This window comes from Candidatus Limnocylindrales bacterium, from assembly GCA_035571835.1.
Taxonomy (GTDB): Bacteria; Desulfobacterota; Binatia; order UBA1149; family CAITLU01; genus DATNBU01.
The window spans coordinates 57672-173014 of record DATNBU010000045.1; the positions used below are offsets into that span (position 1 = coordinate 57672).

Consider the following 115343-nt stretch of genomic DNA (forward strand, 5'->3'; position numbering starts at 1 on the left):
ATGGGCAAGCTCGAAAATCAGCTTCTCCATTCCCATGTCGCCGGCACGCCACGACGCGGGGACGACCATGGCGGCAAGGTCGCGCGAATACTCGGCGAGCGTCGCGACGAACGCGGCCGTCAGCCACGGCTGCCGCTCACTGTCGCGCACCACGCAGATCGAGCGCGCCAGCAGCGACGCGACGATCGGAGGAATCGAAAGCCCCGGCACGTTGCCGGCCAGCGAATGAAATACGACGCGTGGGCCGAGCAGGCGCCCGCGACGGCCGCCGATCATCTCGGTTGCGGATTCGAGCGCTTGCGGCTGCTCGACTTCGCGCTCGACAAGGCGGCGAAGCGAGTCCTCGGTGACGACGCCGAAGATCGAGTCGAGGCCGCGCTCGAGAAGCACGCGCGACAGCCGGAGGTCGCGCGTCAGCAGCCCGACGAGGCGGATGCGCGGAGTGTAGTGGGGCTGGGTCCACGCGGTGGCCGCAGCTGCGAGAATTTCGATGATCTCGGCGGTGGTCATGGCGTCGAGAACACGCGCGCGCGCGCGCCCGCCTTCGCGGATCGCCTGTTCGAGCGCCGCGGCGTTGGTCGCGCACGGCGCGGAAGCGCCGCCTCCGCCCTGCGCAGCACGCATCGCGCGATGACCTTCGCGCGTGCCCGGTTCCTGTTCGCCTGTCGAAGTCGTCTTCACAACCGTCCGCCCGATGCCTTCCGATCTGTCCGCTTCGATTCCAACGTGTCCGTCCGCTTCGGTCCTTCTTATTCGTCCGCTTCGGTCCTGCTTTATCCGTCCGCTGCGGGATCGCTGCCAGGTATGCTGCCGGAAAGGCCGGACATCAACTGGCTGCAGCCGCGCGCGTCGGCTCCGCTCGCACGCCCCAGCACTTCGAACCCGCGTCCGGCAGCGACGCCGAGATCGAGAGTCTGGACGCACGAGATGCTGCCGCAGTTCGCGAGATCGAAATGCCGGAGAATCCCGCGCTCGCCACGACCGGCCGGCGCGAGCGTGGCGGGATCGACGACGATCGTACGTGTCCACCCAGGACCCACCATCGCCCGCGGCTCGTTCCTTCCGCTCCAGCGGCTGCGAAACGCATCGTCATAAAACTGCGAAAGCAACTCCGTCATGCCGTACTCCTCGACACAGAGATAGGAGGGAATGTGCAGGAATCTCCACACCGCCTTGAGGATGCCGGCGCGCGACATCGTGCGGCCGCCCTTGGTTCCACCCGTATGAACCAGGCGGCTGTCGGCCGGCAGCCTGAGCGCGAGCCTGCGATCGCGAAGCGCATCGAGCACGGCCGTGATCGTCGATCGAAGCGCGAGCACGAGCACCGGCGTGGTGCCGGCCGCAGCGTGCTCGAGAGATGCGACTGCTCCGTCGACGTCGAGCTTGCCGGCGGCGTCGAACAGGCTCGCACGCGGCGCATCGGCTTCGCTCGAAGCGAACGCGTCGATCACGAACTGGTACATCTGGCCGAGCGATGAGGCCGGATGACTGACCGCGCCCGGCCCGAGCAGGATGATCTCCATCGGTCCCGGCGAGTCGGGCATCGTCATCGCAGCGAAATGGGCGAGAGAGCAGCGGCGGTAGAGATCGAGATCGCTCGCATCGAGCACGTGGCGGCTCGGACGATCCGGCCCCTGCGTAGTGCCGCTGCTGAGGAACGTCCTGGCCGGCGAATCGGTGCCGCACGAGAGGCTCTCTTCCTTGAACAGGTCCGCGGGCGCGGCGGGGATTTCCCACCAATGCGTCACGTCGCGCGGGCCGGCGCCGCGAAGCTCGCAAAGCCTGCGGTACAGCGGAACGTTCTCGTACTGGTGCGCGAAGACCTCGCGTGCGAGCCGGGCGAACGTGGCGTCGTCGGACGGCTCCGCCGATCCTCCCGGCTGCGCGATCGACTGTGCGATGAATTCGTGGACCCGATCGAGAATCATTCGGTCCGGATCATGCCGCCGGTGCGGCGACAGTGCTGCCGGAAGAGCTTCCGAGGATTGCTCCGCTGACCGGCGGCGATACGCTCGCCGCATGAGCGAGCCGGAAGCCGAGGTCGACCTCGAAGAGCTGTTCTACGAAGGCAGCGATCTTCATGGGGAAGGAAAGCATGACGAGGCGATGGCGCGCTTCGATCGCATTCTCGAGATCGATCCGAACTACGCCGATGCGCTGCTCGGTAAAGCGATGGTGCACCTCGGCAGGAACGAGTTCGACGAGGCCATCGCGTGCGGCAAGCGCATGGTCGAGCTCTCGCCCGACGACATCCTCGCCTACACGAACCTGTCGGTCTTCTACCAGCGCGCCGGACGAATCGCCGAAGCCGAGGAAGCCGCGGCCAAGGCCAAGGTTCTCGACTGGAAGAAGCAGATCGGCGGAGCCTGACAAACAAAAGGGGCCGGTCCCTGGTCGGGACCGGCCCCTCGATATCGAGCGGATACGCGACGCCAGGATTATTTCGCGGCCGCGGCCGGAGCCGGTGCGGCCGGTGCGGGGGCCGCTGCTGCCGGAGCGGCAGCAGCAGCGTCGCCGCCGCCGCCGCCCTTGGCCAGCGCCTTCTCGCAGACTTCCTTGTCGCGTGTGATCTTTGCGAGCCTTGTGCTTGTCGTCTCCCGGTCATTCTCGAGATCGACGATGCGGTCCTGCTTCTGCTTGACCTGCCCCCGAAGCGCGGCGGCATCGCCCCACATCAGATAGCCGACGAGCAGGCCGGACCCGATCAAGGTGACGGCGACGACGATGCGGGTGGCTGCCTGCCAGGCCTTCTCCCTGAGCTCTTCCTGCGGGGTCTTGTCGAGGTCGATTTCGGACATGTTTCCTCCTTGAATTCAGTCGCCGCCGAAACAGGCGAAGCCGTGCCCGTCGATCGAGACTTGTGTCCGCGGGCTATAGCAAACGGGCAGGCTACGTCCAAGCCACGCCCCACGCCGTCCACGGACAACGACCCGGGACCGTTTGCGGGCAGGTTCGGCGCCGCTTACGGTCGAGTCCCATCGAACGACATCTCCGCGGCCTTCCATGAGGCCACCTGCGGAAAGAGACCAAAGAAGGAGGCGGGCCGTGACACGTCAGGCAGGGGACTGGGCGCTGATTCTGGGCGCATCGAGCGGCTTCGGCGCGGCCGTCAGCCGGGCCGTGGCGTCCAGAGGGATCAACGTCTGCGGAGTCCATCTCGACCGCCGTTCGACGATCGCGGCGGCGACCGAAACACGCGAAGCCTGCGAAGCGGCCGGCGTCGAAGCGCTCTTCTTCAATGCGAATGCCGCGGATCCGGAAAAGGTGCGCGCGATCCTCGACGAGCTCGCCACGCGCTGCCAGCCGGGACGGCTGCGCCTCGTGTTCCACTCGCTCGCATTCGGAGCATTGATGCCGCTCGTCGGTGACACGCCGAAAACGTCGGCAACGCCTGCGCAGATCGCAATGACGTTCGAAGTGATGGCGAGCTCGCTCGTGATCTGGACGCAGGAGGCGGCGTGGCGCGGCCTGATGGGACCGGGGACGCGCGTGCTCGCGATGACGTCGGCCGGATCGACGCGCTCGATGCCGTCGTACGGAATGGTCTCGGCGGCAAAGGCTGCGCTCGAAGCGTTCGTCCGTCAGCTTGCGGTCGAGCTCGGGCCGCGCGGCATTACCGTCAACGCACTTCGCGCAGGCGTCACCGATACGCCGGCGCTTCGAAAGATTCCCGGGCATGAGCGGATGATGGAGGTTGCCGGAGCGCTCAATCCCGGCGGCCGCCTGACGAAGCCGGAAGACGTTGCGCGTTTCGTCGCGCTGCTGCTCGAGGCCGAAGCGGCGTGGGTTTCCGGAAGCGTGATCGGCGTCGACGGCGGCGAGGACGTGGCGGCGTCCTGATCCGAATCTCGGTAACGCGTGTCCACGCGGCGTGGGTCGTCCGGGTATCCATTGCCGATTGCATCGGCGGTAGCGCTGCGGGAGCGGGAAGAGGCACTCAGTTCCGGCGTTCGCAAGCGCATCCTGGCAGCGCTCGACGCCGATCTTGCGGCGGTGGTAATGGTCGAATTGATCCCGCCAGTATGTGTGCCCGCGGTTGCTGCAACGACACGCGCTGCGTGCCCCTTCACGGAGCGGCCGCCATCGCCCCGCGGCCGCCGGTACGACATTCCCCGGGGAATGTTCGCGCATCGGCCAGATTGCCGCGCCTCGCATCCATGAAGGCGCGGCCAAAGTCGAGGTCCGCCTGATACTGGTTGTGTGCCGCGCAGCGCAGCTCGATGTTCTCGGGCGTAGGAAGTCCGCCCATGGCGAAGGGAGCTCTGTGGTGGAACTCGATGTTGCCCGTCTCGCGGCAGCGACGTCCTCGTGCGTCTACGTAGCAGCAGCGTCCCGAGTCGCGCCGCCATACGTCGCGCCGCACGGCTGCGGGGATGGTCCGCGATCGCTGTTCTCGCTGCGAAGCGGCTCTATCGGCCGCGGGCGTTGCGCCCGACCCATCGGTGCATTTTGCGTTCGTCGACGTCGTCGATTTCGGTCGGTCGGTCGAGCCTGCCTTGCGCGCGAGTGTCCGGACGAGCAGGACGTCGATCGCACGACTGATGATCGCGGCCGCATCGCGACCGGTCGCCGAGCGGGCCAGCAGATCCTGTAGCGAGCGGAGCTTGTCGTGCGTCGCTTCATCTACGGTGATCTCGATCTTGTAACGACGCGGGCTGAGCGGAACGATCGGCTTCACTGTTGCCGGTTGCGCTGACCGTGGGGTGGTCGCGACGCCGGCGACCTCGGAGTCCGGCTGGATTGACCGTGAAGCGGTCGCGACGCCGGCGACCTTGGAGTCCGGCCGATTGTTCGAGCAACCGACGGACTCGCGGTCTGTCGAAGCGCACCGATCGCTCGCACCGCCGGCACAACCGCCGGCAAACGCTGGCGCTGCCACCGCCGTCCCATCGCTCGCCGCGCCCGCACCGCGACGCCCGGGCATCGCACGAACACGCGACGCCACATCCGCTCGTGGCTCCAGCTCGGCAACCAGCCGCTCGACCTCGCGCGAGCTCTTGTGCCTGGCGCGCTCGAGCACTCGCAGGTGGTTCTCGGTCGTCAGATGCCTGGCCAGCAGATGGATCGCGCTGAGATGCAGCTCGCCGCGTGCGACCAGGTCGAGGACGACCGGAAAACGGCGCGCCGTCCGTGCAGCCCAGAGCCGCTTGGCAGTCACCTGCTCCGACATGTGGAAGCGCTCCATGCAGAAGCTGAACATGGAGGAGCAGGCATGTCTCGCCCAGAGCTTGCGCTCATCGATCTCGGCGATCGCGACGAGAAGCGCCGCAGTCGTACGACGGTCGCGGGCGACGAGGCACTCGAAGTGATCGAGCAGTTCCTGTTCGGAGAGTCTTGCAACGCTTTCGAAGGATGTCGTCATGACGACGCTTATAACACGGGTTTTTCAGACGTCGTTCGCCGTAAGGATGCGACCGGCCAGAGACATGCGCCTCTCGCGATAAGGCGCGAAGTCTGAGCGGCGCAACGCCCGAAGCCGCGAAAAAAGCAGAGCGCTCCGTTTCGCTTCGCTATACGCGACGTGAAGCGGCGAAAAATCGGCGTCAAGCGAAATCGACATCGCGACGACGCTCCCATAACAAAAATGGCATAGCCGGCCGTGATCTGCGCCCGATGTCGCACGTATCTGCGCCCGATGTCGCACGTACGAGTTCGCGCCGCGCGCATATTTCTGACGAAACCTTTCGGATCCGTCGCCAGTCACCCACCCCGGTGCAGGTGCTCGAGACACCGATCACTCTGAAGCGCTGATGCATCGGACGAAACCTGGATCACATTCCCCGCGGAATGCTGGTGCACCAGGGACTACCGCGCGGGCCGTGCTGCGCATCGCTACAACAAGTCCGGTAGCGGCATCGACACGAGCCCGTGTCCAGCCGCATGAATCAACGCTCGACGCGAACCAGGCCACCCGATCGTCCGGCGCGGTCACCTGACGTGCAGCCCGCACGCGCGGACCGTCCGTGAGCGCCTCTTCCACCGACTGTCCGCGGCCGACTGATCAACGGAGAGTGAGCGTCCGCGGGCACGCCCGAGGCTTCAGTTTTGAATGAGCGGACTTCCCAGCAGCGCCGGCAATGGTTCGGGAAATGCGCATTCGAACGGCGCGAACTCGAGTGCCGTCGGGCCTTCGCTCTTTGCGGACGGGTCGATGACGACGCGGATCACGAGCGGACAGCCTTGCCAGCGAAATGTTTCTTCCGAGTCGCCTGACTTCTCGACGCTGGCACCGAGAAGCTCGACCCAGCAGCGATGCGCGCGTTCGCGCTCGCGAATGACGAGGCGCGGACCTTTGAGCGTCGCGATGCTGCGCGGCGCACCTTCGTAGGATGCGGCAAACGGCTGCCAGTCGTCGCTCTGGTAGTCCGGATCGACCTCGGCCATCTGGACGACGATGCCGCCGGCCTGCTTCGGATGCAGGAAGCATTCTTTCCACGACGGCTGTTCGTCGTTGAAGCCGACGACGTCGTAACCGAGCCGTACGGCGCGATCGCGAGCGTCGTGGATGTCGGGGACCTTGAACGTCACGTGATGAACGCCCGGGCCGCGTGCTGCGATGAACCGGTGGAGAAACCCGTCCGGATCTCCGCTCGGCTCGATCAGCTCGAGCAGGCCGCCGCCGGCAAACGACCACTGCCGCCCATCGAAGCCCGCGCCGGGGCCGCCGCGATGCGGGCGTGCACCGAGCCCGCATTCGAGAAGCGCAGCAATCTCTCGCGAGCTGCGGACGCCGCACGCGACGTGATCAAGCCGGAGCTCGCGCATGATCGCGTGGGGTCAGGATCCCGAAAGTCGCGGCATCGCGACCACGACCGGCGGAGTCGTGATGGCTCCCCGGGGCGCGCGCGAAGCGGGAGAAGACGACTCGGAGCTGCGTCCACCGATCGCGAAGCTCTCGGGCACGCGTCCGGTTTCGGCGTACTGCTCGTGGAGATGGATCAACGCGAGGCAGATTCCCATGAGAATGTAGAAAAAGTCGTGGTACCACATGTCCGCGAAGAACGAGTAGAACAGGAACCCGATGAGCGCGGTTCGCATTGCGGCAACGAGCCAGCCGAGCTTCATCGGACCGTAGCGCGCTTCGTATTCCCACCGGATCTCGTGGATGCGGCGGAGCGTCCACCAGAAAAGCCAAAGGTACAGGACGAAGACCACGACGCCGCCTTCGGCGAGGGCCCACAGGTACGAGTTGTGCGGCGGGCCGACGACGCCGAACGGGTCAGTCACTGCTCGCTCGGTTTCGAAGTTGCCGATTCCGACGCCGAACACCGGATACTCGAACCACACACGCGTCGCGGCCTGGGCGGTCCGGAAACGGCCGCCGGCCGAGCCCTGCGCCTCGAAGCTCTCGTCCGACAGCGCCTGACTGCTGAGACCGACGTTGGTCAGCCGTTGCGCGGTCTGCGACGGAAGCAACAGATCGATGACGCTCGCGTCGTAGGCGAACTGGATAACGATGGCCATCGTGACGACCGCAAACGCGACGAACTTGCGGACGTTGAACTTGCCTTCCCACATCACGATGAGGACGAAGACGAGAAGGTTGAGCATGCCGCTTCGTGACGCGGTCAGCGGGATCATGATGAACGTGATCGCGGTGATGACCGCCCACAGCGGATACAGGATCGGACTGCGGATCGTGCGCCGCGCGTACCACAGCATGGTCAGCACGAGCAGCGCAAAATAGGCGAGTTTGTTCGGATTTCGTCCTGCGTAAAGCGCGCCGCCGGCATCACCGAGCGACCGCAGTCGTCCCGTACCCCAACCGGCGATTCCTTCGCCGGTTCCGATGCTGAAGTACGTGAACAGAAGCGCGGCGACCAGGATCGCGACGACCAGCTGCAGGTCGCGGTTGGTGCGGACGAAGAATACGAACAGTACCAGGAAGACCATTCGCGTCAGAAGCTTGGCGCCTTCGTCGCGTGTCGCGAAGAGTGCCGGGCCCTGGGCGCGCGTGCTCATTTCCACCTTGGTGGTGGCTTTTTCTTCCACGTATTCGCTGCCGCCCGAGTAGAACGCCGCGGACACGATCAGCGATCCGACGGCAATCGCGAGCAGGATGAACGGCTTGAAGCGCACGACCCACCAGCGATTGTCGCGCACCATCTCGTAGATCATCATCGGTACGAGCAGCAGCCCGAGGACGTTGTTGATCGTCAGGTTGCCGACGCCGCGAAGCGCGGCGGGATAGGTGAACAGGAACGTGGTCAGCAGGATGTAGACGCCGATCGTCGGCCGGCGCACGACCAGCGCAACGCCGAGGATGCCGATCATCGCGCTGACCAGATACGAGCCGCCGCCGGTCCACGCGGTGATGTAGGAGGCGAGCAGCAGGCCGAAGAAGCCGGCCGCCATCGCCATGCGGGCAAAAAGGCCGCGTGCGTCGGTGGAGGCTTCGGAAGGGCCCATCATTGCTGCTTCGTGAACGGTCGCTTCGGGGCTCGCAGGCGGGTGTCAGCTTTCCATCTGCATGGCCCGCCGGATGGCCCGCGGGACGGCCGGATGGTGGATCGCCGCATGCCGTGACGGACGGATTGCCGGATGGCTGCCTGCGCGCTGCTGCCGGGGATCGACTCGATCGCGGCATCGTAGACCGCCCGGCGCCCGACTACCAGTCACAATGACGGCCCGACGGGACGGACTTCTTCAGGAAACGCGGCCCGTTGCCGGCTCTTCGGCCAGACGGGCGAGGGCATCGAGCTCGTCCTCGCGAAAGCCGGCCTCGATGCGCAGCCGCCTTGGTACGGCATCGACGATCGCCCTGGTCCGGCCGCGAAAATGGGTGCGCACGGCCGCCTCGAACGCCGCCGCCGGAGCCAATCCCCGCCGCTCGCAGAGATAGTGGAACCAGTGCGAGCCGATGCGCACGTGGCCGACCTCGTCACGCAGCACGACCTCGAGGATCCGGGCGGTGGCTTCGTCGCCGCTGCGACGGAGCTTTTCGATCAGTCCCGGCGTCACGTCGAGCCCGCGCGCTTCGAGCACGCGGGGGACGAGCGCCATTCTGGCGAGCAGGTCATGGCGGGTGTGCTGGGCGGTTTCCCACAGACCGGCGTGAGCCGGCATTGCGCCGTAGTCGGTGCCGAGCTCGATCAGTCGCGCACGCAGCATCGCGAAGTGCTTCGCCTCCTCGGCAGCCACTATCGACCAGTCGTCGTAATACTCACGCGGCATCGCGTCGAAGCGCCAGACGGCATCCCACGCAAGATTGATCGCGTTCCATTCGATGTGTGCGATCGCGTGAACGAATGCGGCAAGACCCTGCGTCGATCCGAAACTGCGCCGGCGCACTCTTGTCGGAGATGTCAGTACGAGGCCCGGCGGCAGGCCGGGCGTGACATCATCGGGTGCTCCCGTACCGGTAGACAATTCGGTGTGTGGCTCGATGCGCAACCTGCCATCACGCCATGCGTCAATCGTGCGGCCAGTGAGCTCGACCTTGCGATCGAGGCCGCGTTCCTCGATGCAGAGTCGAGCAAGCCGCCGAAGGCCGTGCATCGAATCGGGCTCGCTGTCGGAAGACTTCATTCGTATTCAGGATTCTACGGCACGGCTGCAATCCTGTCGTTGCAGTGCTGCATGGCGTCGAATTGTCCGAAAACACCTTGACCGATGTGACCTCCCCTTCATAATCGCCGCTGAGATTCCGCGGGGGATGTGGTTTGTTCGGCCACGCGCGCGATTCCGGGGTAGCCTTTCGTATTCTTGCAGGGGGAGCGATGCGCCATCAAAGCGTAACGACGATGCTCGCCGTCATGGCAGTTACGGCCATTGCGCCTTTTGCGACGACGTCCGCTGTCGCGTCGACGGTCGGCGGCGGCGGCAGCGCGGCGACCGATTGCGCGCTCGTGCTCGAGGTTCCCGGCGCCAACAAGCCTGCTCTTCCGAAAACACCGAAGGCCGTCGACTGCATCGACGGTGACGCAACCTGCGACGACGACGGGCTTCGCAACGGCACGTGCGCGTTCTCCGTCCAGGTGTGCGTCAATTCGACGGCGCTCGATTCCTGCACCGGCGACAGCGCCGACAACATCGCGATCGATCACTCCGTCGACAACGGAGACGACCCGCGCTTCGACACCGACTTCCAAGCGCTGCAGGCGCGCGCGACGGCGATCGTGCCGACGTCGCAGCCCGATCGCTGCGCGCTGTCGAGCACCATCACGGTTCCGCTCATCGGTCCCGACTCTTCGAACGTGATGAAGAAGAACCGCAAGCAGCTGAGAATCACGACCTACGGCACGACGGCAGTCGGCGACGTGCGCGACGTCGACAAGGTCAAGTTCACGTGCCGCCCGGAAGGCGACGCGGTGTACGTGCCGACCGACCTGTACACGGGAACGTTCGACCGGATCCGCACGCAGATCTTCGCGCAGACGTGCGCGGTGGCGCAGTGCCACGATTCCGAAACCCACCAGGGAAATCTCATCCTGCTGTCCGGCGCGGCATACGGAAACCTCATCAACGTCGTTCCGGACATGGACGGCGCGGCCAACGACGGGCTCTATCGCGTCACGCCCGGCGATCCGGACATGAGCTTCCTCTATCGAAAACTTACCAATGTTCTCGACGCCGATTACGGCGCGTCGATGCCGTACCTCGAGGGCCCCATCGACGACTCGCTGATCGAGCTCGTCCGGCTCTGGATCATTGGCGACGGAACACTCGGACCTGCGCCGGAAGAAGGCTGGGTCACGGGAACGGATCAATGAGGTTCGACCGGGCATCGCGGGCCGGCGAAAAAAGGAGAATGCAATGGCAGTAGTCTGGGATTTGGAGAACGCAGCGCACCTTCTCAGGCGCGCAGCCTTCGGTGGCACGACGCAGGACATTCAGGCGTTCCACGACAGGTATGCCAGTGTCGATGAAGCGGTGGACGACCTGCTGAGCTTCTCTACGTCGAGCAAGAAGCCGCCCGGCGGTGGACGCGACTTCTATCGCGCCCAGATCAAACAGCGCCAGTGGTGGCTCAAGTCCATGCTGAAGGCGACCAATCCGAAAGATGCGCTGCGCGAGAAGCTCACGCTGTTCTGGCACAGTCACCTCTGCTCGGGATATTCCAAGCAGCCGGTCGCATCGTACATGTCGATCCAGAACGGGCTGTTCCGCCGCTATGCGAAAGGGAACTTCCGCGACCTCGTGCGCGACTTCAATCGCGATCCGGCCAACCTCTACTATCTCGACGGCATTACGAACTATGCGAGCGCCGACGGCGTGCACGTTTCGGCCAACGAGAACTTCGGCCGTGAGGTCCTCGAGCTGTTCACGGTCGGGATTTCCGAGTTTGCGGCCGACGGATCGAACGATCCGTCCAAGCCCAACTACACCGAAAGCGACGTTCACCAGCTCGCGCGCGCATTGACCGGCTGGGTCGAGCTCGACAAGGACGTCGGCGTCTGGCGCGACTGGGCCTGGGACGGCGGCCAGTACGACGACGACGGAGACGACAATCCGGATCCGATCACGATCTTCGGAGTCACCAACAGCAACTTCAAGATCGGGGAGGAAGTCGCCGGCACGCCGGACGACGTCCTCAAGCTGATCTTCGAACAGACCGATACGGCCGGGAATCCGCAGGCCGCGATGTTCCTGTGTCGCAAGCTGTGGACGTACTTTGCGTATCCGGCGCCGGCGCCGGGCCTGAAGACGCTGCTCGAGGGCTTCGCGGCGATCCTCGACGGCGCAGACTACGAGATCGCTCCCGTGCTCGCCGCCATGCTCAAGAGCGACGAGTTCTACAGCGACACCGCCAAGTCGCGCACGATCAAGAATCCGGTCGACTACATGGTCGGAATCTTCCGCATGCTCGGCATCAAGAGCAACGGCAAGACGCTCGGCGATTCCGACGAGCTCATCGACATGCTCGGCGAAATGGGAATGTATCTGTTCGAGCCGCCCAATGTCGCGGGCTGGCCGGGAGGCAAGCGCTGGATCACGACGGGAACGCTCGTGAGCCGTCTCGACTTTGCACGCCAGATTGCCGAGCTCGACTACTCGGGATCGGCGCTGCACCTGAGCACGGTCGTTACGATGGGCAGCGCGACCGCCGACCCCGACACGGTGCTGGCCGAGATCATCGCACGCTGCCATCTCGACGGTACGCTCGGCGGCGTCGCGCTGACGGCGAACCAGATCGCGGCGCTGCGTAATTTCCTCACCAACCAAAGCACCAAGACGAGTCTCGACCTGAGCGCCGACGACACTTTCGATGCGGAACGTCTCGTACGCGGTACGATCGCGCTCGCGCTCCAGTCGGCCGAAGCGATGATCTTTTAGGAGAAGGTGGGAACATGGCACTGACACGCAGACAGTTTCTCAAGAGAAGCGCGACGCTTGCGGCCGGGGCGACCGTTGCACCGGCGATGAAATGGCTTCCGGGCACCGGCGTTGCGTACGCAGCCGGGCCATCGGACGCGATCGTCGTGTTCGTTCAGCTCTTCGGCGGCAACGACAGCCTGAACATGGTGTACCCGACTTCGCTCGGCACGCAGCGGACCAAGTACGAGGAGTACCGTCCGACGCTCAAGCTGCCGCGCAACGGGGCCGAGCTGACGGTGTGGGGAGGCTCCGACCCGCAGTACGAGATCGACGTGTCCAAGGGCGTCCTGAACATCGGCAACGATTCTCTCGGCACCACGTACGCGCTCAATCCGGCGATGAAGGCGCTGCACGACATCTACGACGATGGCGAGCTCGCCGTCGTACCGGGAGTTCACTACCCGTACGCCGACTACTCGCATTTCCGCAGCGAGGTCATCTACTACACCGGCGATCCGATCGGATCGGCCGGTTTCGGATGGATGGGAAAGTACCTCGACCTGAGCGGCTACTCGGCCACCGAGGTGCCCGCCGTAATGCTCGGCGGCGAGTACAATCCGCTGTTCACACCGACCGGAACGAGCCTGTTTGCGTTCAATCGCCTGAGCGAGCTGCGCTTCCCGTCCGGTCACGACACGACGAACCGTTCGGCGGCGTTCAAGTCGATGTACCAGGAAAGCGCGGCGTCGGGCGGCCTGTTCCCGGAGCTCGTCAACATCGGAAATACCGGCGTCGCGGCCATCGATACGTTCCAGCAGTACTACCTGCCGGGACAGACGAACATTGGAAAGGTCGAAGGCCTGATGGTGGACGGCGACGGCAACTACGACCCGTACAACGACCTCACCTACACGTCGCCGCTCAACTACAACAACGGCGTATTCCGGGACACGTACCTGACAAGCGATCTTCGTCACGTGGCTGCGGTCATCCGTTCGGATGTCGGCGCCCGTTTCTTCCATGTCGGGATCGGCGGCTTCGACACGCACAGCAACCAGGAGGACGATTTCTACCACTCGCGCCTCCTGCAGCAGGTGTCCGAAGCGATCGGTGCATTCTGGGCCGAGATGAAGAACAACGTTACGCTGCCGGCCGGCTACGTCAGCGGCGACATCTCGAGCAAGGTGATGATTGTGACCGTCTCGGAGTTCGGGCGAACCAACAAGCAGAACAACGATACCGCGCAATCGGCTGGAACCGACCACGGGCGCTCGGGTTCGCAGTTCGTCGTCGGACCGGCCTCGATCGTGAATCCCGGGATTACCGGGCCGTTCCCGACGCTCGACGATCCGGATCTCGACGACGACATGCGCATGACGCACGATTTCCGGGATTTCTACGGGACCATCCTGCAGAAATGGCTGAACCTGACGCCCGCCCAGATCGGACCGGGCAACTCACCGGCGGATCCGCAGCTGTTCGTGAAGACCGCGACGCCGGACTGGCTCGGCCAGAGCTATACGGCGTACACCGCGCTCGGATTCCTGTCCTAGCGCGTACGGAGCCGTAACGCATGAACGCCCGTCGCCGCAGTCCGCGGCGACGGGCGTTCTGCGTTTCGGGCAGTAACGCCGTTCCCGCATCTTCCAACTGAAGTTGTGGCCGCGGCGACAGTGGTCGCAGCCGTGTGTGTAACGGCGGCTATTGTCTTCCCCGCACGACAGGCCGAAAATGCGCCGCCCGCAGCGAGGGCGTAGCCATGCAGTGCCCGCAGTGTAGCTTCGAAAACCCGTCGACGGCCAAATTCTGCCAGGAATGCGGCTCTTCGCTCGCCCTTCGCTGCTCGAACTGCGACGCCACGCTCGCCCTCGGTGCGAAGTTCTGCACCAGCTGCGGGCATCCCGCCGGCCAGGCCTCGGCCCCGTCCCCGAATACGTACGCACCACGGCATCTCGCCGAGAAGATCCTGCGCCAGCGCACTGTCGTCGAGGGCGAACGCAAGCAGGTCACGGTGCTGTTCGCCGACGTCAAGGAGTCGATGTCGCTCGCCGAGACCGTCGATCCCGAGACCTGGCACCGGATCATGAACGAGTTCTTCGAGCTGCTGTCGGCCGGCGTGCATCGCTACGAAGGCAGCGTCAACCAGTACACCGGCGACGGCATCATGGCGCTTTTCGGCGCGCCGATCGCGCATGAGGACCATGCGCAGCGCGCGTGCTACGCCGCGCTGTGGCTGCTCGACGAGCTCGCACGCTACTCCGACCAGCTCCGGCGCGTCGAAGGCCTGAACTTCTCCGTGCGCCTCGGCATCAACTCGGGCGAGGTCGTGATCGGGCAGATCAACGAGGACCTGCGCATGGACTACACGGCGCAGGGCCACACGGTCGGGCTCGCGTCGCGCATGGAGCAGCTCGCCGCTCCGAACAAATGCTACCTGTCGGCGAATACCGCGGCGCTGGTCGGCGACTACTTCGAGCTTCGTGATCTCGGTGAGTTCCGCGTCAAGGGCGTCAGCGAGCCGCTTCACGTGCACGAGCTTCAGGGCGTCGGCCGCCACCGCACGCGGCTCGACGTTTCGCGCTCGCGGGGACTCTCGCGCTTCGTCGGCCGCGAAGATGAGCTGAAGCGCATAGAAGCTGCGCTCGAGTCGACGCGAAACAAGAATCCGCGCGTCGTCGGGATCGTGGCCGAGCCGGGCGCCGGCAAGAGCCGGCTCTGCTACGAGTTCGTGCAGAAGGCGACGAGGGCCGGCATCACGGTGCTGACCGGCCACTGCGTGCCGCACGGTGCGATGATTCCGTTCCAGCCGGTGCTCGAAGTGCTGCGCGCATACTTCGCCATCGAGGAGAACGACTCGCCGCAGACGGCTCGAGAGAAGATCGCCGGTCGCATGCTTCTGGTCGACGACGCGATGCGCACGCATCTGCCGCTGGTCTTCGACTTCCTCGGTGTTCCGGACCCCGAACGTCCGGTGCCGCCAATGGATCCGGAACCGAGGCGCCGCATGCTCTACGCGGCGCTGCGCCGCACGCTGCGCTGCAGCGACGCCAAGGATCCGGCGGTCATGCTGATCGAGGACATGCACTGGATCGACGGCGCGTCCCTCGCGTTCTTCGGCGACATGATCAAGGTGCTGCCGGAGACGTCCGAGATGCTGCTGATGAACTACCGGCCGGAATTTCATCCGCCGTGGGCGGACGATCCGTGCTTCGAGCAGATCGCGCTCGAGCCGCTCGGCCCCGCAGCGGTCGGAGAGATCCTGCGCGACCTGCTCGGCAATGATCCGTCGACGGTAAAGCTGGCGACCAACATCGAGAAGACCACGTCGGGAAATCCGTTCTTCGTCGAAGAGCTCGTCCATGCGCTCGTCGAAGCGGGAAGCCTCGAAGGCTCGCGCGGCGATTACCGCCTGATGCGTCCGGTCGAAGACATCATCCTGCCGCCGACGGTGCATTCGGTGCTTGCTGCGCGCATCGATCATCTTCCCGAGCGCCAGAAGGAAGTCGTGCAGAGCGCGGCGGTGATCGGCAAGAAGTTCTCGGAGGCCGTGCTCCAGCGCATCGTGCACATGGACGCCGCCGATCTGCGCGCCGCGCTCGATGCGCTGTGCGAGTCCGGTTTCCTCTACGAGCGCGAGGTCTATCCGGCCGCGCGCTACGCCTTCCAGCACCCGCTGACGCAGGAAGTCGCCTACCGCACGCAGCTCAGCGACAAGAGGAAGGGCCTGCACCTTACGATCGCGCGCACGCTGACCGAGCTCGAGCCGGAAAAGCTCGACGAGAACGCTGCGCTGCTCGGGCACCACTGGGAATCGGCCGGCGAGCTTCGCGAGGCCGTCTCGGCCTACCGCCGCGCTGCCGAACGCGCGAGTGCGAGCGAGATGCGCGAGTCGAAGGTGCACTGGACCAAGGTCATGGAGCTCATCGACCGTCTCGAGCCGGGCGAGGAGATCATCGATCACGCGATCGCGGCGACCGAAGGAATGCTGAGCCTGTGCTGGCGGCTCGGTTCCGCGAACGAAGAGGCGCATCGCATTCACGACTGGGGCGAGAGCTGGGCGCTTCGCAGCAGCGGCAACGAAGCCCGTGCGCGCGTGCGCGCGGCGTACGGCGCGTGGCACGTCTTCAACGGCGAGATCGACAAGGCGCTCGGCATCTACAAGGAGGCCGTCGCGTTGCTCGGCCCCGAGTCCGACCCGCGCCTTCGCCTGCAGTTCGCGAGCCGCCGGGCCTACGCATGTCTTCTTGCCGGCAAGCTTCGCACGGCCCTCCAGCTGACTCGCGAAGTCATCGAGAGCATGGGCGAGGAGCTGCCCAAGGCGGAGGTTTCGCTTGCCGACTGGCTGTTCATGACCGGTTTCAGCGGACTCGTGCTGACATATCTCGGCCGCGTTCCCGAGGCCGGCCGCATCATCCAGCGCTGCCACGACCTCGCGGTCGAAGCCGGCGATGCGGGCAGCACCAACATCATGCGCGGGTTCGGTGTCACGCATGCGTGGTTCACCGGCGACGGCGTCACCGCGTGGCAGCACGCGCGCGCGCAGGTCGAGTTTGCCGAGCGCATCGCAAGCCCCGCGATGCGAGCCGGCGCATACGACTCGCTCGGTGTCGCGCAGCTCCTGCGCGGCGAATGGGAAGAAGCCGTCCGCTCGCTCGAGACGGCGCTCAGCATCGCGCGCGAAACCGGGACGTTCCTGCAGGCCGAAGCGCTCGTGCTCGCCAACATGGCCGACGCGTATCGCGGCTGCGGTGACCTCGACCGTGCGATCGACGTCGCGCGGGAAGCCGTCGAAGTCGCCCGCACGCGCCGGACGCTGATGCACGAATGCCGCGCGAGCCTGTTCCTCGGCCGTGCGCTGCTGGCGCGCGGGCTCGGCAGCGATCTCGTCGAGGCCGAGCACGCGCTGCACGATGCGCTCGAGATCGTCCATCGCACCGAAGCCCGCGCGTACGAGCCGTTCGTCCGGGCCGAGCGCGCAGCGCTCGCGGCAGCGCGCGCCGACGACACGTGGCATCGGCGCGAGATCGCGCACGCCGCGGCACTGTTCCGCGACATCGGCGCCGAGGATCGCGCCGTCCAGATCGAAAGCACGCACGCCGCCGCCTGATCGGATACGGGAACCGAGGCGCCGTCATCCCCACACTTACGCCAGAGCAGCGGCGCACGATCACGACGCTCGCCTATCCGATCATCGGTGCAATGGCGTCGCAGAACATCGTCAATCTCGTCGATACGGCGATGGTCGGATCTCTCGGCACCACGGCGCTGGCGGCCGTCGGCATGAGCAGCTTCGTCAACTTCATGGCGGTCTCGTTCATGATGGGAATGTCGTCGGGCGTGCAGGCCATGTGCGCGCGCTGGCGCGGCGCCGGACGCAGCGGCGAGATCGCGAAGCCTTTGAACGGCGGCCTGCTGCTGGCCGCGATGATCTGCATACCGGCCACGGCCGTGCTGATCCTCGCGACGCCGGCGATTTTCTCGGCCATCTCACCGGACCCGGCCGTGCGCGACGCCGGCACGGCGTATCTTCGCCTTCGCCTGTTCGGCATGACGGCAGTCGGGCTCAACTTCTCGTTTCGCGGGTACTGGAACGCCATCAATATGTCGCGCCTGTACATGACCACGCTGATCTCGATGCATCTGGCCGGCATCGCGCTCAACTGGATCCTCATTTTCGGTCATCTCGGTGCACCGGCGCTCGGCGTCGAGGGTGCAGGCCTCAGCAATGCGATCTCGCAGTGGGTCGGCACGGCCGTATATTTTTCGATGGCGTGGCACTACGGGCGCAGCGAAGGATTCCTGGCCGGGCTGCCGTCGCGCGAGACGATGCGCGCAATGTTTGCGATCTCGATGCCGGCGGGGCTGCAGCAGCTTCTGTTCGCTTCCGGCATGCTCGCGCTGTTCGCGATCCTCGCGCGCGTCGGCACCGCCGAAGTCGCCGCCGGCAACGTCCTGATCAACGTGATGCTGGTTACGATCCTGCCGTCGATCGGATTCGGCCTCGCCGCGGCGACTCTGGTCGGACAATCGCTCGGAGCCGGCGACAAGGCCGAGGCTTACGAATGGGGATGGCGAGTTGCGCGGTTCGCTGCCATCTTCGTCGCTGTGCTCACGCTTCCCGCACTGGTGTCGCCCGATCTGGTGCTGCTGCCGTTCCTTCGCGACGCCGCCACGCGCGACCTCGCGATCTGGCCGCTGCGCATTGCGGCGCTGTTCGCGCCACTCGAATGCGTTGCCGCCGTGCTGATGAACGCTCATCTCGGTGCGGGCAGCTCGCGTACCGTGCTGGCCGTGTCGGTTGCGACCCAGTGGGGCGCGTTCCTGCCGCTGGCATGGCTGCTCGGGCCGGTGCTCGGGCTCGGACTGATCGCGATCTGGTCGGCGCAGGCGGCCTATCGCATGCTGAATCTCTCGCTGTTCGCGTGGAGCTGGCGCAGGCGGGCGTGGGCAGGAGTAAACTTTTGAAGAGGTCACCCATGGGCCACTCCATCGTTCGACGCGCTGCGGTGATCGCAGCCATGGTTGCGATGATGCTCCCGGCCGGCTTCGCGCGGGCCGGTGATCCGGACTTTGCCGGCGATGGTCTTGCGGACTTCGGCCGAGCCGACGACGCCGGCGAATTCGGTCCGCTCATTCTTCGTGACCTCAACGGCACGCGTACCTCGCTCGCGTCACTTCGCGGCAAGGTGGTCGTGCTCAACTTCTGGGCTACCTGGTGCAAGCCGTGCATCGAGGAGCTTCCGCTGCTGGCGGACCTTGCCGAGCGTTACGGTGATCGCGGGCTGGTGGTGGTTGCGGCGTCCGTCGACGATGCGTCGAGCCGCAGCGACATAGCGCGCGTCGCGGCCGCGCTTCCTGATTCGATGAAAGTCTGGATCGGCGCAACACTCGAAGACATGGAACGGCTCGAGCTCGGAATGGCGGTTCCGGTCACGGTCGTCCTCGACCGCAAGGGCGACGTCGCCGAGCGACAGCGCGGATCGCTCACCCGCGGCGGCATCGACAAGACCATCGAGCGACTGCTCGGCGGCCCCGGTGACAAACCGAAGAAGCCTTTCGATTCCGTCGAAGCGGCAAACTGCGGACAAGCGCCGTCGGCCGGCTGCGCAACCCTCTGACCGCTTCTCAAGGATGAAACGCCGGCTGTCGCTCGGGGTGCGCGTCAGGCGGCCGGCCGCAGCCTGTAGCGGATCGGCATGCGCTTGATGCCGCCGACGAAGCTCGATCGCAGCCGCTCCACCTTTCCCGTGACTTCGATGTGCTCGAGCCGCGGCAGCAGTGTGCGAAACGCCGAGCGCAGCTCGAGCCGCGCGAGGTTTGCGCCGAGACAGACGTGCTCGCCCATCCCGAACGCGACGTGCGGATTCGGATCGCGGTCGATGCGGAAGGTGTCGGGATCCTCGAAGACGTCTTCGTCGCGGTTGGCCGACGGATAGAACAGCGTCAGGTTCTGACCGGCGCGGATCTTCTGGCCACGCACCTCGACGTCCTGGTTCGGCGTGCGGCAGAACTGGATGACCGGCGTCGTCCAGCGCACGATTTCCTCGACAGCATTGTTGATGAGCCCGGGATTGCGGCGGAGCTTCTCCATCTCGCCCGGATTCTGCAGCAACGCGAGCAGACCGCCGGTGGTCGCATTGCGCGTCGTCTCATTGCCGGCGACGACCAGCAGGAACAGGTACGACAGCAGCTCGAACGGCGGGATGTCCTCTCCGTCGAGCTTTCCGGTCGCAAGGATCGTGATGATGTCTTCGCGGGGCTGCTTGCGGCGCTCGTCGACGAGCTCGGCGTAGTACTGGAACAGCGCAAGGCGCGCGCGCTCGTCGGTCTGCTCGGCGGTCTCGCCCTCGGCGCGGTATTCGGGATCGGTCGCGCCGATGATTTCGTTGGTCCAGCGGAACATCAGCTCCCAGTCGGCGCGCGGAACGCCGAGCAGGTCGGCGAGAACCGCCAGCGGAAGCCGCGCGGAGAACAGCTCGACGAAGTCGCCGTCGATGGTGCCGCCGCCGGCCATCATCGCATCGAGCAGCTCATGCGTGATGTCGTCGACGCCGCGCTTCATGCGCTCGACCGCACGCGGCGTGAAATGGCTGCTGACGATGCGGCGATACTTCGCGTGCTCGGGCGGATCCATGTTCAGCAGGTGCCGCGCCGGGTAGTCTTCCTCGTCGTCGCGATCGAATTCTGGAAACGCCGCAAGTCGCGGGCGATTCTCGAACACCTGCGGGTTCTTCGAGATGCGGACGATGTCGTCGAGCCTGGTCACCGCCCAGAACGGAATGCAGTCGCCGCGCTCGTACCAGTAGACCGGCGCCTCGCGACGCAGCAGTCTCCACGCTTCGTGCGGGTACCCGTTGTCTGCGTAAGTCTGGTGACTGATGATGTCGATCGTCTCGAGGCTCGGCTTCGAATCGGGCATCGCGTTCTCCGTTGTTTCCGCGGCCGCGTGCTCCGGCGGAGATGCTGCGTAGCGGTCGCGAGTGCTTCTCGCAACTCACCGAGGTGGTGACACTCGGCGCCGCAGCGACTGGAGTCGTCCGTGGGATGCCGTTACCGTCTCGTCATGATCGGGAAACTACGTCGCGGTCTCATTTCGGGTCTCGGCTACGGCGCAGCCGTCGCGATCGTCGATCTCGCTTTCGGAACCTGGAACTTCACGAAGCTCAATCTACCGGCTTTTACCGGAACCGTGGTCGAATCGGCTGCGATCGAAATCGCACTCGGAGCTTTGATCGGTCTCGTCGCAGCACCGCTCGCAGGTTCCGGCCGCGACAGTGGGCTCGGTCACCTTGCAGCGATGACCGCGATGTACCTCGCCGCCGCGTGCTGGGTCGCCGTCGATCGCGCGGCGATCCCGATGTGGGCAAGCCCGGCTGTTCTCGGTGCGGTGCTCGTTCTCGCCGGCCGTCGCCTGGACCGGCATTGGCATCACGCGTCGGCTGCGCTCGGCGCGTTCGTGCTCGCGGCGATCTGCCTGGTGCCGGCGCTTTACCAGCGGGCCGCCGACAGCGTGCGAAAGCAGCGGCCGCTGCCGTCCGCAAGGGCGCAGGACGATTCCCGGCCCGACGTCGTCGTCGTCGTGCTGGATACCGTGCGCGCCGCGAACATGTCCGCGTACGGCTACGGCCTGCGGACGACACCCGTATTCGAGACGCTCGCGCGCGAAGGCGCGCTGTTTTTCGATGCGAGCGCACCCGGAACGTGGTCGCTGCCGTCGCACGCGTCGTTGTTCACCGGGCTGTTCCCGTCGGTGCACGGAGCAACCGAAGAACACCGCGTACTTTCGGTGGAAAGGCCGACGCTCGCGTCCGTGCTCGCGAAGGCGGGCTACCAGACCGTCGCATTCACCGCCAATCCGTGGATCAGCGATCATCTGGGGCTGACGCGCGGCTTCGACTGGTCGGACGAAGCGTGGCGCGACGGCGGCGGCGGTCGCGCGTTCTTCTTCAGCTTCCGGCTTCTCGACAAGCTCGGCTTCGGACCCGTCGACAAAGGCGGCGGCGAAGTCGCGTCACACTTCGAAGACTGGGAAGCCGTTCGCCCGAAGGATGCGCAGCCGGCGTTCGCGTTCCTCAACTTTCTCGAAGCGCACTTCCCGCATCATCAGCTGCCGAAGGAGTTCCTGCACAAGTTCACGAGAATGACCGATGCCGAGCAGCATGAGTACAGCCGCCGGCTGTTCGCAACGCAGTTCGGACCGCCGATGTCCGGCGTCGGCGTCGAGGAGACGCTGCGGCCGGCGCGCGAGATGTACGACGCCGGGATCGCCTACACCGACTCGCTGCTCGGACGCGTCGTCGAGGCGCTGCGCCGCCGCGGCACGCTCGATCGCACGCTGCTCGTCGTGCTCGCGGATCATGGCGAGCTCATCGGCGAGCACGGAGAGTTCGGCCATGGAATCTCGATCTTCCAGCCGACGATGCGGGTGCCGCTGCTCGTGCGGCTGCCCGGCACGATCAAGCCGACGACCGTCACGCAGGCCGTTTCGACCGCGGGCGTATTCGCTACGGTTCTCGACGTGCTGTCGATGAATCCTCCGCCGCCGCAGGTCGTGCCATCGCTGTTGCCCACGCTCGACGGCCGGCCCGGCGGGCTTCCGGTGGTTGCCGAACGGTTTGCCGGTGAAGCGAGCGCAGGCCGCACGCATCCGCTGTTCGACAACAAGGTGCGGCTGCGCGCGTATCGCTCGGGCTCGCTCAAGCTCGTGGAAACGTCGAAGGGCGCGTCCTTTCTCTATGACATCGAGAACGATCCCGACGAGGAAACGGATCTCGCGAAGGAGAGGCCTGAGGATGTTGAGCGGCTGAAGGCCGAGCTCGAAGCGTGGCGCGGCGTGACCGGAATGCCGCCGCTCGATGCGCCGGTCATGGAAGGTACGGGCGACGAGACGCTCGACCCGGCTGCGAAGGAGCGGCTGAAAGCGCTCGGATATGTCGAATGATCGCTGCGCCGGCCGGGCTGGCCGCAGCGATCACGATTGTGGCTAGACGCTCAGAGATGGTCGCACTGGCCGCACAGCAGCTTCGGCTGGGACAGCTCGATGCTGCGCGATACGCCCTGGTCATCCGTGGCGAGTGCCACGGGCGGATCGAGCTTGGTGCCTTTCGCCTGATAGCAGCACTGGTGCAGGTCCGGCGGAGGCGTCCCGGCGCTGCCGGTCGCGGTGCAGTAGAGCGAGAATTTCTTGAGGTCGACGGTGCCGGCGGAAAGGATTTCGTCGCTGACGCTCAGACCTTCGGTCTTGACGAACTTCGTCGCGCTTACGTCTTTGACCTGCCAGCACTGATAGTCGCTGGCGCCCGTGCACTCTGCCGAGCCCACCTCGGAATCCGTACCGGACGGACAGATGAAGCACTCCGGGTTGTCGTGGTAGGGCGCGTAGCTGCCGGCCGCGCACGAGCTGCAGGACCCGTCGCTTTCGAGCGTCGTTCCCGGCGGACACTGCGCGTACGACATCGTGTACAGCGAGCCAGTGCTCAACTGATTGGCGGCGAGGACGAGAATCGGTTTTTCCGTTCCCGAGCCTGGCGGCAGCGTGCAGATGATCTGGTCGTCGGCGTCGCTGCCTCCTCCCTGGTCGCACGTTTCTCCGCCGACGATGACCTGCTTCGACGAGCCGGTCGGCCCGAAATAGGTACCGTTGATCGTCAGGGTATTGCCGCCGTTGCGCGCACACTCGGTGACGCTGCTGCCGTCGGCCGCCGTCGTGCAGCCGATCACGCTCGTGATCTGCGGAGCGGCGTAGCTGAGAGCCGGCAAGTCGAGACTCGACAAGCCCGCATTGTCGACGATGCGTACCGGAACGGACTTGCCGCTGCCGGGAGGCAGCGTGCAGACAACCTGCTGGGCGTCGGCAGCGGTGACGGGGCATTCCGAGCCGCCGACGTAAACATGGCTGCCTACAGCGCTGAAATTGCTTCCCTGGATCGTGATCGGGATATTCCCGGCCGTCGGGCAGTCCGTCGTGCCGGTGCTTCCAACGGTGCAGCCCTGCACGGAGCTGATGTCCGGCGCCGCGTATGCGACCGACGCGGACAAACCGGCGAGCAGCAACGCTGTTGTGAGGAATGAGGTGGAACGTAGTGAGAAAGCGGACGTGCGATGCACGGAAAGGCAAAGGTTCGGCATTCGATTTCCCCGTGTGACTTGCCGCTCGATCGTGACCGATGATTCGGTCTCCCTCGATCCGCGGGCCCGCGGAGTATGACGGTTCGGCTGCGTCTGTGGCAAGCCTTCAAGGCTCCAAATCGCGAAGGGCCGCAGCAATCGCATCGCGATCCTTTTCATCGGCGGGCGCAGTGTCGAGGTAACCCTGCCATGCCCGGATCGCGTCGCGCCGCGCATCGGGCTGCCAGCGCGCGAGCTTCGAAGCAGCGAGACCGAGATTTTTTGCGACGTACCATGGCGGGGGCCACGGCCACTCGGCCGCAGCCTGGAGAAGCGCATCACGGGCCTTAACAAACATTTCACGGGATTCGCCGACCGCCATCGCACGATCGAGCAGCCAGACGCCGCGCGAATGAACGATTGCGCGATAATCCGTCAGGACGACATGTTCCCATGTGCCGGGCGGATAACGGGTTTCATCGGGACGGGCGTTTGCGGCAAGCGGCGCGAGCGTCGAATCGGACGCTACCGCGGAAATCATCTCCTCGCGGAAATCGCCCCTCGAAAGCACGTGAAGGCTGATTCCATCCGGAACCAGCAGGTAGCCCGCAGACCAGCTCGTATCGCCCTGTTTCACGCCCGGATAGACGTGGATCGAGCGCACCGCGCGGTTCGCCTCGACGAACGACTTCATGTCGAACGCGTTCACCTCACGCGGGTGGTACATGCGTCCTGGAAATACGAGATCCGCGTGCTCCGTTCGTGCGCGCTCGATGTACCAGGGCTTGGTCATCATCTCCTGGTCGAGAACGATGACGTCCGCCCGCACGCCTTCGCACACCTGCACGTAGCGTGAGGCGTTGCTGATCAGGTCGCCGTACGTGAGCAGCAGCGCATTGGGTGGAAGGCCGGCGAGAATGGCGCGCCCATATTCTTCGACGAAGTGGTTCCGGCTCTCGTCGTGCGATGAAAAATTGGTCGCGAGCTGGATTGCAATGAGCGCGACCGCGGACGCCGTGACGATCACGCGTCCGATCTCGCTGCGCGCCGGAAGAAACGCCCGGAGGCGGGCGAGCCCGATGCCGGCAAGCACGAAGGCGACCAGATACGGCTGCTGCCAGAAGCGTGACGTGATTGCGCGATAGAACGGATCGCCCAGCGGGAGGTTCGCCATCAGTGCGAACACGCCGACGGAGAAAGTGAGGGCTGCGGCGAGGAGTGCGATGAAGCGACGTCCGGGCGCCGCAGCCGACGCGGGTCGCAGCAGTGCCACGACCACAAGCACCGGACCGATCCATAGCGAGCCGCTCGCGAACGATCCGGCGAACGCCGCAAGATGCTTTGCAAAGCCGAGCGCTCCGACCGGAGCATTGCCGCTGAGTCCGAACGTGCCGTAGTCGCGCCGGAGCAGCACGTCGAAGAAACCCGCGACGGTCGACGGATCACCCCACGACAGCGTCGTTGCATGCCGCGCCGCCAGCGGCAGGTACAGATACGGCAGCAGCCCGGCCACCGAGCAGGCGGCAAGCACCGCCAGCTTCCTGGGACGAAGAACATCGCCGCGCGAGACGATCCCCATCCAGGCAGCCACCGGAACACAGACCAGAACGAACGTGTGGTGGTTCGAAAGCCCGAGCCCCGCAGCAAACGCGATCAGCCTCGCGTGCCTGTCGTCCGGCGCTTCACTCCAGCGCAGCACGAGCCACAGCAGCAGCGCGACGAACAGGTTGTTCAGCGCGAAGACTTCGGCCTGCGTGGCGTACGTCCAGATGAGCGGCGAGAACGCGAAAAGAAGCGCGGCCGCCGCTGCTGCGGCAGTGTCCCTCGAGAAGCGCCGGACGATCGCGAACAGCAGCGTCGCCGCGCCGGCATCGCAGACCGCCGACAGCAGGTTGACGCGCCACGCGATCGAGCCGGACGGAAGCCACGTGAACGCGTGCGCGAGCATCGTGTAGAGCGGATACCCCGGCGCATGCGCGACCCCGAGCTTCCATGCGACGAAGACGAGCTCGCCGGAATCGCCGCCGGAGACCGTCGGATGCAGCGTCCGGAGGTAAACTGTGAGGCACGCGAGGAAGATGACGAGTTGCACGTGGAATCCCGGGCGCCGTCTGACCTGAATCCAACGGCAAGTTCCAGCAGTTGCAGCCGGAGCTCCGACGGTGAACCGCATTGCGGGCAACGCAGCCCAAGGGCCGCCGCCGTGGACCGGCTGCTTCCGTGGATGGAAACACACTGGTAGCGTGCCCAGAGGTCGCGCTCGGGTTGTCCGTTCCGGACCACGTCGATGCTGAGGCCAAAGAGGCACCGAATGACCGGCTTGCTCATTCACGCGGTGATCGGACTCGGAACCGTCGCGATTTTCTTCTGGGCGAATGCCTACCTCTATCGACGCGACTGGCCTGGTTCATCCATGAGTCCCCTCGAGGCACTGTGCTACGTGCTGGCAATCGGTTCGGTCGTGGCCGGCTGGTACTTCAATACGAAGTACATGTTCACGTACCCCGCGGAAGGAAGCTGGGTACATTTCACGAAGATGCTGTTCGACAACCCCGCGGCCGGATCCGTCGGTCAGGACATCATCATCACCAACGCCATCCTGTTTCCGATCTGGACGATCGTCGACGGCTCCCGCCACGGGCTGCGGCACACATGGATCTACGTGACGATGAGCATGTTCACGAGCTTCGGATTCGCGATGGGCCTTTATCTGGCCGCGCAGGAACGCCAGGTGCGCTGGCTCGCGAGGCCGCAATGAGCATGGAGGCCGAATACGACGTGATCGTGATCGGTGCCGGCCACAACGGCCTTGCCGCCTCGGCGCTGCTGGCCGGCCGGGGGTTTCGGGTCCTCTGTCTCGAGAAGAATGCGTACGTCGGCGGTATGGCCGGCACGCGCGAGATTCTGTCCGGCTGCCGCAACGACGTCGGCGCAAGCCTCCTGTTCCCACTCGCCAAGGGTCTCGAAGAGGAGCTCGAGCTGAAGCGGTACGGCGTCGAGTTCATCGACCTTCCAATCATGGCGACCAACCTCAACTCCAAGGCTTCACCGCCGGCGATCTTCTACTCGAATCCGCTTCGAATGGCCGTCTATGTCCTTCGACATTTCGGAGTGCGCGCGATGGTCGGGTTCGTGCGCCTGATGGCGTTCTGCAAGTACCCCGCAAGCCTGATGCATCGTTTCACGCCGCGCAGCGTGCCGCCGACGCTGGCCGAGCTGCTGGCGGCCGCGCCGAACGCGGGCAGACGCCGGCAGATCGAGCTCGCGTTCAATGGCAGCGCGATGGATCTCGTCAATCGCTTCCTGCCGGACGAGAAACGCCATCGGACGCTGCGCGCGCTGGTTGCATTCGCCGCGGTGCAGTCGACCTACAAGGGGCCGTTCACGCCCGGAAGCGCGCTGTGCCTCGTCTACACGTTCGCGCAGAACGACGGCGGCGGTCTCATGCGCCGCGTGAAGGGCGGCATGGGATCGCTCTCGGAAGCGCTGCGCCGTTCGATCGAAGACAAGGGCGGGGAAGTGCGATTGAAGTCGCCCGTGCGCCGTATCCTCGTCGAAGACGGTCGTGCAGCCGGCGTCGAGCTGAAAGACGGCCGGCGCCTGACGGCGCGCGCGGTGGTATCGAACCTCGACAAGCCGGCCACGCTGTTCGGCCTGGTCGGCCGCGAGCATCTCGACGGCGACTCGGTGAAGCGGATCGAGAACATCGAGCACCGCGGTGCGTACGTGCACCTGCTCCTCAAGCTCCGCCGCCTGCCGGCCTACGGCCCGCCGTTCGAGCACCTGAACGACGATTCGCACACGCACTTCAACACCACGCTGGTTCCGGATCCGCACCTCCAGCAGGCGAGCTTCGAAGCGTGCGTGCGCGGCGAGGTTCCCGAGAACCCGCCGATCGCGATCCAGATTCCGACGGTGATGGATCGCTCACTAGCGCCCGACGGATTCCATATCGCGACGACCTACGGATTCTTCTTTCCGTGCGAAGCCGCGAGGGAAGACCGCGGTCGACTTCGCGACGAGATGGCCGAGAGAATCCTCGATCGCCTGAGCGAGTTCCTTCCCGACCTGCGCGAGTGCATCGTCGAGAAGGCGGTATTCTCGTCCGATCATTTTGCAACGATGCAGGGAGCGACCAACGGGGACTTCACGCACGGACTGATTCATCCGGAGCAGATGATCGGCGGACGACTGCTGATGGCCGGGTCGGCCCACGCCACTCCGGTCCCGGATCTGTTTCTGTGCGGAGCGTCCTGCCATCCCGGCCCGGGCGTCACGTTCCTGCCCGGTTACGGTGCGGCGTACGAGGTCGCCGCCGCGCTCGAACGTGCGCAGCGACCGGCGGCTCGTGCCGCGGCATAGGGTCGTCAGCGTTTGCGCGCGCGCAGCTTGCCGTCGGAGTTCCTCGAAATGCTCTGCTCGTCGTAGCTGCCGTCGAAACAGGCGGCGTGTCGCACCTGCACCTGCGCGCGAAGCGGCAGGTTGAGCTGCGGCGTCGGCAGCAGGAGCTGGCCGCTCGTGAGACCCAGTCCCGCAGCCTTCATTGCAACACTGGCCTTACCATTGCCGCCCGCCTGCAGCGTCATCGAGGTGATACCGCCGGCGAAGCCATACTCGTCCTTGTATTCGAAGCTGCCGTCGTCGAGACGGTGCCAGCACGGGAAGCCGAAATTTTGGCAGTAAAACCCACCCGGGATGATCGACTGGAAAATCAGGACCGGTGCCGGACCCGATTCGTCGAAAAGGCAGAACCCGACGTCATCGTCCACATCCGGACGGCCGAGGTCCAGGTCGAGAGTCTCCGCTCCCCTCTTGTACTGCCACCGAAGCTTGTCCCCGGAGCTGCTGTCACGCTTGTCGAGCTGCAGCTTCGTCGACGATTGCTCGATCTCGCCGCGGCAGTCGTTGCGCGGAGCGGCCACACAGCCGCCGGCTCCGTCGCAGATCGAGCAAACCGGGCAGTCGAGCTCCTGCTCGACGACGCAGCTTCCCGCACTGCAGACGGAAATGACCGTACAGGGATCGCCGTCGTCGCAAAGGGTCCCGTCGGGGTAAGGCGCGCAGTCGTCGCCCGTGCAGTGAGTGCACGAGTCGACGACACAGTTGCCGTTGTCCAGCACGGCGCAGCGGTAACCGAACTCTTCATAGTCGAAATCGGCGCAGACCATGCCGCCCCACCCGTAGCCCGTGCCACTGCCGCTGTACCTCAGGCCGGACGCGGCCGCCTGTCCATGAAAGTCGTCGGCGTGGCAGACGCCCCCGGCGTTCGGCGTCGATACATCGAAGACGCCGCTCAGGCTGTCGATGGTTCCGACGTAACCGACGCTGCCGTCGCTGTGGTGCTTGAATGTGATCGTGCCGTTGTGCTGTTCGATGTCGGCTTCCTCCAGGAAGGGACCGAGATCCGTGTCGAGGTAACGCAGCCAGCGCCCGCTCAGATCGATGCAGGAACCGATCGGTGACCCATTGCCGCAGACGCCGCCGCTGCAGGTCTCACCGCTCGTGCATGTGTCGCCATCGTCGCAAGCAGAACCATCGACCGAAGGCGAGCAGACCAATGGTTCTCCACTGCAGCTGTAGCAGGGCTCGACCTGGCAGGACGCGTCGCAACCGTCGCCATCACTGCTATTGCCGTCGTCGCAGTCGCAGCGCGTGAGCAGCAGGTGGTAGTTCTGATACGTACCGGTGCAGTCGCCTCCGTAGAACTCGATACTGCCGTCGAGTGATCGCCCGTCGGGCAGGAGCCGGAACGTCAGCTCCGCGATGCAAGGGGCACCGTTGGTGAAGGCGTTCACCTGGGAGCCGGAGAAGGTGCCGTCGAAGGGATAGGTCGGGTAGGGGTCGAGGACGATTTCGACCGAATTGCCGTCCTGTTGAATCTCCGCGAAAGGACCCCAATAAGAAGGCTCGATCCGCCAGCGTCCCGTAAGGTCGGCTGCCGCCGCGGGAACGGCAGTAGCGAGGGCAAGAACTACGATCAGGCCGCGAAGCTGGGGTCGTCCGGCCATGACACAGCGATATGGGCTGGCGCGGGCCCCGTCAAGGCAAAGTCTCCGTCTGGCGGGCTCCGCCCGGGCCCCCGGCCACCTCAGATCTGTTCCGGCACGCTGCGGATAGCGCCGCACGGACATTCCTCCACGCATAGCCCGCAGCCTTTGCAGAAATCGTAGTTGAACTGATAGCGCAGCCCTGGCCCGAGTTTCACGACCGCGTTGTCCGGGCAGACGCCGTAGCAGTTGTCGCATTCGAAGCAGTTGCCGCACGAAAGGCAGCGGCGCGCTTCGAACTGCGCGGTCTCTTCGTCGAGACCGCCGACGACTTCGTCGAACGTCGACTGGCGGCGAACGCTGTCGAGCAGCGGTGACTTCGAGCGCGGGGCGTCGGAGTAGTACCACGTGTTGAGCTTGTCGTAGCCCGCGAGCTCGGGGGTCGCGGGATGGATCCACGTCGCGCCGCGCAGCCACGCGTCGATGTGCCTGGCCGCAAGCTTGCCGTGACCGATCGCGACGGTGACCGTGCGCTCGCCGGGAACCATGTCGCCGCCGGCGAAGATGCCGTCGTGTCCCGTCATCATCCGGTCGCTCACCTTGACGACGCCGTCTTCGATCTGGAGACCGGGGACGCCGTCGAGAAGGGACAAGTCCACGTCCTGGCCGAGCGCGAGCACGACCGAATCGGTGCCGAGCGTTTCGAGCTCACCGGTTCCGACCGCCTTGCCGTTTTCGTCGAGGCGCATCTTTTCGATCGTGATCGACGCGTCGTTCGCCTGCGTGATCGTCGACAGCCATTTGACGAGGACGCCTTCGGCCAGCGCTTCCTCGAGCTCGAAATCGTGCGCGGGCATGACCTCGCGCGTGCGGCGGTAGACGATGACGGACTCTTCGGCCCCGAGCCTGCGCGCGGTGCGTGCGACGTCGAGCGCGGTATTGCCGCCGCCGTAAACCACGACGCGCCTTCCGAGCAGCGGCTGGTCCCCGGTCTCCATGCTTCGAAGCACCGCCACTGCGTCGAGCATTCGTGCCGCGCTGCCGGCCGGAATGTAGGCCCGTTTTGCGATATGCGCACCGACCGCAAGAAACACCGCATCGAACGCGCCGCGCTCTTTGGCCTCGAGCACGTTCGTCACCTTCGAGTTCAGCTCGAGCGTGACGCCGAGATCGGCAATGCGGTCGATCTCCGCGTCGAGGACGTCGCGCGGCAGGCGATACTTCGGAATTCCGAAGCGCATCATGCCGCCGGCAAACGGTCCGGCGTCGCGGATCGTGACCGAATGGCCGGCTCGGGCCAGCTGGTACGCGGCCGACAGCCCGGAAGGACCCGCGCCGACAACCAGCACGCGTTTGCCGCTGAACGTCGCCGGCTGTTCGAATCGCCAGCCGCGGCGCAGCGCTTCGTCGCCGAGGAAACGCTCGGTCGCGTTGATGCCGATCGCCTCGTCGAGCTGTCCGCGATTGCACGCGGTTTCGCACGGGTGGTAGCAGACGCGGCCCATCACAGCGGGCATGGGATTGTCGACGGTAAGCTGCTTCCATGCGCTGTGGTAATCGCCGGCTTCGGCGTGAAACAGCCAGAGCTGCACGTTCTCGCCGGCGGGGCATGCGTGATTGCACGGCGGGAGACGGTCAATGTACTCGGGCCGCACCGTTCGCCACGTGCCGGTGTGGTTCGCAAGGCTCGACCCGGGATCCAGCGTGATCGCGAAAGGCTTGCGCATCACGCGTCCTCCCTTCGCCGGCCTTGCTCGCGCGGTTCATCGGATAGCAACCCGTAGCGTTCGATGTTGCGATCGGCCTGCTGCTGGATCAGGTCGAGGATGTCGCGGCGCGGGTGGTCGCCGAACAGATGCGCGAACCGGTGCTGCGGCCGCAGGTAGTCGTCGACGGGAAGCTTGCGGCGGATCTTCGAGACTGCCGTGACTTCGCCGTGTTCGGCTTCGAAGACCGGAAACAGCCCGGTTTCCTTCGCAAGCCGGGCCATCCGCACGGTGGCTTCCGAGCCATGGCCCCATCCAAGCGGACACGGCACGAGAATGTGGAGGTAGCGGGCGCCGCGGAATTCCATTGCGCGCCGCACCTTGGCTTCGAGGTCGTGAAGGTCGGCCACGGTGGCCGTCGCGACGTACGGGATGTCGTGCGCCATCGCGAGGCGCGGCAGGTTCTTGCCTTGTCCGAAGCGATTCCCCGCGCGGTCACCGATCGGCATCGTCGTGGCGGTGCGCGCCGCCGGCGGCGTCGCCGACGAGCGCTGCACGCCGGTGTTCATGTACGCTTCGTTGTCGTAGCAGATGTAGAGAACGTCGTCGTTGCGTTCGAACATTCCCGAAAGGCAGCCGAAGCCGATATCGGTGGTGCCGCCGTCGCCGCCTTGCGCGACGACGCGCACGTCCTCGCGACCCTTGACGCGCATGGCAGCAGCGACGCCGGTCGCGACCGCGGCCGCATTGCCGAACAGCGAATGGATCCACGGAATCTGCCACGATGTTTCCGGATACGGCGTCGAGAAGACTTCGAGGCATCCGGTCGCGTTGACCGCGATCATCTGTCGCCGCGTCGCTTCCATCGCGGCATCGATTGCGTAGCGCGCGCCGAGCGCCTCGCCGCATCCCTGGCATGCGCGGTGCCCCGAATTCAGCGAGTTGGTGCGTCGCATGTTCGCCTGCACGCTGCGCTGGTCCTCCGGAAGCAGGCGATTGCCGACCGTGAACGTTCCGGTCTGGTAGAAGCGTACGGGCTGGTCGCTCATTTCCGTTCTCCACGCATGGCTCAGACGACCTTCGTGGCGGCGAGGCCGCGGCTTCGAAGCACGTTCTCGGGAATCGGGCCGGAGCGTCGCTGCCCGCGCTCCAAAGCAAGCACTTGTCCGACGGAATCCTCGTCGAGATCAAGAAAGGTCGTCGAATCGAGGCGGCCGCTCGCGGCTTCGGTAAAGACCCGGCGAAGCGATTCGCGCGTGATCGCGCGGCCACCGAGTCCCGCGATGACGGTCCGCAGGTCGTCGCTCGCGCCCGTCCAGGATGCAGCGACGTTGTTCGAAACGATGCCACCCATGCCGACCGCAAGGCTTTTCTCGAGCACGACGACGCGCTTCGCATGCGACAGTGCGGCGCGCATCGCAGCAGCCGGCCATGGCCGGAAACACGAGATGCCGACCACGCCGATCGAAACCCCTGCGTCGCGCATTTCGTCGATGGTGTCCTTGATCGTTCCGAGCACCGAGCCCATCGCGACGACCACGAGCTCCGCGTCTTCGGTGCGATAGGAACGCACGAGCCCGCCGCTCGTGCGGCCGAAGACGCTCTGGAACTCACTCGCCCACTGCGGGATCAATTCGAGCGCCTGCTTCTGTTTGACGTGCGCGAGGTAGCGCACCTCCATGAATGCTTCCGGTCCGACCATTGCTCCGATCGAAACCGGCTCGGCGGGATCGAGCACCTGCCGCGGCTGGTACGGCGGCAGCCACGCATCGACCTGCTCCTGCGCCGGCATGTCGATGCGCTCGACCGCGTGCGTGAGGATGAATCCGTCCATGCACACCATGACCGGCAGCGACAGCTCCTCGGCGAGGCGGAAAGCCTGGATGTGAAGATCGAGCGCTTCCTGGTTGTCTTCGGCGAACAGCTGGATCCAGCCGCAGTCGCGCTGGCTCAGCGCGTCGCTGTGATCGTTCCAGATGTTGATCGGTGCTCCGATCGCACGATTGGCGACCGTCATGACGATCGGCAGACCGAGGCCGGCTGCGTTGTATACGGCTTCGGCCATGAACAGCAGGCCCTGGCTGGCAGTCGCCGTGTAGGCCCGCGCGCCGCCGGCCGACGCGCCGATTGCGACCGACATCGCTGCGAATTCGGATTCGACGTTGATGAACTCGCACGGCGCGAGCGTGCCGCTGTCGACCATTCGGCCGAGCCCCTCTACGATGTGGGTCTGCGGAGAGATCGGATACGCGCAGATCACCTCCGGCCGGCAAAGAGCGACAGCCTCGGCAACGGCAGCCGAGCCTTCAACCTGCTTGAGCATGCTCGTTCTCCCGATGCCGTGCTTCGACGAAATCGTAAGCGGCGGTGGCGGCGGCGACATTCGCGTCGGCGATGCGCGTGCCGAAACGTTCCCGGATTGCCGAGCAGACCGAGTCGAGCGCAATCCGTCTGGTCGCCGCCGCCAGCGCACCGAGCAGCGCGGCGTTCGGCAGCGGCTTGCCGACATACGTGAGCGCAAGCTCGGTCGCCGGCACCGTGGCCACTGTTCGGCTTGCCGCGAAATCCTCGAGTCCGAGCTCGGCGACCGCGCGGGAAGTATTGATCAGCACGAAACCGTGCGGCGCGAGGCCGCCAAAGACATCCACCTGGTGCAGCAAGGTCGGATCCTGGATGACGACCGCGTCCGGCGAGAGGATGGGCTCGCGCAGGCGAATGGGTTTGTCGTCGAGCCGGCAAAACGCGACGACGGGCGCGCCGGTGCGCTCCGAACCGAAGCTCGGAAACGCCTGCGAGTGCCGTCCCTCGCGAAAAGCGGCGACCGACAGCAGCTCGGCCGCGGTTACGACGCCCTGGCCTCCTCTGCCGTGAAAACGTACCTGGTACATCTGCGGTCTGCGCTACGGCGCGTCAGCTCCCGACGGCCGCGGCTTGCTCACCGGCGAATTCCCCGGCCGTCGCAGGCCACGCGGTTTCCACCGCTTCGTCGGATGAAACCGAACGCAGGCGCGCGCTTCGCGCCACCGGCAAACCCGCCAGCGTGCAGAGCTGATCGAACTCGCGCTGCAGGCACTCGACCAGATCGTGCAGGTCCGGGACGACGTCGCGATCCGCACTGAAGCCCCAGCACAGCTTGCCGTCGTAGCTGAGCAGCGCGATCCCGACTCCCTGATGACCGAACAGCGGCACCAGCGGATAGCTCTGGACCATCTGCGAACCGAGCAGGTAGAGCGGCAGCTGCGGACCGGGGACGTTGGTGACGACGATGTTGTACGCGCGCGAGCTCTCGATCATCGACGCGAACGTCGCGAGCATCGGCGGGTACACTTCGTCGGCGATGGTTTCGAGCACTTCGGTGCCACGCACCGGTGCGCCGTCCTTGTGGCTGCGCGTGAAGTCGCGAATGCGTTGCAGGCGCTTGCGCCTGTCGGGCTCGCCGACCGGCAGGTCGGTCACCATCGCCGATACGAAGTTTCCTCCGGCCGCGCCGCGCTGCGAACGTTGCAGGCCGACGGGGCAGAACGCGCGGAACACGAAGCCGGGATCCAGATCGATGCTGACATCGCGATTCGTGAGATAGTTGCGCAGACCGCCGCTGACGACGGCAAGAACCACGTCGTTGACCGTCCCCCCGAGACGATTCTTGACGGCTTTGACGGTGTCGAGGTCGAACGTCAGCCAGTCGAAGCGACGATGACTTCCGATCGCACGATTGAGCCGCGTCTCCGAGCCCGGCTGCAGCGCTGCCGTCGTCGTCTCGATGAGCGCCGAAGCGAGGTCGCTCACGTTGCTCCATGCGCCGGCAGGATCGGTGACCAGCGATCGTGCGATGCGCAACGGCAGCATCATCCGCCGGATCGCAGCGTCGCGCATCAGGCGTGAGCGCGACGGAGTCGGGCGCGGCCGCCAGCGGTGCGGCTCGCCGAAAGGCGTGTCGGGACCGGGCTCGAGCAGCACGGCCATCAGGTCGGCGCCGGCGAGTCCGTCGATCATGCAGTGATGGGTCTTGGCGATCAGCGCGAAGCGGTCGTTCTCGAGTCCCTCGATGACCCACATTTCCCAGAGCGGCTTGCCGCGGTCGAGCTGCTGCGAGTTGATCCATCCCGCCAGGCGCTTGAGCTCACGATCACAGCCCGGGCGCGGGATGCTGAGGTGGCGAACGTGATAGCGGATGTCGAACTGCGCGTCGTCGACCCAGACCGGATGGCCTTCGATCGGGATGTGGGCGATGTGCTGCCGGTATCGCGGGATCAGGTGAAGGCGCGATTCGACGTAAGCGCGCACGCGCTCGATGTCGATTCCGCCGTCGGCCGCCCGCAGCGGCCCGACGTCGAAGACGCACGTCGCTCCGACGTGCATGTGGGTGTTGCGATCCTCGATGTCCAGGAACGATCGATCGAGCGCGGACAGGCGCGAATAGCTGGCCATGGGTTTTCCTCCACCTTCTGATTCAGCGCTCTGCCGGCCGCTGGGTGACCGGAGGCCCGGCAGAACTGGTCAGTGCAAGCCTGGTCGGTGGTGGAAAGAGCAGTAAACATGCCACGCGGCGGATGGCGTCAGGACATCGGAATTCGCCGGCGCGACCGCCTGGAAATTCCCAGATCCGCAAAGCCGCCTCGGGACATCTTCAGAATGGAGAAATACGGGACGCGGAGCGCCGAGGCGTGCCCGCCCTTATGACGCCGGCACCGGCGGCCGGGAGTACCGGGCGCGAGCCGGCCTGCACGCGCAGGCCGGCTCGCCGCGTCAGCTACGGCACGGTTGTGGTCGTAGTCGTGGTGGTCACGTCGATGTCGGCCGGCGGACACGGATAGCCGGGGAACTGGAAGCACATCAGCTCGTCCACGATCGCATCGGCGGTGGTATCCACGCACGCCGTCAGCTGATCCATCGTCGTGACGGCAGCGCCCGGGCACGTATCGCTTTCGGGACAGTTGTCCCACCACGTCAGTGTCTTGGGTCCGGGAGTACACGTCAGGTCGACGTCGCAGGTCTTGCCGAGCTGAACCGTGCACCCGACGGTCGCTTCGCACGTTGCCTGGTCGGCAGCGACCATGCACGAGTTACCCGTGCCGCAGCGGCAGCAGAAGCCCGCCGGGCCCGGCTGCGGAGTGCGGTTGCCGCCGCACTTCTTGTTGATCATCGCGACTTTCGAGGCTTCGATTTTATCGAGGAGAATCGCCGACGTCGGATACTGCGTGCACGTGCCCGCCAGGCAGGTTGTTTTCGTGCAGCCTTTGATGAGGCACGACTCGACGACCTTCTCGCGCTTCAGAAGATATTTGGTGGCGGCTTTGCCGAGCCCCTTCTGGCAGTCGTTCTCGCCGGTGTCGCCGAGATCATGCTGATCGGGCAGCGGGGTGGTGCAGTCGAGATCCGAACACACGGGAGACGTCTCGCCGAGATCGCCGCCGCAGACTTCGCTGGCATGCGACGCATAGACAATCGCGAGGAACTCCGAGAGCTCGGCGCCTTTCCAGCACTTCATGCATTCGGTGAACTGGTCGACGGTGGTCACGGGCAGCGCCGCGCACTCGCCCTCGCGTCCTTGCGTTGCCGCTTCATACGCACAGTCCGACCGGTAACCGAGACCGGTGATCTGCGCGACGGACGTGCATGCCGCAGCGATCTTCGCCTTCGCAATGCCATTGGCTTTGACGATCGCCGCATTGGTGACGGCATCGGGACATGCATTGCCCGCGAGCGAAAGCTTGTTCTCGTTGTTGAGGCATTTCGAATGCGCCTTGAGGTAGGTTTTCTTGTACTTCGCCAGTGCTTTGACGATGGCGATCTGGCACGGATCTGTGACCTGTGCGGATGCTGCCAGCGGTGAAACCATCAGAGAGACGGCAATCGCGGTTGAGAGAATATATTTCGATACGGACATGAGAGCTCCTCCTTCCGGGAAAGAACGGCTGGCCGGTAAAGAACGGCCGGCGCGCTTCCCGGTTTCCTGCGCCAACTCGACGGTAGGGCCTCGGCTTGAAACGGGTCAAGGAGTGCGTCGGAGGTTTCGAACCGGATGGGGGCGTTTTGGAAATTCTGCGCCGGAAATCGTGAAGAGTTCAGCCTGGCCGTGGATCGCGGCCTAGTCGATCGCCGCCTATCCGCAACGGTCGATCGTGCACTCGTTCCTGCCGGCTCGCCGGCAGAGGTAGATGCGGGGAGGAAGCACTGCTTCCTCCCCGTATTTTCGAGCTACTTGACCGCCGCCTTGAACGACGTCAATCCGTTGGACGTTTCGGTGCCCGGCACGAACTCGCTGCTCCAGCAGGTACCGGCACTGTTGTGAAGCTGTACGACGACGCTCGGGTTCTGGTTGAAATAGATCGGATCGACCGGACCGGGCAGAGTCAGGTTCACGCCCGCGGCCGAGAACTTGACCTTGGTCTTGCCGCCATCTCCCGTCTTCAGCGATATCTTGGTGGCGCCGTCCGAACTGCCCGCCGGGTCCTTGTACGAGAACCCCTTCGGATCCTTGCTGGTCCACAGCGAAGCGGACGGATCGACGACGACCGATACGGCAAGCGACGGCACCGAGCTCGCCATGTCGTACACGCAGAGCGCATATGTTGTCGCGTCGCGCGGATCGTCCAGCGTAGTCTGGCTGAAGAATACGCCCTTGCCCCATTGCCACGAGAGCTTGTCCTTTGCGGGATCGGCAGAGTCCGTGATTGAGATCTTGACCTTCGGAGCCAGCAGGCAGTCGAAGGGATCGGACGGGGCAACTTCGTTCACGCAGCCTGCGTCCGGGTCGCACGAATCCTTCGTGCACAGGTCGGTGTCGGCGCAGGCGTCGGAAATGTCGACACCGCAGACGCCGCCCTGGCAGACATCGTCGGTGCAGGCGTTGCCGTCGCTCGCGCACGGGCCGCCGTCGGGCTGAGTGACGTCGACCGGGCAATTCGTGGAAAGGCCGGTGCACGTCTCCGCGATATCGCAGGCTCCGACCGCGGGACGACACGGAGTGCCCACGGTTGCTGCGTTGTCCGCCGGACAGTTCGCAGACGCGCCGGAGCAGGTTTCGGCGGCATCGCAGATGTCTGCCTGACCGCGACAGATCGTCGAGGAATCGAACGTATCGGCAGGACACGTCGTGCTGGCGCCCGTGCAGTTCTCAGCGACGTCGCAGATGCCTGCCGACGCGCGACAGGTGGTGGCCGACGACGCGGCGCTGTCGGCCGGACAGGCAAAGCTCGCGCCGGTGCATTTCTCGGCGGCATCGCAGATGCCTGTCGACGTGCGACAGGTAATCGTCGACGCCGCGGGGCTGTCGGCCGGGCAGGCCCCGCTGGTACCCGAGCAGCTCTCGGAGGCGTCGCAGAGGCCGGCGGACGGGCGGCAGATCGAGGCCGCCGTCAGGAACGTGTTGCCCGGACATGTCGCGCTTGCGCCGGTGCAGTTTTCAGAAGGATCGCAGACGCCGCTCGAGTTGCGGCAGAGCACGCTCGATGCGCTGAAGCCGTTGGCCGGACACGACGAGCTGGCGCCCGTGCATTTTTCCGCGGCGTCGCAGATGGCCGTTGAGCTGCGGCACGTGGTGGTGCTGGCCGCGAACGTGCAGGAAGAAGTGCAGCACGACGGCGCGGGCCCGTTGCCGGCGCCGAGGTCGCACGACTCGCCGGCCTGCACCACGCTGTCGCCGCAGGAAGTCAGGTTGTAGCCGATCACGTCCACCTGACGGATATCGACCGCCGACAATGCGTTCAGCACGCCGCTGCTGCTGAACGCGTTGAACGCGTCGTTGGTGCCGCCGGCCCAGTCGAGGATGTCGCCACCGTTTCCGGGGTTGTTGTAGGTCTTCAGGTTCGTCGTGCCGCCGTTGATCGAGAAATACACGTTCAGATCGACGAAGTTCATGCTTCGTGTCGCGGCGGCCTTGTAGCGAAAGAGGTCCGCAGGGTCGTAGTCCGGGGAACCGTCCAGGGCTTGGCCGGAGATTGCGATGCGTCCCATGATTTCGGTGATTTCGTGAAACGCGACGCCGATGAAATCGATTTTGCCGGGCACGGCGCGGTTGAGAGGATCGTACGTGTAGGTGAAGCCGGCGCCGAACGTGAAAGTGCCGTCGTTGGTCGCGTCACTCGCAATCAGGCTGAGAGCCTTTGCCTGGGCTCGGCTGACAAAGAAATGTCCGCCACTCGTCGGGTCCGAGACTCCGAGGCTTGCGATTGCGGCCGCATCGTCGGCGTCGCCCGGAGTCGCATCGCTGATCATCGTCGTTCGCATCGAAGCGTAGGTCAGTACTCCGAGAAGGCTGGTGCTGCTCTGCCCGAGCGTGCCCGTGCCGGGAACGGCCGCCATTGTGATGTTGATCTGGATCGGATCGCTGAAGGCCGCCGAGATCTGCGCCGCTGCATAGTCGAACGCGGCGTTGGCGGAAGTCACATCGGCCGGCGACAGGTTGGCGGCGACCGAAGCGTCGTTGGTCCTCACGATCGTGAGCGCCAAGGCGGACTGCGCACCAAGCAACACGAGGCCGACGGAGGCGAGATGACAGATGATTTTTTTCATGGCTTCCATACCCCACGGAATTTCCGCAGGGATTGATTGATGCGCGTGTATGGGAAGTCCCCCCGGACGCAGGTTTCGTATGCCTCTGGCGTCGCACAGGCAAGGGTTCGCGCATTTTAGGAGGTGCGTTGGCCGAATGACCAGTGGCGAATTTCACCTCCGGGCTGCCGCGTGTCGCCAGCAATTGTAGTTTCATCGGACTGAGCTACGGTCGGCAGTGCGGATGAAACCTCGCATGCATCTCGAACGTGCTCGCCGACTTACGGGTTCCCCCCGCCGATTCCCGGTTGTCCTGCACGCGGTCTTTGCGGCCAGCCTGGCCGTCGGATGCCATTCCGAAGACAAACCCGTCGCTGTGAAACCGGCCAACGTGCCCTCCGAGCATCCGGCAATGGCCCCGCCGCCCGCCGAGCGTGCCGCGACTGCGCCTTCCGAACAGCCGAAAGCGGCCGCACCAGCCCCTGACGCTGCCAGGATCGTGAAAGCCGAGCCTTCGCGGCCGGCCGCGCCGTCCCTCGCTGCTGCGCAAAAACTCGACGCACGCCTCGCGGCGGCCGCGAAAATGCCGAAGGAAGCGGCCGAGCCTGGTGCGCCTCCGAAGCTCAATCCCGACATTCCGATTCAGGATGGCGACCGCGCGCTTGTGGAAATCGAAGGCACGGTCTCCGACGATCTGCTGGATCAGGTGAAAGCGCTCGGAGGGACCGTCGTCAGCACGGCGGAAGCCGGCGACTCCGTTCGCGCGATGTTTCCGTTATCGCAGCTGGAAGCACTGGCGGGCCGACCCGACGTTCGATCGATTTCGCCGGCGACCCTCACCGTCACGAGAGGGGCCAGGACCAACCCCTAGCTCCGCGCGCTATCGGCAGAAGTCGATCGTGCAGTTGTTCCTGCGCGCGCGTCGGCAGAGCTTTACGCTCGACGGCAGCGCGCGGCCCTGCACGCATATCTTGGCGTCCGTATCGAGATTGGTCGTGCAGAGCCGCGCATCCGAGCAGTTGCCTTCGAATGGCTCGCACCGGTCCGGATCGCCATCGCCATCGAAGTCCGGGCACGCATTGAAGTCGTCGCCGCACAGCAGCTCAGGATCTTCCTGGCATGTGCCGAGCGCGCATTGGCCGGCGAAGGTCGTGCCGCCGCGATTGAAACAGAAAAGCTGGTCGATGCACTCGTCGATGCCCGGTCCGCCGGGAACTGCCGTTCCCGCGCACAGCCTGTTGCAGTCGTCGAACGACACGTCGACGAAACGCGACACGATCTGGTCGCAGGTTCCGCCTTCGCTGATCGCGCAATTGAGCGCCGTCGTGACCAGAGCGCGGAACAGCGAGCGTTCCTCGACGCCTCTGGCCTTCACGCAGAGCGCTTCGACTGCAGAGTCCAGGTTGCCGAGATCGGTCGAATCGATCCGCTGACCGCAGATGTCGAGTGGGCCGACCTGATCGAGAATCGTCTGCGTCACGTTGAGTCGATCGCGTTCGTTGCCGCTGTGGCCGCCCCAGAACGGCGGCTGGCGGCAGATCTCCACGCAGTCGTCCGTCGTCGTGCATCCTCCGGACGCGTCGCAGGCCGGATGCACGCAGTCGATGCCGTCGTTGTCGGGGCATCCGATCAGCGCATCGGTCGGGCACGATTTCGACGAGCCGCTGCAGACTTCCGCTGCGTCGCACGATGGAGAGACCGCCGGCCGGCAGACGAATCCATTCTGTCGCACGGCATCGTCGGGACACGACGTCGTTTCGCCGTCGCATCGTTCGGCGATGTCGCAGCTGCCCGCGGCCGGCCGGCAGATCTTGTCGGTGGTTGCGATCCTGTCTTCGGGGCACGTGTTCGACTCGCCGTCGCAGCGTTCGGCTGCATCGCACGGCGCGCCGGGTTCGCGGCATACCCTGGTGCTTTTGCGGTCGGCCGGACATTCGGTCGATTGCGGGCCGCAGAATTCCGCCGGATCGCAGATGCCCTGCGATATGCGGCAGAGCGCCCGCGAATGGCGATCGACCGGGCAGAATCCGCTTTTGCCGGTGCAGGTCTCGGCTACGTCGCATGGCCCCGCCTTTGCGCGGCAGAGCGTGCCTTTGTCGGCGAGGGTACAGTCGCTGCGGCAGCACGGGCCGCCATCGCACTCTTCTCCGTCCTGAATGACGTTGTTGCCGCATTCTTCCGCGACCCGGACGCACACCGAAGGATTGCCGGTGCACGCGTAGCCTTCCTCGACGACGCAGTTGGTATTGCAGCCGTCGCCGGAGACGTGGTTGCCGTCGTCGCACTTTTCGCTGGTGTTGATGTTTCCGTCGCCGCACGACGCGGCATTGGCCGGGTGGATGCCGGCGGACACGATGGCGGAAGCAACGAAGAGTGCGCGGGCAAGCGACAATGCGGTCATGACCTTCTCCCTTGCATCCACGCGTGGACCCGCGCCTCGCGCTCGTCAAGACGGCTCGTCGCTTGCTGTCGGTCGTGCTTCGCCGCGTCGCAGCGTGAAACGCCGCTGCGTGAGCACGTGCGTGGCAATGCGCTTCCGGATCGCCCCGCGCTCACCGACGGCATCCCGCAGAACGGTGAAACTCCGGCGATGATCAGATCAAAGACGGATCGAAGCGAAGACCACCGGCGCAGTGCGGCGACGCGTTGCGCCTCCCCGGATCTGGGGTGAACCATTCGCTACACAGTCCTTCCTTGCAGCGCCGCCGCGCTCGCGTAGCCTCCGCCGCCTTGAAAAACCTGCAGCAGGTCCTCGCGGCTCTCAATCCGGAGCAGCGCCGCGCCGTGACGACTACGGAAGGTCCGGTGCTCGTGCTCGCCGGTGCCGGTACCGGCAAGACCCGCGTCATCACGGTTCGCATCGCGTACCTGCTCGCGCGCGGGGTCGCACCCGAGTCGATCCTGGCGATGACGTTTACGAACAAGGCCGCGCGCGAGATGCGCGAGCGCGTCAGCGAGCTCGTCGGGCCGAAGAAGGCCAAGCTGCTGTTCGTCGGCACGTTTCACGCGTTCTGCATCGACCTGCTGCGCCAGTACGGAGACATGATCGGTCTCGGCCGCTTCACGATCAGCGACGGCTCCGACCAGATCTCGATCCTGCGCTCGGCCATGCGCGAGGTGAACGTGGCCGGCCAGGCGATGCAGCCGATGCAGATGCTGTCGCGCATCTCGCTCATGAAGGGCCGCCTGTCCTCGCCGGAATCCGCGCTCGCCGAAGCCGCCGATGACAAGGACGAGCTCGTCGCGCATGTCTGGAAACGCTACGACGAGCAGCTCCGCCGTTCCCGCTCGCTGGATTTCGACGACATCCTGCTGCAGGCGCTGGTCCTGCTGAAGAAGAAAGGCGGCCCCGGCGATGTGCTGCGCGAGCGCTACCGCTACGTCATGGTCGACGAGTACCAGGACACCAACGGCCCGCAGTACGAGATCGTGAATGCGGTTGCCGGCCGTCATCGCAACCTTTGCGTGGTCGGCGACGACGACCAGTCGATCTACGGGTGGCGCGGCGCCGACATCCGCAAGATTCTCAGCTTCGAGCGCGACTACAAAAATGCGGCCGTCATCAAGCTCGAGACCAACTACCGCTCGACCGAAGAAATTCTCGACGCGGCCAACAAGGTCATCCGCAACAACCCGAACCGTCACGACAAGACGCTGCGCTCGCACCTCGGGAAAGGAAACCCGGTGCGCCGCTATCTTGCGGTCGACGAGATGGACGAGGCCGGCACGGTGGTGGGCGAGATCCGCCGTCACGTCGACAGCAACGAGGCTGCGTGGGGCGACTTCGCGATTCTGTTCCGCACCGGCCCGCAGGCGCGCGTCTTCGAGGCCGAGCTGCGCGCGTCGAGGGTTCCCTACACGCTGGTCGGCGGAATGTCGTTCTTCGACCGCAAGGAGATCCGCGACATCGTCGCGTATCTCAAGCTACTGGTGAATCCCGACGACGAGATCGCGCTGCTGCGAGTCATCAACTGCCCGCCGCGCGGAATCGGAAAGGCTTCGATCGATCGCATTCTGCAGTTCTCTTCCGATCAGGGAATTTCTGTGTCGGCGGCGTTCGCGCGCGCCTCGACCGTTAAAGGTATTCCGCAGGCGACCGCCGATGCCTGCGCGGATTTCCTGCACCTGCTCGACAGGCAGCGCGGCCGCAAGGCTGCGCTTCAGACGCTGGTCACCGACCTCATCGAAACCGTGGCGTATCGGGGCGAAGTCGAGCGCAGCTATCCGACCGCCGAGCTGCAGGCGCAAAGGTGGAGCGCGGTCGAAGAGATCGTCAACTTTGCCGAAAACCACCAGCGCCGGAAGGCGAAGGACGCGAGCATTGCGACGTTCCTCCACGAGCTCGTGCTCGAAGCCAACGACGATCCGACCAGCGAGGATTCCAAAAGCCGCAACAGCGTCACGCTGATGACGCTCCACGCTGCCAAGGGGCTCGAGTATCCGCGCGTATTTCTCGTCGGCTGCGAGGAGGGACTCCTTCCGCACCTGCGCGCCGTCGCCGAAGATACGATCGAGGAAGAGCGGCGGCTTGCGTACGTGGGAATCACGCGCGCCCGCCACGAGCTGACGTTCACTCGCACCGAGACGCGTGCGCACTACGGACACCGCAAGCCGTCGATGGCGTCGCGGTTCCTGTATGAATTCAGCGGGGCCAAGCCGCCCGACGATTGGGTCGCAGCCGGCGAGGATCGGCCCGCGAGCGGAAAGCCGGCTGCGAAATCGGCGAAGACGAAGAGCAGGAAAACTGCGCGGGCGAAGACCGTGACGCGTCGCCGCGCCGCGCGCTGAGCGCAGCGCTCCGCCGCGAGTCGCCCGCGAAAGACGTCGATCGAAAGGTCAGGGCGGACTTGGACTGCACGGGTGATCCGTGCGAGTGCCCGCAGCATGCCAAGCGCGGCGGAGCCCGGAATCGTCCCTCGAGGGGTTTCGAAGAGTTTTGCGCAACCTCCGATTGTCTACAGGTTTGCGCTGCTGGGCGTGGCTCTTTGCGGTGTGGGTTGTCCGCTGATGCTCGTGCTTCCGTGGTACACGCCCTACGCGGTCAACTGGCCGGTGGCGATGTTTTCTTTTCTGTTTTTCGCCGTTTTTCTCTTCGTGAGCGTCTCGGCCGTGCGCCGCAGCGGCGACGTCATCGTCGTCGACGATGACGGGATCCGCTGCGACTCACCGGTTCGTCCGCCGGTATCGATCCGATGGGATGAAATCGGCGACGTCCACGCGGAGAACGTCATGCAGCGACTCGTGGTCTGCGATGTCACGGGGTTGCGCCGGATCACTGCGGAGTTCCATCTGCAGGATTTCGGCGTGCTGCGCCGCACCGTGTTCGAGCGGGCCGCGCGCTCTGATCGCGGAAGCCCCCGCATCTGAGAATCGGAAGACATCGTACACGCGCGACCCGCACCTGCGATGCGGATGACACGCCGGCCCGGTTCCGCGCTAGACTCCAGCCCATGACCGGCGAGCCTTGCAGCTCCCCCGCCCCGAATCCGATCCGACGCGGCGCGTGGCCGATGATCGTCGCCGTCCTGGTTCGCGCTGCAGCTCTCGCGGCGCTGCTTTTCGCATTGCCGAGGTGCGGCGGCGACGGTTCCGTCTGCACCGATCTCAACTCGAATCCACCGGACTGCGAGATCTGCAGCAACGGGCGCGACGACGACCTCGACGGCGACACCGATTGCGACGATAGCGAATGCGACGACGCGGGCGTCTGTCGCGACGAGAAGGCCGCGGACGCGGCGGTGACGACCTCGACTGTTACCGGCGGAATGTAACGGCGCTACTTCGTCAGGACGACATGCACGACGCGGTCCGTGGTGGCGTGCTCGGAACACTTGTAACCGAGGCTTACCATATCGATACCGGCAAAGAGCTGCTCGCCGCTCCCCAGAAGCACCGGGGAAATCACGAGGTGAATCTCGTCGATCAACCCGGCGGTGAGGTACTGGCGAATCGTGGCGACGCCGCCGCCGACCCGGACGTCCTTTCCCGCCGCTGCTTCCTTCGCGCGCTTCAGTGCGGAATGGATTCCGTCGGTCACGAAATGAAACGTCGTACCGCCCTCCATCGTGATGGGCTCACGCGCATGATGCGTCAGCACGAACACCGGAACGTGGTACGGCGGATTCTCGCCCCACCATCCTTTCCAGCTGTCGTCCGGCCACGGACCGCGCACCGGCCCGAACATGTTGCGGCCCAGGATCCACGCGCCGAGGTTCTCGAATCCGCGCGCAGCGAAATCGTCATCGATGCCTTCGCGTGCGACCTCGCCGCCGGGCAATGACCCTTCGACGTCGCCGACCATCTGCCGGAACGTCTTCGTGCCAAGGACCCAGTCGTGCAGCGCCATGCCTCCGACGCCCAGCGGGTTGTCGAGGCTCTGATCGCGGCCCGCGCCGAATCCGTCCACGGAGATGCTGAATGCGTTGACGCGAAGTCTCGTCATGCACGTGGCTCCTGTTCGTCGATGCACGCAGAGCGTGCACGCCGTGCCTTCAAGCGGCCTTCGCGTCGAGTTTCTGCGGCCCGCGAATCACTTTTCCGGGCGTTGGTCCCTGCATGACGCCGCCGCGGAACGTGACCTGCCCGGACTTGATCGTCACGTCGTAGCCTTCGGCCTTCTGCAGCAGCCGCTTGCCTCCTGCCGGAAGGTCGAATGCGAGCCAAGGTGCTCCGAGTCGCAGCCGCTCCATGTCGATGACGTTGACGTCGGCGAGATAGCCGGGCGCGAGCACGCCGCGGTCGCCGAGGCCGTAGAGCAGCGCCGTGTCGCGACACTGGCGCTTGATGGCCAGCTCGAGCGGAATGGTTTTCCGCCGGCGATCGCGCACCCAGTACTGCAGCATGAAGGTCGGCGATGCGGCGTCGCAGATCGTCCCGCAGTGCGCGCCGCCGTCGGACAGCGAGTTCACGCAGTCGTCGCGCTCGAGCAGGGCTTCGACGAAATCCAGATTGCCGTCGGCATAGTTCAGCACCGGGAAATAAATGAAGCCGCGCCCTTCCTCCTCCATCATCAGGTCGTACGCGTATTCGGCGCCGCTCACGCCCCTGGCTTCGGCCCGCGCCGCGATCGACCGGTCGGCCGTCGGTTCGTAGTCGAAGTCCGGGCCCATCTCGTACTGCGACGACCAGCCGCCGGCGACGACCTTGAGGAGCGCGACGACGTCGGTGGGCGGAAACATCGGCTCTTCGGCAAGGATGCGCGCGCGAAAGGCCGGATCCTTGAGCGTCGCGAGCTGCACGTCCCACGGCTCGAACATGATTTCCCACCACGCCGGACGGAACACGAACGGATGAACCGTGCCGCGCCATCCCATGATGATGCCGTTCCCGCGCAGCGCGATCTGCGCAACGATGCGCGCTCCTTTGGCATTCTCGGCCGTCATCTCGGCGATCTGCTCATCGAGGCTCAGCTCCTTGGAAACGGACTGCAGCGCTGCGAACGTTACCGGCAGTCCGGTTTCGCGGCTGAGCTCGCCCATCCACTCGAACTCGTTCCATTCCCTGCGAAGATCGGACGCCATCTCGAAGACGCCGTGGCCGATCCGTCCCATCGCGCGACCGATGCCGATCAGCTCTTCTCTGGTCGCAGTCGTGCCGGGAACCAGCTCGCCGTCGATCGATTTGTGCAGGACGGTGCGCGACGTCGAGAAGCCGAGCGCGCCGGCGCGCAGGCCGTCCTCGACGATCCCCGACATCGCCGCAATGTCGGCTTCGGTCGGCTCTTCGTTGCGAGCACCGCGCTCGCCCATCACATAGGCGCGCACCGCGCCGTGCGGAACGTGCGTGCCCACGTCAACGGTGCGCGGAAGTTTTTCGAGCGCGTCGAGATATTCCGGAAAGCTTTCCCAATCCCACGTCATGCCTTCGGCGAGCGCGGTGCCGGGAATGTCCTCGACACCTTCCATGAGACGGATCAGCCATTCGTGCCGGTCGGGCCTCGCCGGGGCGAAGCCTACGCCGCAGTTGCCCATGACGACCGTCGTCACGCCGTGCCAGCTCGACGGTGCCATTTCCGGATCCCACGTGGCCTGGCCGTCGTAGTGCGTATGAATGTCGACGAAGCCCGGCGCGACGACTTTGCCGGTCGCGTCGATCTCGACGCGGCCCGGCTCGTTCACGTCGCCGATCGCAGTGATGCGATCTCCGTCGATCGCGACGTCCGCTCGCGCCGGACGCTGACCGGTTCCATCAACGACGGTTCCACCTCGTATGACGAGATCGTGCATGGGAATTCTCCTCGCGAGCGACGCTAGCACATCGAGCCGATGAGGAAATTGCAGAAAGAAACCCCACTGGTCGCTGGTCAGAGCCTGGCGTTCGGATGCTTGACTCAACGCCTACCGGCCTCCAAAGGAGACGAAGGAATCGGACCGAACCTCTGGCGTATCGCTGCGTCTTGTTCTCATCCTGCCTGCGCTCCGGATAGTGGCTGACTTTCTGCAACGCACATCCTCTCCATGAAGCGGAACACAGCCGAGCGACTCCTGGCCGCAATCCCGGTCGCGTCGTACGTGATCATCTCTCTCCCGCACTGCCGGTGGATGGACGCGCATTTCGAACAGGTGATCCGGGACTGGGGTTACGCATGCACCGCCGTCGGTACGGTCGTGGCCGATGGCTACGCGGCGGATGTCGCGACGTACAGGCTCGAGGATCCGGCGCGATGAGCGCGCCGGACGCGGCTGGCTTGTGGTATTGAGCTGAGGGAGGAGAGCATTTGCATGTTGCTGTGGACAATCCTTCTGCTCGTGCCGCTCGCCGGCGTCGCGGGATTTCTCATCGGCATGGGAAACCGCGCGCGGATCGGCGCGCTCGATCGGCGGCTCGCGGACGGGATGTCGCTCCTCGCGCGCCGCATTGCCCGACTCGAAGAGGCGGCGGGGCTTGCCAGCGAGGAGCCCGCGGCAACGCGGCCGCTTCCGGTGCGCTACCCGTCGTCGGCACCGCAGGCGCCGTGGGTGCCGCCCATCGAGCCGCTGCCCGAACAGGCGCCCGCGATGGCGAAGCCGGATACGACGGCAGAGCCGGAGTCGATGACAGCAGAGCCGGAGATCGCGGAGCCGGAGTCGATGATTCCGCAAACCGAGCTGCCGGCTTTGCCGCCCGAGCTTCCCGCAACGATCTGGAGTCCGGCGGCGCCATCCGACGCTCCGTACCCGGCGCCTGTTCTCGCATCGTCGTCTGCAGAAGAAGCGACGCCTCCGGCGGAATCGCTCGAGCTGGAACCGTCCTTCGCATCGCACGAACCGCCGCCGGTTTCGCCGCCGCCGCCGCCGCCACTGCCGCCGGCCCCGCGGCGCACGGTCGACTGGGAAGGACTGGTCGGCGTCAAGCTATTCTCCTGGATCGCCGGCGTCGCGCTGGTCTTCGCCGCAGTCTTCTTCCTTCGCTACTCCATCGAGCACGGATGGCTGAGTCCGTCCGTCCGCATGGCGATCGGCCTGCTGACGGGCGCAGGCCTGCTCGTCGGCTGCGAGCTGCGTGCGGCGCGCCGCTATCCGGTGACGGCCAATGCGCTCGACGCAGCCGGCATCGCGATCCTGTTCTCGACGCTGTTCGCTTCGCATGCACTGTGGAACCTGTTGCCGCAGCTTACCGTCTTCGCGCTGATGGCGCTCGTCGCGGCGGTCGCGGTGCTGCTGTCGATCCGGCGCGACTCCGTCTTCATTGCGCTGCTCGGGCTCGTCGGTGGTTTCGCGACTCCTGCGCTGTTGTCCACTGGCGAAGATCGTCCGGTCGCGCTGTTCAGCTACCTGATGCTGCTCAATGTCGGGCTGGCATGGGTTGCCTATCGCAAGAGCTGGCCGGTGCTGACCTCGCTCAGCGTCGCGTTCACGACGCTGTATCAGTGGGGATGGGTCATCAAGTTCCTCGATGCCGCGCGACTGCCGCTCGCGGCGGCGATCTTTCTCGTATTCCCGATCCTGCACGTGCTCGCGTTCGCGGTCGGCAGGACCCGGCGCGAAGGCGAGGATCCGCGCTTCGGGCAGGCGATGTCGTTCGCGTCGATCGTGCCGGTGCTTTTCGCGCTCTATCTCGCGGCCGTACCAGCGTACGGCGAGCACTACGCGCTTCTGTTCGGGTTGCTGCTGGTGGTCAGCGTCGGGCTCGGCGTGATCGCAGCGATGCTCGGTCCTGAGATCCTTCACGTCGGCGGTGCGTTCGCAGCCGTGGTCGCGTTCTCGGTCTGGTTCGGCGCTTCGTACACCAGCGAGGCCTGGCCGGGCGTGCTCGGCTTTCTCGCGTGCTTCATCGCCTGGTACCTCGGCGCGCCGAAGGTCGCACAACGGCTCGGCCGGCCGTTCAGTCTCCACGGGGAGCAGGCGATGCTCGCAGCGCCGGCGCTTCTTTTCGCATTCCCGATGCTCGCGTTCCTCGAGCCGGCGACAGCGGAGCCAGGGCTTCTGTTCGGCGTGCTGTTTGTTTTCCTGTCGGTAATCTCCGCCGCGGCCATCGCGCGCGAGGATGGCGTTCTCTACTTTACCGGAGCGTTCTTCGCGCTCGCCGCCGAGGCGGTGTGGTCCGGCAAATTCCTCGACCCGGAGCGTCTGCTGGAGGCGCTTGCGATCTATGCTGCCTTCGCACTGTTCTATCTCGGCGTGCCGATCGCAGCCGAGCGCGCCGGCAAACGCCTGCAGCCCGAGGGCGGCGGAAGTCTCGTGCTGCTGCTCGGCATCGCACTGCTGTTTTTCCTCGCGCTCGGTCCGGTAGCGCACTCGGCGCTCTGGGGCATCGCAGTCCTGCTCGCCATTTTGAACGCGGGCCTGTTCGCGCAGGCGTCTGCCGGGGGACCGCGACTGCTGACGATCGCCGGCATCGGGCTTTCGTGGGTCGTGATCGCTGTCTGGTGGTCGGCGGCGATGACGCCGGCACTGCTGTTTCCGGCGCTGCTCGTCGTCGCGGGCTTCACTGCGCTGATTCTCGGCGGCGGCGTTCTCACGCTGACGACGAGCGGCGAAGGTTCGGCGGCGCACGACCGAAGCCTTTCGCTGGCACTCGTCGGACATGCGTTCCTGCTGTTCGTTGCAGCCCAGGCCGATCTCGCCGTTCCGCCGTGGCCTGTGTTCGGAATCCTTGCGCTGCTCGACCTCGCGATCGGCGCTGCGGCGCTCTACACGCGCCGGGCCGTGCTGCATGTCGCCGCGATCATCGCGTCGCAGCTGATCGTGCTGGTCTGGATGCTGGTCGCGACGGTTGCACCGTGGCCGACAGTCGGAATGCTTGCCGCGGACGCGGTGGCCGCCTTTGCGTTCGGCTGGTTCGTGCTCGTGCAGCGCCGCCCGGACGCGAGCGAGCTGTTCCCGGCAGCCGCGGTCGTCGGCGTCTTCCTTGCGCAGGCCGTGACGATCATCAGCGCGCAGATGGACAGCCCGCCGGAGCTGGCGTCGCTCGTCGTCAATCACGTTGCGCTGCTCGTCGCACTGCTCGCGGTGACATGGCGGACAGGCCGGCACGCGCTCGCCGTGCTGGCCGTCGTTCCCACGGCGATCGGCAGCGGACTGTGGATCTTCCAGCACGCCGACGCATGGCAGGCCGGGCTTGTCTTCGTTACGTCGATCTACGTGGTGTTTCTCGCGTATCCGATGGCACTCGGCGCTCGCGCCGGCCGGTCGCGTGCGCCTTACGTTGCCGCAGTGGCGGCCGGCCTTGCGTTCCTGCTGCTCGCCCGGCGATGCATTCTTGCCGGGGGCTGGGAGAGCGTGATCGGCCTGCTTCCTGTGGCCCAGGCCGCGTGCATGCTTGCGCTGCTTCAGCGTGTGCTCGCGATCGAGCCTGCCGGCGAGCGCGAGATCGGAAGGCTCGCCATCGTTGCCGGCGCCGCGCTCGCCTTCGTGACGGTGGCGATTCCGCTTCAGCTAAGCCGCCAGTGGATCACCGTCGCGTGGGCACTCGAAGGCGCTTCGCTGGCGTGGCTTTACCGCCGGATCCCGTTCAAACAGCTGATCGTGTGGTCCGCAGGCCTGTGCGTTGCGGTCTTCGTGCGCCTCGCGCTGAACCCGTGGATTTTCGAGTACCATGCGCGCGCGTCGGTCCCGATCTGGAACTGGTACCTGTACACGTATCTGGTCTCGGCGGCGGCGCTGTTCGCAGCCGCGTGGTGGCTGCGCGACGTGGACGATTCGTTTTTCGACGGCATGCCGCGCGTGAGCGACGCGCTGTCGGCGGCGGCGACCGTGCTGTTGTTTCTCATCCTCAACATCGAAATCGCCGACTTCTATTCGACCGGCTCCGCGCTGACATTCAATTTCTCCGGCGACATCGCCCAGGACCTGACCTACACGATCGGCTGGGCGGTATTCGCGATTGCGCTGCTGACCGCCGGTATCGCGCGACGACGGTCCATCGTGCGCATCTCCGCGCTCGGCCTGCTGGTCATCACGATCACGAAATGTTTCCTGCACGATCTGTGGCGCCTGGGTGGTTTGTATCGAGTGGGATCGTTCGTCGGGCTCGCGGTCTGCCTCGCGCTTGTCGCGGTGCTGCTGCAGAAGTTCGTGTTCGGCGGCCAGGAGGAGTCCGCGTGATGTCGCGGCGAGTGCTGGTCGCGGCCGTAATTGCGACTGGGTTGTTCCAGGTGGCGACGGCGAGGACGACAAACGCCGACATGAACGACGCGAGGCCTCGTCGCGAGCGGTCGGTCATGCCGGGCGCCGCCGGCCCGAATCGCCTCCCTGTCGATGTCCCGCTGCTCGCCGGAGCGCGACCACTTCGGCTCGACGCGCGACCGGCAGCGGCCGGTGGACTCGATGATCTTCGACTCTACGATGGCGCCGGTCGCGAGGTGCCGTGGCTGATGATTCCGCCGGCCGTGCCGGACGATCGCTGGGAGCCGGGACGCGTACTCCCGGTCGTCGCAACCAAAGAGACGAGCGGATTCGAGCTGGATCTCGGCCAGCCGCTGCGCGTGGATCGCGTGCGGCTGGCCGGCATGCCCGCGCCGTTTCTCAAACGGCTGCGCGTCGAAGCGAGCGGCGACCGCAGCCGCTGGACACTCGTCGTCGAGGACGGCACCGTCTTCGACCTTCCCGACGAAGGTCTGCGGCACACCGAGCTCGCGTTTCCCGCCGGTGAGTTCCAGTACTTTCGCGTCACGTGGGACGACCGCAGCAGCGCCGTCGTGCCGCTGCCGCAAAGTGTATCCGCCCGCATTGCACGGACCGGATCTGCGCCGGCGACGCCTGCGGAAGTTCCGATCGAGTTCGAGCGCCGCGCGAGCGAGCCGCGAAAGAGCCGCTTCCGCCTGCATCTTCCCGGCGCGCATCTGCCGGTCACGGCACTCGTCTTCCACTGCGGCGGCAGTCATCTGCTGCGAGACGTGCGCGTGAGCGAAGGGCGACTGTCCGGCAGCGAAGTCGTGCCGGTGACGTTGGGCGAGGGTACGCTGCGGCGCGCGGTTCGCGGCGATCTCGTCGCAGCAGATCTTCGCATCGCCGTCGCGGCGCCCGAAGAGCCGGATCTCGACGTGGTCGTCGACGACGGCGACAATCCTGCGCTCGACCTTACCGGCGTCTCCGTCGAGCTCGCGCCGCTGCCGTGGATCTACTTCGAGAGCGCCGCCGGCGAACCGCTTACAGCCCGCTACGGCGATCCGAAGCTGTCCGCACCTCGATACGATCTGGAGGCGATGCGCGCGGCCGTGGGCAGCGCCGCGCCTGTCGAGGCGCGATGGGGCGCGCCGCACGATGTCGCGACGACAGGCGACGAAACAGCACCGATCGAGAGCTCACTGCCGGCCGTGGGAGCAACGATCGACACCAGCGGCTTCCGCTATTCGCGGCCGATTCCCGACGGTCCGCCGGGTCTGACCGCGCTCGCGCTGGATGCTGCGGTGCTGGCCCACAGCCGCAACCTTGCCGACGTTCGCATCGTCGATGGCGAAAGCCGGCAAGTGCCCTATCTGGTCGAGAAGCTCGACGAACCGCTTTCGCTGACGCTTGCGCCGTTCGCTCCGGCGATTGCGGCTGCCGGCAAGCCTCGCGCCGGCCAGTCGCGATATGAGCTGACGCTGCCTTACGAAAACATGCCGCCGGTGCGGCTGGTGATCACGACCGGCGAGAGAGTCTTCGAGCGACGCGTCTCGGTCGAGATCGAGCGTCCGCCCAGGGATCCGCGCGCGAAGCTGCAGAAGACCGTCGTGGCTTCTTCGCCGTGGCAGCATGCCGACCCCGATTCACCGGCGCCTGCGCTGGTGCTCGGGCTGCCGCCCGTCGAAGTGACCAGCGCGCAGATCGTGGTCGACGAGGGCGACAACAGTCCGCTTGCGCTGGCGCCGCCAAGGCTGCTGCTGCCGTTGTATCGGCTGCGTTTCTTCCGCAGCGGCGACGACGCGTTGCGACTCGTCTACGGAGAGCGCCAATTGGGCGCACCCCGCTACGACCTCGCGCTGCTCGCGCCGCGACTCGTCGGTGCGCGGGCGGCCGAAACGATGCTCGGAGCCGAGACAGGCAGTGCGAAGCAGCCGCAGAATGCCGGCGCGACCCAGCCGATGCTGTTCTGGGGAGCGCTGCTTGCAGCCATCGTCGTGCTGCTCGGGCTCGTCGCGCGGCTGGTGCGGAAGGCGGAATGAATACTTTCGGGAACTCTACTTCGCTACCAGTCGAATGACGTCGCGACCATCGGACGTGAACGTGAGCTTGTCGCCGTGTCGTTCGAAGCCATCCGTGGCGACGAGTGCCCGCAGGATGGCATCGTCGGCTTCGGAATTGACCGGCTGGCAGAAGTTTCGCTCATTGTGCAGGCTCGTGAAGCGAATGCGCCGGGCCGGCACATCGATGACGTGGCCGCCCGTGAACTGGTTGCACGAGGTGTTGCCGACCAGCCGAGTGCCTTGCGACGTCATGATCAACCCCGGCAATGGAATGACTCGCGTCGGGTCTCCCGCGAAGCCGTCGACCCAGACGATCATCCAGTCGATGTCGAGTGGAGAGGCGGGGTCCAGGCTGCCCGGCGGAGTCGCGACCTGAGGATAGGGGGTCTGCGCCCCCGGGTTGATGTAGCAACCGCTGGTGAGCGTGCTCACCGCGATGCAGCAGCCGGCACAGGCGATCGCCAGCGAGAAAGCCCGGAATCTCATGATCGATCTGTTCGTCGACTCGCGGGGCAATTGCAACCACGGCCGCTTCGACTCCCGAACACCCGCGCTGTAGGACCGGCGAGCGTAATGTTCGAATTACCACACTTCGCGCACGACGTACGACGCGTGCGATGCTCGCGAACTGGTTCACAACGTAACGTTGCGGGATCGTTCCCGCATTCCCTGTGTGGAACGCTGTTCCCCGACGGCTGATCTGAAATCGACACGTGCTGACTTGCAGCGTGAACTGGAGCGTCACTCGCTAGCGTGGCGATGAAAATAGCGCATTGAAAAATATCGCCCGCGTCTGAACCGGCGGTCAGTCGACATGACTTGAAGAAAGGCCCGCTCCGTCGTGGGTCTAGTAAATTCCCTTCACTCGGCCGGGCGGCTGTCTCTTTTGTCTCTTCGATTTGTCGCTCCCGTCCGTGGGTCTTGCGGTACCGATCTCTGCGGCTCAAACGATTTGCGTAGTAACGCGGCGTCGAACGCGTTCCTGGGGAGGACGACGCACGACGCTTTTTCAATTGTCGTCGTACTCAACCAGTTCGGTCGGGATGATCGATCGACCGGGGGGTCTCATGAGCAACACAAAATCCGCAAAACACTTTCGCATTTTCACATTCCGCCGCGCGTGGGTGGCGATCACCGTGCTCGCAGCATTGACGTGCGGGAGACCCGCGTACGCCGAAAACTGCCTTCGGCAAGCGTACGGCAAGGACGCGGTCTGCACCGCAGAGGACATTTCGATTGCGACGATCGAGGTCGTCGACCTTCTCGACGGGTGTACGTCGTTCGGAGACACGTTCCGGTTCAACGGAGTTCTGCACGTCGTCTCGCACGCGACCGAACGTTACGACGTCGGCTTCTATATCGGGCCGAATGCGTACACCTCGGCAACCGCGAACTGCACCGTAACGACCATTCCTGCCGGTGGAACGGTGAACGACGGCGACTTCTGCGGTGACGTAGCAAGCGGAGCCGAAATCTCGATTCCCGTCAGCAACGTGACCGCGAACTGCGCGGATGTCGACGGCGATGGTCTGTTCGACGTCAGCGCGTGCTCGACGTGGCGCCAGAATACGAGCAACACCGACTGCCCCGACGAAGCGCACGCACTTCCGGGAACCAAATCGAAGTGCAATTGCGAGCCGGTCAATACGAACCTCCCGGTTCCGCAATGCATCAGCGGCGAGGAATGCGACGACGGTCTCGTCTGCACGGACAACATCTGCGATCCGAGCGCTCAGGGCTCGGACGGATTCGGTTGCGTCTTCCCATTCTCGTCATCGGCAACGATCTGCCGCGGGTCGACCGGCGTCTGCGATCCAGCCGAAAACTGTACCGGGACGAGCGGCACCTGTCCGACCAATACGCAGAGCTCGTCGTCGACGCCATGTCGTCCATCGACCGGTGGCTGCGATCCGGCCGAGAACTGCACCGGCAATTCGGGCGGGTGCCCGGCCGACAGTCACTCCGCGGACGGAACGACGTGCACCAGTGACGGCAAGGTCTGCACCGACGACGTCTGCGCCGCAGGCGAGTGCACGCATACGAACAACAGCGATCCGTGCGACGACGGCCTGTTCTGCACGACCGACGACACCTGCAGCGACGGCACCTGCACGGGCACGCCGCGCGTCTGTGACGACGGCAAGGAATGCAGCGAGGATACGTGCAGCGAGCTCGAGCAGAAGTGCATCTTCACCGAGTGCGAGCCGGTCATCGACGGCGAGATCTGCCGCACCGCCGGCTACTGGGGGACGCACGGCGGCTTCGAAGCAAAGAGAGGTGCGACCGCGGTGAACGTCACGCAGCAGCTCCTCGATGCCGTCGGACCGCTCGACGTCTGTGGCGAGCAGATCTCGACGACGAGCAATCCGACCAAGCCGTACCTGCAGGGACTCGGACTGACGTCCGCGCTGGAGGGCCTCTGCGTGCGGGTCCAGTCGGTCCAGCAGCGTTCGCTCTATCGTGCGCTCGTGGCCGCCGCGCTCAACTGCGCCGTGAGCGGCGCGGCCAACAACTGCGATCTGATCATTCCGGAGTTCTCCGATTGCGATCTCGTCTGCCAGGGCATCGCGCCGCAGGGAGCGCCCACCGAAAGCGAGTGTGTCGCGCTGCTCGACTGCTTCAACAACGGCGGTGAGCTGATCGGCGGCCAGTGCGCGTCCGGCACGTGCGAGAGCCAGCCGCTCGTCAATTGCGGCTTCGACTTCCCGGCGTGCCCGGACTTCGGCGGTCTGCCTCAGCCGTGCGTGCCGTTCGAGGACAACTGCCATGATCAGGAGCTTTGCAACGAGGACATCGGGTTCTGTCCGGGAGACACTCCGAGCTCGAGCGATGCAGCGTGCAGGGAAGCAACCAGCAACAACTGCACGATCGACTCGTGTCCGTGACGCTCGAGCGGACATGGTGAAACCTGCCTGACGCAGGTCGCACCGCAGCTGAACGAAAAGGCGGGGTCGCATGATGCGGCCCCGCCTTTTTTCTTGCGGGACATCGCCGGCGCCGAAGCCTGCTTGGAGGGAACAGGCCCCGGCACCGGCGCGCGAGCGGTGAGCATCTGTCGGAACGCGTGATGCACGGGGGCAGCATCAACGCGCGTGCGACAAACCTCGGCCGCATCGGCTGGAAGATCGTTTCAAGGCCACTCTACGAACGATCGATCTCCCGCGCTTGACCCGCGCCGCCATCCGCTTGATCCCGAGCGCCAACCGTCCCGCGCGAACACGCGGCTGCGTCAGGATCGGCATTGTTCGAGTCATTCGATCGGTTGGCGCGACAGAAACGGGTGATCCATACTCGGGCGCGAAGCCGGGTCCGCGGGAGAAACCATGCGACAGTTGTTCCATCAGGCGGCGCGATGCGCTGCAGCGATCCTCGTTGTCGCCGCAGTGGCCGAGACTGCGATTGCTCGCGGATTCGGCGGCGGGTCACGCGGCGGCGGCGGAGGCGGCGTGAGTCGCGGCGGGTCGGCAGCGGGCGGCTCGTTCGGTCGAAGCGATCGTGCCGGCTCGTACAGGTCACGCGGTCGCGCAGCGGATGGAGACTTCGGCAGGCGCGACTGGGAAGAGGATCGCGAAGAGCGTGTCGAAGAGCGTCACGAGCGTCGGACCGAACGCCGCGAGGATCTGCAGGAATACGTCGACGAGCACGGCCGCAGGTACTACGGCGGCTACTACTACGATGGCGAGTACTACGACGGCTACGAGGAGGGGTACGACGAAGGGTATGACGACGCGCTGGAGGAAGAAGTGTACTACGAGCTGCCTTGCCTGCCCGTCGTGAAGCCCAAGGGCGGAACCGTCTACTACGTGTGCCAGTACACGTACTATGTTCGCGTCTACGTCGATGGCGAGGTCGCGTACGTCGTCGTGCCGAATCCGGGCGGACGCTGATCGTTCAGTGCCTCGACCGATCCCGATCCGACAGGAGTCTTGCGATGACGATCATCATTACCGCCTTCGAACGCTCGCCCGACGGCGGCAAAGGACTGGCGCGGGACACGCGCGTTCGCTGGGCGCTCGAGGAAGCTGGCCAGCCTTATGAGGTTCGACTCGTCTCGTTCCGTGCGATGAAGGAGCCGGCGCATCTGGCGCTGCATCCTTTCGGCCAGATTCCGACTTACGAAGAAGGCAACCTCGCGCTGTTCGAGACGGGGTCGATCGTGCTTCATATCGCGACGCGCCATCGGGGCTTGCTGCCGGACGATGCCAATGCCCGCGCGCGGGCGATCACATGGATGTTTGCCGCGCTCAGCACGGTCGAGCCGCCGATCCTCGAGCTCACGACCGCCAGGCTCTTCGAGGCAGACAAGCCGTGGCGCGACGAGCGCGTTCCTCTTGTGGAAGATCGCGTCCGCGTCCGGCTCGACCAGCTTTCCGTTCGCCTCGGTGATGCCGACTGGCTCGATGGTGCGTTCAGCGCCGGCGATCTTCTGATGGTGTCGGTGCTGCTCCGGCTGAAGGCGTCGGGCATGCTCGGCGAGTTCCCGAACCTGGCCGCGTATCTGGCCCGCGGTGAAGCACGGCCTGCGTACCAGCGGGCGTTCGCCGCACAATTGGCTGTCAACAGCGGTCCGCCAAAGAGTTGACCGGGCCTGACGCGAGACACGGCAGGACTCTTCGTGACGATGCGCACGAGACTTCCGCGGTATGGCGTGAAGGATTTTGCATTGGTCTGCGCGGCCGGTACTGTGGCCTCTCGAATGTTCCCGCTTGCACTCCTGCTCGTGCTCCTCGTCGCCAACGTTGCCGGCGCCTCTTGACCCGGACCTTCTCCGGGCGCGGGTCGTCCGGCTAGTCCGCACCAGAGCAGGCCCCGTCCCGGCACGCACCGTTCCACTCCGTCCGGCGGTCCGCCGCAGATTGTCGCGAAGTCCGAGATCATCAATGTCCCCGGCGTGATCGAAGAGCCCGGCACGTGTCCGTCGCGACCGCAGGCCGAATGCGAAAGTCCGCGCTCGAGCCGGCTGATCTTCAAAAACGGTCCCGACAAGGCGAAGAATCTGCTGGTCTGGAGATGGAACAGCGGAACCGTAGACAAAGAAGACATCGGCGATCCTACGAGGACGACGAAGTTTGCGCTCTGTGTCTACGACAGTCTTTCGGGGTCGCGCTTTCGCATCCTGCAGCTCGCCGTCGACGGAGGTCGGAGCTGGAGACACAAGACGGCCGACGTTCTGCAATACTCCGCGTTCCGCGACACGCACGAAGGCGTGACCGGCATCCTTCTGAAGACCTCGGCCTCGGGCAAAGGCAAGATCCGGTTCAAGGCGGAGGGCTCGCGCTTTCCGGCGCCGCCGCCTGCGAGCAAGTCGAAGCTGTTGCACAAGGACAGCGACGTCGTGGTCCAGCTCATCAACAGCAGCACCCATCAGTGCTGGACGTCGAAGTTCGCGAAGGCCGACACGAATTCGACCGAAGCCTTCGCGGCGCTGGACCGGGATTCCGTGATCGCCTCGCGCGGAGCCGATGACGAGCCATGCATGCCGGAGAAATCCCCGGGTACGTTGACCCGCTAGCGCACGCTGCGCGCACCCCAGCGGACGCAAGTCTATTGCAACTCAGGCTTCGTCCGGCGGCCCGCCGGAGCGCGCGACCTGGTCGGCCTTGATCTTCGATGCATCGAAACGCTTCGCCGAGCCGATCATCTTGTCGACCGTCTCGTCGAAATCCGCGCGAGCGCCGCGCTGGAAGCGCAGCGGATTGATGCGCGCGACGACGAAGTTCTTGAGGTAAGGACTGTCGAAGCCGCGCGCCTTGAGCGCGGAGACGGCGGCTGCGACGGCTTCATCGAGGGCCATCAGCTTGTCGGCGCGCTCCTCCCTCGTCGTGATCGCCCTGGCGAGCCGACTTGCGAGAAACGATTCGGTGCGCACGAGCACCGGCCGGTAAACGCCGCCCGCGTAGCGGCCGTTGCGCTCGTAGCAGATACCGAGCGTCAGCAGCGCAGGCTCTTCGAACATCGACGCATAGTCGCGCTCGCTGCCCGCGTCATCGACTGTAGCGAGATCGCGCGCCATGCGAATCACTTCGAGCGCCTTCTCGCGAAGGTTGTGCGCTTTCTCGGTGTTCAGCGCGAGGATCCGGTAGGCGATCTCGGGCTCCGGGACGACCAGGACGGTAACGCTGCGCGCACCGAGGCTTCGCATCGCGTGCAGGCGATGATTGCCGTTCGGCGTCCAGTAGACGCCGTCGTCGCGCCGGACGACGATGATCGGATCCAGAAAGCGGCCGAGCTCGCCGATGCGCTCCGACAGCCGTTTGGCGTGCGCTTCGGAAACATCACGCTGGAACGGCGTCGGCTCGACCTTGTCGATCGGCAGCACCGCGACGATCTGCCAGAGCTCTCCGAGCGGATCGCGGTACGCACCGGCCACCTGGCCGCCGTCGCGTTCGATCAGTGACGCGAGTTTTTCGATCGCTGCCGGCCGCGAGTCGGGACAAGCCTGACGCGGCGTGAGGCCGCGCGGTTCGATCTCCGCTTTCTTGCGCGTGCGTTTTTTTGCTGCGCCCATGGTTGCCGGAAATTAACCGCGTGGCCGGGTCGATGAAAACTCGGATGGAGCTATTCGTCCCGGACTGCTAGGAACAGCGCTGGCGGAAGGCGCGGAACTCACCCGATGAAAGCAATTCGAATCCATGAGCGTGGCGGTCCCGAAGTGTTGCGTTACGAGGACGCTCCGGTTCCGAAGCCCGGCGCCGGTGAGATCCTCGTGCGGGTGCACGCCGCCGGCGTGACGCACGGCGAGCTCGAGTGGTTTCCGACGTGGTTCACGCGTCTCTCCCAGCCCCGGCCTTTTCCCGTGACCCCGGGGCACGAATTCGCGGGCGAAGTTGTCGAGATCGGAGAGAATGCCCGCGGTGTCGCAGTCGGCGACCAGGTGTTCGGGCTGAGCGACTGGTTCTGCAACGGAGCTCTCGCCGAGTACTGCATCACGCGTCCGGACTTCGTCATTCCGAGGCCGGATTCGATCGACGTGCTGTCTGCCGCCATCACACCGATTTCGGCACTGACCGCATGGCAAGGGCTGATCCATCGCGGCCGTCTTGCCAGCGGTAATCGTGTTCTGATCCATGGAGGAGCCGGCGGCGTGGGCCAGTTTGCCGTCCAGATTGCGCGTTGGCGCGGCGCTCACGTGATCGCGACGTGCTCATCGCACAACGAATCGTACGTCCGTGAGATCGGTGCGCATGAGACGATCGACTACCATACGGTGAATTTCGAGAGCGTGGTCAGCGAAGTCGATCTCGTGCTCGATACCGTGGGCGGCGAGACGCTGAATCGCTCGTGGCAGGTGCTCGCTCCCGGCGGACGCCTGGTGACCATCAGCAACGACGCGATGACCTCGAAGGATCTGCGCGTGCGGGAAGCGTCCTTCATCGTCGAGCCCGACCGCACGCAGCTCGAAGACCTTACCGGATGGATCGTCGAGGGCATCCTGAAGCCCGTGGTCGATCGCGTGCTTCCGCTGTCTCGCGCGCGCGAGGCGTACGAGACGAAGGGCAAGCGCGGGAAGTCGGTGGTGCAGATCGCTCAGCCGCCGCGCTGACGCGAAGAGTCGCCGCGCAGCTCGCGCTCGACTTCCCGATGCATGCGTTCGTGATCGGCGGCCGTTTCCCTGTGCGCGTAGCGCGTGCGCGAATCGGCGTGCTGCCCCTGTGCATCTCCCTGCGGCTGGCTCTTCGCGCTCCTGCCATCGTGGTCGAGCTTGCCGCCGTGCTTGTCGAAATGCTTGACGTCACCTTGCGGCTCTCGCGGCTGGCCGAGCTCGCCTTGTTTCCGCTGATTCTGTGGTTGCGACGAATTTCGGTGTTTCTTCGGGTGTTTCATCGCCTTCTCCATCAGGGCTCTCGTCTCTCCATCATTGTAAGCGAGGGACGCGGTCTTCCGGGTCATGCCGCAGAGGTGCTTGATCGGGCGGAGTGTCACGCGCGCTCGGCAGACGCGTCGACTCCATTGGTACCGCCGGCTGCGATCGCGCGAGCGCGAGCAGAAAGGCTGTCTGCAGTGCCGCATCCGTCAGGTAGATCGGCGAGATCGTCCCGTTCGCGGAGTACACGACATCGACGGCGAGGAAGCTGGCTGCCGTTGCCGCAGCCAGCGGCGGCGCGGCCTCGCTGCGGGAATGAAGAACGAGAGTACCGCCGATCGCCGTCGCAAGGAGCCCGACCATCCTGACGAGCCAATCGTCGGTCTTGCGACCCGTCACCGCCTCGAAGCTGCGCATGTGAACGACAGGCCAAAGTCCCGTTGCCAGATACCACGCGCCCTGCACCAGCAGGGTAGACCTTCGCGCACCCATCGACTTTCAGTCAGCATCGCTGTCGACCATTCGGCAAGGCCTCTTGGCTCGCTGATACTCGACCCCGGCCGCAGTCGGGTTTCCGCACGATCCGAGCCGACCTCGTCGAGTGCGGGAGCCTGGCAGTGAGAATTTCCAATCACGTCATCGGGAGATGATCAGACGTGATGGATGTGAAGGGTTTGGTGGAGCAGAAGGGATTCGAACCCTCGACCCCCACGTTGCGAACGTGGTGCTCTCCCAGCTGAGCTACTGCCCCAAACCCTGGTGTGACTGGCGAGTCCCGATTCCGTCCTAGATACGGTTGGGCTTGAGCTCGCCGGCTTCCTGTTCTGCCTTACATGCGATGCAAAGAGTAGTGACGGGGCGCGCCTTGAGGCGTCCGATCGAAATCACTTCTCCGCACTCCTCGCATTCCCCGAACGTTCCGTCGTCGATCCGGCGGAGCGTCTCCTCGATCTTGTCGATCAGCTTGCGTTCCCGGTCCCGGATCCGCAGGTCTCGCGTCGAGTCGCTTTCCCAGGCCGCGCGGTCGGTCGGATCGGGGAATGTCTCGGCAACGTCGCCCATCCTCGTGACCGTCTTGCCGGCATCTTCCATGAGCTGCGACCGCTGCGCGTGAAGCAGCCGGCGGAACATCTCGAGTTGCTCGGCAGTGAACGGGGTTCGGAACATCGCTTTCGTATCCGGTATAGGACGCCCCTCGGCGTTGCAGAACGGGGGATGGTAGCATCGCACCCTTCGGGAGCAAGTGAACTTCCGGACGGTCCGCCGCCCGCTCGCGAGGCCCAGCGCGCGACAGCGCTTGGCCGGAAGAGCAGCCGCAGCATCGCGGCCGAAAGGACATTGCGACATGAAAATCGCCCACTTCGAGGCCGCTTCCGGCATTGCCGGCGACATGACCGTTGCGTCCCTGCTCGACGCCGGCGCCACGCGCGGACTTTCGCTCGCAAGGCTGCGCGAGGCGCTGCTGGCTGTGCCCCTCGGGCACTACCGGATCGCCGCCAGCGAGGTCGAAGTCGGCGGAATCCGGGCGCTTCATTTCGACGTGGAGATCGAGCACGCCGCGCACTCGCACCACCGCCACTGGCCGGACATTCGCGAAATGCTCGAGACGGGCAGGCAGCGCGGGCTGCCGGAAGGTGCGTTTTCGCGGGCGGTTGCGATCTTCGAGGTGCTCGCGCGGGCAGAGGCGAAAGTTCACGGCGTCTCGATCGACGACGTGCACTTTCACGAGGTTGGCGCGGTCGATTCGATCGTCGATATCGTCGGCGCGGCCTGGTGTCTCGACCAGCTCGGCATCGATGCGTGCACGGTCGCGACGATTCCGACCGGCTCGGGCTTTGTCGATACCGAACACGGACGCCTCGCGATTCCGGCTCCCGCGACGGCAGCTCTGCTCGCAGGGTTCGACGTGAAAGCCGGCGACGGCGAAGGCGAGCTCGTGACGCCGACCGGCGCAGCGATCCTCGCCGCGATGGCAAAGCCGATGCGGCCGATCATGACGCTCGAGCAGGTGGGATGCGGCGCCGGGACCATGCGCCTTCGCGACCGGCCGAACGTGCTGCGGGTGTTCATCGGGAACGCCGACGAGGCGAGTGACGCGAACGTCGTCGTCATCGAAGCCGACATCGACGACATGACGCCTGCCGCGCTCGCTCATGCCTGCGAGCGGCTGCGCGCCGACGGTGCGCGCGACGTGAGCGTGCTGCCGCTTCAGATGAAGAAGAACCGCCTCGGCATGCGCGTGTCGGTGCTCGCCGATTACGGACTGCTCGAAAAGCTGTCGGCGTCCTTGATGCTGCATACGTCGAGCATCGGCGTCCGCTACCGCGCAGCCGGCCGCAGCGTGCTCGCCCGCCGAATCGACGTCGTCGAGACGGAATTCGGGAAGATCCGCGTCAAGACCGTGGTGCGCCCCGACGGCAGCGAGTCGGCCGAGCCCGAGTTCGAAGACGTCGCGCGCGCGGCCATCGCCGCCGCAAAACCATTCGCCGACGTACGCGCCGCCGCGCTGAAGTCGTAAATCGGGGACAGACACTGATTTTCGCGAAATCGGTGTCTGTCCCCGATTTGCCGATTTATCGGCCGAGCATGGCGTCGAGATCGAGATGCTGCTCGGCGAGATCGGCGAGGTGTTCGAGATCGTCGCGACGGTCTTCGGCGACGAACGGCATCGACCCGAGGTCGGTCGTTTCGGCGAAGCGCCCGATCACGGCGCGGTTGGTCTTGATCGCGAGCGCGAACTCCTCGTCGAACGCGACTTCGTTCATGACGAAGCCGACCGGCACGATTCCGGAGTTGCGCAGCGCCTGGAACGTCAGCAGCGCATGATTGATGCATCCGAGCCGCGACGCGACGACGCAGACGACCGGCAGTCCGAGATCGATGACGAGGTCCCGCGTGGTGCAGCCTTCGGCAAGCGGCACCATCAAGCCTCCCGCGCTTTCGACCAGAACAAAATCGGCGCTCGAGGCGATCCGCTTGAAATGCGCGATGAGCCGGTCGCGCTCGATCGTTCGACCCTCGGCTTCCGCAGCGACCAGCGGCGCCGCCGGCTCGGCGAACAGGTAAGCCGCCACGTCCGCTGGTTTCTGCCCCGACGCCGCTGCCATCCGCACGCAATCGGAGCCGACGAGCTCTCCGTCTTCGGTTCGGCATCCGGTTTCGACCGGCTTGCAGGCGGCGACGTTGATGCCGCGTCGCGCGAGCGCGCGCAGGATCGCACACGATACCATCGTTTTTCCGGCACCTGTGTCGGTGCCCGTCAGGAAGATTCCCCGCGCGCTCAAGCTCTCACCCGGAAATCAGCGAGTCGCGAGCTCGACGGCGCGCGCAACGGTTACGACGAGCTGCTCGAGCAGCGGCTCGGGCAACGAAAGCGGCGGCATCAGCACCATCGTATCGCCGAGCGGTCGGACGATGACGCCGCTCTCTCTCGCGATCAGCACGGCACGATGCGCGCGACGCTCGTCGGTATCGAAACGCACGCCGCGCTCCGGATCGCGCCACAGGTCGAACCCGACCATCAGGCCGACTTGCCGAACGGGACCGGTGCAAGAAAGCGGCGCGATGTGATCGGCGAGCAGCTCGGCGAGCCGGATCGCCGCGCGCGCCGCATGGGCAAGCGTGTTCTCGGTGCGGAACACGTCGAGACTCGCAATCGCAGCCGCGCATCCGAGCGGATTGCCGCCGTACGTGTGGCCGTGAAACAGCGCGCGGTACTCGGAAGGCCTGCCGGAAAACGCTTCGTAGACGTCTTCGGTCGCAAGCGTAGCGGCGAGCGGCAGGTAGCCGCCCGTGATGCCCTTCGCCAGGCACAGGATGTCCGGCGAGATGCCGGCCTGCTCGACGGCGAACATCGTGCCGGTGCGGCCGAAACCCGTCGCGACCTCGTCGCAGACCATCAGGCATCCGAAACGGTCGCAGAGCTCGCGCACGCCGCGCACGAACGACGCCGGCTGCGGCCAGATCCCGGCCGCGCCCTGCACGAGCGGCTCGAACACGACCGCGGCAACCGTCTCGCCTTCGCGCTGGAGCAGCGCTTCGAGGCGCGCAAGGCTCACGCTGGAGGCAGCTTCGAGCGAGGTTTCGTCGCACGCGCCGCGGCCCGCGATGGGCTCGCACAGATACGGCGGATCGAACTTCGAGACGCGGAACGTGATCGGCTCGTAGCCGCGATGAAACGGCTCGGAAAAACCGAGGCTGACCGATCCGATGGTATCGCCGTGATACGCCTCCGACAGCGTCACGAAGCGCGAGCGTCCGGGCTGCCCGCGCTGGAGCTGGTACTGGAACGCCATGCGAAGCGCGACTTCGACCGATGTCGATCCCGAGTCCGAGTAGAAGACCCGCGTTAGCGGTGCCGGCGTGATCTCGACGAGCCGCCGCGCCAGCTCGATCGCCGGCACGTGCGAAAGCCCGAGCATCGTCGAATGCTGCAGCCGGTCGAGCTGCGCGTGCAGCGCGGCGACAATTGCCGGGTGACCATGGCCGTGCACGTTGCACCACAGCGACGACACGCCGTCGAGATAACGCCTTCCCGCTGTGTCGGTCAGCCAGAAGCCTTCGGCCGACTCGACGATGATCGGATCGTACGACAGCCACTCGCTCGTCTGCGTGAACGGATGCCAGAGATGACGGCGGTCGTCCGCGAGAAGCTCGCTCGCTCGCGCCGTCGCGACCTCATCGGCGATCGGCGGCAGCGCGGATCCGGCGGGAAGCTCAGTCATGGACATCTCGAAGCACGCTCGCGAGCGCGCTCGCAGCTCCCGCGATCTGTTCGGACGTATGCGTGGCCATGAGACTGAGCCGCAGCCTCGAAGTTCCCGCCGGCACGGTCGGCGGCCGGATCGCGGCGACGTAGTAGCCGAGCTCGAGAAGACGGGCAGCGGCCGCGACCGCGCGACGCGCATCGCCGACCATGACCGGAAGAATCTGGCTGTCGAGGTTCGGTACGTCGAGGCCCGCATCGCGCAGGCTCTGTCCGAGAGCTCGCGCACGTGCGCGAAGCCCTGCCGCACGCTCTGGCTCGCGCGCGATCACGTCGAGCGCAGCGCCGGCTGCGGCTGCGGCCGAAGGCGGAAGCCCGGTCGTGAAGATGAACGGCCGCGCGCGATTGATCAGGTGGTCGATGAGCCGGCGCGATCCGGCCACATACGACCCGAAGCTCGCGAGCGCCTTTCCGAGCGTTCCCATGTGAATGTCGATGCGCGACGCGAGCCCGAGCTCTGCGGCAAGCCCCGCGCCGTTCGGGCCGAAAACGCCGGCAGCGTGCGCTTCATCGACCATCAGCCATGCGCCGTGCTCGCCCGCCGCATCGGCGATGGCCGCAAGCGGCGCCGCGTCGCCGTCCATCGAGAACACCGACTCGGTGATGACGAGGACCCGGCGCGCGTCTGCGCATCCTGCAAGTGTTTCGCGAAGGCTTTCGACGTCGTTATGCCGGTAGATGGCGACGCGCGCGCGCGACAGCCGGCATCCGTCGATGATGCTCGCATGGTTGAGCTCGTCGCTGACGACGACGTCGCCCGCGCCGACCAGCGAACAGATCACGCCGACGTTCGCGTGATATCCGGTCGAGAACAGCAGCGCGGCCTCAGAGCTTTTCCACGCGGCGATCCTCTCCTCGAGATCGGCGTGCGCCGTCATGTGCCCGGAGATCAGGCGTGACGAAACCGCGCTCGCGCCGAACGCGCGCGTCGCGCGTGCCGCGGCTTCGACGACTTCCGGATGATTGGCGAGACCGAGGTAATTGTTCGAGCAAAGCAGCACGGCCTCGCGGCCGTCGACGAGCACGGTCCCGTTCTGCGCGCCGCCGATGACGCGCAGCCGGCGAAGAAGCCCGCGGTCGTCGACCGCTCGAAGCTCTTCGGCGAGCACGCTGTCGAAATCGGGACGCGCGCGTGCGGCGTCGAGTGCTTCGCAAAGATCTGCCGCAGATTGGATGGATGTTGCCAACGATGGGGACCTGCCGGGCTGGCCGGGTGGCTAACATCGGGCCAGCCCGGCAGTCAACCGGCGTCCTCGCTTGCCGGTTTACACTTCCGAAGCCGTCTGTTGCCGGCAGCGCAGGATCACTGCCCGTCGTAATCGGCAGGGAACAGCGTCCAGCGCCCGGGTCGTGACGTCCATTCTGCGGTCACGTACGCGACGTCGTCACCGAAGTAGACCTGGGTCGTCATGACCGGGAGCGTCGCGGCCGAGAAATCGCCGTAGGCCGTCACGCGGATCGCGAAGCCGACTTCGCCGCGATCGACGCGCCGGCGAACGCGCAGCTTCGCGATGCCTTCGCGCACCGGCGAGCCGTCGTCGGGCGCACGGTAGAACCATCTCTTCTCGCCGCTGGCCTGGAGATCGACCGGCTTGACCTCGGCGCTGTAGATCACACCGTTGGCGTTGGTCAGCGAGACCACGAAACCGTCGACGAGCGGATTGATCGCGGACTCCGGCACCATCCTTCCGTGGAACGTGAATCTTCCGACGGACGGGCGCTCGCGGGCTTCGCTCGCGAGATCCTGCTCGAGCTCGGGGATGTAGATGATCGCCGGATCGCGCGCGAGCGGTACGCATGGCGGCGCGGGCTGGCACGCGTCCGTGCAGGTCGGCTCCGGTGCTTCGGCGCAGTCGGGATCCGCGCAATCGATCAGCCCGTCGCCGTCGTCGTCGATCAGGTTGTTGCATATCTCGTGATCGTCGGGGTCGCACGTCTCGCCGCAGCCGGTCTCGACGATGCCGTCGCCACAGACTGTGCCGGTGCCGGTGCACTGTCCTGCAACGCATTGGTCGTGCGGCGTGCACGGGCTGCCGTCGCTGCACGGCGCGTCGTTGTTGGTATGGCTGCACTCGCCCGATGGTGCGCAGAGGTCGTCGGTACAGGCGTTGCCGTCGTCGCACAGGGTATCGTCGGGGACGCTCTCGCACGCATCGGCCTGCTCGCTGCACCGGTCGACGGCGCAGCCTGTCGATCCCGAGCAGACCGGCGGCGGCCCGCTCCGGCAGCCGAGCGTCGGGCTGCAGATTTCCACGCCGTTGCAGAAAACGCCGTCGGCGCAGTCCGTATCGTCGGGAGTATGCCGGCACGCGTCGATCGAATCGTCACAGACGTCGGTCGTGCACGCGAACGGATCACTGCAGTCGACCGGCGCGCCTGGCTTGCAGCCCTTGTCGGTACAGGTTTCGACTCCGTCGCAGAACTCGCCGTTGCTGCACGCGTTGTCGCTCGGCGCGTGGGTGCATTTGTCGGTCGCCTCGTCGCACGCGTCGACGGTGCACGAGATCGAGTCGCCGCAGTCGACGGGTGTGCCTGGCTGACAGCCGACAAACGGGCTGCAGATCTCGGAGCCGTCGCAGAACTGGTGGTTGTCGCACGCGCGATCGTCCGTGGTGTGCGTGCAGCGGTCCTGCTGCTCGCTGCAGTCGTCGACGGTACACGAGATCCCGTCGCTGCAGTCGATCGGTGTGCCGGGTGCGCACGTTCCGGCGGGCGTGCAGATTTCCCGGCCGTTACAGAACTTGTTGTCCTGGCACTCGGCGCTTTCGGGAACCTGGACGCATCCGAAGCCGTCGGCCGCGTCGTTCATCGGATCGCAGATCGCGTCGTTGCATCCGATCGCGCGATCGGCGCACTCCGCATCGTTCTCGCAGAGCGGCTCCGGCACGAAAATGTCGATATCGAGCGGGGTAAGCGGACAGTTGCACTTGGCGGCCGTACCCGGCTGCACGTCGACCGGGCCGGTGCAGGTCTCGTTCGAGTTCTGCTGCCAGCTCGTGCAGTTGGCGACGTCGAGCTTGTGATTCTGGTTGGCGTCGACGCACGCGACGGTCACGCTCGTGACCGGCAGGTTGACGATCATCGAAGAGCTCGTGTCGCCGCAAAGATCGCCGTCGAGGTCGCGGAACGGCGACGGGCCCGTCGGCAGCGTCAACACGCGGCAGTCACCGACGAGCGCCTGCTCGCCGTCGGTGCCGATGAACAGCCCGATGTCGTAGCGTGAGGTCGCCGTCGTCACGACGGTGAGGGTCGCGTTGAACGTGACGGTATCGGTTTTCGACGTGCAACCGTCGTCGGTGATCACGACGTTGTTGATCGCGGTGATACGGATGTCGTTGGCAGTGCAGTTGAGCGGGGTGCCAAATCGCTCCTGGATGCACGGGAGTGCCGACGCGGTCGTCGCGGCTGCGAACGAGATGGCTGCCGACGAAGCGAGCGCGGCGAGCGCCAGCCGTCCATCGGTCCGACGGTCACTGCGAAGGGCCGTCCTGATCGTTTTCATGACGATCATGGCGCCCACCTCCTTTTTGCTCAGCCCCTTGCCCGTCTGTCCTGAACAGGACTTCAGACCGCGATTCGAATTTCCGGCAAGTCCGGCTGCGTTACGCGAGGCGGCGCGCAACGAGCGTGGCTGCAGGTTCGAAACCCGTCGCGCACGACAAAACAGCAGCCGTTGCGCGCCGTTCGTCGCTCGCTCGCACGCTTCGTCAAGTCGAAAATTTGCGCGACCGGCGCGCGGGCTTCGACGCAATCGCGTACCACGGCGTCGAGGGAAGACCCGTTCGCGCACGCAAAAAGATGCGAGCGCACGGTGATTTGCCGACCGACACACGCAGTTGCTCTGCAGTTGCGTCCGCTACGGGCGCGGACGCGCCGCCTGTCCGGAAAATCGCTTCGCAGTCATTGCCTGACGAAGCTCGTGCTTCTAGCCTCGAATCCGTGCAATGGAGGTGACCGATGGAATCCCGCTCGAAAGCGAAACGCAGCGATCCGTCTTCCGGTAAGAACGATCCGCCTTCCGCAAAGAAGAAGAAGGCTCCCGGCGCGAACCACTCCGGCGATGTGCCGGACGATTCCGATGCGGCCGACGCGACACTCGCGCTCGATCCCGGCTCGATGGAAGACGAAGAGATCGCGGCGTCGATCCGCGAACAGTTTCGCGAAGAAGTCGGCGACGATCTGGCCGGTGTCGCGGTGACGTGCCGCCGCGGATGCATCACGCTCGTCGGCGAGGTTGCAAGCGAGGAGCTTCGCGAGGTCGCGCGGCTCATCGTCGAGGACGAGAACGGCCTCGAGGTCCACGACCGGATTCTCGTCAGTCAGATCGCGGGAGAATCTCCGGGCGAAACCGAAGAAGGCGAACGGCCGCTTCCGGATGACATCCGGATCGTGCAGGACGACATCGACGCCGAGGACGTCTCGGGAGACATTCTCGAAGTGGAAGATGAAGGCGTCGGATTCATGGCTCCGTCGCGTCCGGTTCCGGAACGCTGAGGACGGGTTTCTTCGTGCGGCGGCTTCGAGCCGTCGCAACGAATCCCGCCGCCAGCTCCGGCGTAAGGCCGGGTCCAGGTTCGAGATCGACGTCGTTCCAGCGAAGCGGCTGATCGCACTTCGGACATCGGCTCTCGGCGCGTCCGACATGGCCGCAGGGCTTGTGACGGATCAGCAGCGGCGGGCCGGCGCCCTTGTCGAGCCAGCGGTCTCCCCACCGAAGCAGCGCCAGCATCACGTCGAAAAAGTCGGAACCCTTCTCGGTCAGCAGGTACTCGAACCGCCTGGGCTTGTCCTGGTACTGGCGGCGCTCGAGGAGGCCTTCGGCGACCAGGCGTGTGAGCCGCTGGGTCAGTACGTTGCGGCCGATCGAAAGCCCTTTCTGGAACTCTTCGAACCGCGTCGCGCCGAGGAACGCCTCGCGGATGACGAGCGGCGTCCACCAGTCGCCGAGCAGGTCGACGGTCCGCGCTACCGAGCAGGGCCATTCATGGAACGGGGTTCTTTTCACCACGGACTGCATAGCAGGTTGCACAAGTGAACGCACTCTGCAACTATCAGTCTCGCTAGTGAACTGACTACGTTCTGCCGGGACGACGTCCCGAAGGAGGCCGCATGAACCCGCAAGATTCCTCCCAGGCATTCGCCGCCTTTGCCGAAGCGTTCGAGGTCGGTTTCGCGTCGCGAGACTGGACCCCGGTGGACCGCATGATGACCGACGACGTGGTCTGGTCGCTGGCCGAGCTGCCGCCGCCGGTCGGAGGCACCCATGTCGGACGACAACAGGCCATCGATGCGATCCGCCTCAGCACCGACACGTTCGACCGTCGTTTCGACCGGCGCGAGCCGGTGATCACCGACGGTCCGCGCGAGATTCCCGGCGGCATCCACATGACGTGGGCCGTGACGTACACGCGCGACGGTCTGCCGCCGTTCGTGCTGCTCGGCGAAGAATGGGACCTGTTCCGTGACGGCAAGCTCGAGGTGCATCGCGAACGCGTCCACAACCTGGCCGAGATGTGGACGTACGTGGCCAATCACAACGACCGGCTCGCTCCGGTCGCGCCCTGACGCGGAGGCTTGCGATGATCGTCCGATGGATCACCGGCCTCGTGTATTCGCGAGGACTGCGCGCGCTCGAGCGCGGAGACCTCGATTCGCTGCTCGCCAACTTCTCCGAGAGCTGCACGCTCACGTTCGCCGGTGACTCGCCGCTTGGCGCGAAGCTTTCGACAGCGGCGGAGCTCCGCCTGTGGTTCGAGCGCTTTCGGCGGCTGCTTCCCGAGCCGCGCTTCGAAATCCGCCGGCTCGTGATCAGCGGGCCTCCGTGGAACCAGCGCCTGGCGTCGCATGCGATCATTCGCAGCACCGTCGGCGGCGAGCCGTACGAGAATCAGTTCGGGCATTTCCTCACGCTGCGCTGGGGAAAAGTCGTCGACGACCTGATCATCGAGGATACGCAGATGTGGGAGCGCGCATGCCGCCGCCTCATCGCCGCGGGTGTCGACGAAGCGGCGGAAAAACCCATGTGGCCGGTGGCGGTCCCTGCGCGGTCGTATGCGACGGCGCCCGCTGCGGCTGCCGCGTCTCGATGACATCGCGCATCGAGAGTTTCATGCCTCGCTACGATGCGATCGAGACACATCGCCGCGAGATTGCCGCGCCCAAAGCCGTCGCCTACGCGGCGCTCTGGAACGCGGATCTCGGCGCTTCACCGGTGATCCGGTTCCTGTCGGCGCTACGCTCGCTGCCGGCGATGCTGCTGTCCGAGCGCAGGGTGCGTCCGCGCAGGCTCGATCTGAATGCGATGGTCGGCGCAGGCTTCGGCAAGCTTGCCGAGGATGCGCCCGACGAAGTCGTCCTCGGCGTAACCGGACGGTTCTGGCGCCCGGTCGGCAATCTCCTTCCGTTTCGCGAGGCGGACTTTCGCGGGCCCGTCATGCCCGGCACGGCGAGAGCGGTCTGGAACTTCGCTCTCCAGGAGCTGTCGCCGGGTCGCACGGTGCTGACTACCGAAACCCGCGTGCTGTGCGGTGATCCGGCCAGCCGCAGGAAGTTTCTCGCGTACTGGCTCCTGATCCGGCCGTTCAGCGGGTGGATTCGCGTCGTGATGCTGGAAGCGATCGACCGCGAAGCAATGCGGCACGCTTCCCGGTCGGACGGCCCGGTGGCCAGGCCGTAAGCGGGCACAAGACGCGGAACGTTCGATGCGGCGCCGCCTGCGCGCTAGTCTCGCCCGGTGCCGACAAAACGACCTGCGGCGAAGGACGCCCTCAAGCGATGCCCGTGGGTCGACCTCACCAAGCCCGATTACGTCGCCTACCATGACGACGAGTGGGGCGTCCCGGTCCATGACGACCGCAAGATCTTCGAGTTCCTGACGCTCGAAGCCGCCCAGGCAGGGCTCAGCTGGTACACCGTGCTGCGCAAGCGCGAGGCCTATCGGCGCGCGTTCGCGGATTTCGACCCGCTGAGAGTCGCGCGCTTCACGCCGGCGCGCGTCGAAAAGATGCTTCTCGATCCGGGCATCGTTCGAAACCGCCTCAAAGTCACGTGCGCCGTCAGCAACGCGAAGCATTTCCTCGAAGTGCAGCGCGAGTTCGGGTCGTTCGCGGCGTACATCTGGCGGTTCGTCGGAGGCAACCCGCTCGTCGCCGAGCGTCGTGTGATCGCGGACTATCCCGCGCGCACCGCGATCTCGGATGCGATCAGCAAGGATCTGATGAAGCGCGGTTTCCGTTTCGTCGGCTCGACGATCATCTACGCGCACATGCAGGCGACCGGTCTCGTCAACGATCACTCGGTCGACTGCTACCGGCGCAGCGAGCTTCTCGCGAAATCCCGCAAGAAATGACGCGTCGTCGTACGAAGAAGCCGGGGCGTGCCGCTTCCCAGCCGCCGGAGGACACGTCCGCGCCGTCGCGCGCGACGAGGATTGCGGCTGCGCAGGCGGCGGCACGGCCAGTTGCGGCTCCGCAAGCGGCCGCTCGGCAAATTGCTGCTCCACCCGCTGACTCGATGCTCGCATCGCTGCAGGAGCTGGCGCGGGAGGCATCGAACCGCATCGTGATGCTTGGCGTGGTGCTCGGGTTCTTTGCGATCATGGCGGTCATAGCGGCGCGCACCAATACACCGACTCCCGACGAGTTCGTCTACGTTCCGGCCGGTTACTATCACCTGACGACCGGCGACCTGACGTTCGATACGACCAACCCGCCACTGCTCAAGATGCTGATGGCGGCGCCGCTGCTCGCGATGGACGTCCGTATCGACACCAGCCCGAAGGCCCGCGACAACAGCACGGGCTGGGGCGCGTGGATCTTCGGTACGAGCTTCATGGAGCTCAATCGCGAGCGTTATCTCGACGCGTTCTTTCGCGCGCGCCTGGTGATCGTCGCGCTTGGCCTGGTTCTCGGCGTGCTCGTCTTCGCGCGCGCGCGCGAGCTGCTTTCTCCGGCCGGCGCGCTCGCGGCGCTTCTCGTTTACGGCACGATGCCGCCCGTCATCGCGCATGCGTCGGTTGCGACGCTCGACGTCGGCGTTTCGCTCGCGCTGTTTGCCGCACTGATCGCGGCGGCGCGGTTCGCCAGAAGCAAGGCCGTGGTCTGGGCGCTCGCGACCGGCGCAGCGTTTGGTTTTGGGTTCGCGATCAAGGGCACGGCCGCGTTGTTCGCGCCGCTGGTTCCGATCCTCGTTGCGGCCGAGTGGGACGACTGGAACGCGGACGGGATCCGGCGATTCGTGATCGGCGGCGCGTCGATGCTCGCGGCCGCGTGGCTTGCGATCCTGGTTTCGTACCGTTTCTCGGGCTTTCCGCTTCCGGCGCCGCTCGTCGAGGGCATCCGGTTCCAGATCGCCGCGAGCAGCTCGGGAGAATTTCCGGCGTTCCTGTTCGGCAGCTGGTCGCAGAAAGGCTGGTGGTACTACTACCTGGTCGCGCTCGTGCTGAAGACACCGATCGCGTCCCTGGTGCTGTTCGTCGCCGGAATCGTCGCGATCGCAACCGGACAGGGCAGGCCCGGCGATGCCGCCGGAAGCCGGCGCGCAGAGGCCGCGTGGATCCTCATTCCGCCGCTGTTTCTCCTCTACGTGCTGTCGTTCCACTACGCGAAGGATTACGGAATCCGCTACCTGTTGCCGGCGTTTCCGTTCCTCGTCCTGCTTGCCGGCCGCGGCGCGGACCTGCTGCTGCGAAGCGGAACATATGCGCGCGCGGCGCTGGCCGTGCTGCTCGTTTGGCAGACGGCGGCATGCGCGTTCGCCGGACCGCATCAGCTTGCGTACTTCAACGAGCTTGCCGGAGGTCCCGATCGCGCGCGCACGCTGCTTCTCGATTCGAACCTGGACTGGGGCCAGGACCTCGGACGGCTTGCATACTATCTTCACGACCGCGGTCTGCGCAGCGCGTGCATCGGATACTTCGGGCACGTGAGCCCGAAGGTCTACGATCTCGACTTCACGCTGCCGCCGACGACACCGGCACCGGGACTGTGTGCGATCAGCGCGAACTTTCTCGCGGGATATCCGTACGCAATCACGTACGCTGGAGATCGCATCCGCGGCGTGCGGCCGGGAGCGTGGTCGTGGTTCGACAAGCTGGTGCCGATCGCGCGCATCGGCCGCTCGATCTACGTATACGACGTGACGGCCGAAGACGTCGCGCGTCTTGGCGGATCGCATCCGCCCGCCGCCTCTCCACCGGCGCGCTGAGCGCTTTGACATCGTGACGGCACCGGCAAAAGGAAGCGCGATGGGTGTTGCGGCGGCCAACCATTCTCATCCCGGCATCGTCATTCCGACGTACAACGAGAGCGAGAACATCGAGCGGCTCGTCGCCGAGATCCTCGCGCTGCCGGTCGGAGCTCACGTTGTCGTCGTCGACGACAACTCGCCGGACGGGACCGGGGAGCTGCTCGACAAGCTGGCCGCCGTCGAGCCGCGACTGCACGTGGTGCATCGCCCGGCCAAGCTCGGCCTCGGCACCGCGCATATCGCCGGCATCCGCAAGGCCGACGCGCTCGGCCTCGACCCGATCGGCACGATGGACGCGGATTTCTCCCACCACCCCCGTTACATCCCGAACCTGATCGCCGGCCTCGCCCACAACGATGTGATGATCGGCTCGCGATACGTGGCCGGCGGGGGCACCAAGGACTTCGGGCTCCACCGCCAGCTGCTCAGCCGGACAGCGAACACGTTTGCCAGGACGATGCTCGGCCTGACGTCCGGCGACTGCACGGCCGGTTTCCGCCTGTACCGCCGGGAGACGCTCGCCTCGATCGATCTCGATTCGATCTTCTCGAACGGGTACTCGTTCCTCATCGAGATTCTCTTTCTCGTTCAGGCCGCCGGCTGGAAGGTCGGCGAATCGCCGATTCTTTTTGAAGATCGTCGCGAGGGGATCTCGAAGATCTCGCGCAAGGAAATCGCCAAGGCGGTCTACACGGTGCTGCGGCTGTTTGCGCAGCGCGGACGCATCCGCGGCGGCGTCGCGCGACCGGCGTCGCGACCGAGGTAGTCAAACGCGTACGTCATCGTGCTGCGCGTGATGAAGAGGCTCACGCGCACAGCAAGTGGAACTATCCACTGCGTCGACGAATGCGCTTTGCTTTCCTGCGATTTCTCTTCGAAGGCACAGAATCGATTTTTGTAAATCGAATACGGCCAAAAGCATTGACGGCCGGAGGACCGGCGGATAAGTTCCGGCGATCGCAAGTAGCCGAATCCCTGGAGCGCACGTCCTGCGGACGTGATGGGACGAAGCTCTTTCGAGACCACGGGTTGCCGGAATTGCGGTGCCCGAAACCTTCGGAGGGAAAATGAAACGACATTTCACGCTGGGCGCCGCGGCGGCGCTCTCGGTTTTTCTGATTGGCGGACTGGCAGGCAGTGCGCACGCGCGCACCGCGAACAAGACGCTCTATCCGATCGTCTTCGCGCACGGCGCCGGCGGCTTCGACAACATTCTCGGCTACGACTACTGGGGCGATGACTGGGGCGTGTTCGTGCTCGACCCGTGCGACGGGTTCCTCGAGACTACGTGCAACGGCGACATCGACTACAACCAGAAGTCGTTCATCGCATCGGTTACGCCGCTTCAGTCCTCCGAAGCGCGCGGCTACGAGCTCTACCAGGACATCCTCGGCTACATGGCGACGTCGGGCGCGCAGTACGTCAACATCGTCGGGCACTCGCAGGGCGGCATCGATCTTCGCAAGGCGGCCAAGCTGCTCTACACGAACAAGGCCCGCACGGTCGTCAAGTACGGCATCAGCCTGTCGTCGCCGCACCGCGGCTCGCCGATCGCGAAGTACATCCTCGACCTGAAGCCCGGCGTCGTTTCGGTAATCGACGCGCTCGCGACGTTCTACGGAAGCATCGTCTACGGCGCCGGCAACGACGGCTACGCGGCTGCCAAGTCGCTCATGTACAACGACTACAGCGCGACCGACGGCGTGACGACGGGCCTCGCGGCATACAACGTCACGTATCCGAACAGCCCGACGTACATCGCGCGCAGCCGCAGCATGGTGACGGCCCAGCAGGGCCTCGACATGAATCCGGCGCTCTACCTGGTGCAGCAGGGGTTCTACAACATCGACGGTGACGGCTACGCGGCCAGCGACGCCGACAACGACGGCGCCGAAGGCATCGGCAACGGCAACCGGAACGACACCGACGACGATGGGCTGGTCGGCGTGAACTCGGCCCAGATGGGCCTGCGCCTCGAGCACGTCGGCTGCTGGCCCTGTCTCGATTACGTCTATGAGCGGACGGCCACCGGCGACTGCACCAACCTGAACTCGCCGCCGTCGATTGCGATGACGTCGAAGTCGTACGTGATCCCGCAGGATCACATCGACATCATCGGCGTCGGACCGGACACGTTCGACGAGATGGAGTTCTACGCTGCACTGACGGACTACATCGCCGACAGCGGATTCTGATCCGCCGTACTTGCGGTCATGTTCAGGGGCCGTTATCCCGTCGGGATAACGGCCCCTTTCGTTTTATCCATCCGTTGAACTACCTGCCGCCCATGCATCGTAGAGGCTCCCGTGTCTGACCGATCGAAGAATCGCAAAATTGTCTTCGCTGCCGTTGCCGTGGTCGCGCTCGTCGCCGTCGTGTTCCTGCGGTCCGGGTCCGGTCCGTCTCCGGGGCCGAAGAAAGGCGAGGATGACGCAACGCAATGGGTCGACGGCGACGGATCTGGAGCTTCCTCTCCGGATTCCTCGCGGCGCCAGGCGCGGGCGCTTGGCATCAGCGACAGCCGGTCCGACGACGAGGCGGCGGAGTACCTGCGCGAGCAGTTCGGCGCGACGATCGACAACAAGCGGTCGCAGATCAAGGCGATCGAAAAGCTGATCAATTACCTGATGAAGCGCTATCCGGACGACTGGCAGAGCCGGCTGCAGGCGCTGCTCGCCAAGGCATTCCCCGGGCTCGCCGATCAGCTCTATGCGCAGTTCCAGAACATGTCGTCGTACAACGAATGGCTGAAAGCGCACCATGACGAGCTCGCGAAGATGGATCCGGCCGACAGGCGCGAGGCGCTTCGCGATGCGCGCTCGCGCTTCTTCGGCGCGGATGCCGAGGAGATCTTCGCGGAGACTCTCAAGCAGGACCAGATCGCCGACGCGATGGCGGCCATCAAGGACGCGCACGACACCACGGTCAAAGAGAAGCTCGATACCTACATGGATGCGATCAACGATGCGTTCGGAGAAGAAGCGCCGCAGTTCATCGAACGCCGGCAGACCGAATTGCTCGGCCGCTTCGTCGAGCTTCCATCGGTGCAGGACGATCTGTACGCGATGTCGCCGGAGCAGCGCGAAAACGAGCTGTCGAACATTCGTGCGGCGATGGGTCTCGACGAGCAGGCTCTCACCCGATGGCGTACTCTCGATGCGGAGCGCGATGCGCAATGGGATACCGGCGAGGACTACATGCGCGAGCGCGACCAGATCGTGAAGTCGTCACAAGGCGACGAGCAGGCGCGGCGGCTTGCGGAGCTTCGCACGAAGACGTTCGGAGAAGACGCCGACACGATCCGCAGCGAAGAGGATGCGGGCTTTTTCCGTTTCGGCCATCGCCGGGTTTATGGAAAAGAGTAGCCGACACTGCGGAGGTTGCTCATGAAGACGATCAAAAATTTTGCAGGACTGATCGCGTTTATTTTCATTGCGGCGCCGGGATTCGCAGCGCCGCCTCCGATGGGTGCATGCTGCAACATCGTGGCCGGCTGCTGCCCCCCGCTCGGCAACTGCCAGATCACGACATCGTCGTTCTGCGAATTCGGCTACCAGGGTGACGGTACGGTCTGTCCGGATTGTCCGGCGACGACCACGACCACTACGACGAGCACGACGACGCTCGCACCGACCACCACGACGTCGACGACCACCAGCACGACGACAACCACCACGCTCGGTCCGGGAACCACGAGCACGACGCTCGTGCCCGTGTCGATCTGCGGAGACGCGAATCAGGATCTGGAGATCACGTCGACCGACGCATTGATCGCGCTGAAGACTGCGGTTTCGACCGCGAGCTGTCCGCTCGAACGATGCGACTACAACGGAAGCGGCGAGGTTACTGCCACGGATGCGCTCGCGATCCTGAAGGTCGCCGTGGGACAGCCGATCGTGCCGATGTGCCCGATCGTGATCTGAAAAGAACAAACCGCGACAGAAAAACGGGGTCGACACCGATTTGCGAATATCGGTGTCCGACCCCGTTTTTTTCTACATCGAGAGCACGATCTTTCCGAAGTTTGCGTTCTCTTCCATCAGGCGATGGGCGTCTGCTGCGTTCGCGAGCGGAATCACCCTGTCGACGACGGTCGCGATCCGTCCGCTCGCGATATGCGGCAGCACGCTCTTTTCGAATGCGCGCACGGCCGTCGCTTTCTCTTCGAGCGAGCGCGCCCGCAGCAGAGTGCCGCGGATCGTCAGGCGCTTCTGCAGCATGGCGCCGAGCGCGAGCTCGCCGCTGAAGCCGCCCATGAGGCCGATCAGGATCATCCGCCCTTTTTCCGCGAGCGCGCGCACGTTCGACTCGAGATACGACGCGCCGATGAAGTCGACGACGACGTCGACGCCGCGCCCGCCGGTCGCTTCGCGTGCGCGGTCGGCAAACGCTTCGGTTTTGTAGTCGATCGCGACGTCGAGCCCGAGCTTGCAGGCCGCATCGAGCTTTTCCTTCGACCCGGCCGTGCCGAGCACGATCGATGCGCCCATGACCCTGGCAAGCTGGATTGCCGCCGTACCGACGCCGGAGCCGGCCGCGTGCACGAGCACGCTTTCTCCGCACGCAAACGAGCACTGCAGGAGCGCGTCGTGCGCCGTGATGAACGCTTCCGGAACCGAAGCGGCCTGCTCGAACGTGAGCCGCTCGGGAATGATCGACGCGAGCCGATGATTGACGACGATCTTTTGCGCGTAGCCGCCGCCGGCGAGAAGGCCCATCACGCGGTCGCCCGCGCGAAATCCGGTCGCGTTGGCGCCGGCGCTTTCGACTTCGCCCGCGAACTCGAGCCCCGGAATTTCGAACTCCGGCTTTGGTCCGGGCTGCGGGTAAAGGCCACGACGCTGCAGCAGGTCTGCACGGTTGAGAGCGGTGGCCTTTACACGAACCACGAGGTCGTCCGGACCGCATGCGGGGTCGGGCAGGTCGCGCAGCGCGAGCACTTCCGGCCCGCCGTATTCGGCAATCACGATGGCTTTCACGAGGAGAACTCCTTGGCGACGGTCTTGAGGAACGCGCGCGAGCGAAGAGGCTTTGTCAGATGGAGATCGACGAGGCGATCGAGAAGGGCAGTCGCGAGGCGCCCGACCGCAGGCTCGGCGACGTCCGGCACCGAGAGCGTCGCGCCGCGCACGTACGCCATGAGCGGCGGATCGATCACGCGGCGGCTCGGCCGGAAGCGTTCGTCTGCGGGATCGAGCCCTGCGGCTTCGGCTTCGTGACGCGCGCAGATGACGCCGCTGCCACGGCTGTCGAGAATCGGGCGCGAGCCTTCGGTGACCGGCTCTCCGCAGATCCCGCAGATCCCGAAGTCCGGCGCCCAGCCGCTGCGCTCGAGCAGGCCGAGCACGAAGTGGTGGGCGAGCGGTTCGATCAGGTCGCGGCCAAGCCGGCTGATGACCTCGCGATAAAGCTCATACAGGTCGCGGCACGGATCGCGGTCGGCAGTCATGACCTCGGTCAGCTCGGTCAGGTAAGAAGCCCACGCGAATGCGTCGAGGTTCGATGCCAGCGCCGGGTTCGATGCCAGGACCCGGCTCTCGTGCAGAAAAGCCAGTGAGAATTGGGGTTTGCGGTCGAGGCGGACCTGGATTTCCTGAAACGGCTCGAGTGCTCCGCCGGCGAACCGGCGCACCGAGCGACGCGCGCCTTTGGCGATCGCCGAGATTTTCCCGGCCTCTTCGGTGAGCAGGACCAGGATCCGGTCGGACTCCCCGAAGTTGCGGCTTCGCAGGACGAACGCGCTGGTGATGATTTCATCCGCTGCCACGGTTTCCCCGAAGAAGTCCCAGAAAACGTCGCGCCCGACGTATTCGCAAGGATATGCCATCGCTTTCATTGACACGCTGCACCGGCGACTTAGCTTCGGCGCGCCGTCGCCCGCCGGAGGCCCCCTTACAATGAGCCAGGACGATTCAAGCCAAGCCACTTCCAGAGCAGACGAGCGCGCCAACGGCGCGGATGGCGACGAGCCCCGCTCCACGCGCAGCGAGGCCGATACGACCAGCGATGTTTCGGGCGAAGACGCCGAGCCCGGCGTAGCGCTGTCCCCGGAAGACGAGCTCGACGCGGCCCGCAGCAAATCGGCCGAAAACTACGATCTTTACGTGCGCGCCAAGGCGGACATCGAGAACATCCGCAAGCGCCACCAGCGCGAGCTTGCCGATCGCGCCCGATACGACGGCGAGTCGCTGGCGCGTGACATCGTTCCGGCCATCGACGACCTCGAGCGGGCGCTCGAGCATGCTGGCGACGGCGCTGCCGGAGTCACCGACGGCATCGAGCTCGTTCGCAAGGGCCTGATGGCTGCGCTCAAGCGCAACGGAGTCGAGCGCATCGAGGCCGAAGGGAAGCCGTTCGACCCGGCTGAGCACGAAGCGGTGACCGTCGTCGAGACCGACGAGGTGCCGCCGAATACGGTCATCAGCGTTTTCCGGGCGGGCTACAAAATTCGCGACCGGCTGCTGCGCGCCGCAATGGTCTCGGTGTCGAAGGCACCCGAATCCAAGGCCTGAAAACGCGGAAAACCGGCGAGAAATCCACTTGCGGACCGGGGTCGGGTGCTTACTTACCCGACCAGGCGCAAAGGCGCACAAAAATCCGGAAGACGTCCTGCATCGACACGACGAGGTGACGGGAGCTTCCAGCGAAAGAGGGAATCATGGGCAAGGTCATCGGCATCGATCTCGGTACCACCAACTCCTGCGTGGCCATTCTCGAAGGCGGACAACCGACCGTCATCTCGAACTCGGAAGGTGGTCGTACGACCCCGTCGGTCGTCGCCGTCAACGACAGTGGCGAGCGCCTCGTCGGCACGATCGCCAAGCGCCAGGCGATCACCAATCCGCAGAACACGGTCTATGCGGTCAAGCGGCTGATCGGACGTCGCTTCGACGATCCGGAAGTGGTCAAGGCGCGCACGCACCTCGGCTACGAGGTCGTCAAATCCGACAACAACGCGGCCTACGTCAAGCTCGGCGGCAAGGTGATGAGCCCCGCCGAAGTTTCGGCCGTGATCCTGCAGAAAATGAAGAAGACCGCCGAGGACTATCTCGGCGAGACCGTGAACGACGCCGTCATCACGGTGCCGGCGTACTTCAACGACAGCCAGCGTCAGGCGACGAAGGACGCGGGGCAGGTCGCAGGCCTCAACGTTCTTCGCATCATCAACGAGCCTACGGCTGCCGCGCTCGCGTACGGCCTCGACAAGACCGGCGATCGCAAGATCGCGGTATTCGACCTCGGCGGCGGAACGTTCGACATTTCGATCCTCGAGCTCGGCCAGGGCGTGTTCGAGGTCAAGGCGACCAACGGAGACACGTTCCTCGGCGGTGAGGATTTCGACCAGGCCATCATCGAGTGGCTGGTCGCCGAATTCCGCAAGGACCAGGGCATCGACCTTTCGAAAGACCGCATGGCGCTGCAGCGGCTCAAGGAAGCTGCCGAGAAAGCCAAGTGCGAGCTGTCGACGTCGATGGAAACGGACATCAATCTTCCGTTCATCACGGCGGACCAGTCCGGACCGAAGCATCTCAATCTCAAGCTGTCGCGCGCCAGGCTCGAACAGCTGTGCGCCCCGCTGCTCGATCGGCTCAACGGCCCGTGCACCACGGCGCTACGCGATGCCGGCCTTTCGGCGTCCGAAATCGACGAAGTGGTGCTGGTCGGCGGCATGACGCGCATGCCGGCGGTCGGCGAGCGCGTCAAGAAGCTGTTCGGCAAAGAGCCGCATCGCGGCGTCAATCCCGACGAAGTCGTCGCGATCGGTGCAGCGATCCAGGGCGGCGTGCTGGCCGGCGACGTCAAGGACGTGCTGCTGCTCGACGTGACTCCGCTGTCGCTCGGCATCGAGACGCTTGGCGGCGTGTTCACCAAGCTCATCGACAAGAACACGACGATCCCGACCCAGAAGGCGCAGGTCTTCTCGACGGCCGAGGACAATCAGCCGGCGGTGTCGATCAAGGTCTTCCAGGGCGAGCGCGAGATCGCGGTGCACAACAAGCTGCTCGGCCAGTTCGACCTGACCGGCATCGCGCCGTCGCCTCGCGGCATGCCGCAGATCGAAGTCACGTTCGACATCGATGCCAACGGCATCATGCACGTGTCGGCCAAGGACAAGGGAACCGGCCGCGAGCAGCGCATCGAGATCAAGTCCGACAGCGGCCTGAGCAAGGCCGAGATCGAGCGAATGATCAAGGATGCCGAAGCGCATGCGGCCGAGGACCACAAGCGTCGCGAGCAGGTCGATGCGCGCAACGAGCTCGACTCGATGATCTACCGGCTCGAGAAGAGTCTCGCCGACGCGGGCGATGCAGCCGACGAGTCGATCAAGAGCGAAGTGAATGCCGCGCTCGAGAAGGCCCGGCCGGCGCTGCAGCTCGAAGACGCCGAAGCGATCAAGCGGGCAAAGGACGAGCTCGAGAAGAGCGCGCACAAGCTTGCCGAGGTCATGTACAAGAAGGCGCAGGCCGATGGCGCTGCGGGCGGCGACGGACACGCGCCGGGCGGACCCGGTGCGGACGGCGCCAGCGGAGCGTCGCGCGCCGGCGATGATGTGGTCGATGCGGACTTCGAGGAAGTGAAGCCGAACTGATTCACGAAGAGAGGCACCTGCGGGTGCCTCTCTTCGTATCCGCTCGGGCGCGAAGCGATCTGGAGTTTGCAGCGTGAAGCGCTCGCGGCTCGACAGAGCGCGGAACTAGAGGCACAAGCTGCGGGCCCGCATCGCCGACTGGCGACGCGGGCCCGCGCACATTGAGGCAGGGCGGTAAGGCAACGTGTCGAGAGATTACTACGAGATCCTGTCTGTGGCGCGCGATGCGTCACAGGACGAAATCAAGAAGGCCTATCGCCAGGCCGCGCTCAAGTTTCATCCCGACCGCAATCCCGACGACAAGGACGGCGCCGAGCGACGCTTCAAGGAAGCGAGCAAGGCCTACCAGGTGCTGTCCGACGCCGACAAGCGCGCGCAGTACGACCGATTCGGCGAGGCCGCGTTCGAGGGGCCGGGTGCCGGCGGCTTCGACTTTTCGTCCGCGTTCGCGAGCGGTGCGTTCGAGGACGTGCTCGGCGATCTCTTCGGCGACTTTTTCGGCGGCGGAGGACGGCGTTCGCGCAGCCGGCCCGCGCGCGGCGACGACCTGCGTTACGATCTCGAGATCACGTTCGAAGACGCTGCGCGCGGCTGCGAGAAGCACATCTCCGTGCCGCGCACCGTCACGTGCGAAACCTGTAGCGGCAGCGGCGGCAAGCCAGGGACATCTCCGGAAACCTGTTCGGGCTGCAACGGCGCGGGGCAGATCCGCTACCAGCAGGGGCTTTTCCAGATCGCCAAGACGTGCGGGCAGTGCAACGGCGAAGGCAAGGTCAACAAGAGCCCGTGCACGACCTGTCGCGGCGCCGGACGCACGCGTGCGATGCGCGAGATCAAGGTGAAGATCCCCGCGGGCGTCGACAACGGCTCGCGCCTCAAGCTCCGCAATGAAGGCGAAGCCGGCGTGCGCGGCGGAACTCCCGGCGATCTCTACGTCGTATTGTCGGTACGCGAGCACCCGCTGTTCCATCGCGACGGCGCCAACGTCGTCTGCCAGCGTCCGATCTCGATGATCGATGCTGCGCTCGGCGCCGAGGTCGACGTGCCGACCCTCGACGGCGTCGTCAAGCTCAAGATTCCTGCGGGCACTCAGCATGGAAAAGTCTTTCGCCTGTCCGGCAAAGGCGTGCCGGATCTGCGACGCGGCAGCGGTGCGCGCGGCGATCAGTACGTCGCCGTGCAGATCGAGATCCCGACCAAGCTCGGCCGCAAGCAGCGAAAGCTGCTCGAGCAGCTTCGCGACGAAGGCGCCGAGAATCACGAGTCGCTGGTTGCGTCGTTCACCAGCAAGCTTCGCGACATGATGAGCTGACCGGGCGATGCCCCGGTCCGACGCTCGGATCCCGGCCCTCCGGGCGCGCGCTTCCCGGGCACACGGAGAGTTCGAATTGCTCGCTGCCGTTCGCCGCTCGATCGGACGCGGCGGCCGCGGGGTCACGGTCGGGATCGGCGACGACGCAGCCGTCGTTCGCGTGGATGCCGCTTCGCAGCGCGCGGGATCCTCGCTCGTGCTCACGACCGACGCGATGGTCGAAGGAGTCCACTTCCGGCGATCGTGGCTGACGGCGCAGCAGATCGGCGTGCGCGCGTGGCGCGTGGCCGTCTCCGACATCTCGGCAATGGGCGCGAGACCGCGCTGGGTACTGCTGTCGCTCGAGCTGCCCGCGGGACGAGCCCGGATGCCCGAGCGCGACGTGCTGGCACTGATTCGCGCGCTCGGCGCCGAGGCGCGTCGAAGCGGAGCCGCGCTGGTCGGCGGCAACGTAAGCCGCGGCGCGGCGCTGTCGGTCACGGTAACGGTCGTCGGCGAAACGGCCGCAAAGCCCGTGCTGCGAAGCGGCGCGAAGCCCGGCGAAGTCGTCTTCGTGACAGGGAATGTCGGAGGCTCTGCGGCGGCGCGCCTCGGGCTCATGCGCCGCACGCGATCGGACGGCATCCGCGGCGCAGCTTCCGCGTACATCCGGCCACCGCTGCGGGTGGCATTCGCCGCCGAAGGCTGCGTGCGCGGGCTGTTTTCCGCGATGATCGATGTGTCCGACGGCCTGCTGCAGGATCTCGGGCACATGGCCGACGAGTCGAAAGCCCGGATCCGTATCGACGCTGCTGCGATTCCCGTTCATCCCGCGGCGAAGCGTTCGCAGAAGGACCAAGGCCTCGAGCTCGCGCTGACTGGCGGCGAGGACTACGAGCTCGCGTTCACCGCTCCGGAGCGGCGCGCCGGCGCCATTGCGATGCTCGCCGCCAGACATCGCGTGGCCGTGACTCCGATCGGCTTCGTCGAGCGTGGACGCCCGGCAGTCACCGATGCAGCGGGGCGGCCTTTCGCGTTCGCGAGGGCCGGCTTCGATCATCTGCGTGCGCGGAGCTCACGATGAATCCCGCAGTGCTGCGAACGCTCCTCGAAGAGCTCGTCGAAGGCCGCATCGGCGTAACCGATGCGCTCGAGCGCATCCGCCATCTTCCTTTCACCGATGTCGAGGGCGCACGGCTCGACCACCATCGCGAGCTGCGCACGGGAATGCCGGAAGTCGTCTTCGGCGAGGGCAAGACGTCCGGGCAGATCGTGACGATCGCGCGCGAGATGATCGCGCGCTCCGGCGCGGTGCTGGTGACGCGTCTCGATCACGACAAGGCCGCGGCACTCGTCGAGGCCGTCGACGGAATCGATTACTACGCGGACGCCCGCATCGCGATGTGCCGTCCCCGTGAGCAGGCGCCGGGCGCGGCGCACGTTGCGATCGTTTCCGCCGGCACGTCCGATCAACCGGTCGCGGAAGAAGCCGCGCGCACGCTCGAATTCCTCGGCGCCGCGGTGCGCCGCTTTCGCGACCTCGGAATTTCCGGCCTTCACCGCCTGCTCGCCGAACGCGAGCGGCTTTGCGAAGCATCTGCAGTGATCGTCGTGGCCGGTATGGAAGGAGCGCTGCCGAGCGTCGTCGGAGGGCTCGTCGACGTGCCTGTCATCGCCGTGCCGACGAGCATCGGCTACGGCGCGAGCTTCGGAGGTCTTGCAGCGCTGCTGGCGATGATGAACTCGTGCGCGCCGGGCGTTACCGTGGTCAACATCGACAACGGATTCGGCGCGGCCGTTGCAGCCGCGGCGGTGCTGCGCGCGGCTGCACGCCTGAAATGAAACGCTACTTCGGTGCTTCCGCGGGTGCCGCGACCGGCGCCGCGGCTCCGGCCAGCTTCCAGTCGAACGTGTACATGCGCATCGAGTGCGCCGCGTAGTCCTGGATCAGCATTTTCGTCGGACGCGGCCGCGAGCCGACCATGACCCAGTCCTTGTCCGTGCGGATGCGGACGAGGTTGTTGAACGTGTCCTTGTAGTACTTGATCATGTGCGGGACGAGCTTGGCCTTGTCGAACGTGACCACGTACAGCGCGTACGGCCGCCCCGGATCCGCGTACAGCGAAACCGTCTGTTCGAGCGTGTTCTCGTCCGACGTCAGCGCGCGGCCGTAATCGGTTTTCCAGAACGGAAAGAAATCCATGCCGCGCAGGTCGGTGCCGGCGAGCGGCTCGTCGACGCCGAGCTTCGTTGACGCGGCGCCGGTCCTGGTGACGGCCTTGCCGTCTTTCCATGCGAGCGGCGTTTCCGATTTCCAGCCGGTCCCGGGCTGTTCAAAGACGACCGTTCCGCCGCCCGCGGGATCGATGACGAGGTGCGCCTTCGACGTGGTGCCGTCGGCGTCCTTGATCGTCACATCGGCTTCGACCTTCTCGTTGGCCGTCGACATGCGTTCGGCACGCTCGAGAAATGCAGCGAGGTCCCCCGCTTGGGCGGGTCGCAATACGGCCAGAGTTATGCCCGCGGCCAGAAGAAGTACGGCCGGGACCGGACGGACGGGACGCAACCGATGGATTGGCATGGAGCCAAGGCTGAGTTGCGGGCGGCCGGTTTGTCAAGCTGACCGCAGCGCCGATGACCTTCACCGATGGCGATGAAGCCGGGGCGCCGTCCCGGAACCGCCGTGGTTTTCCGCTCCAGGCATCCCGCCACAAATGTCCCGGCCGCAATTTAGTGGCACGACTCCATGGTTGATTGGATGTAGGGTTTCCGGGCAGATACGGTAGAAATGCGGGGGCGCGCAGCGAGGGTGCGCTGCGCTTCGTACCGGCGTCGGACGCCGGTGTCCTGGTCATGCAATCCTCAGCAGCGCCGAAGATCGGCGCGGTTGGCCGCATCTGTTCTATGAGGGAGGAATTTCTTCAATGATCCAGCCGGGAAGAGCGCTCGTCGCTTCCTTTTTGCTCGTCGCAACCGTGGCCGTCGTTACGGCGCGGGCGGACGATTCTGACGGCGCGTCCGCGACGGTCCCCGTGCAGACCAACATCGTCAACGGGATCCCGACTCACCTGCAGCCGACGACCGGTGCGCTCCTGTTCGTCGGACCGGATCTGAAGAACCAGTTTCTCGATTGTTCGGCGGTGCTGATCGGCTGCCGCACGGCGCTGACCGCCGCGCACTGTGTCTGCGAAACGGCGAACAATGCCGCCGAGTGCCTGAACGATCTTCCGAATCTCGACGTGGCCGATCTTCGCGTGTTCTTCCAGCACAGCGGTTTTCATCACGTTCGCGAGATCTACATCGATCCGGCCTACGTCGCGGGAGTCGGCGGCGACCTGGCCATGCTGCGACTGTCCGAGCTCGTCACCGGCATCGAGCCGTCGCCTTATCATCGCGGCTTTCCGACCTCGCCGGACCACGGAACGCCGGGCCTGATCGCCGGCTTTGGCGACAGCGGCTTCGACAACCTCGACGAAGCCATCAAGCGCGTCGGATCGATCGAGACTGCGGCGTGCGTTCCCGGCACCGGCGTATTCGAGCCGGCCAACATCTGCTGGAACTTCACCGGCGCGGTTTCCAAGCCGGGCGACGAAGCCAATCTGTGCCTCGCCGACGACGGCGGCCCGCTGTTCATCGACTACGGCAACGGTCCGGAAGTGGCGGGCATCCATGCCGGCGGCGGCAGCACATGCGACGTCGCCGGATATTCGTACGACACCAACGTCGCGCGAGCGCGCGACTGGATCGACGAAGTCGGAGGCCTCGACGTCAAGCGCGACCAGTGCAGCGAGCTCGGCGAAGTCGGCGAGCCGTGGGTCAAGGTGCAGGGCGGTGAGGGCAACCTTCCGAAGAACGAGGACGAGAAGCTGTTCTCGTTCATCGTTCCCGAAGATGCGCTCGTGCTGCGCGTATCGGTCAACGGCGATACCGATCAGAACGGCGACTACGACATGTTCGTCGGACTCGGCCAGAAAATCCCGACGCGTCTCGACAACGACTGCCAGGCGCGCGGGGTCGGCCAGTTCGGCTTCTGCTCGTTCGAAGAGACGGGGACCGATCACGTCAATGTCCTGATCCGCCGCGCGCGTCCGCGCATAGGCACGGGTCACAGCCGTTTCCAGGTCACCGTCACGGCGTATCAGCAGAAGCCGCCGGCGGACGATCCGCCGCGTGGTCCCGACAACCTGCGTTATTCCGTACGGGGTCCGGGCCTTCGCACGCTCACGTGGATCGACGATTCGAAGAACGAAACCGGCTTCGAGCTGCAGCGCCGGCCCGGAACCGATCCGCTCGCCGCGTTCACCAGGCGCGCGACCATCAAGGCCGACAAGCAGCTTTATCTCGAAAGCATTCCCGACGACCAGGTCTTCACGTACCGCATTCGCGCGTTCAACGGTTTCGGCTCGTCGGAATGGTCGAACATCTGCGTCGTGAATCTGCCTCGCATGCACCGTCCGACCAGGCTGCACGCGACGGCGCTGACTCCGGATGCAGTCACGCTGAAATGGCGCGACAACAGCAACGGCGAGAGCGCGATGGAGCTTCAGCGCCGCAAGTTCGGCTCGCTTGCATGGAAGGCGATCAAGGTGCTTCCGTCGGATACGAAGGGCTACGTCGATACCGGGATTACCGAAGGTCAGACCTACCAGTACCGCGTGCGTGCGCGCGGCTTCCTCGACGAGTGCATCCCGCACTCGCGGTTCTCGAACGTTCTCGAGGTGACGGTTCCCGCGCCCTGATTGCGGCGTTTACGGCCGGCCGGTCACGGCCGGCCGGATCGGAGCGCGTCTTCGATGATGGCGCACATCTCGTCCATCGAACCGGGTTTCGCGACCAGGTGCCGCACGCCGGCTTCGCGAGCCTTCTCGCGCATTTCGTCAGTGACGTATCCCGACGTCACCATGACCGGGAGGTCGGAGCGAAGCATCGAAGTCTCCGCCGCGACCTGCAGGCCCGAGATCCTCGGCATGTTGTAGTCGGTGACGACGAGATCGAATCCGGAAGGGTTTTCCTTCAGCGCGGAGAGGGCTTTTTCGGGTTGCACGAAGCCGCTCACGCGGTAGCCGAGGCCGCGAAGCATGCGTGATGCGAGGTTGACCATCGCTTCCTCGTCGTCGAGATAAAGAATCGATCCGCGCGCTTCGGCGCCGGCGTTGGGCCTGGAATCCGAAGGTCTGGAGGCCGCTGCCTCAGGCGTGCCGGCGGGATGCGCGCCGGTCACCGACATATGGACGCCGATTCCGTCGGGCAAGGATGCACGCAGGATCCGCGTGAGGTCCTCGGCGATGGTTTTCCATTCGTTCGGGTCGGCGGCGATCGTACGCCCTCGACGCAGCGCAAGGATCTGCTCGACCAGTCGAATGCCGTGGCGCCCGGCCTTGGTGATCTCTTCGAGACTCTTCCTGACGGAGCTCGACAGGCCCGGGTCCATGGATGCGAGCTCGGCGTTGCCGAGAACGATTCCGAGGATGTTGTTGAGCTCGTGTACGACGCCGCCGGCGAGCGAGTCGAGAGCCGGGGCTGCGCCCCGTTCGGCCTGCTCCGATGGCGGCTCGTGTCCTCCGCGCGCGTCGCGAGGTGTCCCGGAGCCTTCGCGTTTCGGGTCGTCGTTCCCCACCGGCGTGCTCCTTCCCTCCCGGAGACGGCTGCGAATCCAAGGAGCACAACTACGCTTCGGTGAATGCTGACGCGAGTGCCGGCGCAATGCCGGGCGCGGTCGAGCATCGGCGACCGATGCATGAGCCGCAATCGGGCTACATCACGGCGAAGTAGTTCGTTACGGCGAACTCGACGGCATCGTCGGTCATTGCCGGCGGCACGTCGTGGTAGCTGCAGTAGCTTCGGATCTGAAGCATCAGGTCGCGCGGATGGCAGCAGCGCATCGGGCGGCCCGTTGCGACGAAATAGTTCTCGATGAGGCGATCGATTCGCTCCGGCGTGGGATCGATCCCCAGTCCGGGCGCGACGACGCCGCAGATGCGGCGAAACTGATCCGGCGTCGGATCGGTGACCTCGATCTTGTACGGGAGCCGGCGCAGGAACGCCTCATCGACCAGCTCGCGCGGGATCAGATTGGTCGAGAAAACCACGAGCTGGTCGAACGCGACCTGGATTTTCTTGCCGGTCGGCAGCTTCTGGAAATCGAAGCGTTTTTCGAGCGGTACGATCCAGCGGTTCAGGAGCTCGGCCACCGGCATCGCCTGGCGCCCGAAATCGTCGATGAGCAGCACGCCGCAATTGCTCTTCATCTGCAGCGGCGCCTCGCTCACGTTGCTGACCGGATCGTGACGAAGCTCGAGCTGATCCATCGTAAGCTCACCGCCGACGACTACGGTCGGGCGACGGATGCGGACCCAGCGTGCGTCTTCGAGCGGCTCGCCGAGCACAGGAGAATCGTCGTTGGTCACTTCCTGGTGCAGCACGGGATCGAAAAGACGGATGCATACGCCGTCGGCGAGGATCGTGCGCGGAATCCACAGATCGCTTCCGAAGCAGCGAACGAGCCGTTCGGCGATGCTGGTCTTGCCGTTGCCCGGCGGGCCGTAAAGGAACATCCCGCGGCCGGCGTTGACGGCCGGACCGAGCCTTTCGATCATCTCGGGCTGCAGCGTCATGTCGGCGAACGCTTCGCGCAGATGTTCCGCGCCGATGCGCTGGAGAGTCAGACTTTGCGCTGCCACAGACGCAAGGTAGTCCTCCAGCGGCACCGGCGCTGTCTCGGAATACGTGCACGTCAGCATATAGCGCCGCGCGCGTTCGGCGCCGGCGTCGGTCAGCACGTATTCGTAATCTCCGGCGGCAGCATTGCGCTTGTACGCGAGGAACAGATCGTTCTTCAGCTGGGAGAGGATCGGCTCGACCATGCGGTACGGCAATCCGGTGGCGTGACCGAGGCGCCGGCCGCACGATGCGCCGCGAACCAGAAGGAAACGGCAGAGGAGCTCTTCGACGAAGTCGCGCGACAGTCCGGCGTCTTCGAGGCTCGTCGGTTTGCGCGGCCAGAACCCGGCGACGTCGCTGGTGCGTCTGGCGAGCTGGGCAGCCGCGACTGCACTGAGACCGCCACTGGTGTCCTCGGCGTCGGGCGGCGTCCACGCCGGCTGCGTCTCGAGAGGACGCGTGCTCATGCCGGTTACAGATACGGCGGGACTGACGTCGTCCAGAAGTGACGAGAAACGGGCGATGCTCATTGGCTTTCCCTGAGTATGGAGCGAGTTTTCGTGGGATACGTCCGCGAATACCGCGAGACGCATCCATCGAACGCTCAGTCGCGCATTTTCAGAATCCGGCAGACGCTGCGTGCGACGCCGGTGCGACCGGGCGGCAGCGCCACCAGATCTCCGTCCCGCTGCGTCTCGGCGGCGGGAAGGCTTGCGCGACCTGGCGGTAATGCGAGGACCAGCTCGCCTTCGCTGTGAGAATCAAAATCGAAAGTATGGTCGAAACTGCGGCTCGACTGCATGACCGATTCCCCGTTGGTACGCCGCTTTCGGACTGCTTGCGCCCGGATGGCGCACGTTTCGGCAGGCCGGATGGACGGCGGCGACCGGCGCGCATCCTATTGAACGCTCCCCCGAAGGGATATGGGGAAATTCCCGCGTGAGGGCCCGGGAAGTCCCCGCAAGCCCCGGGCTCCGATCGGCAAGCCGCAGGGACAGCCCGGGTAGCAGCGACCGCCGCACCACGGATAGCGGCGGTCGATCCGGGAAAATTCGCAGAGGCGGCGGGAATATCAGGTCTGGCGCGCCGGCCCTGCAGAGGCGGGGTCGCAAAGCCCGGCAAGGATCGCGAGCTTGACGAGATCCGGTACCGACGTCGCACCGAGTTTGCTCATGACGTGCGAGCGATGTTCCTCGACGGTCTTCTCGGAAAGGCCGAGCTCCATCGCGACCACTTTGTTCGCCTTGCCGTCGACGACCGCCAGAAGCACCTGCCGCTCGCGCGGAGACAGCTTCGCGACGAGTGAACGAACAGCGGCGACGCGCGCGTCGCGTCCCTTTTCCACGCGCGAGGTCCGAAGCGCACTTTGCACGGTATCGATCAGGGCCTGGGCCGAAAACGGCTTTGGAAGAAAGTCGTGCGCGCCGAGCTTCATGGCTTCGATCGCGACCGGAACCTCGTCGACTCCGGAGATGAAGATGACCGGCGGCGTGACGCCGTGATCGCGCATGCGGCGGACCAGCTCGATGCCGCTCATTCCGACGAGCCGGATGTCGACGACGAGTGCGTCGATTTTTTGGGCGTCTAAAGCGGCCAGGAGGGCAGCCGGACCTTCCCATCCGATGCACTCGATACCAACAGAATCGAGAGCTCTCTGGACGAGAACTCGAATTCCTTCGTGGTCGTCCACGACGTGGACAACGCCTGGACTGGAGACCGTGTCTTCCATTGCGGACATCCTGGATCCCGCCACTGCTCGATCGAAACGGTCCCGGCCAGGAGACACGAGCGGTGCTTGCGTTCGGTTGATCAATCCCCGCTGCAGACAATTCCATTCGCGGACAAAAACGACAAGCCAATTCGCGCACCGCCGGGGCGATTGCTTCGCATTGCTGTGGCCTTGCGGCAGCGCGACGACGCGACGCAGCGCACGGGGCTGTGCGAACTGCGGGTCGTTATGCCGCGGATGATCTTGCCCGACCCCCGCACGTCGATACAAACGTCGCGTGCGCTTTCTTCACTCTGCCGACTGGCATCTCGGGCGAAGCTTCCTTGGCCTGTCGCTGATCGACGATCAGGCGCACGTGCTCGAGCAGCTCACTCGCGTGGCCGTGGAAAGCAAAGTCGACGCGGTGCTGCTGGCCGGTGACATCTACGATCGCTCCGCGCCGTCTTCCGATGCCGTCAGCCTGCTCGACGAGACGCTGACGCGCCTCGTGCTCGAGCACGGCATCGCCGTGATCGTGATCGCCGGCAATCATGACAGCGGCGAGCGTCTGGCGTTCGGGTCGCGCCTTCTGTCGGGTCGCGGACTGCACGTGGCGGGACTTGCACCGTGCGTGGTTACGCTCGACGACGAGCACGGTCCTGTCGACATCGTTGCGATCCCTTTCTGCGAGCCGTCGGCGGCGGCCGGACGCTCGGGCGACGACGCGATCGCCGACCACGATGCGGCGCTTCGCGCCGAGATTTCGTGGGCCTCGAGGCTGCCGTTCCGCGGCAACGGCGGCGCCGGCCGGCGCAAGGTGGCGCTCGCACACGCGTTCGTGGCCGGCGGCCATGCCAGCGAATCGGAGCGACCGCTGGTGCTCGGCAACGCCGCGCTGGTTCGATCCGACTGCTTCGATTCTTTCGCGTACGCAGCGCTCGGACACCTGCACAGGCCGCAGCCGGTCGGTCGTCGCGAATGTCGCTACAGCGGCTCGCTGCTGAAGTATTCATTCGACGAAGCGGCCCATCGAAAGACCATCTCGCTCGTCACCATCGGTGCCGCCGGCGCGTGCGACGTCGAGGAGGTAAGCCTTTCGGCACGTCGCGACGTGCGCGTTCTCGAAGGCACGCTCGACGAGATCCGGCGCGCGGCGGCGACGGACAGCTCGCGCGACGACTACGTGATGGTCCGCCTGAGCGACCGCGGCGCCGTGCTCGATTCGATCGGCAAGCTGAGGGCGATCTATCCGAACTGCCTGCGCGTCGATCACGCCGCATTCTTCCGCACCGAGCCCGGCGCCAGGCAGGCGGTCGATCTTCGCCGGCAGGACGAAGAAGAAATGTTCGAGGCGTTCTTCCTCGAGGTGACCGGTGAGCGCGCCAGCGAACAGGAGCAGCGCGCATTCTGCGATGCGCTCGCCGCGGTCCGGCGGTCGTCCTGATGCGCCCGCTTCGTCTTACGATGCAGGCCTTCGGTCCGTACGCCGAACAGGTCGAGCTCGACTTCCGGCGGCTCGAGAACCGCTCGCTGCTGCTGATTCACGGCCCGACCGGTTCCGGAAAGACGACGATTCTCGACGCGATGTGCTTCGCGCTGTTCGGCGAAGCCGCCGGTACCGATCGCAAAGGCAGGGATGTCCGGAGCCATTTCGTCGACGCGCCGGTCGCTACCGAGGTCACGCTCGAGTTCTCGCTCGGTGACGCCTTGTGGCGCGTCCGCCGCATCGCGGAACAGATGCGCGAGGGCGGTGCCAGAACGTCGAAGCCCGGCCAGGCCGCACTCCAGCGCCTTCTGCCCGACGGCGAAGTCGAGCTTCGGGCTTCGAAGATCCGCGACGTCGACGCAGCCATCCGTGAGCTGCTCGGTTTCGAGGTCGAACAGTTCCGCCAGGTCGTCATGCTTCCGCAAGGCGACTTCCGGCGCCTGCTGGTCTCCGATTCGAAGGATCGCGAAAAAATTCTCGAGCGACTCTTCGAAGCGGAGCGCTATCGCCGCATCGAAACCGAGCTCAAGCGCGCCGGAGCCGTGCTCGAAGCCGAGGCTGCCGAAGGCCGCATCCGAATCGAGGAGCTGCTGCGCGTGTGCGAAGCCGCGAACATCGACGAGGCGCGCGCGCGACTCGCCGATTGTGAGGCGCGCAAAGCGGCGAACGACGAGCAGGGTCTGGTCCTCCGCTGCCAGCACGAAGCGGCCATCGCAGCGCTGGCCGAAGCGGAAAAGGGCGTGGCTGCGTGGAACGAGCACGACGCGGCAAAACTCGCGCTCGTGACGCTCGAGAACGAATCGACGGCGTTCGGCCGCAAACGCGAGGAGCTCGCCGCTGCCCGCCGGGCACAGCAGGTCGAGCCGCTTCTGGAACGGCTGACCAACGCCGCCGCGTCGCTCGACAAGGAACGGCGCCGCGTCACGGAGGCGCAGGGCGCGCACGGCAACGCGGTGCGCGCGTTCGAGGCGGCGTCGGCGGTCCTCGATCGCGAGAACGCGCGAAGCGAGCAGCGCGAACGACTCGCGGCACGCGTGCAGCGTCTGGAGCAGGCGAAGAACACCTCGGGCAGGCTTGCCGATTCGCGGCGCCAGATCGCCGGTTGCGACGCGGAGATAGCGGCCGCGGCCGCGGCGAGCACTGCAGCCGCCCGCGACATCGAGCAGTCGCAAGTCTCCATCGATGCGGCCGACGCCGGGATCGCCGCGCTCGAGCCGCTGGTTCGCGAGCTCGAGAAACGCAGAAGCGCCGTGGGCGAACGGACGCGCGTGCTCGGCGTAGTACACGACATCGAGCGCACGCGCTCGCAGCTTTTTCAGCAGACGATCGCCGCCGGCGGCGCGAAGAAGCGCGTCGACGAAGCCGAACAGGACGTCGCGACGTGCGCAGCCGCGGAAGTCGACGTCCTGCGGCGCTGGTTCGACGGCCAGGCCTCCGTCCTTGCCGCGCGCCTCGAGCACGGCGCGCCGTGCCCGGTTTGCGGATCGACCGAGCATCCCACGCCGGCCGCATCCGATGGCGAGGTGCCGCTCGAAGCCGACGTGCATGCTGTGCGGGCCCGAATCGGGGCCGCACGCGTGCTGCTCGAGAGCCGCCGCCGCGAGCTCGACAGCGACACGGCGAAAGAGGCCGACCATCGCAGCAGGATTGCGGTCCTCGAAGGATCGCTCGGCGACGAAGCCTCGCTGACCGGCGAGGCCGCAGCGCGGGCGCTCGCCGAAGCGGAGCAGCGTCTGATCGAAGCGGGCAAGGCGCACGCGCGCAAGTTCGACCTCGAAACCGAAAAGCGCGCGCACGCGAGTACGATCGAAGCGGCCAGGCAGGCGCTGGCCGCCGCAGAGACGCGGACGGCCGCAGCCAGAGAAAAGCTCGCCAGCGAAGCGGCGCGCGTCGCCGAGCTCGAACGGTCCATCCCGGAAGAAGCCATCGGCAGGGACGTCGCTGCGCTGTTCGACGAGGCCGTGCGCGACGAGACGAATGCGCGGCGTGCGTTCGACGATGCACGGACCGGACATGCCACGGCACTGCAGGCCCGCACCTCGGCGGAAGCGTCGTTGCGGTCGGCCGAAGCACGCGTGCGCGATGCCGACGAGGCTGCCGCGTCGGCTGGCAGCGATTTCGACAGCGCGCTTGCGACGAGCGGCTTTGCAGGCCGCGACGCGCTCGACGTCGCCAGGCGCGCGGCCGGCGCGATCGAAGCCCTGGAAGCCGCGCTTCGGCGTTTCGACGCTACGCTTGCCGCCGCAAAAATCCGCGCAGAGCGCGCTGCTGCGGCAGCGGGCGGTCGTGAAAAGCCCGATCTGGCCGCGTGTCAGCAAAGCGCTGCGGCTGCACGCGCAGCGCTCGACCGGAACCTCGACGAGAATGGGCGTCTCGGCGAAGCGCTCGCATCGATCCGTCGCAGCGTGAACGCGCTCGGTGAGATCGCGGCGATCGTCGAGGCCGCGGAGCGTCGTTTCCTGTCGGTCGGACGCGTCGCGGCGATCGCCGACGGACGAAACGAGGCCGGCATATCGCTCGCGCGCTTCGCGCTCGGCTCGCTGCTCGACGACGTGCTTGCGGCAGCAACCGAACGCCTTGCCCGCATGAGCCAGAACCGCTTCGCGCTCGTGCGCGCCGGAGATCGCCGCGACCGCCGCCGCAGCGGCGGGCTCGACCTCGAGGTCTTCGACTCGCACACCGGTGTCGCCCGTCCGGCGGCAACGCTGTCCGGCGGCGAGGGCTTCCTCGCATCGCTGGCGCTCGCGCTCGGGCTTGCCGATATCGTCCAGGCCCATGCCGGCGGGATCCGTCTCGATACGATGTTCATCGACGAGGGCTTCGGGACGCTCGATCCCGAGGCGCTCGACCTCGCGATGCGGACCCTCGAAGACCTGCAGGCCGGCGGGCGTCTGGTAGGCATCATCTCGCACGTGCCGGAACTGATGGAGAGGGTGGGCGCCAGGCTCGAAGTCAGCGCCGGGCGTCGCGGCAGCACGGCCCGTTTCGTATGCTGACGGCCCGGCGGGCGGCGCCGGCACCACGGCGATGAAAGCTTTGCTCACGTTTCCACTCGGCGGCCGAAGGTTCACGCAGCTCTTCGTCGCAGCGCTGATTGCCGGGCTGGCGATCGCCTACGCGAACGGCTTCGGGATCGGCTTCTATTTCGACGACAGTTACGGGATCCAGGAAAACCCGGCGGTCCGAAGTCTCGCGAACATCCCGCGCTTCTTTTCGGATCCGTTCACGCTGACCACGGTGCGCGAGAACGTCGACATCCGCCCGGTTCTGGTCACGACGTTTGCAGTCAACTACGCGATCTCGGGAAACAACCCGTGGAGCTATCACGCGTTCAACCTGATCGTGCACCTGCTCACCGCGCTGATGGTGTTCGTGCTGGTGCGCGACCACATCTGGTGGCCGGCTTCGCGCCGCGGGCCGGACGGAGGCGCGCGTCTGCCGGCGGCCGCTGCTGCACTGTTCTTCGCGCTCGCGCCCATCAACAACCAGGCGCTGAATTACATGTGGGCGCGTTCGGCGCTGCTGTGCACGGCGTTCTACGTCGCGGCGTTCCTTGCAATCATGAACCGGCGCGTCTTCGCCGCAGTGCTTCTCCATGTGCTTGCGCTGCTGACCAAGGCCATCGCACTTACGCTTCCGGCTGTCTTCGTCGCGTACGACTTTCTCTATCGCGACCGAAAGCGGCACCCGACGCTGCGCGCGTGGCTCAGGGACTGGAAGGAGCTGATTCCGCCGGTTGCGCCGCTGGCCGCGATCAACGTCGTCTACCTTTTCTTCCGTTCGAGGATGCTTCCCGACTGGGCCAACGATGCGCTGCACGAGCCGTGGGTCACCCCGTGGATCTGGTTCATCAGCCAGTGGTCGGCGCTGCTGCACTACGTGCGAATCTTCTTCCTGCCGTACGGTCTGTCGGTGGACACGGATTTTCCGTACACGATGCACGTTGCCGAACTGCGGGCATGGGGATCGCTGATCGTGATCCTCGCGTGGGTCGGGCTCGCGCTGCGCTACTCGAAGAGATACCCGCACGTCGCGTTCGCCACATGCTGGTTCTTCATCACGCTTGCGACCGAGTCCACGTTTACGCCGCTTTCCGAAGTCGTCAATGACCACCGGCCGTATCTCGCTTCGGCGCTCGGCCTGAGCGTGCTCGCGGCGTGGCTGGTTGATAGCGCGGCAAGGCTTACCGCGAGGATGACGGGTGGAAACCGGCGCGTCGTGTTTGCGGCCATCGTTGCGGTGCTCTGCGTCGGTGCGGCGGCGCTGGGCCATCGCCGGACATGGCAGTGGTCCGACGAGCTGCGCCTGTGGGAGTCGACCGTCGCGGCGAGCCCGAACAACGGGCGCGCGTGGATGAACGCCGGGCTGGCGTCGATGAATCGCGGCAATCTCAAGGAAGCCAAGCGGCGCTTCGAGAAAGCCCGTGAGCTGATGCCCACGTATCCGTACCTGCACATGAACCTGAGCACGCTCGCGATCGCGGAAAAGCGCCCGAAGGACGCCGTCGAATCGGCGCGCCAGGCCGTACGATTCGCACCAAAGCTTGCGCGCACGCATTTCTATCTCGGCGTCGCGCTCGACGAGCAGGAAAACTACGCCGAATCCGTGCAGGAGTTCCGGCGCGCGATCGAGCTCGATCCGAACGATTACAAGGCGCGCCAGCTTCTGGAAAAAGCCACGTCGCTGCTCGCGGCGCAGGATGCCGCCAAGGCCGAAGCCGCGATGATGTCCGAGGGCCTGCGCCTGCTCGACGTCGATCACGACAGCGCCCGTGCGATCGCCGTGTTCCGCTCGCTGCTCGAACGCAATCCGGAGCACTACGGCGCGACGTTCCAGCTCGCCCGCGCGCTGGATACGGCCGGCAAGCAGGCCGAAGCGCGGCCAGTGTGGGAAAAAATGCTTACGCTCGCGCAGCAGGCGAAGGATACGCAGACCGAGACGAAGGTGCGCGAGCGGCTGGCGAAGAAGGCGACCTGAGCGCTGCTCCGGTTGCAGCCACGATCGCAAAGCACGCCCATGCAATGCTGAGAAAGCGTGCGGCCGTCTCGCGCAGCAGCATTTCAGCGCCTGTCGTAGTCGCCGATATACGTCCCGCGACTGATCCCGAGCATGCTCAGGAAGAACGACGAGAACATCGTCTGCACTCCGAGGAAGAACCACATCGACCAGAAGATCACGCCGCGCATCTGCGAGAACTCGCCGAAATCGCCGCCGGCCCAGCTGCGAAATACCGAAATGTCGCCGACGAGCCCGACGAGTGTCAGGATCAGCCCGACGATGAGGCCGGTCTCGAGCTTGACGTTGCGCAGAAGGCCTCCGAGCGACGACCTTTCCGCCGGTGCGAAGCGCTCCGAATGGCTGAAGACCCTCGCGAACATCCCGATCGAGAGAATCTGCACGCCGAGCAGCACGAAGATCATTCCGAAGAACATCGTGTGGATGTCGAACTCGACGCGACCGATGTGGTGCGGCCCGGAAAACAGCCAGAGCACCATCAGCATGCCGACGGTCGCGAGCACCGCCCCCGGAGCGAGGAACAGCCAGTTCGGCGCGTACAGCAGCATGAACCGCAAATGCCGCCATCCGTCCGGAAAGCTTCGCAGATGCGGCGGGCGCCCGCGCCGGTCGGGCCACAGCGTGATCGGAATCTCGGTCATGCGGATGCCGAGTCGCGACGCCTTGATCACGAACTCGGATGCGAACTCCATTCCGGTCGTGCGCAGGTCCATGCGCTGGTAGGCGTCCTTCGTAAAGCCGCGCATCCCGCAATGTGCGTCGCCGATGCCGGAGCGGAACAGCAGGTTGAGGATTCCCGACAGCACCGGATTGCCGACGTAGCGGTGCAGCCACGGCATCGCGCCGGGCTTGATCTCGCCGCGCATGCGGTTGCCCATCACCACTTCGTAACCGGCCTGCCACTTCTCGACGAAGCGCGGGAGCTCGAGGAAATCGTAGCTGTCGTCGGCGTCGCCCATCACGATGAACGTGCCGCGGGCTTCCTCGATGCCTTTGCGCAGCGCATGCCCGTAGCCCTTGAGGGCGGCGTGCACGACGCGCGCGCCGTGGGCACCGGCAAGATCGACCGAGCCGTCGGTCGAGCCGTTGTCCGAGACGACGACCTCGCCGCGAACCCCGGCGCGCGCGAAGGCGCTGATCGCCTTGTCGACGCACGCGTCGATCGTCCGTGCTTCGTTGAGGCACGGAATGACGACCGAAACCTGGGGAGCATCTTCCGTCATCGTCTTCGGGATCGCTCGAGTGCGAAGCGTGCAGCGCGCGGCGAGCCGGTCGCATCGCGTGCAACGAAGATACGGGGTTCCGTGCCGTCGTGCCACTCCTGCGGGGCCGCCCACGATACGCATTTCCGTCCCCGCACTTTCCCATCTTCGTTGCGACTGTTGTAGATGGCGCCGATGCCGTCGTTCCTCACGGGCATTGCGGCGAGTTTCGGCGCGGCGGGCGCGTCGAAATGGAGCACACCCGATCTGTTCTCGATCGCTTTCGCTGCTGTGCTGGCCGTGCTCGTGATCGCCGTTCGCCGCCATCCGTCGGCGCCGCGCATCGTCGCCGCCGCCATGGTTCTCGCGCTCGTCACGGTTGCGTGGCGGTCGGTCCAGTTCGACCTCGTCGGCTGGCACGGCTTCATGCACGGCGCGGTGATGGAGCGGCTCGTCGACGGAGGCCCGATTCCACCGGAGGACCCCGCGTTCGCCGGCGGTACCCTGCGTTATCCATGGATCGAGCACTGGCTGATGGCGAGCCTGTCGCGCATGACGGGCGTCCATCCGAACGTCGAAACCATCGCTTTCGAGATCCTGCTGTTCGCCGTCTTCCTCGCCGGAAGCGCGGCCGTGGCAGCGGCCGTCAGCGAAGATCCCGAGGTCATTGCGCTGGCCGTGCTGCTGGCCGGTTTCGGCATCTCGATCTTCCACGGCGGGCTGCTGCGCCAGCTCGTGTTCTACCTGTTTCCGCAATCGCTGCTGGAGACCCGGATCATTCCGATCGACAAGTTCGCGAATATCAGCGCGATGCCGCCCGGCTATGCGGCGATGGTCTGGTCGGCGGCTGCTTCGCTCGCATTCGTGCGCGGCACGATCCGCGTGCGGACGGCCGCGCTGTCGGTCGCGGCGCTGACGCTCGTCGCGGCGCTGTTTCATCCGCTGAGCTGGACGGGGATCCTCGTATTCCAGTCGGTCGTCGTGCTGATGCTGCTCGTTGCCGGCAGCCGTGACGACCGCGTCGGAGCGTTGTGGATCGCAGCCGGAGTCGCCGCGGCGTCGCTCGTCGCGTCTCCGTACCTGCACTCGATCGGCGCTTCCGAGTCGAGCGACGGCTGGACCGGCGTCGTCGACTCGTGGCCGCTTTTTTCGGCCAAGGCCTGGGATCTCGAGCTGCTGTTCGGGCCACTGGTGCTGCTCGCATTCGTGTACCGAAAAAGACTCGCGCAAATGGTGGGGGCCGGAAACGCGCCGCTGCGGATCATCTTCGTCGCGATCGTCGTGCTGGCCGGAGCATTCCTTTTCGTGCGGTATCCGGGGCGCAATGAATACAAGTTCCTGCTCTATCTGATCCCGCTTGCTGCCGTCGTGGGAGCGATCTGCCTGCGCGAGCTTCTTTCGCGTCACGTGTTCGTCGGCACGCTGGTGGCCGCGGTGTTTCTGCTGCCCGGAGGCCATGCGCTCGGACTGCGGCCGTGGACCCAGGTTCTCGAGCCGGCGCGTGTGGACGGTCCGTATTTCCGTGCAGTCAATGCGTCGTCCGATGCGCTGTTCCAGTGGATTGCCACGCAGACGCCACCCGACTCGGTGTTTCTTTCGGCCGACCTTCGTATCCCGGCGCTCGCGCGGCGCGGACTCTACATTGCGGTCGATGCTCCGTGGCTCGGGCTCGACGGATGGGGCGTGCTGCGCCAGCAGCTGCTCCAGTGGCACATCCGGCGGCCGGATGCGGTGATGTACCGGCGCCAGCATCTGGCCACGATCGTGATCGACGCCGACTGGGCGAGCCTCGAGCCGGCGGTTGCGATTGCCGAGATTCGCAAGGACATCTCCACGCGACCGCTGTTCGTGCACATCCAGAACCCCACGGCAGCCGAGAAGCTCGACCGCACCCCCGGATTCGAGCTTCGCTTCCGCAATGCGGCCGGTTCCGTCTATGAGCTCGGCAACGCAGCGGCCGGTCGCGCAGACAAGGAGTCGAATCGATGAAAGCAATCTGGAACGGCAAGGTCGTGGCCGAGTCGAACGACACGGTCGTGGTCGAAGGCAACCACTACTTTCCGCTCGAATCGGTGCAGGCGGATACTCTCGTTCCGAGCAGCACGACGAGCGTATGCTCGTGGAAAGGAACGGCCAGCTACTACACGCTTCGCGTGGGTGGCCGCGACAACCCCGATGCGGTCTGGTATTACGCGGATCCGAAAGAAGCCGCACGGCAGATCAAGGGCCGGGTGGCGTTCTGGAAAGGCGTCGAGGTGGTCGAGTAGAAAGAGCTATCGCTGCGCCTTCGCATCGAGGAATTCGCGGACGACATCGGCCGGCGAGCGTCCGCCTTCGACCGCTTCGTTGAGACGCCGCATTGCCGCGAGGTCGATCGTCCCGCCAAGGCTGTCGAGCGTGCGGTCGAGCCCGGGGTGCCGCTCGAGCGCGTCGCGCCGCACGACCGGAACCGCTTCGTACGGCGGAAACGCGTGGCGGTCGTCATCGAGCACGCGCAGCGAGAAACGGGCGATTGCAGCATCGGTTGCGCTTCCCACGACGACGTCCGCCTGACGATCGATGAGTGCACGATAGAGCAGCCCGAGGTCCATCGTGCGGACTCCCGCAAACTTGATTCCATACGTGCGCTCGAGCGCCGGGTAGCCGTCGGCGCGTTGCTGGAACTCATAGCCGAACGCGGCCTGCCACCGCGGAGCCGCCTGGGCTGCATCGGAGATCGTGCCGACGCCGGCGTCGTCGCGTACGACGAGCGCGAACGTGTTGTCGAAACCGAGCGGCTTCGTCCACTGGAGGCCGGCCGGCGCATAGGCCGCGCGAACTTTCGCCAGCACATCGCCGGCGCGAATCGATGCGGCGGCCGCGGCTTCGTCCTTCAGGATCGCGCCGAGCGCGGTCCCCGTGTACTCGACGTAGACGTCGATCTGGCCCGCGCGCAGGGCACTGTCGCAGACGAACGTACCGCCGAGATCGAGCTTGCGCTCGGCCTCGAGTCCGCTGCGCTCGATCGCCTGCGCGACCAGCTCACCGAGCACGCGCTGCTCGGTGAAGTTCTTGCCACCGACCACTATTGCGTCGCCGCGATTCGAGCACCCGGCGGCAACCAGCAACGCAATCGCGACGAGGGACGCGCGCGCGTTCCTCCCGAACGCGTTACTTCCGAACGCGTTACTTCCGAACGCGTTCGTCGCGAACGCTTTCGTCGCGAACGCTTTCATCGCGACGGAGCCATGCGTCGCTCGACGGCGCCGAGAACGAGATCTGCAGCAATCGCCAGAAACGCCGCCGGCAGCGCGCCGGCCAGAATGGTCCGATGATCGAGCATCGCGACGCCCCGGAAGATCAGCACGCCGAGACCGCCGGCGCCGATGGCGGCGGCAATCGTCGCGACGCCGATTCCGACGACGGTCGCGAGCCGGATTCCCGCGAGAATCACTCCGGCGGCAAGCGGGATCTCGACGCGGCGCAGAAGCTGGCCGTCGGTCATGCCCATCCCGATTCCTGCCTCGCGCACGGCAGGGTCGACGCCCTCGATTCCCGTGACGGTGTTGCGAAGGATCGGCAGCAGCGCGTAGAGCGTGAGCGCGATCAGCGCGGTCCGCGTTCCGATGCCGCCGATCAGCGGAACGGGAATCAGCAGGCCGAACAGCGCGAGGCTCGGGACGGTCTGCACGATGCCGGCGCCGCCGAGCACGATCTGCCGCAGCGCGGGCCGGCGCGTCAGCAGTACTCCGAGCGGAACCGCGATCAGCGTTGCCGCGCCGACGGAGACGACGACCAGCACGAGGTGCTCGGCGGACGCGCGCGCGATCTCGCCTGCCATGCCGGTCATCGCGTGACGGCTCCTTGCGGCCGCGCGGCGCTGTCGGCAATTGCGGGCGCAATGGACTCGGGTTGCGAACTTTCGGGGCCGAGGTTGCCGGCTTCGAGAAATGCGCGCACTTCGTCGCCGGGCGTTCGCATCAGCTCTTCGAGCGAGCCCTCGGCGATCAGTCGCCCCGACGACAGGAGCGCGATGCGGTCGGCGACGAGCGCAGCTTCGGCAAGGTCGTGCGTGACGAAGATCGCCGTCTTGCCGAGCCGCGCGGTGAGCGCGCGAAACTCGCGCTGCAGCTCGCGCCGCGTGATCGGGTCGAGCGCACCGAACGGTTCGTCGAGAAGGATGAGCGGCGGATCGGCCGCCAGCGCGCGCGCGACACCGACGCGCTGCCGCTGGCCGCCGGAAAGCTGGTGCGGGCGTCGCGAAGCGTATTCGCCGGGCGCAAGCCCGACCAGCTCGAGCAGCTCGCGTGTGCGCGCGGCGATGCGCGCGGGCGGCCAGCCTTCGAGCTCGGGAACGACGCCGACGTTCTGTTCGACCGTCAGGTGCGGAAACAGCCCGACTTCCTGGATCACGTAACCCGTGCGCCGGCGAAGCTCGATCGGATTCCATGCGGTCGTCTCGCGTCCCGCGACGCGTACCGCTCCGGCCGTCGGCAGGATCAGTGCGTTGACGAGGCGCAGTGCCGTCGTCTTGCCCGAGCCGCTTCTTCCGATCAGCGCGAGGGTCTTTCCTTCCTCGACCGCGAGCGACAGCCTGTCGAGGATGGTGCCGGCGGCGCGGACATCGACGCGCACGTCGTCGAGCTCGACGAATGCCGTCACGTCGCTGCTCCGGATGCGGCGCCGAAGCCGGGCCCGCCTGATTCGCCGCCGAAACCCGGCCTGCCGGATTCGGCGACGAGGCGCTGCGGGCGCGCCCCGCCTGCAACAAGAGGCAGAAGCGGAGCGATGTCGTTGGGGCCGTCGGGACACGCGAGCGCGGCCAGCGCGAGAAGCTGGCTGCGTCCGATGCCGACCTCGAACATTCCTCCAATGTAGGTCTGGAGATTTCTCTGCGCCGCACGCGAGAGGCAGTCGATGGCTTCGAGCACGCTGCCGATGCGCGCGGGCTTGACGTTGATCGCTGCCGGCGCCGGCTCGAGCGCTTCCAGCGCATGGACCGACGTCACCGCGGCATCGGCGCTCAGCCGAGCGACGAGTTGCGGCGACCAGGCGCCCGCGCCCGGCCGCGGATCCTCGATCCAGGCATCCGGAAGATAACGGCATGCGCGCTCGTGGTCGGCGGCTTCACCGAGAAGCTTGAAATCGATGACGGCAACGGTGCCGAGCGCGGCGAGTGCGGACCAGGTTTCGTCTTTCCATGCAGGATCGGCGTCGATCTTGAGGGGCAGCGTCCCGGCGCCGAGCGATCTGGCTTCGGCGACCGGATCGGCGACGGCGGCAAACGAGATCGCGTAGCGGACCGGCGGCGGCTCGACGTCGCAGAGCTCGAACAGGCTCGTGCCGTGCTGCGCGAGCGCGAGATCGATCGCGGCCGCTTCGAGCGCCGCGCGGTCATACGCCGGAAAACCGGCGAGCCGGCTGGTCCATTCGCCGAGACGGAATTTGCCGGTCGGCACGGTGGAGACGGCTTTGCCGAACGACGCATGGTCCTCGTCCGTCCAGCCCACGTGTTCGCCTCGGCCGGCATGATCTCCGCCGGACAGCGTTACGGTCGACGATGGCCGCGAACCGTCCGGATACGATTCGAGCGCGACGTTGGAGAAGACGACCGACGCGCGGTCGATCCGCAGCGGAAGTTGCGTGAGCCGGCTACGAAGCCCGTCAATCGCGGGCACAGCGGAAACCGGCAAAGATCTGGCGTCGTTCGGGCAGATCCCAGTTGCGAAACGTATTTCGGATCGCGACTGCCGGCGTTGCCCACGAGCCGCCTCGCAGCACCTTGTGCCGGCGGCCGAAGTGCACCACGGAATATTCGGGATACGGAAAAACCCGGAAGCCCGGATACGGAACGAAGTCGGACGACGTCCACTCCCAGACGTCACCGAGCATCTGGTGACATCCGAAGTAGCTTCTGCCGGCCGCGAAGGCTCCGGCCGCGGCCGGAGCGAATGTGCGCTGGTCGAGATTGGCCCGGTCCGGAGACGGCCGCGCCTCGCCCCACGGATACAGACGCGGAAGGCCGCGCTCGAGATCCCACGCGGCAGCCTTTTCCCATTCGGCTTCGGTCGGAAGACGTTTGCCGAGCCAGCGCGCGCACGCCTGAGCTTCATGCCAGCAGACGTGCACGACCGGCCGCGTTTCGTCCAGCGGCTGCACGCGCCCGAAAACGCGCTCGCACCAGCTTCCGTCCTGCGCGCGCCACCAGCCGCCGGGGTGCGACACCTTCGTTTCACCGAGCCAGCGCCATCCGTCCGGTGTCCACAGCTCGGGACGGCGATAGCCGTCGTCCTCGACGAACGCACGGTAGGTGCCGCTCGTGACCGGCGCTTCGTCGATCCAGAACGAATCGAGATCGACCTCGTGACGCGGGCGTTCGTTGTCGTAGGCGACCGCGCGGTCGTCGGTGCCCATCAGGAACGGACCGCCGGGCACGAAAACCTCGCCTTTCGCGCTGCATGCGGCACCCGGCGGCTCGCTTCGACGACGCGGCTCATAGGGCAGGCCCCGGAGCTGGATGCTCTGCAGGATCGTTTCGCTGTGCTGCGCTTCGTGCTGCGCAATCATCGAGAACAGATAGCCGTCGCGAAGCAGCGCGGCCTCTTCCGCGAAACCGGTGGCCGCGAGCACGCCGGACGTCTGCTCGCGCACGCCGGCCAGTCGCGCGAGGGCCGTATCGCGATCGGGAAGCGCAAGGGCACCGCGTGTCGGACGCGGATGGCGGATCGGATCGTAGAGGGTTCGATCCGCGCCGATGGAAACCGGGCTGCGGCCGTTGCGTGATGCCGGCATGACGTCCGCACCGGCCGCTTCGGCCTGACCATAGGCGCGCTCGATCCATTCGTGCTCGAAGCTCGCGATGTGCCCGAGATCCCAGACGATGGGGCTGAGGATTTCACAGTGCTGGACGGCAAGGTCGGCCGGTGTGAGCGGCTCGACGATCTCCAGCGTGCGTTCGCGCTGCGCACCGAGCTCGTGTGCGAGCAGGCTGCGCAGCGTTTCGACCGGCGCCGTGCGGCGGCGGAAGCGCAGCAGCATCAGTGCGAACAGCCGGTCCGGATCCGTGAACGTCTCGATCGGCTCGAATCCGTGCCGCGCCGCCACCGATGCCATCGCGCCGGTTTCGAACTTGCGGCTGATCTCGACGAGCGGCATCTCGCCGGCTTCGAGCTCGAAGCGGCGTCCCCACTCCTCGAGATCGATCGTCACCGGACGAAGCACCTTCGCGTGAATGTCGATGCGCGATTTCGACGCATTCCAGCGCGCGACGTGCTCGAGCGACGAGAGATCGACGCTGGTTCCGAGCTCGCGGTTCATGCGCGCGAACAGATTGAGCGTGAACTTCGAGCTCCACCCGGCCGCATCGTTGTAGGCGGCTTCGAGCGTCGCCTGGTCCTTGACGAGATCCATGCCGAGCAGCAAGCGGTCGCCATCCGAAAGATTCGCGGTGACGAGCTCGAAGAATTCGTCGAGCTCATCCTCATTGAAGTTGCCGACGCTGCTGCCGAGAAAAACAAGAGTCAGCGGGGACAGCTCGCGCAGGAACGGCACGGCCTGTTCGTACGATCCGGCAAGTGGATCGACGGTCAGCGTGCGGAACTCGCGCCGAAGCGCCGCGCACGTCTGCGAAAGCATCGAACGGCTGATGTCGATCGGCACATATCGCGCACGACGCGCACGCGTCCATGCGCGAAGAAGATGCCGCGTCTTGGTCGCGCTGCCCGCGCCGAGCTCGACGAGCGTGGTTGCGCCGCACAGCTCGCGAATTCGCCCCGCTTCGCGCTCGAGGATCTTCTCCTCGGTGCCGGTCAGATAGTATTCGGGCTGTTCGGTAATGCGTTCGAAAATCGTGCTGCCGGCTTCGTCGTACAGATACCGGCAACTCAGCCATCGGGGATTGTCTCCGAGACCGCGGATGATCGACCGTGCGAACGCTTCGCGCGCGAGATCCGGTCGGCTTCGAGAGGTGTGGCGGAGGATGCCCTCCGGCTCCGGCCTCAGCATGCAAGCGCTGTATGGCGATGCACAGTAGCAGTCAACGCGCTGAGAGATTCGTCAAAATTCGTTTGCCACCCGATTTCGAACCCGGATGTCCGGCTGTTGCCAGCCGGCGGCGGACTGAGATGAATACCCAACCGGATTTACCACTCGATCGGGTCATCTGACTTGCTTCGGGGATTTACACTTCGCGGGTGTGGGCGCTGGCCTTGCGCTATAAGCTCCGCGCGAGCGCGCACATGCGCCAACCTGCAGCGCGCACGCAAAGGTATTGCGGTCACACATGGCCTACGCATCGACCTTCAAGGATACGCGCTGGGTTTTCGCGGATCTCAGGGAGCTTCTCGCCAAGGCGTCGCCGGAGCGTTCGGGCGACCATCTTGCCGGAATCGCCGCCGGCAGCGCTTCGGAGCGCTTCGCAGCGCAGTGCGCGCTTGCCGATCTCCCGCTCGCGGAATTCCTCGCGTGCGAGCTGGTTCCGTACGAGGACGACGAAGTCACGCGCCTGATCGTCGATTCGCATGACGCTTCTGCGTTCGCGACGGTCTCTTCGCTCACCGTCGGCGAGTTTCGCGAGTGGCTGCTGTCGGATGAAATCGAATCGAGCGCGCTCACCGCAGTTGCACCCGGCCTTACTCCCGAGATGGTGGCAGCGGTATCGAAGATCATGCGCCTTCAGGATCTGGCGGTGGTATCGGCAAAGTGCGAGGTCGTCACGCGCTTCCGCGGTACGATCGGGCTTCGCGGACGGCTGGCAACGCGGCTTCAGCCGAACCATCCGACCGACGACAGCCGCGGGATCGCAGCGTCGATCGTCGACGGTCTTCTCCTCGGCGCCGGCGATGCGGTGATCGGAGTCAATCCCGTCGGCGACAGCATCGACGATTACATCCGCATCGTGACGTTGCTCGATGACGTCCGCACGCGGCTGGCGGCTCCGGTGCAGGGCTGCTGCCTCGGCCACGTGACGACCGCGATTGCTGCGATCGAGCGCGGCGCGCCGGTCGACCTCGTGTTCCAGTCGATTGCCGGATCCGAAAAAGCCAACGCCGGCTTCGGTGTCACGCTTGCCGTACTCGCCGAAGCGCGCAGCGCCGCGCTTTCGCTCGACCGCGGCACCATCGGACGCAACGTGATGTATTTCGAGACCGGGCAGGGTGCGGCGCTGTCGGCCGACGGCCATCACGGAGTCGACCAGCAGACGATGGAAGCGCGCGCATACGGCGTCGCGCGAGCCTTCGATCCACTGCTGCTCAACACCGTCGTCGGCTTCATCGGGCCCGAGTATCTGTACGACGGAAAGCAGATCCAGCGCGCCGGGCTAGAGGATCATTTCTGCGGCAAGCTGCTCGGCGTGCCGATGGGCGTCGACGTCTGCTACACGAACCACGCCGAAGCCGACCAGGACGACATGGACTCGCTGCTCGTCAACCTCGTCGTCGCCGGCGTCAATTTCGTGATCACCGTTCCCGGCGCAGACGACGTCATGCTCAATTACCAGAGCCTGTCGCATCACGACGTGCTCGCGGTCCGGCGCATGACCGGGCGGCGGCGTGCACCCGAGTTCGAGGAATGGCTCGCGCGCGTCGGGCTCGCCGATGGCGACGGAAATCTGCTGCCGAAACCGGACGTGCGTGCGATGGCGTCGGCGCTGGCGGCGATCGCGCCATGAAGACCGACCTGGTGATCGTGTCGCCGGTCGCGGCCGCATCGCTCCGGCGCTTTACCGACGCGCGCGTCGCGCTCGGCCGCGCGGGCTCGAGCCTGACGACGAAGGCGCATCTTCAGTTCGTCGGCGACCACGCCCGTGCGCGTGATGCGGTGTGGACCGCGGTGGACTTCGACAGCCTTGCGCATCAGCTGGGCGAGCTCGGAGCTCGCACGGTGCGGGTGCGAAGCCAGGCAGGCGACCGCGCGACGTATCTACGGCGCCCCGATCTCGGGCGCCAGCTCGACGAAGAATCGATGGCCCGCCTTGCTGCCGAGGCCGTGAAACCTGCGGCGTCGATCGCGCTCGTCGTCGCCGATGGCTTGTCCGCCGAAGCGATTCACACGCAGGCCTCCGCTGTTGCAGGCCCGCTGCTGCTGCGGCTGGCGACCCGCGCGCCGTCGCTCATCGTGCTCGTCGAGCAGGGGCGCGTCGCCATCGGCGATGCCATCGGCGAAGCGCTCGGAGCGGAGCTTGTGATCGTGCTCGTCGGCGAGCGCCCGGGCCTGTCGGCGGCGGATTCGCTCGGCTGCTACGTGACGTGGTCGCCGCGAACCGGCACGCCGGACTCACGCCGCAACTGCATCTCGAACATCCGCGGCGGGGGTCTTGCGCCGGAAGCGGCAGCGGAGAAGATCGCCGCACTCGTCGAGCGGATGTTCGAGCGCAGGATGAGCGGCGTCGGGCTCCTTTGATTCCACGCACGTTCGAATCGTCACGCTCCAGCTGATCCTCGAGGCATAAGTCTGTCGGAGCGACCGCGAACTACAGGTCCGGCCGCAGGCACGAGTGAATGCTCGCCGGCCCGCCCGTGCGTCCGGCGAGCGTAAGGATTGCCTCCTCCGCTTTCTCGAGCGGAAAGTCGTGCGTGTGAAGCTTTTCGAGCGGCACAGTGCCCGACTCGATCAGCCGGATCGCCGCGCGATACGCATTGCTCGTCACGCCGAGCACGCCGCAGATGCGGATCTCCTTGACGACGATCAGGTCGCTCACGAAGTCGGGAACGCTCTTGAAGCCTTTGACGCCGGCGAGAACGATGCGTCCGCCCGGCCGCACGTAATGCAGCGATTCGGCGACCGGCTCGGTCGCGTTCGCCGACACCTCCACGACGACGTCGGCCCCGCGCCCGCCGGTCAGCTCCTTTACGCGCGTGCGCACGTCTTCGTTCTCGACATCGATCGTCGCATCGGCGCCGAGCTCGCGGGCGAGCGCGAGCTTGGCGGCATCGCGCGCAAGGCCCGTCACGATGATCTGTCCGGCGCCCGCGGCGCGGCACGCGATCACGCTTGTAAGCCCGCGCTGTCCGGGGCCGAGGATCAGCACGCTGTCGCCGGGGCCTACCTCGCCTGCTTCGACGGCCCAGCGGAATCCGGCACCGAGCGGGTTGAACATCACGGCAAGCTCGGCCGGCAGGCTCTTGTCGATCCTGTGCAGCAGCGTGTTCGGGTCGAGCACCATGTAGTCGGCGTACGCGCCCCACAAACCCGGTGGATGCGACAGCGGAACGTACGCATAACCGAACATCGCGCCGCCGCGGCCGCGGCACAGCTGATAATTTCCGGCCACGCAGTCGCGGCAGTTGCCGCAGCGGATCAGCGTTTCGACGGCCACGCGGTCGCCGACGTCGACGCCCCACCGCCGCGCGGCCTTGTCGCCGATCTTCTCGATGATGCCGAGCGGCTCGTGTCCCGGAATGAGCGGGAACTTTACCGGCAGCAGGCCGTCGTACTGCTCGACGTCGCTGCCGCAGATTCCGCAGGCTTCGACGCGCAGAAGCGCGCCGTCGTCACCGATATCCGGGACGTCGAGCTCGCGCATTTCGAGCTGGCGCGGACCGGTCTGGACGACAGCGCGCGACTTCACCGCGATTCTCCCGCGACGCGGCCGGTCACGGCTTGCGGCTTCCGGGCGGGTCCGAAATCAGAAGCGTGCCCTGCGCGACGCAGACCATGCGGTTCTCGTTGGAGACTTCGACCCGCACGACCGCCGAGCGGCGGCCGCACGACAGCACGCGCGACTCGGCGACGAGCGTTCCGGTCTTCACGGCAGCGAGATAGTTGATCTTGAATTCGGTCGTCGCCGCCCACTGGCCGGCCTTCATCAGAGGGTAGAGCACGCAGCCGAGAGCATGATCGACGAGGCCGGCCATCACACCGCCGTGAATGGCTCCCATGATCGTCAGCAGCTCTTCGCGCACCGGCATGCTCGCGCGCAGGAAGCCCGGCGTCATCTCGTCGATCGTGATTCCGAGATACGACGGAAGCCCGCCGATCTTGCTGCTGGCCGCGATCATCGCCTCGGCCGTTCTGATATTGAACTCGGGAAGCTCGGGAGCGGGCATCGTCACGGCGGAACTCCTTGGGCAGCAGCTATGGCGCGAAGCTCATGCGCCATCTTCGCTGCAGAGTCCACGCCGCAGAACCGGCTCAGGCACCGCCGGGCATCGTGTCCTTCAGACGCACGATCCTGCCGTCTTTGACCCAGGCTTCTTCCTCGCCTTCCACGCGCAGATCGGGCTGACCCGCCTTGCGGTACGTCACAGCCCACCGGATGTAGACCGCGTCGCCTCGCATTTCCGGGCCGGCGAGCGCTTCGAGCTGGCGGTCGTCGTACTTGCGGTCGAACGAATTCACCGACTCGACAAAGTGCTCGACGATGGCATCGCGGCCCTGCCACGTACCGCCGAACGGCGGACCGGCGACCACGTCGTATACGGCGTCTTCGTCGAAGCATTCGCGCACGAGCTTCCAGTCGTCATTGAGGAAGGCGACCTCGAACGCTGCTGCATACGAAGCGAAGACCTGGATGTCGTTGCGTACCTGGACGTCGTTCATCTGGCGATCTCCTTGCCGGACGCGCCGTGGCCCGGCGCGTCGGGCTCGCTGCATCGTTGGACAATCGGGGCGAGCAGGAAAGTTGCGGCCCGGGCAAGCGGGCGGGTAAGTCCTTTGGCAGCCGCGAAAACTTCCCCCGCGAACGGGTCCGGAACGAATATTGACTTTTCCGTATGGTATTGGAAGGTCGGGGCATGAACATCACCGCACAAGAGGAGTACGGCCTGCGCTGTCTTCTCCGCGTCGCGATGCACGAATCCGGCGATCCGATGCGCACGCAGGAGGTCGCGGCCGCCGAAGGGCTCAGCCTCGAGTACGCGGCCAAGCTCATGCGCATCCTCAAGAACGGCGGATTCGTTGCCAGTACGCGAGGTTCGGCAGGCGGATACCTGCTGGCCCGGCCGGCGGCGGAGATCAG

Annotated in this window: 94 protein-coding genes and 1 tRNA gene (2 of these 95 cut by a window edge); 48 read left to right on the forward strand and 47 right to left on the reverse strand. The window is 65.7% G+C overall.

Going from position 1 to position 115343, the window contains the following annotated elements:
- Positions 1–681, reverse strand: the 5' portion of a protein-coding gene (locus VN634_21515; protein HXC53480.1) for an acyl-CoA reductase. 714 nt of this gene lie to the left of the window's left edge; only the first 681 of its 1395 coding nucleotides appear in the window; it begins with the start codon at positions 679–681; the stop codon falls past the left edge of the window.
- Between the two features lie 92 nt (positions 682–773).
- Entirely contained in the window at positions 774–1928 is a 1155-nt protein-coding gene (locus tag VN634_21520; protein HXC53481.1) for a hypothetical protein, read from the reverse strand.
- A 91-nt stretch (positions 1929–2019) separates the two neighbouring features.
- Between VN634_21520 and VN634_21525 the strand changes: the two genes are divergently transcribed.
- Positions 2020–2370: a tetratricopeptide repeat protein gene (locus VN634_21525; protein HXC53482.1), complete on the forward strand. Its 351-nt coding sequence runs from the start codon at positions 2020–2022 to the stop codon at positions 2368–2370.
- Between the two features lie 68 nt (positions 2371–2438).
- Here the strand turns inward: VN634_21525 and VN634_21530 are convergent, their stop codons facing one another.
- Positions 2439–2798 carry a hypothetical protein gene (locus tag VN634_21530; GenBank protein ID HXC53483.1) on the reverse strand — a complete coding sequence of 120 codons (360 nt, stop codon included), beginning with the start codon at positions 2796–2798 and terminating at the stop codon, positions 2439–2441.
- Between the two features lie 247 nt (positions 2799–3045).
- Here VN634_21530 and VN634_21535 point away from each other — a divergent pair, with 247 nt between their 5' ends.
- Positions 3046–3840, forward strand: a complete 795-nt coding sequence (locus VN634_21535) for an SDR family oxidoreductase (GenBank protein ID HXC53484.1) — start codon at positions 3046–3048, stop codon at positions 3838–3840.
- Between the two features lie 226 nt (positions 3841–4066).
- Here VN634_21535 and VN634_21540 read toward each other — a convergent pair whose 3' ends face one another.
- The 4 genes from VN634_21540 to VN634_21555 all read right to left on the reverse strand — a co-directional run bounded on the left by VN634_21540 (position 4067) and on the right by VN634_21555 (position 9528).
- Complete coding sequence (locus tag VN634_21540; protein HXC53485.1) at positions 4067–5362, reverse strand: hypothetical protein; 1296 nt, start codon at positions 5360–5362, stop codon at positions 4067–4069.
- Between the two features lie 677 nt (positions 5363–6039).
- The gene (locus tag VN634_21545; GenBank protein ID HXC53486.1) at positions 6040–6765 is read right to left on the reverse strand and encodes a VOC family protein; all 726 of its coding nucleotides are present in this window, start codon (positions 6763–6765) and stop codon (positions 6040–6042) included.
- A gap of 12 nt (positions 6766–6777) precedes the next feature.
- Positions 6778–8412 (reverse strand): O-antigen ligase family protein, encoded by a 1635-nt coding sequence (locus VN634_21550; protein ID HXC53487.1) that lies wholly within the window; start codon positions 8410–8412, stop codon positions 6778–6780.
- A 234-nt stretch (positions 8413–8646) separates the two neighbouring features.
- Complete coding sequence (locus tag VN634_21555) at positions 8647–9528, reverse strand: ferritin-like domain-containing protein (protein HXC53488.1); 882 nt, start codon at positions 9526–9528, stop codon at positions 8647–8649.
- 191 nt (positions 9529–9719) lie between these two features.
- Between VN634_21555 and VN634_21560 the strand changes: the two genes are divergently transcribed.
- The 6 genes from VN634_21560 (at position 9720) to VN634_21585 (ending at position 19376) form a co-directional block, all read left to right on the forward strand.
- Positions 9720–10712: a hypothetical protein gene (locus VN634_21560; GenBank protein ID HXC53489.1), complete on the forward strand. Its 993-nt coding sequence runs from the start codon at positions 9720–9722 to the stop codon at positions 10710–10712.
- 43 nt (positions 10713–10755) lie between these two features.
- Complete coding sequence (locus VN634_21565; GenBank protein HXC53490.1) at positions 10756–12276, forward strand: DUF1800 family protein; 1521 nt, start codon at positions 10756–10758, stop codon at positions 12274–12276.
- Positions 12277–12290: 14 nt separating this feature from the next.
- A complete protein-coding gene (locus VN634_21570; GenBank protein ID HXC53491.1) occupies positions 12291–13811 on the forward strand; it encodes a DUF1501 domain-containing protein in 1521 nt (506 codons plus the stop codon).
- 206 nt (positions 13812–14017) lie between these two features.
- Positions 14018–17365: an adenylate/guanylate cyclase domain-containing protein gene (locus tag VN634_21575; GenBank protein HXC53492.1), complete on the forward strand. Its 3348-nt coding sequence runs from the start codon at positions 14018–14020 to the stop codon at positions 17363–17365.
- Complete coding sequence (locus VN634_21580; GenBank protein ID HXC53493.1) at positions 17266–18723, forward strand: MATE family efflux transporter; 1458 nt, start codon at positions 17266–17268, stop codon at positions 18721–18723. Before VN634_21575 ends, VN634_21580 begins: the two co-directional genes overlap by 100 nt.
- Positions 18724–18734: 11 nt before the next feature.
- Positions 18735–19376, forward strand: coding sequence for a TlpA disulfide reductase family protein (locus VN634_21585; protein ID HXC53494.1), 642 nt, complete (start codon positions 18735–18737; stop codon positions 19374–19376).
- A gap of 44 nt (positions 19377–19420) precedes the next feature.
- Here the strand turns inward: VN634_21585 and VN634_21590 are convergent, their stop codons facing one another.
- A complete protein-coding gene (locus tag VN634_21590; protein HXC53495.1) occupies positions 19421–20677 on the reverse strand; it encodes a cytochrome P450 in 1257 nt (418 codons plus the stop codon).
- A 144-nt stretch (positions 20678–20821) separates the two neighbouring features.
- Between VN634_21590 and VN634_21595 the strand changes: the two genes are divergently transcribed.
- Positions 20822–22699 (forward strand): sulfatase, encoded by a 1878-nt coding sequence (locus VN634_21595; protein HXC53496.1) that lies wholly within the window; start codon positions 20822–20824, stop codon positions 22697–22699.
- Positions 22700–22749: 50 nt separating this feature from the next.
- Here VN634_21595 and VN634_21600 read toward each other — a convergent pair whose 3' ends face one another.
- On the reverse strand, positions 22750–23754 hold the full coding sequence (locus VN634_21600; GenBank protein ID HXC53497.1) for an IPT/TIG domain-containing protein: 1005 nt from the start codon (positions 23752–23754) through the stop codon (positions 22750–22752).
- Between the two features lie 238 nt (positions 23755–23992).
- Positions 23993–25957 carry a DUF2723 domain-containing protein gene (locus VN634_21605; GenBank protein HXC53498.1) on the reverse strand — a complete coding sequence of 655 codons (1965 nt, stop codon included), beginning with the start codon at positions 25955–25957 and terminating at the stop codon, positions 23993–23995.
- Positions 25958–26176: 219 nt separating this feature from the next.
- Here VN634_21605 and VN634_21610 point away from each other — a divergent pair, with 219 nt between their 5' ends.
- Both VN634_21610 and VN634_21615 read left to right on the forward strand, forming a co-directional pair.
- Entirely contained in the window at positions 26177–26623 is a 447-nt protein-coding gene (locus VN634_21610; protein ID HXC53499.1) for a DUF2834 domain-containing protein, read from the forward strand.
- Entirely contained in the window at positions 26620–28227 is a 1608-nt protein-coding gene (locus VN634_21615; protein HXC53500.1) for an NAD(P)/FAD-dependent oxidoreductase, read from the forward strand. Before VN634_21610 ends, VN634_21615 begins: the two co-directional genes overlap by 4 nt.
- Positions 28228–28232: 5 nt before the next feature.
- On the opposite strand, the gene VN634_21620 is transcribed toward VN634_21615, so the two are convergent.
- From VN634_21620 to VN634_21655, 8 genes are all read right to left on the reverse strand, one after another.
- Positions 28233–29873 carry a hypothetical protein gene (locus tag VN634_21620; GenBank protein HXC53501.1) on the reverse strand — a complete coding sequence of 547 codons (1641 nt, stop codon included), beginning with the start codon at positions 29871–29873 and terminating at the stop codon, positions 28233–28235.
- An 80-nt stretch (positions 29874–29953) separates the two neighbouring features.
- Positions 29954–31579 carry an NAD(P)-binding protein gene (locus VN634_21625; GenBank protein HXC53502.1) on the reverse strand — a complete coding sequence of 542 codons (1626 nt, stop codon included), beginning with the start codon at positions 31577–31579 and terminating at the stop codon, positions 29954–29956.
- Complete coding sequence (locus tag VN634_21630) at positions 31579–32607, reverse strand: thiamine pyrophosphate-dependent enzyme (protein HXC53503.1); 1029 nt, start codon at positions 32605–32607, stop codon at positions 31579–31581. The genes VN634_21625 and VN634_21630 overlap by 1 nt, the downstream gene beginning before the upstream one ends.
- 20 nt (positions 32608–32627) lie before the next feature.
- Positions 32628–33881 carry a transketolase C-terminal domain-containing protein gene (locus VN634_21635; protein ID HXC53504.1) on the reverse strand — a complete coding sequence of 418 codons (1254 nt, stop codon included), beginning with the start codon at positions 33879–33881 and terminating at the stop codon, positions 32628–32630.
- The gene (locus tag VN634_21640) at positions 33865–34446 is read right to left on the reverse strand and encodes a 2-oxoacid:acceptor oxidoreductase family protein (GenBank protein ID HXC53505.1); all 582 of its coding nucleotides are present in this window, start codon (positions 34444–34446) and stop codon (positions 33865–33867) included. Before VN634_21640 ends, VN634_21635 begins: the two co-directional genes overlap by 17 nt.
- 22 nt (positions 34447–34468) lie before the next feature.
- Entirely contained in the window at positions 34469–35986 is a 1518-nt protein-coding gene (locus VN634_21645) for a wax ester/triacylglycerol synthase family O-acyltransferase (protein ID HXC53506.1), read from the reverse strand.
- Positions 35987–36308: 322 nt separating this feature from the next.
- Positions 36309–37445: a hypothetical protein gene (locus VN634_21650; GenBank protein HXC53507.1), complete on the reverse strand. Its 1137-nt coding sequence runs from the start codon at positions 37443–37445 to the stop codon at positions 36309–36311.
- A gap of 311 nt (positions 37446–37756) precedes the next feature.
- On the reverse strand, positions 37757–40072 hold the full coding sequence (locus tag VN634_21655; GenBank protein HXC53508.1) for an NF038122 family metalloprotease: 2316 nt from the start codon (positions 40070–40072) through the stop codon (positions 37757–37759).
- Positions 40073–40463: 391 nt separating this feature from the next.
- On the opposite strand from VN634_21655, the gene VN634_21660 reads away from it, so the two are divergent.
- Entirely contained in the window at positions 40464–40922 is a 459-nt protein-coding gene (locus VN634_21660; GenBank protein ID HXC53509.1) for a hypothetical protein, read from the forward strand.
- Between the two features lie 9 nt (positions 40923–40931).
- Here VN634_21660 and VN634_21665 read toward each other — a convergent pair whose 3' ends face one another.
- The gene (locus VN634_21665; protein HXC53510.1) at positions 40932–42452 is read right to left on the reverse strand and encodes a hypothetical protein; all 1521 of its coding nucleotides are present in this window, start codon (positions 42450–42452) and stop codon (positions 40932–40934) included.
- A gap of 329 nt (positions 42453–42781) precedes the next feature.
- Between VN634_21665 and VN634_21670 the strand changes: the two genes are divergently transcribed.
- From VN634_21670 to VN634_21680, 3 genes are all read left to right on the forward strand, one after another.
- Complete coding sequence (locus VN634_21670; GenBank protein ID HXC53511.1) at positions 42782–44839, forward strand: UvrD-helicase domain-containing protein; 2058 nt, start codon at positions 42782–42784, stop codon at positions 44837–44839.
- Between the two features lie 189 nt (positions 44840–45028).
- Positions 45029–45418, forward strand: coding sequence for a hypothetical protein (locus tag VN634_21675; GenBank protein ID HXC53512.1), 390 nt, complete (start codon positions 45029–45031; stop codon positions 45416–45418).
- A gap of 143 nt (positions 45419–45561) precedes the next feature.
- Entirely contained in the window at positions 45562–45822 is a 261-nt protein-coding gene (locus VN634_21680) for a hypothetical protein (GenBank protein ID HXC53513.1), read from the forward strand.
- A 5-nt stretch (positions 45823–45827) separates the two neighbouring features.
- On the opposite strand, the gene VN634_21685 is transcribed toward VN634_21680, so the two are convergent.
- The gene (locus tag VN634_21685) at positions 45828–46493 is read right to left on the reverse strand and encodes a dihydrofolate reductase family protein (GenBank protein HXC53514.1); all 666 of its coding nucleotides are present in this window, start codon (positions 46491–46493) and stop codon (positions 45828–45830) included.
- Positions 46494–46542: 49 nt separating this feature from the next.
- On the reverse strand, positions 46543–48276 hold the full coding sequence (locus VN634_21690) for a D-aminoacylase (GenBank protein HXC53515.1): 1734 nt from the start codon (positions 48274–48276) through the stop codon (positions 46543–46545).
- 231 nt (positions 48277–48507) lie between these two features.
- Here VN634_21690 and VN634_21695 point away from each other — a divergent pair, with 231 nt between their 5' ends.
- Genes VN634_21695 through VN634_21705 form a run of 3 tightly spaced genes read left to right on the forward strand, consistent with a single transcriptional unit; the run spans position 48508 to position 54617 of the window.
- Complete coding sequence (locus VN634_21695; GenBank protein HXC53516.1) at positions 48508–48717, forward strand: hypothetical protein; 210 nt, start codon at positions 48508–48510, stop codon at positions 48715–48717.
- A gap of 54 nt (positions 48718–48771) precedes the next feature.
- Positions 48772–52575 (forward strand): DUF2339 domain-containing protein, encoded by a 3804-nt coding sequence (locus VN634_21700; protein HXC53517.1) that lies wholly within the window; start codon positions 48772–48774, stop codon positions 52573–52575.
- Positions 52575–54617 (forward strand): DUF3999 family protein, encoded by a 2043-nt coding sequence (locus VN634_21705; GenBank protein ID HXC53518.1) that lies wholly within the window; start codon positions 52575–52577, stop codon positions 54615–54617. Before VN634_21700 ends, VN634_21705 begins: the two co-directional genes overlap by 1 nt.
- Before the next feature lie 15 nt (positions 54618–54632).
- Here the strand turns inward: VN634_21705 and VN634_21710 are convergent, their stop codons facing one another.
- The gene (locus tag VN634_21710) at positions 54633–55124 is read right to left on the reverse strand and encodes an META domain-containing protein (protein HXC53519.1); all 492 of its coding nucleotides are present in this window, start codon (positions 55122–55124) and stop codon (positions 54633–54635) included.
- 581 nt (positions 55125–55705) lie between these two features.
- Between VN634_21710 and VN634_21715 the strand changes: the two genes are divergently transcribed.
- The 4 genes from VN634_21715 to VN634_21730 all read left to right on the forward strand — a co-directional run bounded on the left by VN634_21715 (position 55706) and on the right by VN634_21730 (position 60150).
- Positions 55706–57523 (forward strand): hypothetical protein, encoded by a 1818-nt coding sequence (locus VN634_21715; GenBank protein HXC53520.1) that lies wholly within the window; start codon positions 55706–55708, stop codon positions 57521–57523.
- Between the two features lie 438 nt (positions 57524–57961).
- Entirely contained in the window at positions 57962–58525 is a 564-nt protein-coding gene (locus VN634_21720) for a hypothetical protein (protein HXC53521.1), read from the forward strand.
- 44 nt (positions 58526–58569) lie between these two features.
- Entirely contained in the window at positions 58570–59220 is a 651-nt protein-coding gene (locus VN634_21725; GenBank protein HXC53522.1) for a glutathione S-transferase family protein, read from the forward strand.
- A gap of 309 nt (positions 59221–59529) precedes the next feature.
- Positions 59530–60150, forward strand: coding sequence for a hypothetical protein (locus tag VN634_21730; GenBank protein HXC53523.1), 621 nt, complete (start codon positions 59530–59532; stop codon positions 60148–60150).
- 42 nt (positions 60151–60192) lie between these two features.
- Here the strand turns inward: VN634_21730 and VN634_21735 are convergent, their stop codons facing one another.
- On the reverse strand, positions 60193–61146 hold the full coding sequence (locus VN634_21735; GenBank protein ID HXC53524.1) for a ParB N-terminal domain-containing protein: 954 nt from the start codon (positions 61144–61146) through the stop codon (positions 60193–60195).
- 105 nt (positions 61147–61251) lie between these two features.
- Between VN634_21735 and VN634_21740 the strand changes: the two genes are divergently transcribed.
- On the forward strand, positions 61252–62181 hold the full coding sequence (locus VN634_21740) for an NADP-dependent oxidoreductase (GenBank protein HXC53525.1): 930 nt from the start codon (positions 61252–61254) through the stop codon (positions 62179–62181).
- Here the strand turns inward: VN634_21740 and VN634_21745 are convergent.
- The 4 genes from VN634_21745 to dksA all read right to left on the reverse strand — a co-directional run bounded on the left by VN634_21745 (position 62166) and on the right by dksA (position 63609).
- Positions 62166–62462, reverse strand: a complete 297-nt coding sequence (locus tag VN634_21745; protein HXC53526.1) for a hypothetical protein — start codon at positions 62460–62462, stop codon at positions 62166–62168. The genes VN634_21740 and VN634_21745 overlap by 16 nt on opposite strands.
- Before the next feature lie 31 nt (positions 62463–62493).
- Complete coding sequence (locus VN634_21750) at positions 62494–62934, reverse strand: hypothetical protein (protein HXC53527.1); 441 nt, start codon at positions 62932–62934, stop codon at positions 62494–62496.
- 183 nt (positions 62935–63117) lie between these two features.
- A tRNA-Ala gene (locus VN634_21755) sits at positions 63118–63193 on the reverse strand.
- Positions 63194–63228: 35 nt separating this feature from the next.
- Positions 63229–63609, reverse strand: coding sequence for an RNA polymerase-binding protein DksA (gene dksA / locus VN634_21760; GenBank protein HXC53528.1), 381 nt, complete (start codon positions 63607–63609; stop codon positions 63229–63231).
- A 178-nt stretch (positions 63610–63787) separates the two neighbouring features.
- Here dksA and larC point away from each other — a divergent pair, with 178 nt between their 5' ends.
- On the forward strand, positions 63788–64960 hold the full coding sequence (gene larC, locus VN634_21765) for a nickel pincer cofactor biosynthesis protein LarC (GenBank protein ID HXC53529.1): 1173 nt from the start codon (positions 63788–63790) through the stop codon (positions 64958–64960).
- A 55-nt stretch (positions 64961–65015) separates the two neighbouring features.
- Here the strand turns inward: larC and bioD are convergent, their stop codons facing one another.
- From bioD to VN634_21785, 4 genes are all read right to left on the reverse strand, one after another.
- Positions 65016–65726 (reverse strand): dethiobiotin synthase, encoded by a 711-nt coding sequence (gene bioD, locus VN634_21770; GenBank protein ID HXC53530.1) that lies wholly within the window; start codon positions 65724–65726, stop codon positions 65016–65018.
- Positions 65727–65741: 15 nt separating this feature from the next.
- Positions 65742–67166 (reverse strand): adenosylmethionine--8-amino-7-oxononanoate transaminase, encoded by a 1425-nt coding sequence (gene bioA / locus VN634_21775; GenBank protein HXC53531.1) that lies wholly within the window; start codon positions 67164–67166, stop codon positions 65742–65744.
- Positions 67159–68394: an 8-amino-7-oxononanoate synthase gene (bioF, locus tag VN634_21780; protein ID HXC53532.1), complete on the reverse strand. Its 1236-nt coding sequence runs from the start codon at positions 68392–68394 to the stop codon at positions 67159–67161. Before bioF ends, bioA begins: the two co-directional genes overlap by 8 nt.
- Positions 68395–68510: 116 nt before the next feature.
- Positions 68511–70718 carry a hypothetical protein gene (locus VN634_21785; protein HXC53533.1) on the reverse strand — a complete coding sequence of 736 codons (2208 nt, stop codon included), beginning with the start codon at positions 70716–70718 and terminating at the stop codon, positions 68511–68513.
- A gap of 446 nt (positions 70719–71164) precedes the next feature.
- Between VN634_21785 and VN634_21790 the strand changes: the two genes are divergently transcribed.
- On the forward strand, positions 71165–71701 hold the full coding sequence (locus VN634_21790; GenBank protein HXC53534.1) for a BON domain-containing protein: 537 nt from the start codon (positions 71165–71167) through the stop codon (positions 71699–71701).
- On the opposite strand, the gene VN634_21795 is transcribed toward VN634_21790, so the two are convergent.
- Positions 71667–72212: a helix-turn-helix domain-containing protein gene (locus tag VN634_21795; protein HXC53535.1), complete on the reverse strand. Its 546-nt coding sequence runs from the start codon at positions 72210–72212 to the stop codon at positions 71667–71669. The genes VN634_21790 and VN634_21795 overlap by 35 nt on opposite strands.
- A gap of 104 nt (positions 72213–72316) precedes the next feature.
- On the opposite strand from VN634_21795, the gene VN634_21800 reads away from it, so the two are divergent.
- The 9 genes from VN634_21800 (at position 72317) to VN634_21840 (ending at position 80376) form a co-directional block, all read left to right on the forward strand.
- On the forward strand, positions 72317–72772 hold the full coding sequence (locus tag VN634_21800; protein HXC53536.1) for a hypothetical protein: 456 nt from the start codon (positions 72317–72319) through the stop codon (positions 72770–72772).
- A 14-nt stretch (positions 72773–72786) separates the two neighbouring features.
- Positions 72787–73296: a nuclear transport factor 2 family protein gene (locus tag VN634_21805; protein HXC53537.1), complete on the forward strand. Its 510-nt coding sequence runs from the start codon at positions 72787–72789 to the stop codon at positions 73294–73296.
- 20 nt (positions 73297–73316) lie between these two features.
- A complete protein-coding gene (locus VN634_21810) occupies positions 73317–73883 on the forward strand; it encodes a hypothetical protein (protein HXC53538.1) in 567 nt (188 codons plus the stop codon).
- A gap of 57 nt (positions 73884–73940) precedes the next feature.
- Positions 73941–74555, forward strand: coding sequence for a DNA-3-methyladenine glycosylase I (locus tag VN634_21815; GenBank protein ID HXC53539.1), 615 nt, complete (start codon positions 73941–73943; stop codon positions 74553–74555).
- 164 nt (positions 74556–74719) lie between these two features.
- Positions 74720–76411: a glycosyltransferase family 39 protein gene (locus VN634_21820; protein ID HXC53540.1), complete on the forward strand. Its 1692-nt coding sequence runs from the start codon at positions 74720–74722 to the stop codon at positions 76409–76411.
- Between the two features lie 40 nt (positions 76412–76451).
- A complete protein-coding gene (locus VN634_21825; GenBank protein HXC53541.1) occupies positions 76452–77219 on the forward strand; it encodes a polyprenol monophosphomannose synthase in 768 nt (255 codons plus the stop codon).
- A 301-nt stretch (positions 77220–77520) separates the two neighbouring features.
- The gene (locus tag VN634_21830; GenBank protein ID HXC53542.1) at positions 77521–78648 is read left to right on the forward strand and encodes a hypothetical protein; all 1128 of its coding nucleotides are present in this window, start codon (positions 77521–77523) and stop codon (positions 78646–78648) included.
- 111 nt (positions 78649–78759) lie between these two features.
- Positions 78760–79818 (forward strand): hypothetical protein, encoded by a 1059-nt coding sequence (locus tag VN634_21835; protein ID HXC53543.1) that lies wholly within the window; start codon positions 78760–78762, stop codon positions 79816–79818.
- Between the two features lie 21 nt (positions 79819–79839).
- A complete protein-coding gene (locus VN634_21840) occupies positions 79840–80376 on the forward strand; it encodes a dockerin type I domain-containing protein (protein ID HXC53544.1) in 537 nt (178 codons plus the stop codon).
- A 72-nt stretch (positions 80377–80448) separates the two neighbouring features.
- Here the strand turns inward: VN634_21840 and VN634_21845 are convergent, their stop codons facing one another.
- Positions 80449–81432 carry an NAD(P)H-quinone oxidoreductase gene (locus VN634_21845; protein ID HXC53545.1) on the reverse strand — a complete coding sequence of 328 codons (984 nt, stop codon included), beginning with the start codon at positions 81430–81432 and terminating at the stop codon, positions 80449–80451.
- On the reverse strand, positions 81429–82280 hold the full coding sequence (recO, locus tag VN634_21850) for a DNA repair protein RecO (protein HXC53546.1): 852 nt from the start codon (positions 82278–82280) through the stop codon (positions 81429–81431). Before recO ends, VN634_21845 begins: the two co-directional genes overlap by 4 nt.
- 70 nt (positions 82281–82350) lie before the next feature.
- Between recO and grpE the strand changes: the two genes are divergently transcribed.
- The 5 genes from grpE to larB all read left to right on the forward strand — a co-directional run bounded on the left by grpE (position 82351) and on the right by larB (position 88176).
- Positions 82351–82965 carry a nucleotide exchange factor GrpE gene (grpE, locus tag VN634_21855; protein HXC53547.1) on the forward strand — a complete coding sequence of 205 codons (615 nt, stop codon included), beginning with the start codon at positions 82351–82353 and terminating at the stop codon, positions 82963–82965.
- A gap of 146 nt (positions 82966–83111) precedes the next feature.
- Positions 83112–85043 (forward strand): molecular chaperone DnaK, encoded by a 1932-nt coding sequence (gene dnaK / locus VN634_21860; protein ID HXC53548.1) that lies wholly within the window; start codon positions 83112–83114, stop codon positions 85041–85043.
- 184 nt (positions 85044–85227) lie between these two features.
- Positions 85228–86355, forward strand: a complete 1128-nt coding sequence (gene dnaJ / locus VN634_21865; GenBank protein HXC53549.1) for a molecular chaperone DnaJ — start codon at positions 85228–85230, stop codon at positions 86353–86355.
- 76 nt (positions 86356–86431) lie between these two features.
- Entirely contained in the window at positions 86432–87418 is a 987-nt protein-coding gene (gene thiL, locus VN634_21870) for a thiamine-phosphate kinase (protein ID HXC53550.1), read from the forward strand.
- Positions 87415–88176 carry a nickel pincer cofactor biosynthesis protein LarB gene (gene larB, locus VN634_21875; protein ID HXC53551.1) on the forward strand — a complete coding sequence of 254 codons (762 nt, stop codon included), beginning with the start codon at positions 87415–87417 and terminating at the stop codon, positions 88174–88176. Before thiL ends, larB begins: the two co-directional genes overlap by 4 nt.
- 4 nt (positions 88177–88180) lie before the next feature.
- On the opposite strand, the gene VN634_21880 is transcribed toward larB, so the two are convergent.
- Positions 88181–88783: a hypothetical protein gene (locus VN634_21880; protein ID HXC53552.1), complete on the reverse strand. Its 603-nt coding sequence runs from the start codon at positions 88781–88783 to the stop codon at positions 88181–88183.
- Between the two features lie 475 nt (positions 88784–89258).
- Between VN634_21880 and VN634_21885 the strand changes: the two genes are divergently transcribed.
- The gene (locus VN634_21885; protein HXC53553.1) at positions 89259–91073 is read left to right on the forward strand and encodes a trypsin-like serine protease; all 1815 of its coding nucleotides are present in this window, start codon (positions 89259–89261) and stop codon (positions 91071–91073) included.
- A 23-nt stretch (positions 91074–91096) separates the two neighbouring features.
- Here VN634_21885 and VN634_21890 read toward each other — a convergent pair whose 3' ends face one another.
- From VN634_21890 to VN634_21900, 3 genes are all read right to left on the reverse strand, one after another.
- Complete coding sequence (locus tag VN634_21890) at positions 91097–91951, reverse strand: response regulator (protein HXC53554.1); 855 nt, start codon at positions 91949–91951, stop codon at positions 91097–91099.
- Between the two features lie 136 nt (positions 91952–92087).
- Complete coding sequence (locus VN634_21895; protein HXC53555.1) at positions 92088–93524, reverse strand: hypothetical protein; 1437 nt, start codon at positions 93522–93524, stop codon at positions 92088–92090.
- Positions 93525–94066: 542 nt separating this feature from the next.
- Entirely contained in the window at positions 94067–94723 is a 657-nt protein-coding gene (locus VN634_21900; protein HXC53556.1) for a response regulator, read from the reverse strand.
- 277 nt (positions 94724–95000) lie between these two features.
- Here VN634_21900 and VN634_21905 point away from each other — a divergent pair, with 277 nt between their 5' ends.
- The 3 genes from VN634_21905 to VN634_21915 are packed head-to-tail and all read left to right on the forward strand — an operon-like array spanning position 95001 to position 101165.
- Complete coding sequence (locus tag VN634_21905) at positions 95001–96146, forward strand: exonuclease SbcCD subunit D (protein ID HXC53557.1); 1146 nt, start codon at positions 95001–95003, stop codon at positions 96144–96146.
- Positions 96146–99184, forward strand: a complete 3039-nt coding sequence (locus tag VN634_21910) for an SMC family ATPase (GenBank protein HXC53558.1) — start codon at positions 96146–96148, stop codon at positions 99182–99184. The genes VN634_21905 and VN634_21910 overlap by 1 nt, the downstream gene beginning before the upstream one ends.
- A 31-nt stretch (positions 99185–99215) precedes the next feature.
- The gene (locus tag VN634_21915; protein ID HXC53559.1) at positions 99216–101165 is read left to right on the forward strand and encodes a tetratricopeptide repeat protein; all 1950 of its coding nucleotides are present in this window, start codon (positions 99216–99218) and stop codon (positions 101163–101165) included.
- Between the two features lie 83 nt (positions 101166–101248).
- On the opposite strand, the gene VN634_21920 is transcribed toward VN634_21915, so the two are convergent.
- On the reverse strand, positions 101249–102427 hold the full coding sequence (locus tag VN634_21920) for a glycosyltransferase family 2 protein (protein HXC53560.1): 1179 nt from the start codon (positions 102425–102427) through the stop codon (positions 101249–101251).
- A gap of 174 nt (positions 102428–102601) precedes the next feature.
- Here VN634_21920 and VN634_21925 point away from each other — a divergent pair, with 174 nt between their 5' ends.
- Both VN634_21925 and VN634_21930 read left to right on the forward strand, forming a co-directional pair.
- A complete protein-coding gene (locus tag VN634_21925; protein HXC53561.1) occupies positions 102602–104395 on the forward strand; it encodes a DUF2298 domain-containing protein in 1794 nt (597 codons plus the stop codon).
- Entirely contained in the window at positions 104392–104673 is a 282-nt protein-coding gene (locus VN634_21930) for a DUF427 domain-containing protein (GenBank protein ID HXC53562.1), read from the forward strand. Before VN634_21925 ends, VN634_21930 begins: the two co-directional genes overlap by 4 nt.
- A 6-nt stretch (positions 104674–104679) precedes the next feature.
- On the opposite strand, the gene VN634_21935 is transcribed toward VN634_21930, so the two are convergent.
- Genes VN634_21935 through egtB form a run of 5 tightly spaced genes read right to left on the reverse strand, consistent with a single transcriptional unit; the run spans position 104680 to position 110389 of the window.
- Complete coding sequence (locus tag VN634_21935; GenBank protein ID HXC53563.1) at positions 104680–105621, reverse strand: glycine betaine ABC transporter substrate-binding protein; 942 nt, start codon at positions 105619–105621, stop codon at positions 104680–104682.
- Complete coding sequence (locus VN634_21940) at positions 105618–106235, reverse strand: ABC transporter permease (GenBank protein ID HXC53564.1); 618 nt, start codon at positions 106233–106235, stop codon at positions 105618–105620. The genes VN634_21935 and VN634_21940 overlap by 4 nt, the downstream gene beginning before the upstream one ends.
- Positions 106232–107047 carry an ATP-binding cassette domain-containing protein gene (locus VN634_21945; GenBank protein HXC53565.1) on the reverse strand — a complete coding sequence of 272 codons (816 nt, stop codon included), beginning with the start codon at positions 107045–107047 and terminating at the stop codon, positions 106232–106234. Before VN634_21945 ends, VN634_21940 begins: the two co-directional genes overlap by 4 nt.
- Positions 107044–108063: a hypothetical protein gene (locus VN634_21950; protein HXC53566.1), complete on the reverse strand. Its 1020-nt coding sequence runs from the start codon at positions 108061–108063 to the stop codon at positions 107044–107046. Before VN634_21950 ends, VN634_21945 begins: the two co-directional genes overlap by 4 nt.
- Complete coding sequence (gene egtB, locus VN634_21955; GenBank protein ID HXC53567.1) at positions 108050–110389, reverse strand: ergothioneine biosynthesis protein EgtB; 2340 nt, start codon at positions 110387–110389, stop codon at positions 108050–108052. The genes VN634_21950 and egtB overlap by 14 nt, the downstream gene beginning before the upstream one ends.
- A 277-nt stretch (positions 110390–110666) precedes the next feature.
- On the opposite strand from egtB, the gene VN634_21960 reads away from it, so the two are divergent.
- On the forward strand, positions 110667–112055 hold the full coding sequence (locus tag VN634_21960) for an ethanolamine ammonia-lyase subunit EutB (protein HXC53568.1): 1389 nt from the start codon (positions 110667–110669) through the stop codon (positions 112053–112055).
- The gene (gene eutC, locus VN634_21965; protein HXC53569.1) at positions 112052–112786 is read left to right on the forward strand and encodes an ethanolamine ammonia-lyase subunit EutC; all 735 of its coding nucleotides are present in this window, start codon (positions 112052–112054) and stop codon (positions 112784–112786) included. The genes VN634_21960 and eutC overlap by 4 nt, the downstream gene beginning before the upstream one ends.
- A gap of 70 nt (positions 112787–112856) precedes the next feature.
- On the opposite strand, the gene VN634_21970 is transcribed toward eutC, so the two are convergent.
- The 3 genes from VN634_21970 to VN634_21980 all read right to left on the reverse strand — a co-directional run bounded on the left by VN634_21970 (position 112857) and on the right by VN634_21980 (position 114925).
- On the reverse strand, positions 112857–113954 hold the full coding sequence (locus tag VN634_21970; protein HXC53570.1) for an alcohol dehydrogenase catalytic domain-containing protein: 1098 nt from the start codon (positions 113952–113954) through the stop codon (positions 112857–112859).
- A 25-nt stretch (positions 113955–113979) separates the two neighbouring features.
- Positions 113980–114432, reverse strand: coding sequence for a PaaI family thioesterase (locus VN634_21975; protein HXC53571.1), 453 nt, complete (start codon positions 114430–114432; stop codon positions 113980–113982).
- Between the two features lie 85 nt (positions 114433–114517).
- Positions 114518–114925 carry a nuclear transport factor 2 family protein gene (locus VN634_21980; protein HXC53572.1) on the reverse strand — a complete coding sequence of 136 codons (408 nt, stop codon included), beginning with the start codon at positions 114923–114925 and terminating at the stop codon, positions 114518–114520.
- Between the two features lie 194 nt (positions 114926–115119).
- On the opposite strand from VN634_21980, the gene VN634_21985 reads away from it, so the two are divergent.
- A protein-coding gene (locus VN634_21985) for an Rrf2 family transcriptional regulator (GenBank protein ID HXC53573.1) crosses the window boundary here: on the forward strand, positions 115120–115343 show its 5' portion. The gene runs 295 nt beyond the window's last position; 224 of the gene's 519 nt are visible here — the first part of the coding sequence; the start codon lies at positions 115120–115122; the stop codon falls past the right edge of the window.

Bases quoted from the DNA above. Each gene is read 5' to 3' on its own strand.
- VN634_21520 (HXC53481.1), bottom strand. From the start codon at position 1,928: ATGATTCTCGATCGGGTCCACGAATTCATCGCACAGTCGATCGCGCAG.
- VN634_21525 (HXC53482.1), top strand. From the start codon at position 2,020: ATGAGCGAGCCGGAAGCCGAGGTCGACCTCGAAGAGCTGTTCTACGAA.
- VN634_21530 (HXC53483.1), bottom strand. From the start codon at position 2,798: ATGTCCGAAATCGACCTCGACAAGACCCCGCAGGAAGAGCTCAGGGAG.
- VN634_21540 (HXC53485.1), bottom strand. From the start codon at position 5,362: ATGACGACATCCTTCGAAAGCGTTGCAAGACTCTCCGAACAGGAACTG.
- VN634_21545 (HXC53486.1), bottom strand. From the start codon at position 6,765: ATGCGCGAGCTCCGGCTTGATCACGTCGCGTGCGGCGTCCGCAGCTCG.
- VN634_21550 (HXC53487.1), bottom strand. From the start codon at position 8,412: ATGATGGGCCCTTCCGAAGCCTCCACCGACGCACGCGGCCTTTTTGCC.
- VN634_21555 (HXC53488.1), bottom strand. From the start codon at position 9,528: ATGAAGTCTTCCGACAGCGAGCCCGATTCGATGCACGGCCTTCGGCGG.
- VN634_21560 (HXC53489.1), top strand. From the start codon at position 9,720: ATGCGCCATCAAAGCGTAACGACGATGCTCGCCGTCATGGCAGTTACG.
- VN634_21565 (HXC53490.1), top strand. From the start codon at position 10,756: ATGGCAGTAGTCTGGGATTTGGAGAACGCAGCGCACCTTCTCAGGCGC.
- VN634_21570 (HXC53491.1), top strand. From the start codon at position 12,291: ATGGCACTGACACGCAGACAGTTTCTCAAGAGAAGCGCGACGCTTGCG.
- VN634_21575 (HXC53492.1), top strand. From the start codon at position 14,018: ATGCAGTGCCCGCAGTGTAGCTTCGAAAACCCGTCGACGGCCAAATTC.
- VN634_21585 (HXC53494.1), top strand. From the start codon at position 18,735: ATGGGCCACTCCATCGTTCGACGCGCTGCGGTGATCGCAGCCATGGTT.
- VN634_21590 (HXC53495.1), bottom strand. From the start codon at position 20,677: ATGCCCGATTCGAAGCCGAGCCTCGAGACGATCGACATCATCAGTCAC.
- VN634_21595 (HXC53496.1), top strand. From the start codon at position 20,822: ATGATCGGGAAACTACGTCGCGGTCTCATTTCGGGTCTCGGCTACGGC.
- VN634_21610 (HXC53499.1), top strand. From the start codon at position 26,177: ATGACCGGCTTGCTCATTCACGCGGTGATCGGACTCGGAACCGTCGCG.
- VN634_21615 (HXC53500.1), top strand. From the start codon at position 26,620: ATGAGCATGGAGGCCGAATACGACGTGATCGTGATCGGTGCCGGCCAC.
- VN634_21620 (HXC53501.1), bottom strand. From the start codon at position 29,873: ATGGCCGGACGACCCCAGCTTCGCGGCCTGATCGTAGTTCTTGCCCTC.
- VN634_21625 (HXC53502.1), bottom strand. From the start codon at position 31,579: ATGCGCAAGCCTTTCGCGATCACGCTGGATCCCGGGTCGAGCCTTGCG.
- VN634_21630 (HXC53503.1), bottom strand. From the start codon at position 32,607: ATGAGCGACCAGCCCGTACGCTTCTACCAGACCGGAACGTTCACGGTC.
- VN634_21635 (HXC53504.1), bottom strand. From the start codon at position 33,881: ATGCTCAAGCAGGTTGAAGGCTCGGCTGCCGTTGCCGAGGCTGTCGCT.
- VN634_21640 (HXC53505.1), bottom strand. From the start codon at position 34,446: ATGTACCAGGTACGTTTTCACGGCAGAGGAGGCCAGGGCGTCGTAACC.
- VN634_21645 (HXC53506.1), bottom strand. From the start codon at position 35,986: ATGGCCAGCTATTCGCGCCTGTCCGCGCTCGATCGATCGTTCCTGGAC.
- VN634_21650 (HXC53507.1), bottom strand. From the start codon at position 37,445: ATGTCCGTATCGAAATATATTCTCTCAACCGCGATTGCCGTCTCTCTG.
- VN634_21655 (HXC53508.1), bottom strand. From the start codon at position 40,072: ATGAAAAAAATCATCTGTCATCTCGCCTCCGTCGGCCTCGTGTTGCTT.
- VN634_21660 (HXC53509.1), top strand. From the start codon at position 40,464: ATGGCCCCGCCGCCCGCCGAGCGTGCCGCGACTGCGCCTTCCGAACAG.
- VN634_21665 (HXC53510.1), bottom strand. From the start codon at position 42,452: ATGACCGCATTGTCGCTTGCCCGCGCACTCTTCGTTGCTTCCGCCATC.
- VN634_21680 (HXC53513.1), top strand. From the start codon at position 45,562: ATGATCGTCGCCGTCCTGGTTCGCGCTGCAGCTCTCGCGGCGCTGCTT.
- VN634_21685 (HXC53514.1), bottom strand. From the start codon at position 46,493: ATGACGAGACTTCGCGTCAACGCATTCAGCATCTCCGTGGACGGATTC.
- VN634_21690 (HXC53515.1), bottom strand. From the start codon at position 48,276: ATGCACGATCTCGTCATACGAGGTGGAACCGTCGTTGATGGAACCGGT.
- VN634_21695 (HXC53516.1), top strand. From the start codon at position 48,508: ATGAAGCGGAACACAGCCGAGCGACTCCTGGCCGCAATCCCGGTCGCG.
- VN634_21700 (HXC53517.1), top strand. From the start codon at position 48,772: ATGTTGCTGTGGACAATCCTTCTGCTCGTGCCGCTCGCCGGCGTCGCG.
- VN634_21705 (HXC53518.1), top strand. From the start codon at position 52,575: ATGTCGCGGCGAGTGCTGGTCGCGGCCGTAATTGCGACTGGGTTGTTC.
- VN634_21710 (HXC53519.1), bottom strand. From the start codon at position 55,124: ATGAGATTCCGGGCTTTCTCGCTGGCGATCGCCTGTGCCGGCTGCTGC.
- VN634_21715 (HXC53520.1), top strand. From the start codon at position 55,706: ATGAGCAACACAAAATCCGCAAAACACTTTCGCATTTTCACATTCCGC.
- VN634_21720 (HXC53521.1), top strand. From the start codon at position 57,962: ATGCGACAGTTGTTCCATCAGGCGGCGCGATGCGCTGCAGCGATCCTC.
- VN634_21725 (HXC53522.1), top strand. From the start codon at position 58,570: ATGACGATCATCATTACCGCCTTCGAACGCTCGCCCGACGGCGGCAAA.
- VN634_21735 (HXC53524.1), bottom strand. From the start codon at position 61,146: ATGGGCGCAGCAAAAAAACGCACGCGCAAGAAAGCGGAGATCGAACCG.
- VN634_21740 (HXC53525.1), top strand. From the start codon at position 61,252: ATGAAAGCAATTCGAATCCATGAGCGTGGCGGTCCCGAAGTGTTGCGT.
- VN634_21745 (HXC53526.1), bottom strand. From the start codon at position 62,462: ATGAAACACCCGAAGAAACACCGAAATTCGTCGCAACCACAGAATCAG.
- VN634_21750 (HXC53527.1), bottom strand. From the start codon at position 62,934: ATGGGTGCGCGAAGGTCTACCCTGCTGGTGCAGGGCGCGTGGTATCTG.
- dksA (HXC53528.1), bottom strand. From the start codon at position 63,609: ATGTTCCGAACCCCGTTCACTGCCGAGCAACTCGAGATGTTCCGCCGG.
- larC (HXC53529.1), top strand. From the start codon at position 63,788: ATGAAAATCGCCCACTTCGAGGCCGCTTCCGGCATTGCCGGCGACATG.
- bioA (HXC53531.1), bottom strand. From the start codon at position 67,166: ATGACTGAGCTTCCCGCCGGATCCGCGCTGCCGCCGATCGCCGATGAG.
- VN634_21785 (HXC53533.1), bottom strand. From the start codon at position 70,718: ATGATCGTCATGAAAACGATCAGGACGGCCCTTCGCAGTGACCGTCGG.
- VN634_21790 (HXC53534.1), top strand. From the start codon at position 71,165: ATGGAATCCCGCTCGAAAGCGAAACGCAGCGATCCGTCTTCCGGTAAG.
- VN634_21800 (HXC53536.1), top strand. From the start codon at position 72,317: ATGAACCCGCAAGATTCCTCCCAGGCATTCGCCGCCTTTGCCGAAGCG.
- VN634_21805 (HXC53537.1), top strand. From the start codon at position 72,787: ATGATCGTCCGATGGATCACCGGCCTCGTGTATTCGCGAGGACTGCGC.
- VN634_21810 (HXC53538.1), top strand. From the start codon at position 73,317: ATGCCTCGCTACGATGCGATCGAGACACATCGCCGCGAGATTGCCGCG.
- VN634_21820 (HXC53540.1), top strand. From the start codon at position 74,720: ATGCTCGCATCGCTGCAGGAGCTGGCGCGGGAGGCATCGAACCGCATC.
- VN634_21825 (HXC53541.1), top strand. From the start codon at position 76,452: ATGGGTGTTGCGGCGGCCAACCATTCTCATCCCGGCATCGTCATTCCG.
- VN634_21830 (HXC53542.1), top strand. From the start codon at position 77,521: ATGAAACGACATTTCACGCTGGGCGCCGCGGCGGCGCTCTCGGTTTTT.
- VN634_21840 (HXC53544.1), top strand. From the start codon at position 79,840: ATGAAGACGATCAAAAATTTTGCAGGACTGATCGCGTTTATTTTCATT.
- recO (HXC53546.1), bottom strand. From the start codon at position 82,280: ATGGCATATCCTTGCGAATACGTCGGGCGCGACGTTTTCTGGGACTTC.
- grpE (HXC53547.1), top strand. From the start codon at position 82,351: ATGAGCCAGGACGATTCAAGCCAAGCCACTTCCAGAGCAGACGAGCGC.
- dnaK (HXC53548.1), top strand. From the start codon at position 83,112: ATGGGCAAGGTCATCGGCATCGATCTCGGTACCACCAACTCCTGCGTG.
- larB (HXC53551.1), top strand. From the start codon at position 87,415: ATGAATCCCGCAGTGCTGCGAACGCTCCTCGAAGAGCTCGTCGAAGGC.
- VN634_21880 (HXC53552.1), bottom strand. From the start codon at position 88,783: ATGTCGACGGCCAACGAGAAGGTCGAAGCCGATGTGACGATCAAGGAC.
- VN634_21885 (HXC53553.1), top strand. From the start codon at position 89,259: ATGATCCAGCCGGGAAGAGCGCTCGTCGCTTCCTTTTTGCTCGTCGCA.
- VN634_21895 (HXC53555.1), bottom strand. From the start codon at position 93,524: ATGAGCATCGCCCGTTTCTCGTCACTTCTGGACGACGTCAGTCCCGCC.
- VN634_21900 (HXC53556.1), bottom strand. From the start codon at position 94,723: ATGGAAGACACGGTCTCCAGTCCAGGCGTTGTCCACGTCGTGGACGAC.
- VN634_21910 (HXC53558.1), top strand. From the start codon at position 96,146: ATGCGCCCGCTTCGTCTTACGATGCAGGCCTTCGGTCCGTACGCCGAA.
- VN634_21915 (HXC53559.1), top strand. From the start codon at position 99,216: ATGAAAGCTTTGCTCACGTTTCCACTCGGCGGCCGAAGGTTCACGCAG.
- VN634_21920 (HXC53560.1), bottom strand. From the start codon at position 102,427: ATGACGGAAGATGCTCCCCAGGTTTCGGTCGTCATTCCGTGCCTCAAC.
- VN634_21925 (HXC53561.1), top strand. From the start codon at position 102,602: ATGCCGTCGTTCCTCACGGGCATTGCGGCGAGTTTCGGCGCGGCGGGC.
- VN634_21930 (HXC53562.1), top strand. From the start codon at position 104,392: ATGAAAGCAATCTGGAACGGCAAGGTCGTGGCCGAGTCGAACGACACG.
- VN634_21935 (HXC53563.1), bottom strand. From the start codon at position 105,621: ATGAAAGCGTTCGCGACGAAAGCGTTCGCGACGAACGCGTTCGGAAGT.
- VN634_21940 (HXC53564.1), bottom strand. From the start codon at position 106,235: ATGACCGGCATGGCAGGCGAGATCGCGCGCGCGTCCGCCGAGCACCTC.
- egtB (HXC53567.1), bottom strand. From the start codon at position 110,389: ATGCTGAGGCCGGAGCCGGAGGGCATCCTCCGCCACACCTCTCGAAGC.
- VN634_21960 (HXC53568.1), top strand. From the start codon at position 110,667: ATGGCCTACGCATCGACCTTCAAGGATACGCGCTGGGTTTTCGCGGAT.
- eutC (HXC53569.1), top strand. From the start codon at position 112,052: ATGAAGACCGACCTGGTGATCGTGTCGCCGGTCGCGGCCGCATCGCTC.
- VN634_21975 (HXC53571.1), bottom strand. From the start codon at position 114,432: ATGCCCGCTCCCGAGCTTCCCGAGTTCAATATCAGAACGGCCGAGGCG.
- VN634_21980 (HXC53572.1), bottom strand. From the start codon at position 114,925: ATGAACGACGTCCAGGTACGCAACGACATCCAGGTCTTCGCTTCGTAT.